This is a genomic window from Sphingobacterium sp. JUb20 (genome assembly GCF_004342035.1).
Lineage (GTDB): Bacteria > Bacteroidota > Bacteroidia > Sphingobacteriales > Sphingobacteriaceae > Sphingobacterium > Sphingobacterium anhuiense.
Genome location: NZ_SLYV01000001.1, coordinates 692,056 through 773,981 on the forward strand (window position 1 = coordinate 692,056; position 81,926 = coordinate 773,981).

The following is an 81,926-nucleotide window of genomic DNA, read 5'->3' on the forward strand; positions in this document are numbered from 1 at the left end:
TGTTCTTTCAGGAAAACCTCAATAGTAGGTGCAAATGCCGCGTAACCTGTTTTTGGTCCAGTCTCTTCAACTCCACTTAACTTTTCCAGTATGGCCTTGCCACGGTCATATTTAGAACGGTCATCCACAATCGGCGTCGCTTCAGGCCCCATTATATCTTCCATTCCTTTTGCTTTACGTTCCTCAAGCACAGCCATAAAAGTCTGCAGACCGCGTAGGCTCCGCGGAAATCCTGCGTAAGCATATACATGCATCAGCACTTCCTTAATCTGATTGATAGTCAATCCAGCATCAAGTCCCGCATTCAATTCTGTCGTTAGTTTGGTCAGATCTCCCTTTCCCGTGACAGATCCAATACCGACTATGGCTCGTTGTTTTTTACTTAAATTTTGTATTCCATTCGTTTGGCCATTTACAGTTGCGGTAAAAATAATTGCTATGATAAAAAATAGTGATTTTAAGAATTTGACCATAATTTGCCCTTTTTTGTAATGATTCAATCTACTTGCCTCAAAGAAACATTGTTATACAAAGTTCTCGATTCGGCGACGCTTAAACGGTAAATACATTACTGTTTTTACTACCAATATTACTGATGTAAACAAAACAGCTAACACAAAATGAAGTGTTAGCTGGAAACAAGCTTTCAGTTTTAATAAATTTTCTGACCGCTTTTACATGCTTATTTTAGTTTTTGTTTTCATTATTTATTTTAACAGAACGCATTAAACGGGAAAAAGTAAGGGAGCCCATTTTCCATGCGCCATTTTCTTTCACATATACTTCGGTTACCATAAAAGGGTTTATGACCGTATTCCCCCCGACCACTGCCTCAAGGTCAATGTCGTTTAAAAGTATGGCAGTATTGCCTATTATATTGATGCTTGTACTATATACTGTTGCTTTTTTATACCAGATACTTCCACTTTTAATGACATCAAGTTCTTGCTGTTTGCCCCAAGATCCTCCCATATGAACAAACATGGATTTCTCGTGAAAGATGTCATTTAATTTATTAATATTTTTATCAGACATCCATGCCCATTTTTCATTGGACAGGTCTTTCAGTTCTTGCTCTGAGGCTGTAGCATGTTCAACTGGTTTTTCAAGTTTCTGATACTCTTCATCAGGGACCGGCTGTAGCCATGTTGTTGTACTTTTCGGTGAAACCGCAATATAGGTAACACCAGTTTTAGGTGTTGAACCATGCCAATGCGCTACATCTGGTAAACATTTAACAACATCACCTTTCTGTACGATCTGTACCGGTTTTCCTTTTTCCTGATAATATCCGATACCATCGGTTATCAATAAGATCTGTCCCGCAGCATGCGTGTGCCAGTTCAGTTTAGCATTCGGAGCAAATACCGCCAAAGATATATGCGCGTTAATATTCTTGTCGGCTGCGTTTAATTCACGTAACCATACATCTCCTGTATGATTAACATTTTTTGCTTTTTCACCTAAAGCAAAAATAGACTGATCCTGCGCTACCGCATTTGTTGTAACAGTGGTAAACAGTAAGACTGTTAAATAGATTATTCGTTTCATATTGCTTCAGTTTTTAATAATATTTCTTTCAGTTCCATCGCACATGCTTAGCATCTCTGACTCACATGAACCTTCACGCGATCCAAATTTCATCTCTTATAGCGTGCTACAGTCTCTGAGTAAAATCCTTTGCGCCATATTTTAGGGAGACCCAATTATTGATCAAGCCCTTTTTGCTTTAACCATTTTGATAACACATCAGCCACCTGGACATTATTTAAGTCCGAAAAAGGGAAATGCGTATTGCCAAAAATCCCGATCTCAGGCAAGTGTACCACCGTTGCATCACCACCATGTTTATTGACAGTTGCCGCCCAAAGCCTTGCCATTTCAAGACCTGAACGCCAATGATCTTTGTTCCAAACTTGCGATGGTTCCTTTGCAATATTGTCACCATAATAAATGACAATGGGCATCTGAGTCAATTTTTTGAAGTCGGACAAAGGTATCTCCACACCTTTTAATACACCAAAAAGGCCATTTGATGCGATCGGGGGTGGAAGTTCTCCTGCTGGAAACAAAAAACCGCTATAAGGTTCATATGCTATCACCCCTTTAACCTTTTCATTCTTTATTGCCGTCATCCAGCCCGGCCCACCACCTTGCGAGTGCGTCACTAAAATGCCTTCACCAATTTTATCGAATAACGCTGAGATCGCATCTGTTACAACCTGTGCATCAAAGGCGCCCGTATTGGGGGTCATCTGTCTGTAAAACTGCTCGAGCGAAGCTGTGTCTTTTGAGAACTGAACATTTGGAAAGTAATCTGGATAGTTTCCTATTCGGAACTGTGTAAACCAAAACTGTTCGTCTGCCGTGGGTTTAACAATTCCTTCAACAGTACTCTTTCCTGCTTCACCACGTCTTGGTTGGTCAACTAAGTAAACCGAAAATTTTCGGCGAAGAAAAATATTTTGAAACCCTGATCTGCCATCGGGAGTTGTTTCCCAAGTTTTTTTCGATTGTCCTGCACCATGAAGAAAAACCAACGGATATTTTCGGGACTTTACCGGAATTTGATAAAATGCATAGGCGTGGTCACCATGAAAGGTCTGTCCGTCTGGTTTCAAAGCATTATTTACATCAAAAACTCCAGATTGCGTCACCTTTACACCACCAATAGCAAAACTTCCCTGCTCTGCAATGGTGATTGGCTTCTGTCTGTTTTGGGCATTAATTGATATTGAGGTCGTCAATAACACCGTCAATGCACCTAAATATCTCCATAATTCTTTTTTCATCTTAAAATTTTATTTTCCGGCATTACTTTATAAATGCGCATATCAGTTTACACCTCGTACAAAAGATACTGTCTCTATTTTCATGCAATCCATGCAATTTTTTCTTTTGCAGATTTAAATATCCAGTTTACGTTCACTTAACCATTTCACCATTTCTGGATCTCTATGGTCAAAAAACAAACTTGATCCTATATCTAAGGATGCGATGGCATCAAAATCCTGAGATGAAAGTTCAAAATCGAAAATATCAAAATTCTCAGCCATCCTTTCCTTACGGATGGATTTCGGGATCGTAACAACACCTCTTTGAGTTAACCAGCGAAGGATTATCTGGGCTATGGACTTGTTGTATTTTTCACCAATAGCCGATAATAGTTCGTGATGAAATATGTTGTTTTTACCTTCTGCAAAAGGTCCCCAGGACTCGATCTGTACATTATTTTCTTGAAGGAATTTTTGTGTTTCAATCTGCTGGTGAAATGGATGCGTTTCAATCTGGTTAATCGCTGGTGTAAATCCAGAGTTTACGATAATATCCATAATTCGATCTGGATGAAAATTGGATACACCAATTGCTTTGATCTTACCTTCGTTATATAATTCCTGCATGGCACGCCACGAACCATAAATATCGCCATATGGCTGGTGAATAAGGTACAGATCCAGATAGTCCAGTTGCAATCTATCCAATGACTTTTGAAAGGCTATTTTAGTTTTTTCATAACCTGTATCCTGTATCCATAATTTGGTTGTGATGAAAAGTTCATCTCTCGAAACAGCGCTTTTTTTAATCGCTTCACCTACCGCTTTTTCATTTCCATAAGAAGCTGCAGTATCAATTAGCCGATAACCTGTTTCAATTGCATTTATAACAGATTCCTCACATACAGCGGCATCCGGTATCTGAAACACACCAAAGCCAAGTACCGGCATTTCTACGCCATTGTTTAATTTAATTGTCTCCATTCTTCCATCATTTATTATTGTTCAACTCTTCCAGCTTGCATTAAAAAACCTTTTTAGTATTTATTTCCTACTTTTCATTATCGGCTAATTAGAGAAAAAAATCCTATCTCGTCACATACACTTGTCAATAAGATAATGCCTTGATGTTAGCAATCCTGCGATCCGTAGGAATTTCACATCTTTAAAACCCCAAACTATTTCACCTTGTTTTAAATTCATTACCAAAAGCTCAAATTTAAAATGACAGCAATGTCGCATGCTATAGAATAGATCATAAACAAAGTCAATCCTAATAACAAAATTCAGCATGATTTAGAAGAATAAATTACACATATTACTCTTTAAACTACCAATATTACTGATCTGGCATGAAATACCGTATACATTTAAGAAATCAAGAATATGAGAACGTTCTTGTCCTCTGCAATAAATAATTTACGCGTGCAGCACTTGAATTATATATATTTGTAGTATGATACGATTCGAAAACTTTGCGTCTTATAATCAGTATGTAGGTTTAAAAGAACCGTTAGATGACGATATAGATATCGGTTATTATCAACCACTTCGCATGAGGTCTACATCAGATCCTGTTTTAATAGATTTTTATCGGATTTCCATAAAGATAAATCTGGTTTATAGTAATACGCCAGATGCAACGCCCATTACAGCCGTTTTTTTCAATAGTCCTAACCTCGCAAATGGTTGGGATATAGCACCGCTCCCCACCTATACAGGAATGTATCTACAGCTCTCAAAGAAGATCATTGCGGAGAACCGATTTTTATTCAAAAATTACCTGGATTATGGACAGCATGAAGCATTGTATCTGACCGAAACGGAAGCGGAAGAAATCCGTACGGTATTTGAATTGATGACGCCTTATTATAACAGTAAAAAGAAAAATAATACTGTTTTATTATCCTACGTCAACGTACTGGTCTCTTTAGTAGAAGCATTTTATAAAAGACAGTTTTCAACAGATCCAAAGCAGTACAACCGAATCCTGACAGATTTTCAGCAGCACCTTCACGAGTACTATAGACAACCCGTCAAGCAGCTTCCAACAGTACAGTATTTCGCAGATAAATTAGGTTTGTCGGCTAACTATCTGGGCGATATCATCAAACATTTAACAAATAAATCTGCCCTTGAAAATATCCATGATTTTGTAGTAAAAAAAGCTAAAGAATTGCTTGAGATCAAAAAAGAATTGAATAGCACCGAAGTTGCGTATGAACTTGGATTTGAGTACCCAAACTATTTTGCCAAGTTCTTTAAAAAACAGGTGAATCTTACCCCTCGGCAATACCGTCAGTCCCTGATCAATAAATAATCCGTTAATTCTGACCCCAAATTTCTAAAAAATTTACGCCCTGTAATTTGTTTCCTTTTTTGTAGTAGTCTGTTTCCTTGCCATTACCTGCCATCTAATAATTTTGTTTCATTAAAAAAACAACGCGAACAGATTTATTTAACCCCTGTACAGTTATACTATTTTTTGTCAGCAAGATAAAATAGCACACCTTTTACAGGGGATATGCCAAAATAGAAAACAGTCTTTATTAGCAATGCTTAAATATAAAATGGAAACTATAAAAAAAGTACTTTTAATCAATGCACATCTGCCCTATCCCAATTGGTCAGAAGGAACACTCAATAAAGCTTTTATACAGGTGGCGCACGAATTTTTCTTATCAAAGGGCTACGAGGTTATCGAGACGAGTATCGAGAAGGGATACAACGCAGACGAGGAAGTAGAAAAACATTTGGAAGCGGCGATCATCATTTTACAGACACCGATTAACTGGTTTGGAGCCCCATGGATCTATAAAAAATTTGTTGATGAAGTGTTCAATAGCGGTTTATTCAGTGAAAAATTTCTTTCAGGTGATGGCAGAACCAGAGAAGAACTCTCCCGGCAATATGGAACAGGAGGTAAAATGCAAGGTAAAAAATTTATGGTCTGCAGTACCTGGAATGCACCTGAAGCAAGTTTCAATGATGAAAACCAACAGTTATTTAGAGGCATAAGCACTGCTGATTATTTAATGCATATAACAAGTAATTACAGATTCTGCGGCGTAGAAGTTGTATCGGACTATAACTGTTTTGATATTTTTAAAGATGGTGATATCGCAACAAGCCTTAAAGACTATCCGGCACATCTAGCTCAGGTTTTTGAAATTTAACAACGTTCATAGATGCATAACAGCGTAAATGAATTGCGAGGACGCGCCCAATAGTAAGTCCTATTCCCTATATTCAAACTGTAATGATGATCGTTTTACTTTTACTTTGAAATTAGGAGCATTTACTTAAAACGGTTCTTCATTTTTTGCTAAAATGAAGAACCGTTTCTGGTGACTAGTGAGTTTCCTGGAAAAACTGTTTGGTATCTCCTACAGGAACATCAAATTGATTTTTTTCCAAAGCTAAAAACAATTCATCAGCAACCTCAGAAGCAGGAATACCATTTGCCCCTCCGATTTCTGCGGAGAATTCGGTATCGACCAAAGGCGGATAAACTTCATAGACCTGCAGCTTTTTCTGGTCTTGATAGGTCTGTCTTAATGTGGCAGTATAGCTATGGAGCGCTGCTTTCGTAGCACCATAAGTGGGCAGCATCACATGGCTTCCGAACACTGCTATTGATGAAATATTAATAACAGCCGCTTCAGCTTTCTGAAGAAGATGTGGAATGAGCAATTCTGTAAAATGGATGACGCTGAAATAATTGGTATTCATCTCAATAGCTGCTTTTTCATGTGCTCCGATAGTTTCACTCAAAAGATAAGCAAATGCAGCACCTGCATTATTGATGATGATATTAACATCCGGATAATTTGTTTTCAAATCATTGGCAATACGGATTCTATCAGATTCAACCGACAGATCTCCCTGAATGGCCACTGCTTGGTCCAGTTCTTTTAACGCCTTTTGAAGCCGTTCTTCATTTCTGCCGTTGATAATAACTTTATTTCCTGCTGCATTTAATTTCTTAGCGATCGCTAATCCGATTCCGGCACTTCCGCCGCTGATGAATATGGTATTTCCTGTTGTTTTCATATTGTTATTATTGATCTATAGTTTTATAATCTGTATAACCCTTTTCGCCCGGCGTATAAAATGTATTTTGATCCGGAACATTTAATGCAGCTCCGGTTCTGTAACGCTCCACTAAATCAGGATTTGCAATAAAGGGTACACCAAATGATACCAGATCGGCATCACCATCACCTATAACCTGATTGGCCGTATCTTTATTAAAGCCGCGGTTAATGATGATCGTTCCTGTATACAGCTGACGGAAATGCTTGGCAACTTCCTGGATAGCATTGGCGTTTCCGGAAACATCAGTAAAAGGTTCTATCAAGTGCAGATAAGCCAGATCGTAATCATTCAGCCTATTGACTAGATAGTTGTAAAATGCAATGGTCTCATCGTCGACCAAAATACCCATAATACCGTTTAAAGAAGGATTGAGACGAACCGCAACTTTACGGATATCGGCAACCTCTTTTATGGCATCTAAAATCTCGAAAAGAATGCGCGCTCTATTTTCGATCGCACCCCCATATTCATCGTTGCGCAGATTAGAATTTTTACTAAAAAACTGCTGCAGTAAATAGCCGTTGGCAGCATGAAGTTCAACACCGTCAAATCCAGCTTCAAAAGCATGAAGCGCCCCTTGTTTGAAATCATTAACCGTTCTTTTAATATCAGCAACCGTCATGGGCTGAGGAGCGACAGTAGGTTTAAATCCCGTTGCTGTAAAAACCTGCTGCTCTGGATTTACATCCGACGGAGCCAACGGTTTTTTACCCTGATGAAGATCAGGATGCGAGTATGCTCCAGTGTGCCAAAGCTGGGCAAAGATGACTCCGTTTTCAGCATGTACTGCTTCCGTGGTCAATTTCCAGCCTGCGATCTGCTCTTGCGTATAAATTCCAGGAACATGTATAACACCTACTGCCTCAGGACTGATAAATGTACCTTCGGTAATGATCAGTCCAGCAGAAGCACGTTGCTTGTAATACAGCGCAGTCAACGCTGTTGCTTTATTTTCGGGATTATCAGAACGGCTTCTGGTCATGGGAGCCATCACTATCCGGTTCCGCAATTGTAATCCATTTTTATGGTAAGAATTAAATATTACACTGTTTTCCATGGTATTAATAATTTAAAATAGTAAATTTGCTTGCATTTTGCAAGTACAAATATAAAATTCAACTTGCAAAACGCAAGTGTTTTTTAAAAAAAATACATTATTATGAAAAATAGATCGCAATGCCCTATCAGTTGTTCATTAGATATTTTAGGAGATAAATGGTCCTTATTGCTCATCCGGGATTTAATGCGCTTGAAACAATGCACCTACAGCGACTTTTTAAAATCTGGCGAGAAGATAGCGACCAATATCTTAGCTTCAAGATTATTAATGCTGGAAGAAAATGGACTGATCAGTAAACTGGATCATCCGGAAAGCAAAGCAAAAGTTTTATACACCCTTACTAAGAAGGGTATCGATTTACTCCCCATATTGATTGAGATGCAATTATGGGTAGACAAATATTACACGGTACCCAAAGAACAGAAAGAGATCATTAAAGCTGTTAAGAAAGATAAAGCGGGTTTTATAAAAGCACAAAAGAAAGTATTATCGGATGGAATTAAGGTAGAGCACTGATATTATAAAAGTTAAGATGACAAGCAGGAGATCAATTCACCTATGAGATCTTTCGTACAGTGGCGCAAAGTTCAGTTATTCTTAAAATAAGTAACAGCAATTCTGTTAAAACTTTTAAGCAAAAAAGCAGATCTCCTGACCCATGATTTAGATATTGGAAAACTTATACCTTCATAAACTGGTCAATTATTTGAACTAAATAGTCAAAATATAAGGACTAATTAGAAAAGTTAAGTGTTATTTATTTCAATATATTTGCATTATATTTTTTACTTCACTGGTCATCAATCGGTGATTCAAATTTCTTTTGATTTCCTTTATCATCTGAGTTTTAAATATCGTTTATGAAAAAAATGATCAAAGTACCAACATCATTAATAAGTGGTCCTACCCCTCAAAATGCGTTAATGCTCGACGGATGCTCTATTATTGAGCAATGCATCCATAGTATGGAAGCTAAGGGAACGATGTATCTGGAAGAGCATCTCCTCATGATAGTGCTCGAAGGATCGGCAACGCTAACTTATGGCAAACAGCAGTATGTTGTCGGTAAAAATGAAATGATTCTGCTAAAAAAGGCAACGGCGGTCAAATACGATAAAATTGGTAATCCCGAAAATGACAATATCTATGACAGCCTGATGTTTAGCATCAAAGATGATTTATTAAAATCATTTTTAGCTATGTCTGAAATAAAGGTTCCGAAAATTGAAGGAGAAATAAAGACGGGAGTTTACCCGATGAATGAATGCCTTGTTGCTTTTGCAAATTCTATGAAACCTTATTTTTTGGATCATTCTGTTGTGCAACCCGGACAATTACGCCTTAAGATCATGGAATTACTGTATGACATCGCTGAGGGAAATCGGAATATGTTTCTCCAAATTTTACAGTTGCATGAGCCCGTTAGGGCGGATATCCGTCATGTTGTGGAAATGCATTATGCCTCACCGGTTTCTTTACCAGAATTAGCGTATCTATCCGGCAGAAGCCTATCTAGTTTTAAACGAGATTTTAAAGCCATTTACAATATGACTCCTGCATCATGGATTCGGGAAAAACGTCTTGAAAAAGCGAAGGAAATGTTAGAGGCAACACAATTGCCTGTTTCAGAAATTTGTTATTCTCTGGGCTTCGAAAACATTTCACATTTTTCGAGAATCTTTAAAGAATACCACGGACAAGCACCGACCGTATTTCGTCATTAAAATAGAGATGGCCATCAAACCCGATTTCTCCTGCTCATTTGGACTTAATAGAATAAATAGTTGGACGTTATAAAAAAATGGAAACCTTTTATCGTCTGTAAATTTGTAACATAAATTAAAAAATATAAAATTATGTCGACAAATAAAAACAGTAATACTGTACAAGATTACGAAGATGTGTTAGCCATTGTAGCAGGATACGTGGATGGGCTAAAAACGGGCAATATCGAACAGTTAAAAAAAGCATTTCATCAAGATGCTGTTATGTATGGTCATTTAGAGCACGACCTTTCACAAGGTAGTATAGAGAACCTTTATGCTTACGTTCAAGAATTTGGTGCCGCACCAAATATTCAGACCAATCTTACGGTGTTACACAAAACGTCCACCACAGCGGTAGTTCGTGTTGAAATGGAACACGATGCCGCAGATGAAGATTTCACAGATTATCACTCCCTGATAAAAATAAATGGAGAATGGAAAATTGTTGCAAAACTATTCCATCTATATACGAAATAATCAAAAACTATTACTTCAACTTTTCATTGGACATAAGACCTTCATTTCCGGTGAATATTCGTTATAAAATTTAGATATGTCAAAATTATTCCGTCCTTTAACTGTAAAATCAGTAACTTTTAGAAACAGGATCGTGACGTCGCCCATGTGTATGTATATGGCTAATGATGGTTTTGCCAATGATTGGCATTTAGTACATTATGGCTCTAGAGCGATGGGTGGTGCAGGTTCTGTCATGCTCGAAGCGACAGCAGTCCATTCCGATGGACGCATTGGAGTTGGAGACTTGGGAATCTGGAAAGATGATCATATTGAAATGCTTACTAAAATTGCATCATTTATAGAGAATTCTGGCAGTGTCCCAGCAATCCAATTAGCACATGCTGGTAGAAAAGGAAGCACGTGGGCATCTGGACGTGACAGTCATCCGTTGATGCCTCATGATGAAAATGGATGGGAAGTTATTGCTCCGTCTGCAATAGCATTCTCTCCAAACATGCAAACACCACGCGAAATGAGTTCAGAAGATATCACATCAGTACAACAAGCTTTCGCAGATGCCACTAAGAGAGCATTAACAGCTGGTTTTAAATTGATAGAAATACACAGTGCACACGGTTATCTAATCAATGAATTCTTATCCCCTATTTCGAACAAAAGAACCGATCAATATGGTGGAAACCGAGAAAACCGTTCGCGTTTTCTATTTGAAATCATTGATAAAATTAAAGAAGTATGGCCTGCAAATCTTCCAATTGCGGTACGTATCTCAGCAACAGATTGGATGGATGAGGGTTGGACAATTGAAGATTCAAAATGGTTAAGTAAAAAGTTATCACAATTTGGAATCGATATTGTTGATGTTTCGACCGGTGGAACAGTACCTAAAGCTAACATTACAGTCGGTTCAGGATATCAATTACCTTTCGCCAGTGCCATCAAAAGAGAAATAAAAGACAATTTAATAGTTGGTACAGTAGGTTTAATCACGAATGCACATCAGGCAGAAACCATCTTGACAAACGGAGATGCCGATTTGATCTTCATAGGAAGAGAGTTTTTAAGAAATCCCTATTTTGCCTTAGCAGCTGCAGGAGAACTTCGCTCACAACCACCTACCCCGAAACCTTATGAACTCGCATTTTAAATAATGAGGAGGTTCAAGATTGAACCTCCTTATTATTTAACTAACTTTTCGGCTCACTTTCCTAAAAATACGAGTTTATATAAAGAAAATATTTTGTAAGTTGACCGATATTTCATCAACCGTTCAACTGATGATAAACTGCTAAAAAAAGATCAAGAATTAAGACTACTTATGGAGCAACCCACACCGCAACGAGTAAAAGAAATATTTGACCCATTTTACAAAGCTGACCTGAAACTATGGACTGAATTTGCAAAATATCTACAGGTGCGCACCTTTAAAAAAAATGAGTTAATAAAAGATTATCATAGTAAAGAAAAATACATCAACATATTAATTAGCGGTTCCGTTGCACACTTTGTTTTGGCAGAAGAAAAAGATATCTGCATTAACCTATATTACGAGGAACAATTATTCAGTGATTACTTATCCTTTCTTACCCAATCATCAACGGTTATCAAGACGCAGGCTTTAGAAGAATCGCTCGTATGGTCTATTAGCCATAGCGATCTGCATGCCTTATATTCCAGGTCCACTACAGGGCTAATCATTGGCAAAGCTATTTCAGATGCCATGTTTATCAGAAAACAATCCGAACAGATTAATTTACTGACGCTCAGCCCTACCGAAAGATATTTAAAATTAATCAAAGAGCGTCCTGAGATTTTCCAGAGAACATCATTAAAAATCATCTGCTCTTATCTCGGTATAGCCGCCGAAAGTCTGAGCAGGATTAGAAAAAAAAACGTGTAATGTGCATTTCTTAACTTTCGTCAATTTTTTAACGAAATCATCTTGCTATTTTTGAGCATCAAATAAGCCATTGTACATGAAAAATAAAGTTAATTATAATGCTGTACTGACGTTTTTTATCATTGCCGTTCTTCTTCGCTATCTGACCAATAAAACCGATTTATTGAATGGTATATCAAGCGGATTTATTAAAATCATCCTACAGGGTATTTCTCCCACTATCGCGGCATTAGCCGTCTTCGCTCTCTTTAAAATAAAACCCGTTCTAACATTAAAAGGGAACTACAGCAATATCATCACACCCTTTCTCTTATACTGGGCATTACCCATTATCCTAATTTTAAGTACGGAGTATGCTATCAAAGGAACCCTATCTTTTGAAGCTATTACCGCAATCTTAATTTACGGCCTTTTAGAAGAGATCGGCTGGCGCGGATTTTTACAGCAGCAACTGAAGCCATTACCGGAATTTTTAAATGTATTCATCGTGGCTGTACTCTGGTTTATCTGGCACCTGAACTTTGACCTTAGCAGTTCAAACCTCTTGTTTTTGGGAATTTTAATCCTTGGTAGCTGGGGAATCGGAAAAGTTGCCAATAACACCCATTCCTTATTAGCAGTAGCTGCATTTCACTCGCTCAATAATTTTTTCCCGGAGATGAATACCATAAAAATCATCCTACTCATTTCATTATTGTCCATCTGGATCATTGCGCTGGTCATTAGAAAAAACCAGCAAAATGCGCAAAAAGTTATACTAAGCTAAAAGTCTAGCATACCATACTCCTGTTTTAAGAGAGCTCAAAAAGAAACAGTAAATAAATATCGAACACCAGACTTCTAATTTTAAATTAATCAGTAGCCCATATTTATCTTAAAAAGATCAAACAAAAAGGGAGATACCTACGATATCTCCCTTTTATATTATAAAATTTTAAAAAACCTTTATTTAACTACTCCACCACGATCTCATTCATCTTTTCATTACCATAAAAAACAGGGAAATACATCAACTCAGCCTTTGCCGGATTTACCGTATACACCCCCGTGTATCGTGGTAATAACTCAATTTCAAAAGTATGCGCCCCTTTATTCAATTTCGGACAAAAGATAACTACCCGATCTTTGAAATGTTCCCGATGGGCTTCATTTCGGTAATATCCAGGCGATTTACTTTCATAAGTACAACCTGCAGGAATCGGAACTTCAAGCTGGACGTACTCGGCCTCTCCCGTCAGCGATACAGTAACTTCTATTTTGATCGGTTTACCTTCTTTTAACGTAGTTACAGTTCCTTTTTCGTTTTTAAATCGAGTAGAAACAGTCAAACCTTTATCTTTTTCAAGAGTAGGGTTGGCATTCCAAAAATTCTGATATGCCGTCAGAAACAGCGGTCCTGTCCCCTCTTTACGTACTCGAATCTGTTCAGTCGGCGCAAATGTCTGCGTATAAGGAAATGCAGTAATACGCTTATCGTTCACAATTGCTACAGGTGCCTGAAAAGTTTCGCCTTCTTTCAATAAGTCTGGAAGAATACTTCGAATAATCCGTGAAGACTCATAGATATTGCTCCAGTTGCCCCGTTGCTTCTCTGCAAAGAAATAATTTCGAATAAGCTCGAGATCCGATTCATGCCCCCCGATTGTTTTCAATACTGCATACGCCAATAACGTATTTTCCGTATGCGTTTCAGTTGGATTCAAAAATATCCTTTCGTTCTTATCAGAAACACCTCCCGAAGTCCAATACATACCACCTAAAATTGTTTTTGAAGCATATTTAAGCACAGTATCTGCGGCATGAGCATCTGCGATCCCCAATTTAGCCATCAACAGATATTTAAGCAATATATCCTTCGTTGATTTACTTTTCAACTTTCCATCAATAGCAAGAAAATAGTGTTTATAATCCGTTTTGGGATCCAGCCGGTTTAAAAACACCAATGCATTAAACAATCCTTCCTTGGCCATATTAAGTTTATCTTTGTTCCAAAGAACATCCAAAGAAGCTAAACTTCTTTTCAAGCTTTCCTCCTCCCGTTCGATATACAATCTTCTCGTCAACCCCGTCCTGTAACCAGCATCTTCAGCATCCAATAGAACAGAAACGACATAATTACTGATCCATGATACCGTTTCACTTTTATTCCACCAGCCCCAACCTCCAACTGTATTCTTGTTTTTCTGCAATTCTTTCAAAAGGTCAAGGATTTTTTTCTCTTCTTCAAACGGTTTCCCTAAAAGTTTTGTTAACGCTTTCTTAGAAAGTAGCGCACTTAATTTAGATGCCAGCTGTTCGTTGCACAAAAACTTATAAGCATCAATATGTGCTATTTCGCGCTGGATGAATTCCCATGAATTGGCCTCAGCATGCACGGTGATTTCTCCCAGCTCAGGTGATGTTTTTAACTGATATTCTTCTGTTCCATTCAACACCTTAAAATCACCCTGATGCTGCTCCAGTCCTTTTTCAAAAATCGGAATATTTCGTTTCTCGCCATCAAAATAGCCATTAGAAAGTCCGATTGCATACGAAAGTTGCAAGCTATCGCCTTTTCCAGCCCGAACAGCAATTGGATCGCGGTATGACTTCGCTATTTTCAAATTCGTTTTTACAGAATCAACCCCATTGTAGATCGTCCGTAACACCTCCAGACTATCGCCAAGATAGTTAACCACTCGACCTATTGCGGTAAACTGATCGCCACGAATAGCAAATCGGGGAGCTGCCAAATGTGCGGAAACAGCTTTAAAGGCTTTAATATTCAACTCTTTGGTATCTGCAAAATCTTTTACCCCCTTGGCGATAAAGATTGTTCTCCAATTGGTAATATCATCTGGATAAGTGGTCTCAAAACTTGCTTTCCCTGCAGCATCTGTTTTGAGCTTCGGTTGCCAGAAAGCATCATCATGAAAGTTGACCCGCATCGTATTACCCGATTCGAGGTAAGGCATGGAAACATTCGGCTGTACTGCAGCCACAGTTCCAGTTCTTGTCTGTACCATAATGACTCCATTGGCAGCCCTTGCGCCGTACAAGGCAATCATGGATTGATCCTTTACCGTATTCACGGAAGCAATTGCAGCCGGATCAAAAGAAGCAAGATCACCTTCGAACACCACACCATCCACCAAGATCAGCGGTTTTGTACCAGCATCCATACTGTTATTACCTCGAATCAAGATACCGCTCACCTTTCCTTGCAACAAATTTGGCATATTATTGACCGTGACACTTGTAACTGAACCTGTCATACTTACCCTCTTTTGGCTAGCCACGCCCATCACAACGACCTCATCCAATTGATTGTCCTGCGCCTTCAACTCAACAAAATAATCCTGCCCCATAGATACTTTGATATCCGAAGGATTATAGCCTATTGCAATAATCTGCAACTGTACTGCTTTTTCATCCGAAAGCTCCAATTCGATACTACCGTCAAAATTGGAAAAATACTGCTGTTTCGTACCCATTTTTTTGACAGCAGCTCCAATCACCGGTGCATCACCATCATAAACCAAAATTCTGACAGCGGAGCTGCTATTACGCTTTGCAATAAATTCAGCCTTGTTTATTTTTAGAACTTGACCATGCCCCTGCTGTTCATAAAGAATAGAATCACGAAGCGGATTCAATACCCTGTTTGCAACGGTTTCATCACGGACCATCTTATAAGCCACTGTGGCATGAGGTGATCGCTGGTTCCATTGAATACCATCCAGTTTTAGGTAATTTAGGCCATTCGACTTTAACGTTACAGCCAAACTATAGGCTGTCGAATCGTCTTTCACCACATGCAAAATAATATCCCCGACAGGTAAATTGCGTAAACTATTTTCAGCTCCATAATACAGTCTATAATACCTACGGTCTTCCGCTTTTGCAGGTTCTACGAAAATCAGAGCAGGCTTGACAAGCTTTTGTTCAGCATCCAGACCATAACTTAAATTGAGGTTAAAAGTTGGTTCTTTGGAATCTTTTTTGGCCAAAACAAATTGCGCGACTCCCCAATTATTTTGCATGACCTCCTTAAATTTACTCGCCACATTTTGATGAATATCATTACGCGTCCATAATTTTCTCTTAAAATCCAATTGCGGTTTAAAGTAAGGTGCATCTTTTCGTATATAGTCCGCATCAAAACTTTTCAACTTTTGGTATTGCTTATAAAGGGTATATTGATAGCCGCCTTCTATTTCAAAACGTCCAATTGATGTCGTATCCACGATTAATGTTGCTATTTTGGGCACGCCATTATACATTTCTGTACGCGGAAACGGACCTACCAAAACAGGTGCAGACACTTGGGTGCGCAACCTACTATCATAGGTCCTGTTCGGAAATGGATTCAGATAAAAAAGATCGCCTGAAGTCTGGATATAAGCCGGCATTTCGATAGGCACATTTAGATTTGGTAACTGCCAAGCTCCGAAATTATTGGTTACGGAAATCAACTGCTTTTTGAGTTCCGTGACTTCGGTATCTTTCAGCTTTCCAACATCGTCCTTGGGCAGCATTTTGACCAAGATCTGTCCTTTACCCAGCGTTTCATCAGGGTAGTTGAATCCAATTGTATCCTGCCCTATATTAAAGGACACGATCATTCTCCGGCCTTTTTCAACGCGGAACCCTTTCACCAATACCTCCTTGTCATGTGTTCTGAATTTAAATTCATGCTGTCCCGGATAGATTTCAAAAATATAATCATCATGGTGTTGACTCTGTTTCGCATAAGTCAAAACACCATCTATCCACATCATATGAACCCCTTGTACCAAGCCATTTACCACCAGATATGGAGAAATTTGGCTTTTAATTTCCGCGACCGGCTGCGACGCCTGATAATAAACTTTAGGAAATAAAAATTGGTAAAAAGCAATCGTATCAAGCTGCATTTCTTTAGACCATCTCGCCCAGTCCTTTAATGCCTCCTGGTGTCTTATCTGGGCTTCATCCAGATCAAAATTAAAATTCTGGAAAGGTTGAGCATACCGAATGAGCCCGCCAATCTTGACATTTGGAGCACTTGTATTTTTAAATTTTGATGTAAATCCATAAGCCGTAATATCCACATCCGGCACAGGTTTGCCCACTTTATCGGTCACGGACAATTGCACCTCAGCCTTTTGACCAGGATAAACCGTTGTCGCTGTATTGACCTCTAAATTCAGATTTTTCTGCATAAAAGGAAGATCTTCCTTTATCACTTTGGCACGGCCTGCAAAAAGATAAGTAATCTGCAGGCTATACCCTTCTTTTCCCCGTTCTGAAAATGCTTCGCTTAATTGAGTCGCATAACCCGACGAAACCATTTTCTTACCTTTCCTAACCCGATACCAAAAAGGAATAGCGGCCGGATTACTCACCGTCAATAAAACCGAATCGGTCGTGCGGTAAAAACGATAACGCAGTTGCTCCTTTTGTTCCTGTTCCAAATCCAAGATTTCAGAAATTCCATTCGCCTCAACTCCTATTTCCGTTGCCTGCCATGCAACCGGTATGATATGCGGTAAACGAGCCTGCTCTACGCGCAACATTTCATTGTTTTCACCTAATAATTCGATCTGAGCATCGCTTGATTTTTCAATACCTTTCTCAAAATACTTAATCTCCGCCTGCCCGTCTTTAACGGCGATACGAATTTCTTTTTCCGTATCAAGCAAATTCAGCTGCAGTATTTTTTCATGACGCTCATTGTCCGAACTGAGATAGGTACCTATAACTTGAAAAGGAAGACCCATGTCTGACGGGAAAATCGAATCTGGCAAAACTATTTCCTTTTCCGCGACTTCAGTAAGAGACACCGTTGTCTGCCACAACGTATCTGGAACAAAATTCACCTGATTGGCCTTCATCTTTCCTGTACGGTAGGAGTTTGGTACAACTTTCAATTCTACTCGACCATCATAAACAGGCATATCATTCTCATTGACAACCTTTAACTTCAGGCGGATACTATCCCCTTTTGCAAAATCCGTGCGATCGGATTTCATGCTAAACGTGAGACTTTTCAATTCATATTCTTCATATCGAAATGACTCTTCAAGCAGCACTTGCTTAGATTTGCTAGACTTCAATAAAACACGGTAATATTTATCAAGAGTAAGTCCCAGTCCTGCATTTAAGTCAAAAGAAAAAGCATACATGCCAGGGCGATAGGGAGCAAGTTTTGTTATGACCGTATCTTTCGCATTGCCCACCACATGAACATCCACCGAATCTAAATTTGGTTTCCATTTACCCTCTTCGAGATAAGCCTTGAATTTCACCTGATCATTGGGCTTATACATCGGCTTATTGAATACCATAAAGCTTTGGTTATCAAAACTTTTTTTCTTACGAAAAATCCTTTTAAATTTATATTTTGTCCGTTTCCAGTTTGTTTTCACACCTTGCCAAAAGGATACTTTTTCTTCATAAGGCCAGTTCTTTTCTACACGTAGATAATGATACACCCCTTTATGCAAGATGCTGACGACATCACCTGTTTTCGAATTTGCAGTATGATAATAGCCCAATTTCCGATCATAAGAGACCCTATTCTTGCCCAAAGAAAGGTGTGCATCGGTTATCATATTACCCAATGAATCGTACAAGCAAACCGCAAATGCTTCGGTCGGAATGACCTTAGCATACAGATCATCAATGATAAATTCATCATATATCAAGTTATTTTCATCAGCACGGACCTCGACATAATTGCCACGTGGTAAACTGGACTTTTGACTACGATACTTCCCTTTTTGAACAAAATCGGTCAGCATATCCTCGTTAAATTTCACTTCTCCGATATGGATCTTTTTTAAAATCTCGGGGTTTAATTTATAGATATAAAAATCCGAAGACTGACGTTGACTGTTGAACAGTGTTGACTGCCCAAATGAGGCTATCGAATACAAAAAGGTTAAAACACTAACGATAATTGACTTCCAACTCATAAAAGGTATTGACTAAATTCCCTTAAAAATAGATAAATTTTCCAAACACACACATTATACTTCATTATACGCACAAATTTTCGTGTAGAGATATCAAAATTTCCCAATAAAACCTGCATCAGAAGCTATAATCTCGGTGAAAAATTCTTCATTGGGAGGAATATGTTGTACAACACAAATTCATGTTAGGAGATAATCGCCATCTAAATATTAAAATCAGTGAAATTTAATTTTATTTAGAACAATTCCAGATTAAAACCTATATTTGAACCTATCTATCTAAAACGACTTGCTTAGTGAGCCTTAAACTATTTTTTACAAAAAAAAACAAGCAGAAAAAATCACCTGAACAAATATTTCAGGAGTGGTTCGATGCCTATTGGAATCGACTTGTTGATTTTTGTGAACACCATTGTAATGATGAGCAAATCGCTATGGATATGGTACAGGATATTTTCTGCTCGCTTTGGAAACGTAAAGAAGTGATGGAAGAAATTATTCAGATCGAACACTATCTCTTTCGCGCTGCGCGAATACGGATCAATGATTATTACCGTGAAAAGTATAAGCGTATCGATCAGACACATGAATTGACAGAGACCTTCTGTCACAGCATCAACAACACAGAGGAGACCATCTATTTCAGAGATCTTGATCATTTTGTAGATGGCCTGGTCAACCGACTCCCATGCCGTTGCCGTCAGGTCTATACCCTGAGCCGCAATAGCGGTCTAAGCATACCCGAAATTGCCGAAGCATTGTCTTTGTCCGAAAAGACTGTCGAAGCACATCTCACGAAAGCCCTAAAATTCCTGAGAAATAAGATCGCGACATCAGAACAAAAATAATTTTTTTTTAGACTAAGGGTAAAACAGCTAAACGACGACTGGTATATAAAAATATATGAAGATCGATCATCAGCTCTTGGAAAAATACTGGTCAGGCCAGTGCACACCTGTTGAGAAACAAGCTGTGGAAGCTTGGATGGCTGATGGTATTCCTGATGAAGAATTTCCACGCAAGCAAAGTAACTATACACCCGAAGAGAAAAAAGCGATCTTATGGCAAAATATTCGCCATCAAGCTGATATCCCAGATACGTTCTCGGCAGAAAAATCAACCCGTAGACGCTGGCCTACACTCGTCGCAGCAGCCAGTATCGTGAGTATCCTATCCGCAGCTTGGCTCTATCTTCGATCTGATAAAATGACAGCAGAACCGATCGTAACCACCCGCTTTGTACAGATCGAAGTACCTTTTGGAAAAAAACAAAAACTCATCCTCAGCGATGGAACGACCATAAGTCTCAATTCCGGAACAAAATTACGCTATCCCGAAAAATTTGATGCAGCGAAAAGAGAAGTGACCTTAGATGGTGAAGCTTTTTTTGAGGTGAGCAAAGATCCAAAACGACCTTTTATTGTCCAGACTAAAAATACCAGAACCCGCGTACTGGGTACCCGATTCAATTTGCTAAGCCGTACCGGACAGTCCGATATGCTTACTGTAGAAGAAGGACGAGTGCAATTTACCGCAGCAAATTGTCCGGACACCCTTATTTTAAAAGCCAATATGCAAAGTAGTTATGCTGCAGGAAAGATGAAATCAAGTACCGTAAACAGTGAACTGTCGACTGCCTGGATGGAAGGACAACTTATATTCGACAACAAAACTATCAAACAGGTGATTCCGGAACTTGAACGCTGGTATAATGTAAAGATCACCTGTCACAATACAGCAATACTGAATGATCAGGTGAGAGGGAAGTTTAAGCAGGCTTCTTTAGCATCAGTTTTACATGATATCAGTTTTGCAACCTCCATCAAATATACCATCAAAGATAAGGAGGTCAGCTTATATAGATAATCGATTCGCAAAAAATAACCCGGTGTACGCATCGCCAAAATTGTCCACCGGGGGATGAAATTAAATACATTAACTTAATCACATTTGTAAAAATATGAACTTTTTGCTACTTAGCACACCGCTATTTCCCAGAACATGGAAAAAAAATAGCCTTTTATTAGCACTTTCTTTCTCCTGTCTATTGACACAGGCGCAACAGGGTATCCTCCAGACCAAGGTCAGCATCCAGATCAAAAACCAAACAATAGCGCAGGCGCTAGAAAAAATTGAAGAAAAAACAGGCTGTTCTTTTATCTACAGCCCGAACCTGATCGACGCACAAAAGAAAGTATCGGTAAACCTGCAAAACGCACGTTTAGAAACAATTTTGCAGGAGATCCTGGGCGATGCTGTAAAACGCGTAGAGACCAATGGAAATCGCATTAATTTACAGCCTTCTTCTGGAAAAGGCAATCTGAACGGACAGGTACACAGCAGCGATGGTCACCCAGCTGGATATGTGAGCATCTCCCTTGCGGGCAGACAAGTCCAGGCCGATGAAAACGGTAAATTTTCGTTCAGTAATATAGAAGCCGGCAGCTATACCGTAGAAGCAAAATATGTTGGCTTGCTGACCCAAAAGCAACAGGTACATATTGAAGCAAATAAAACATCTACAGTCAACCTTGTGCTCTATGAAGATGCTACAGCACTACAGGAAGTAGTGGTCAACGGCGAACGTAAAAACCGGTTTGCAAATAAAGAGACCCCTTTCGTAGCCCGTATGCCACTGCGCAATTTGGAGAACCCGCAGGTCTATCAGGTGGTAACACAGCAGTTAATGAAAGAACAAGTTTCTTATACGATTGCCGAAGCCATGCGGAATGCAGGTGGTACTGTACCTGTGATCAATCCTTCTGGCGGACTCAGTGCCCATTTAAGAGGATTTAGTACAGGAATTAATGCCCGCAACGGTATGGAGTCCACTTCGGACCGATCTGCGATGGATCTAGCCAATGTAGAACGCATAGAAGTACTTAAAGGTCCATCAGGAACACTATTTGGAGCCTCTGTATCTTCATTTGGTGGCGTAGTCAATCTCGTTACGAAAAAACCAATTGAAGCAAAACGTACGGAAGTAAACTACACCACGGGGAGCTATGACTTAAACCGTTTATCCATAGATCTCAATACGCCGTTAAAGGCCGACAAAAGTGTACTATTTCGTTTGAATACCGCTATCCATAAAGAAAGAAGTTACCTCTCGGATGCTTTTAACAATACCTTTTTAATCGCACCCAGTTTAAGCTATCAGGTCAATGAGAAGCTGACCCTAAACTTAGATGCCGAATACCTAAAGGTACACAATACACAGCCCAATAATTTTGTTATCCGGGCCAAAGATGTACTTCAACCTAAAGATCTGAAGTTGGATTACCGCAAAAGCTTGTATTATAGTGATGCCGATGTACAAAATAGCGCTTCTAGGATCTTTGCTGAAGCAAAATATAAAATATCGGATAAGTTCCAGTCCACCACCGTGTTCTCGTACGTTTCGGAAAATGTGGATCACAGCTATCAGCGTGTCGTGCTCGTCAGTTCTCCTACAGAGGTCACTAGAGCCGCATCCATATATAAGGATGTCTATAATGGATACGCAAATATTCAGCAAAATATCAATGGCGAATTTAACACAGGAAGTATCAAACATAAATTGCTGGTCGGAGCCAATTATAGAACCCTCAGCAGCAGTTTCCTTTTCGGAGATATACAGCTATTCGACAAAGTAGATGTGACCCAAAAATTCACGCCCCTGTTGAGACAGGAAATCGATAAAAATGCCGAATTTGCACCTTACCCCACTCCTTCGCAACAAACGCTCAGTGCATATGTATCCGATATGATCACCATCGTGCCACGTCTTTCGACTATGCTTTCACTACGTGTTGATCATTTCAATCGGAACAAAGTGGAAGATGAAGAAGGATTCAAACAAACATCATTAGCGCCTAAATTAGGATTGGTGTACCAGATTCTTCCCGAGCGTATTTCTGCATTTGCCAATTATATGAGTGGTTTCCAAAATGTTGCCCCTGTCATCCAGCCAGATGGAAATCGATTTGTCATAGATCCAATATTTGCCAATCAAGCAGAGGGTGGAATAAAATCGGAGCTTTTTCATAAAAAATTAAGTCTGACGGCCAGCTATTATTATATCAAGATTGATAATGCCACCCGTGTCAATGCGGACATGTTTACCGAACAGGATGGAAAACAGGTGAGCAAAGGTGCAGAACTGGAGGTCATTGCCAACCCCATCGCAGGACTGAATATCAACGGAAGTTATGCCTATAATGATAATCGCATCATCAAAGCTTCTGATGTTGCTGTTGAAGGAAACAAGGCAGAATTTGCGCCTGAAAATGTCGCCAGTTTTTGGGCTTCTTATACTTTCCAAGAAAAAGTAAAAGGTCTCGGTATCGGTGCCGGAGTCAACTATGTTGATAAAATGTACCGCGCTTCGACAAATACCTTTTTTATTCCCAGCTATACGCTGGCCAATGCCACTGTGTTTTATAACAAACAAGCTTGGGGAATTCAATTGAAAGCGAACAATATCTTTAATAAAAAATATTGGGACAGCTGGGGCAATTTGCAGGCACCATCCAGTGTGGCGGCAAACCTTTCCTATCGTTTCTAAAAATTGTATAGCAACGAGCAGACCGCTTTTAGCGAGCGGTCTGCTTGATTAGATTGTAAATTGTGCTAAAGAAAATATTACATCAAACACACCTTTGGATGGGTTTACTCTCATCACTTATCGTCTTTATACTGGGCATAACCGGTTGTATATTGGCATTTGTTGATGAAATCAAACCCGTAGTTTATAAAAGTCATTTTTACGTGGAGTCCACGAGTCCAGATCATGAGCGTCAGTCATTTTCAACCTTATTGGACCACGCAGAACAGCATTGGGGTGCTGAAAAACAGGTCTCGGCCGTAGAAATTGAAAACAATCCACAACGGACCTGGCATTTTAGGGCATATAAAGAAGATGATAACGATGGAATCTGGTACTGGAACGAGAAAAAATACTATGAGTCTCTATTCATCAACCCCTATACCGCAGCAAACGTATACAGTGAAAACGCTGAATTTGAATTTTTTAGGGTGATACTCTACCTCCACTGGTCATTGCTGTTTAAAAATGACATTGGCCAACCCATTGTAGGCACTGCAACGCTATTTTTTGTGCTCTTACTATTAACAGGTCTATATCTGTGGTGGCCAAAAAACAAAAAAGCAAGACGTGTTCGGTTTTGGTTTCGCTGGAAAAATAAAACCGGCATAAAACGGAAAAATTACGATCTGCATAATATTCTAGGATTCTATTCCTTCACGATCGCTTTAATTCTGGGATTGACCGGTATGATCTGGGCCTTTCCCTGGTTTGATGAGTCGGTACAGCAAGTACTCAATAAAATCGAAAATAAGGCTCCGGAAACAGTTCTGGCGAAACCTATTCAGTCACAGGCTCATTTGAATACAAATCTTTCGGTCTACGATAACATTCTGAACGAAGTACAGGTAACTTATCCCGATGCACATGCCTATTACTTTTATTTCCCACAGAAGGAAGAAGCACCGTTAAACGTATATATCCGCTATGAAAAAAGCTATGCCTCTATCATCCGACAATACGATGTAAAGAAAGGTTATCTGCAAAAAACAATCGATTTTTCAAGTAAAAATTACGGTGAAAAAATGCGGGCCTTAAATTACGATATCCACTTAGGAAGTATTCTGGGAATCCCGGGAAAGATGCTGGTATTTTTGGCTTCTTTGATTGCCGCCAGCCTACCTGTCACCGGTTTCTACATCTGGTACAATCGACGTAAAAAGAAAAAAAAGAAAGCGTAAATAAAGCTTAGGAACCCGTTCATTTTCTTAATGCTAAAAAGGCTTATCCGATCACAGATAAGCCTTTTTAGCAATCAATCCCTTCAGTTTCATTCTGATAGAAATATCTGCAAGCAAATATCTTATAAAAAGCAAATAAACACTACTTTCAATAATAAAAATAGACAGAATTACTCCCGTCTCTATTTTTCATCATTAATTCGTTAATGCTACATAATGGTGAAGCATCTTAGGGTTTTCGGCTTCGGTAATTAAAAATTGTGCGACATCAGCTCGCGATATTTTCCGAACTTTCATTCCTTTCTTAAGGTTGGGTAATACACGATAAGATGAAGTCAACTCTCCGTCCGTCAGCATTCCTGGTCGTACGATTTCCCATTTTATAGCACTCCCTGTGATCAAATCTTCCATGATGGTTTTATTGTTATACTGATCATTAAGAAACAATGAAATGACTGTGTGCATAAAGAAACTTAAATAACCTTTACTCTCTCCGGCCCCAAAGCCCGTGATGACCAAAACAGGCGAAGAAAAGTTCATATCAGCTGTAACGCTTATAAGTGCTTTGGCTACATCAGAAAAAAGAGTCGTTGCCTTTTTATTCTTTGTTCCAACAGTTATAAGGACGGCATCAGTATTTTTAATTGTATTTTTCAAATCCTCAGACACTGTTGCACTTCCTTTTATCTTAATGAAATTGGGATGCGTAGCGAGCTGATCCGTATTTGTCGATAATGCCGTTACCATATGTCCTTTTTCAACAGCCTGTTTAACCGCATGTAAGCCAATTCCCGCCCCTGCCGCTATTATTCCTATATTCATTTTATTTTAATGATTTTATTTCAAGATATTTTTCGGTGATACTTTTCCTTGCTACCAATAGGCTTTCGCTCCCCCATTGCCAGTTCCTGTCCTTCTGCTATCATATTTTCATAATCGGTAGCAATCACCTCAGCGCTGACATCGCCATCCACAATAGCACATATAGCTAGATAATGTTTCTTAACAAGATCATCACCGCTTATCCCTTCTTTTGCCATTAAGGTAGGATTGGTCGTTACACCGTCCAAAACCCCGAAGTCCTGGGCTTCCTGAATATCGTTCAGATTGGCTGTATCAATAAAAAATTTCATTTATTAAATTTAAGTTTAGTAGTTTATGGTTTGGTCTGCAAATGAGCCTTTCAGAATCTCTAATTGCAAAACAAAACTATACTATTAGCCTCTTAAAAAATGAAACAGATCTTAAAAAGAAGGGTAAAAATGTTCAAAGCATAGCACTAAAGTAGATCTGTAGGCTGTTTAATCGTCTTTTCCGTAGAAAAATAGTTAAATACACAAAGGATAAGTAAAAAATTATAAACCAAAAAAGGAGACCCTATAAAGAATCTCCTTTTTAATCACTTTTTCCTCCATCTCCCCAACAGCCGGCTAGTCACTCCCTTGTCCCGTTACTCCGTCAATATGTTACGTCTTAACTATGTCACTTTTTCAATATGTCACTACATTACAGCCGAAGGCATACTACTATGTACACAGCCATCCCTGCGCAAATACTTATTCTAAAAGAGAATTGATATCAACAAAAAAAGGTGTCCAAAGGCACCTTTTTTAATATTAACTCAGTAAAACTTTATTTCAATTTTTCGACTTGCTCCGGAGTCAGAGATAAAATATCACATATCATCGCTACATCAAAACCACTATTCAACATTTTAGTAGCTGATTCGAACTTTTCCATTTCAGCTTTCGCTTTTTCTACTTCAGCTTTCTCCCTTTCAGCTTCAGCAAGAGCTTCCAATTTCTTGATGCGTACCGCCGCTAATCCACGTTCTTGCTCCTGTCCTTCTCGCTTAGCCTTATCCAATAAATATTCACGTGTACCCATTGTTGTGATCCTTCCTAATTTTGTATCGATTTCTTGTTCAAATTTAATAAAAATTTCTTTATCTTCAAAACTAACATAATAAGCCAGGAAATCATAAATACCCTGACGTGTAGTCTTTTCCATATCCCTTTTCATCATTTGATCGTAAAGATCATGTTTAATATCTTTAAGTTCTTCGTCGGTCACATTATTATTAATTATAGCCAAAAATGCCGTTAATACCACAACAGCAAATGGATTCGGATTAGACCGTAAATCTTCCTCATTTTGACTTAGAATCTTATAGTAATTGAATTCATACCGTAAAGTCGTTCCTAAAAAACTTTGTTCATACAACTTTGGCTTATAATGTTTATTCTCATCAGTCAATATCGCTATGGCACAAACTGGCACTTGATATCGATCAGTGATTTTATAATAATATTCAAACATCCGTTTTTCCAAATCATTATTACCCTTATTGGACTGCACTTCAATATGACAAAAGATAAATTGCTCACCTCCACCTTTCATATAGACTTTTACTAACTTATCGACAAATCTTTTACCTTTATTACTCTTTTCTGGCGGAAATAAGGTCTCAAACTCTTTGTCGAGATATTCAAAAGGTTTATTCAAGTCAAATAACAATTCAGCTTCGGGAAACATAAATCGGAGGAAATCTGCAAAAGTCTGCTCCAGTATCGATTTCCACAAGGGATCATCAACACGTCTTAATTTGTACTTTACCATAACTCATAGTCAACTGATTAACAACAGCTAATATAATGATAAATTACTAACAATACTAAATATAATAGTTTTTAATCCCAACTAATTTAGTACACGATGACTAACCACTTCACTCTGTCACTTCTTAACAAATATTTATTCTAAAAAATATAACTTACAACATAATATCCAATACTTTGAAAATATATACGCTTATCCCATAACAGATAAGCCTATATATTTTCAATTATTAACGAAAATACTAAAGTCTGTCTCGGTTCGGGAGACACGGTCACTTCTTGAGAAAATTCAAATCCATTCCATTTTGAAAAAGGATCAATTTGTAAATTTGGTTTTTCATGTTTTTTCAAACTTCAATGTGGCATCGATTCCATTATAGAAGAACTCGAGTTCACTTCATTTAAGTATTAAAACAGCAACAACTAAGCTAATTTCAACATTGTTGTTATATACAAAAAACTACAGCAGCAAGACCACCGACCAATGACATTACGATTTCCGGTAAAAATCCAGCCTTCCGCAGTATCACCAGAATAGATGAACGGCTAGGGGCAAACTTTTTGGATACAACCTTCCGTGATTTGAACACTTTTGATCATGTTTTTCATCATAATTTTGTTTTAAATTAAAAATAATAGACTATGAGCAACATGAAAGAAGTAAAATTGGGCAGTCAAGGACTTACCATACCACCGATTGGTCTTGGCTGTATGGGCATGACAACAGGTTTCGGAGGGGACATCTACGGAAAAGCAGATGAAAAAGAAGCGATTGCTACTATCCATCGTTCATTGGAGCTGGGTGGCAATTTTTTAGATACAGCAGATATATATGGTCCTTTTCTCAACGAACAGTTAATAGCAAAAGCGATCAAAGGTAATAGAGAAAAATACATCATAGCTTCAAAATTCGGATTCGAAATTGACGACAACGGACAAGCAACTGGCTCATTCAATGGCAGTAAAAATTACATAAAAAAAGCCGTAGAACGTTCCCTGAAAAATCTGGGTACCGATTATATTGATATGTATTACCAGCATCGATTGGATACCAGTACACCAATTGAAGAGACCGTAGCAGCGATGGGCGAATTGGTAAAAGAAGGAAAAATAAAATATATCGGTCTTTCGGAAGTAAATTCTGAAACCATCAAAAGAGCACATCAGATTCACCCACTTACAGCAGTACAGTCCGAATACTCCTTGTTTGAAAGACAAATTGAAGAACTGGGCATTCTGGATACACTGAAAGAATTAGGCATCAGCTTAATTGCCTATTCTCCAGTAGGGCGTGGATTTTTAAACGGAACAATACAAAAACCAGAAGATTTTAACGAAAATGATTTCCGAAGATTTATACCAAAATATCAAGGTGAGCAGTTTTTCAAAAATGTAGAATTGGTAAATGAAATTAAGAAAGTGGCGGTCGAAAAAAATATCACTTCTGCACAATTGGCTATTGCTTGGGTTATTGCTAAAGGTCATACGCCAATTCCAGGGACAAAACGCGTAAAATATGTAGAAGAGAATATAGCAGCAGCGCGCATTTCTTTGACGCAAGACGATCTGAGCCGTTTGGAAAGTATTATTCCTTTGGGTACAGAAACAGGAGCAAGATACGATGCTGAAAGTATGAAAGGCGTTAATTTGTAACAGGTTAAACAGTGGATAAATTAACGTTTATCCACTGTTTTTTTTATAAATTTATAAAATGAAAAATAATAAAACTTATTTTCTAAACACGGTTTCAGAACTTCATCATTTCTTAAACATCAAAAAACCAGCACATCCTTTAGTAAGTGTGGTGAATCTTGATGAGATCAATTCTTGTGTTGCTGAAGAAATGTTAACGATTGTCTATAATTTCTACACGATTTATCTGAAAAAGAATTTTGACGGCAAAGTAAAATATGGTCAGCAATATTATGATTATGATGATGGGATAATGACCTTTTTTGCACCCAAACAACTATTTTCGATTGAACAAAACAGTTCATCAACTGTGGAAGGTTGGATGATTGTTTTTCATCCCGATTTTATTCAAAGTTATGCTTTAGCAAAACGTATTAAAGAATACGGTTTTTTCGCATATGCCAACAATGAAGCATTGCATCTCTCGGACAAAGAAGAGTCCGTAATCTCAGGATTGATGCTAAATCTTCAACAGGAAATTGAAGCCATGATAGACAACTACACACAAGATGTTGTTGTTTCTCATATTGATTTGTTGCTGAATTATTGCAACCGGTTTTACAACCGTCAGTTTATTACACGTAAAAAAGCGTCAAATGATTTATTCTTAAAATTTGAGGATTTATTAAATGCATATTATCAACATGATGATTTAAGTGTATCAGGGCTGCCTTCCGTTCAGTACTTCGCCGAACGGCTATCGGTATCATCAAACTATCTCAATGATATGCTGAAAAATTTGACAGGGCAAACTACACAGCAACATATTCAAAACCAGCTCTTGGAAAAAGCCAAAGAACTATTGTCAACAACGGAATTATCTGTAAGTGAAATTGCTTATCAGTTAGGTTTTGAATATCCCCAATCATTCAGTAAACTATTCAAAAAGAAAACCGAAAGATCACCTTTAGAATTTAGACAGTCATTTAATTGACCAAAAATTGCGTTGACAAACTAAAAATCGTTGTCAATCTACCGTGGTAGTCTACAGATAAATTTTGAATTTGAGAACATAGATCTGTTATGTTCTTAAATTTTCACCCACTATCAAAAAAAATGTCATTGATCTATATCAATACATCTATCGTAGATTAATCTTTTAAAGTCTTAGCGGCAACTTAACCAATTGATATTTTGACAGGATTAGATACCTCGTTTATTTCAACTTCTTCACAACAAAAATTGATACTATCATTTTCATAATCCTCAATCTGAAAATTAATTTTCTCCAAACCATTATCCGAAATATCCAAGATATCGAAACCTGAAATCAGCTGCAATCCTGCACTACTAAAATCAAGTTTGAAACTTGATATATTCTCGAATATTATTGATACTTCGAAAAAATCTTCTGAAGTATTTGGCCATCCATCTACACTTTCTCTTAGTTGGCAATAAAAAACCATTACTACATTTTGAATTGACCATTCAAGAGATTTTACAAATGCTATATCTGAAGGCTTCCAAGTACTATAAATACTTGTAATATTTTCTACGTTTTTTATTCTTTTCATTTTCCAAAAAAATTAAATACTGATTCTTTTCCAAAACTCGACATCGGACCATATTGATATTGATGCAAATGAGGAATACTATGGTTTAATGGTCTCATATGATCAGAAAAATCAACTCTGTATATCTGCCGACCATAGTTATCATAGATAACTCTTGAACTTTCCATACATCCTGTGCGTCCACTTTGTCTTAACCAATCCAATCTTGAAGTACCTGGCGTAACTTTCTTTGGAGCATAACTCTCCCAATATTTTGCGTATCTGGTAGCTTCTCCAGCTTCCATCATTGCCCCCAATCCCCCCTTAGCTGCTGAAGTCATAACATTAGCTTCTTTTGCAATAGGTCCGATGGCTGATGCCACAGTCATTATGACCTCCTCCCAAAAAACTGGACATTTTAAAAGTATAGAATTTGGACCAGAATTACTAATTTTAAATAGGAGGAAAAACGATGAAAAGATCGAAGTTTACCGAGGCACAGATTGCTTTTGCTATCAAGCAGTCCGAGACCGGGATCCGAGTGGAGGAAGTATGTCGCAAGCTGGGTATCAGCGAGGCAACATTCTACAATTGAAAGAAGAAATACGGTGGTTTAGGGGTTTCTGAACTACGAAAGTTACGTCAGTTAGAAGAGGAGACCGCACAACTTAAGAAACTTGTTGCAGATCTGAGCTTGGATAAGCAGATGTTACAGGATGTATTAAAAAAACTAAGCGTAGCAAAGTCCAATTCTAGCTGTAGGAAAAATTGGTTACTTACAATCTGGTCACGACAACCTTGCCTTTTGCACGACCACTTTCTACATAAGTCAGTGCATCATTGGTGCTGTCGAATGTGAAAATTTGATCTATAACAGCTTTTATCTGATTAGCTTCAATCAATTTGGTAATTTCGGCTAATTGTTGGCCGTTTGCGCGCATAAATAGAAAAGTGTAGTCAATTTTCAGCTTGTTTGCTTTTTTTTCTATGCCCCTACTCAATAAACTTATTATTAATTTCATATACCAGGCTAAACCCAGATCTTGAGCAAAATCTACAGTAGGTGGACCCGAGATTGATATAATTTTTCCTCCTGGTTTTAAAATACCGAAGCATTTCTCCAATGTTTTGGTATCCTGACTATGCAATACAACATCATAATCACTGAGTATATCTTCAAATTTTTCAGTTTTATAATCAATCAAAAGATCTGCGCCTAGCGACTGTAATAAATCAAAACTTTTTTTACTTGCAGTGGTCGCCACCGTTGCACCCAAATATTTAGCCAATTGAATAGCAATCGTTCCTACTCCACCCGATCCGGCCTGAATAAATACTTTTTGACCTTTTTTAATCTGAGCAATTTCAACAAGAGCCTGCCAGGCGGTTAAACCGACGAGTGGTATGGAAGCGGCCTCTTCCATCGTCATATTCGTCGGTTTTAAAGCAATATCATTTTCATCTATTGCAACATATTCTGCAAAACCACCAATACTAAAATCGGGAAGCCTAGAATAGATTTCATCGCCGACCTGAAAGTTTTTCACTTTTGAGCCAACCTGCACGATAACACCTGCCACATCGTGACCTAGAATAAGAGGCATTTTATAGGGTAATAATAATTTGAAATCGCCATGTCTTAACTTAGCATCCAATTGATTGATACTGGCAGCATAGATTTCAACCAATACTTCATGCTCTTTAATCTTGGGTGCCGGAACTTCAACAAGTCCTAACTTATCCGTTTTACTATAGCGGTTAATGCGAAATGCTTTCATTGATCAGGATTTTAATAAGGGATTTATTTTCTTCGGGTTAACAAGATTAAAAGTTAGTTTAGGGAAGATACGGTTTAAAATATAAACCAATTTGGAAGAGCCCACTCGAATGTGAAAGCGGTCTTTCTCTAATCCAGCAACTAAAGCTTTTACCAGTTCTTCGGGACTTAATTTAGGATCATTTCTATCTACAGTCATTGCTGTAGCAACAAGTGGGGGTACAAGCTCGAATACTTTCACATGGCTTTTTAAAATTCCAAGATGTGCACGTAGAGCTGTTGTATAAAATGCAAGCGCAGTCTTCGATGATGAGTAAGTTGCCTCAAGCAAAGAAGGTACATAACTCAACAGGGATGTGGTATTGATAATCGCAGTTTCAGGTCTTGATTTCATCATATCAAGAAAAAGATTATTCAAACGAATAACGCCTAAATAATTGATATTCATCTCATAGGCAGCTCCTTGCAAATGTTTTACATCTGAAATCCCGAGATTAGAAGGTTCGACTCCAACTCCGGCATTATTATATAAAATATCTATTCCACCGAGTTTTTCGATTTCCTTAAAGAGTAACTGTGCTTCTTCCTCAGAAGCGACATCACTTTTAATCGGAATGACACCGGGGTACATTGCTTTTGCTGCGTCCAATTTAGCTTGATTTCGTCCTGTAATAATGACATGAACACCTTTTTCTAAAAATTGTTTTGCGGCCTCCAGCCCTATTCCAGATGTTCCCCCTGTTATTAGTATTGTTTTTCCTTTTAGTTCCATAATTGATATAAATTGCTTAAAGTGGTTCTTCATTCGTTAACAAAATGAAAACCCGTAGTAAAAACCTGCTGTTCTGGATTTACATCCGACGGAGCCAACGGTTTTTTACCCTGATGAAGATCAGGATGCGAGTATGCTCCAGTGTGCCAGAGCTGGGCAAAGATGACTCCGTTTTCAGCATGTACTGCTTCCGTGGTCAATTTCCAGCCTGCGATCTGCTCTTGCGTATAAATTCCAGGAACATGTATAACACCTACCGCCTCAGGACTGATAAATGTACCTTCGGTAATGATCAGTCCAGCAGAAGCACGCTGTTTGTAATACAGCGCAGTCAACGCTGTTGCTTTATTTTCGGGATTATCAGAACGGCTTCTGGTCATCGGAGCCATCACTATCCGGTTCCGCAATTGTAATCCATTTATATGGTAAGAATTAAATATTACACTGTTTTCCATGGTATTAATAATTTAAAATCGTAAATTTGCTTGCATTTTGCAAGTACAAATATAAAATTCAACTTGCAAAACGCAAGTGTTTTTTTAAAAAAATACATTATTATGAAAAATAGATCGCAATGCCCTATCAGTTGTTCATTAGATATTTTAGGAGATAAATGGTCCTTATTGCTCATCCGGGATTTAATGCGCTTGAAACAATGCACCTACAGCGACTTTTTAAAATCTGGCGAGAAGATAGCGACCAATATCTTAGCTTCAAGATTATTAATGCTGGAAGAAAATGGACTGATCAGTAAACTGGATCATCCGGAAAGCAAAGCAAAAGTTTTATACACCCTTACTAAGAAGGGTATCGATTTACTCCCCATATTGATTGAGATGCAATTATGGGTAGACAAATATTACACGGTACCCAAAGAACAGAAAGAGATCATTAAAGCTGTTAAGAAAGATAAAGCGGGTTTTATAAAAGAACAAAAGAAAGTATTATCGGATGGAATTAAGGTAGAGCACTGATATTATAAAAGTTAAGATGACAAGCAGGAGATCAATTCACCTATGAGATCTTTCGTACAGTTACGCAAAGTTCAGTTATTCTTAAAATAAGTAACAGCAATTCTGTTAAAACTTTTAAGCAAAAAGGACATACAAAAAAAGTATGTCCCTTTATTATATAGCTTCACAAAAGCCTATTTCAATTTTTCGACTTGCTCCGGAGTCAGAGATAAAATATCACAAATCATCGCTATATCAAAACCACTATTCAACATTTTAGTAGCTGATTCGAACTTTTCTACTTCAGCTTTCTCCCTTTCAGCCTCAGCAAGAGCTTCCAATTTCTTGATGCGTACCGCCGCTAATCCACGTTCTTGCTCCTGTCCTTCTCGCTTAGCCTTATCCAATAAATATTCACGTGTACCCATTGTCGTGCTACTTCCTAATTTTATTTCTATTTCTTGTTCAAACTTAGCAAAAACTTCTTGGTTTTCAAAACTAACATAATATACCAAAAAATCATCAATACCCTGACGCGTAGACTTTTCCATATCTATTTTCATCATCTGGTCATAAAGATCATGCTTAATATCCTTAAGCTCCTCATCCGTTGCATTATTATTAATTATCGCTAAAAATGCCGTGAGTACAACAACTGGAAATGGATTCATATTTGATCGTAAATCTTGCTCCTTTTGACTTATTATCTTATAATAATTGAATTCATATCTTAAAGTTGTTCCTAAAAAGCTTTGTCCCTACATCATGGGATTATAATTCTTATTATCATCAGTCAATATTGCAATTGCGCAAACTGGTATATGATATCGATCAGCTATACATATCACTGGCTTCCAAATCCAATGATCCTAATTATAATGTTGAGTCATACAATTTGTACTCTTTATTTAATTGATCAACAATTGGGGCCTTTGTCTCTTTCCTTCTTTGCGTTAATAAGTCCAACAGGTCTTTCGTTATCTCAGGATAATCCTTAGCTAGATTATTTTTTTCGCCAATATCATTTTTTAAATTATACAGTTGCAAAGAATTGTCTTCAAAATAATGATGCAGTTTCCAGTCCCCTTTACGGATTACCTCACCAGGGCGGGTACGAAAAATGGGATCATTGGTCTCTTTATTGCCACCTTCTAAATAAATAGGGAAATACCAATATAGTGCTCTTTCAGCTAGTTGTCGTTCCTTCTTTTCAGTAAGAAGATAGTCCAGTAAACTTTTGCCATCTAATTTAGGAGTCTTCGTGACACCGGCCAACTGCAGGAGTGTAGGGTAAAAATCTAGATTAGTTACAGGCAAATCAGACTGTTTACCAGCCGGTACTTTACCTTTCCATATGATTGCAGTAGGGACGCGTATACCTCCCTCAAAGTAACTGCCCTTACCTGCACGTAACGGATGTTGAAATGTCACATTGTTTAACCCACCATTGTCCGAAGTGAAAATAATGAATGTATTTTCAAAAAGATCTTTTTTCTTCAAAGCATCGATAAGCCTGCCGATATTACGATCTTCATTGTTAATCATCGTAGCATAAGCTTTATTAGACTGCCCATTCCAAGGTTCTTTTCCTTCAAATTTGTACATCAAACTGTCAATCTTCTGTATAGGAGTATGTACCGCATAAGAAGCGTAGTAAAGAAAAAAGGGTTTGTTTTCCTCACTAGCATTCACAAAATCAATAGTTTTGTCCATAATTAAATCCGTGAGGTGTTCATTGTCTAATCCAGTGAGTTTAACATTTCCGTATGGCGGAAAATAACTTGTCGGATGACCATTTTCTGCACCACCGATATTCACGTCAAAACCATAAAGCAAAGGGTCATTACTTAAATGCCATTTTCCTGCCATACAGGTTGTGTATCCATTTTCTTGCAACGACTGGGGCAACGTTTTGAACCGTGGAGAGAGCACTTCAATATTTTTCACAGGCACCAATTTCCGATCTGCACTTTTACCCCGCTCCGAGGTACCAACTGTATAAATACCATGCCTAGGTGTTTCCAGCCCGCTCATAAGACAAGCTCTGCTGGGAGCACAATTAGATGCTGCGGCATAAGCATTCGTGAAAATCATACCTTGTGAAGCTAACTGGTCTATAATAGGAGTTTCATAAAATCTAGAACCCATAAAACCGACATCGCGCCATCCTAGGTCATCGATATTGATAATAATTATATTGGGTCGCTTATGCTGTGCATAACAAAAATTAATCCCCAGAAATAATAATATCAGGTTTAAAAATTTCAAAATTGTTATCATATATCTTCCATTTTCTTCATTTCGTACTCCTTTAATACTTACTTCTTGAGAAATTCAAGTTCCTGTCCGTTTTGAAAAAGTGTCAATTTGTAAATTTTGCTTTCCTTTCTCTCAAATTTCAATCTTGCATCGATTACGGTATAGAACAGCTCTATATCACTTTTTGGCATTACCTCAACGGCTGGCTGGTCACCAAGTTGGGCAAATATTCGCCCTTCTTTATCTGCTGTAATCGTATATAAAAGTTCTGGGGAATCGGTATAGCTATATTGACCAGTAATTTCACGCACCTGATATTCCATCAATGATATTTTATGTTCAATATCTTGTGGAGCTACAACAGGTACTGCTCTATTATTTAAAATAGCATTGATCGCAGTCATTAAAGGAAGAACACCTATGAAGTTCCATTTATTGACCAAAACAGCGACAAATCGCTCAGATTTTGGTTCACGCACAAGGATAGACTGATAGCCTGGCCAATTTCCGGTATGATAATGCATTTTGTTAGCATCTGTGCTGTCTATAAACATCCAACCATATCCGACATACCCGCCCATATCACTAAAATTTGGCTTACCATCATTGAGATAACCGACCAGCAGGGCTTGTTGAAACTGTTGTTTGGGCAATACTGTTTCATTATTTAGCGCTTTGTGCCATTTTAAAAGATCTTGCGCAGTACTACTGATCCCATATGGACCCGATATACCGTCCATATAAGTCGTAAACTGACTAGAATTAGAAGATAGTTGATCAATAGAAATATATTTATCAGTTTGATAATCATAACCTAAACCCTGCGCATAATTTTGTAAATCTGCACCTGGAGATCTAGAAGAAAACACCGAAGTATTTTTCATTCTTGAAGGTCCAAATATAAACTTTTGCATGTATGCCTTGAAGCTCATATTAGAAACGCGTTCTACAATTAGAGCAAGGAGTACGTAATTTGTATTTGAATAAGAAAATTGATTTCCGGCATCAAATTCTGTACTATCCAATTTATTTTCTAGAATTGATAATACATCGTCATTAGTATTGATTTTAGAACGATCAAACCAACTTTGGTCCCAACGGATGAAGTCCGAAATACCCGATGAATGTCTCAACAGATGATCTATAGTGACATTTTTAAATTTCAACCGTGGAAAATATTTCTGAATGTCATCTTTAAACGATAATTTCCCTTGATGCTGCAGCTGCATAATGGCTATAGCCGTAAATTGCTTACTTACAGAAGCTAATTCAAACCGGGTAGGCTGGTGGATTTTCCTCTTTTTTTGGGAATCTTCATATCCGAAATATCTTTCGTATACCACTTTACTGCTATCCATTACGAGCACCGCTCCACTTAGTTCACCGTCTTGATTAATAGTATTAAACAAAGAATCCAATCGAAGATGTGCTGATTGCGCTCTTAACGTAATGCATAAGATCATTAAAAATAAGAAGGTTACTATTTTTTTCAATTTCATTTTGAGTTAGGTTTATCGTGTCTAAATCTATCAAATTAAGTTGAAGAAACTTAATATTGGCAACAGATAGATCCATTAGATTTTAATTTGTTCATAAAATGGAAATTAAAGAAAGCCGTTTTAGCAGATATGCTTATCCATAAAACAGCTTTCTCCTTAAACTTATTTACAAACATGTTTTATTTAAGATTACCGCCTTTTCCTCATTCTTCCCAGCAATCCGCTCATCGTTCAACTCACTACTGCCGACCACCGCCTTCAATGCGGTAGTATGACATCACCGAACGAAAAAATCGAATAGATGGAACAGAGCATCCCCCCTAAAGTAACGGCAAAGGCGTCGAGTATCATCCCTTAACAACCAAAAACAATTACTGCGAAACTAAATCTTATTTAAACTTTTCAACTGCAACAGGTCATCATATACACTAAAGCTGTACCAGTTTAAAACCTTTACTTCGAATATTAATAATTTTCACTTGTGGATCTTTCTCCAAAAATTTCCGAAGCTTGCTGATGAAAACATCCATACTTCGGCTATTAAAATAACTGTCGTCTCCCCAGATATGGTCCAAAGCTATTTTGCGATCCAATATCAGATTCTGATGGTCGAGCAACATTTTCAGAAGCTGAGCTTCTTTATAAGAAAGTGTCTGCGACTCTCCCTCCCAGGTTAAACTCAGGTCTGTGAAATTAAAGACATACTTGCCAATCTGGTAATTTTCGACGGCACTCCATTTTGAGGTTCCTTCAAAATTAACCCTGCTAATCAGTGCATTCATTCGGATGATCAATTCTTCCATGCTGAATGGTTTTTTGATATAATCGTTTGCCCCTACCGCAAATCCACTTGCAAGATCGCCAATAGCTGATCTTGCAGTAAGAAAAATGATGGGAATTTGCAGGTCAAGATCCCGAATTTCTTTTCCTAAGGTAAAACCATCCTTATGTGGCATCATAACGTCGAACACACAGATATCAGGCTTTTCCATACGAAAAGCGGAATAAGCTTTTAGTCCATCGGTCGTCCAGATCACATCAAAATCGCGCAATTCCAATGCCTCTTTTATAAGTTTACCTATCATAGGCTCGTCTTCTGCCAAGAGTACTTTTACTTTCTTCATATCAAACAGGTAAATAGAACATCTAATGACAGCATCATAGTGTTCCAGAGGGGAAGTTCAACATTTTTTTTCATATACAAAGAGTGATATCTAAACATTTATTCACATCGGCACCAATGGAAATAGGTCTATTAAAATTTATCGACTTAACACTAAATAACAACAATTAACAAAGCTTAACAAAGCATTCTCCGATTAACAATCCTTAACAAAGGAAAAAAAAACGAGCTAGAAAACCACGTTAGTTTTGTCGCATCAACAAATATAAAAATAATGAAAACATATCTATTTCTATCAAAGTTAATTTTCGTTCTGGTAACGTTAATCCTTAATGCTGCATTTGCACAAGTGCAAGAAAATCAAAAGAAAGTACTAGGAAGCCAAGTGAAAATGTATATCAAATATGATCTGGAACATATGGCCGACAGTCTCAAAAAAGATGTTCCCATCAAACGATCTATGTATTTATACATTGGCGCTGAAGGTTCATATTTCACACCTTTAGAAATAAATCGCTCCAAAGAACTTGGAGGGGTTCCTTTCGGAATGGATGAAACAGATCAATCTGACGCTATTGTTCAATTGTTTACAGATTTTGAGAACCCAAGTCAACCGTTTATTGTTGCATTTATTGGTAAACCGTTTAAAGTATATCCAAAATCTAATCCAGCTATCGATTGGAAGATTGGAACAGAAGAAAAAAGCATTGGTGGTTACCTGTGCCATAAGGCTGTTGGACAATTTGGGGGACGAACTTATGAAGCCTGGTTCACCGAAGAGATCCCTTATTCCGTAGGTCCATGGAAATTAAATGGTCTTCCTGGTGCTATACTTGAAGCGGCTGATACGAAGAAAGAAGTACAATTTTTCTATGCCGGTCTGGATGTGGTGAAAGACAAATTAATGCTATTTGAAAAAAAGAGTTTGCCGGAGCTCACCTATGAAAAATATAAAAAATCGTTAGAGAATAGCAAATTAGATAAAGTGGGGTCCATGCTCGCTAATCTACCACCTGATGCAAAAGTTGAATTCAAAACCGAGGATGGAAGATCCATTTCTCAAGAAGAAGCAGAGATGATGATGAAGGGTGTAAAAAACGATTTGAAAAAATTCAACTTAAATAACCCTGCTGACTTAACCAGCAAATAAGATATGAAAACAATCCTTCTATTTGCATTAGCAGTATTATTACCAACAATCTTACTAGCGCAACAAAAGTTGGAGGGGATAGTCTTAAATTCAGACAAGATTCCAGTACCCTATGCGACAGTGCAGATTGGCGCTGAAGATAAAATCTTCCATACGGTGAGGACCAGTCAAGCTGGAGTATTTGAAATCAATCTATCCGAGGAGCAGGTAAAAGACGCCAAATGGATTGAAGTACGGCATATTGCTTATGATATTTTAAGAAAGGAATATCCCGTACCGGTCAAAAGAATGGATTTTGAACTTATCAAAAAGACAGCACGTATCGCTGAGGTAGAAGTTAAAAGTAAACCTAGGGCAATTGCTAGAGCGGGTGATACAACCCGCTACGCTGTCAATCAGTTTGTCTCCGCAGAAGACCGCAATATTGGCGATGTTTTAAAACGGATGCCCGGTGTGGAAGTAGATGATAACGGAGTCGTCAAACATAACGGTAAAACAGTTAGCCGGATGTATGTCGACGGAGATCAGCTTTTTCAAAATGGGTATGGTGTGGGGACGAGAACCATACAGCCCAAATTAGTCAAGGATGTTGAGGTGATCCAAAATCATGAACATAAGAAAGTAAAACAGGGAGTCAGTAATTCGGAAGATGTTGCTTTAAATTTAGTTCTGCATGAGGACGCTAAAATGAGCTGGTCTGGAGAGGCGACAGTAGGTATCGCCGCACCCTTAGATGCTTTTGTCAATACCAATGCCCTTAGTTTTAAGAAAAAATATAAAACGATCAACACCCTGCAGTATAATTCAATTGGTGAAGGTATTGCTCAGGACGTAGATAAAATAAATTCATATAACCTGATTGAACCTATTGCGGCAACAGCACCCTCCGTCCCGGAAAATAGGTATTACAATAATAATTCTTTTGCTTTCAATACAAATCAGTTTTACAAATGGAACGATAACTGGTCTGTGGTGTTCAATGCTAATATATGGGCCGATAAAGAAAAATTATACAGCAATGAATCTCAAACCTATTTCCTTCAGGATGGAAATGTCACGTACAATAATTATTTCAATAGCACTAAAAAACCCTTTTATGGTAGATCCACTTTAGCGATAGAAGGCAATTGTGATAAATTTTTCTTTAAAAACACCCTCGATTATAAAAGTCAAAATCAAACCCATCATTCCTGGTTATTGGACAATAATGAACAGCGATTTGATCAATTTGGCAAAGATCGGATGCATATTATTTCGGAAGCATTTGAGTATGTCCCTCGAATGAAAAATAAAGATTTATTGTCTTTAAAAGGTAGCTTTTTGAGCAAATGGCATGATGACGACCTGCAAATAACTCCAGGCGTATTGGATGTACAACTGAACAATGGTTTACCTTATCAGCGTGTTCGACAGCAGGTTTCTTTACCCGCTTTGGAAGGAACTCTTGGACTGCAGTATACACGCAATGTGTCCCGCTTAAAAAGAAGCTATTTTATCAATACGCGCATTCAAAGACAAGAACTGAATTCAGAACTGAATTTGATGACCGATAATAGCTGGAATAATCATGCAGCCTTTCCAAATAATCAGTTATATTGGAATGAAAAGAATCTTTCTACGGGAATCATCTTAGAATGGAAAAACAAAGATTTTATAATTTCTGGCGCTTTACCCCTATCGTGGAATATATGGGATATCACGAATACACATATGGCTATGCCGCAAAAAACTAATAAACTATTGTTCAATCCTTCCATGTCATTGCAGGCCTATCTACCAAATCGGGATTATTTCCTGTTAACAGCAAAGTTTAATCAGAATAATTCTGATCTAAATCAAGCTTTTCAAAATCCAATATTGGTTAATTTTAGAGAGATAGAAAGCTATGCCGCACCATTATACTTTACCAAGAACGCAACTTATGCCCTTAAATATAGTATCGAGCGACCAATAGAATTTTTCTATGCGAACTTTACACTTGTACATGCACGTACGAGTAGCGATTATCTTCTAGGTCGTACAATTACGCCGCAAGGCATTGTGAGTGAACTTAGGACTTTTGATAATCAACAATTAAATAACAGTCTCGTAATTGGTCTATCCCAGAGTTTATTGAAAAGTGGATTATTCTTAGGATTTAATACATCCATCAATCAGAGTCAGTACAGTCAATTGCTCAATAATAACATCGCAAATGCTACAGCGTGGAATTTTATGATCAATCCCAAAGTTGAATACAAGGGTCTTCCAAAGTCGACGATAGCATATCAGTATATGTATCGAAAATCGTTAAATACTTTAGCCGAAAACACAAATAAGCTCGCCAATCACATCCATAAATTGAGTGCACTTCATCGACTTAATGATATTCTTTTCCTGAAAGCAGCTTGGAGTTATGAAAGCAGCAGATCAAGCTCATTTGCCACTGTAGCAAATGGCTTTTTGGATGCTTCTCTCCGATTGAAACCACTCAAAAGCAAACATAATTTCGAGCTTAATTTCAATAATATATTGAATAAATGTACATTTCGCAGCAATGTACTCACAGCTTATCAACAAAATTCACAAGAATTTCCATTGAGAGGCATGCAGGCTGTTTTAAAATATAGTTTTATATTTTAACATCCTCTATGAATTCTTCTGTGCTGTATTTACAAAGGCATAGTAATCACAAAAGTCGTCCCTTGATTGGGACGGCTATTGACGCTAATTTTACCACCGTGTAATTCTACTATTTTCTTGACATACGAGAGACCTAATCCAAAACCTTTAATATTGTGCATATTGCCTGTAGGAACCCGAAAGAAATTATCAAATATTTTATCTTGAAATTCCTTTGGAATTCCGAGGCCATTATCTTTAAATAGCAATTGAAAATTCTTTTCTGTTACGATTAGATCCACATGGATCTGAGGTGGACCGACACTGTACTTGATACTGTTATCAAATAAGTTATATAGAATATTTTCAAGATGTACTTTATCAATCGAGACTGGTGGAAAATCTAGCCTAATTTCACCAATATGTAATTCACCTTTATTTTCCTCCAATTGTGGCTGAACCTGTGATGCGAATTTTGCTAGAATAGTGGGGATAGAAGCCTGTTCCTTTTCTATGATGTAGGGCTTCTCCTGCGCTAACCGAAGTACAGTTTCAATCATATTAGTAACTCGAGATAATTCTCCATTACATATTGCGAGATATTCCTCTAATTTTACAGCATCGTTCTTAATGCCAAAATTTCGAATCATTTCTATCGCTAGCGTTACTGTCGCAATAGGAGTTTTAAATTCATGGGTCATATTGGAAATAAAATCATTTTTTATTTCTGACATTTGTTTCTCCCGGTTAAAGGACCGGATTAAAGATAGTGTGGCATAGAAAAGAAATCCTAAGATCAATAAAGACATACCCAGTAGCCATTTCATATTGATCAGATTGCCAATAAGATGTGAAGACACAACAACATGGGCAACATTATTTTCATTTACATTACTTTTTACATCTAGAAGATGATTGGTTTTATTAATGGTATCCTTACCAACAGCATGGGCTGGGATAATAGCGGTTTCAAATTTATTTTGCAGGAGATACTTATCGAAATTTTTTTGAATAGTAGAGTCTAGAACATCTTTCATCTGATCTTCTGTCATCTTTTTGAGCACCATTCCATTATCCGTTATATTGATTTTAACAGCTGATGTATCAATGATCTTTTTTGATTGTGTGCCCGATAAATTTTTCAGTACAGTGACTCGAGATAAGTCTTTAATCGGAATACCCAGTTGCTTTAGTTTTGATGAATCGATTTGAGCATTGAGGTTTTCAAATTCTTGAGTAAGCACTGCTTTACAATCAGTACAATTTTCTTTATCAGATTTTACAACTTTTACATCTGTTTTTACCTGTAATCCTTTTTCGTCTTTAATTTTTTTATCGTTCAGAACCTCTCCTATCAGTTTCAAAAATTTAAATTTTGACGATGACAGATCAGTGTCCTCTAAATTAAAGTTATCTTTAAGACGCACGACATCTATGGCATCATCTATCGCACGTTGCACTAATCTTTTCTCTTCCTGCTGGTTCAGTTTAAAGGAATTATTGAGCCAAAATATCTGCATACCAATAACAGCAATCGTACTTATTAACAGTAACGGTATGATAATTTGAGGTTTCTTATTTACGATCATATGGCAAAGAATTCTCCACAATAATAAAAAAAAGTTATCGATATACCGTACTGATTAACACCACATAACAACTATTAACAAAGCTTAACAATCTTCACCGGAATTAATAATGAATGCGAAGAGAGCCTGACCACCGTATTTCTTCATTCAATTGCAGCGTTTGGTTTCACTTACCCCTATCGTTTGAAGCCATTACAGCGATGTTAATTTATGGCCTTTTGGAAGAGAAAACAGGTATCTTTGACAATAAATTTCTAGATTTAATGAGACCTTAAGTTCTATTTACACAACAACCCATATCAAAGGGCAACACGCTATTGATGTCACTTCTGCACCTATCTCGTCACCACTTCACTTCATAGCTCATCGTAGTTCGAGCAACAGAATTTCAATTCCAAACACAGTTTCAAGTTAAAAATTAAACTGGGTTTACTATGTTACAATACCAGTTACCCAATCGCCCCAGCATTTAAATACAATGAATTAATCTCTACCTGTTGCTTTTACCACTTTAAAAGCGGAAATAATCAAAAATGCGGAACCGATACCTAAAGAGTTTTCTTGCCATTAAAAAGCTACAGACCATTTAGAGGTCTAATGAAATTAGTTCGACAATTTCATTTCTGGAATTACTAATTATTATGGAGGAGTTATCCTGCCACTTCCAATCTAGATTATAAATAATATCGGCAGCATACGGTCTTAACTCCCAAATTAATAATCTTTTTAGCTCATTTTTTTTAGAAAATATCACACAATACACTTTACAAGATTTTAATTCCCATTCACACCATAATCCTATTTTAAATTTTCTGTCAGGAGAACTTTTAAATTTATTTTTTATAAAAAAATAATAATTAAGATTTTGGGCAAGACATCTATTATAGGCTTCTTTAATTTCATCTATATTCCACTTTTCAATCGATGCAATCTGTTGCATGCCATCACCAACTAGATTAAGTAAAAGAAGTTTCTTTTCCTTATCCGCTAGTTTAAAATATTCCTTTATATCAATTTCGATGTCTGTATATGCTATCGATCCAATTTTTTTAATTTCTCCCTTTGGAAAAATTGAATCTTGATCATAAACTTGAATATTACATTTCTGAATTGACTTATTATCAGTCAATTTAAGATTTGACAAGAATTGCTCAGCAATAGCCCAAGCCTCAATATTAAATTCTCTAGTTCTTTCTTGATCAAATCGTGCTATTATACTTATTTGATTTAATTTCATATTACATTAACTGTTGAGATGGCCTTGGTATTATTTGATTAACTGGTGCTCTTCTGTATATTTCTTTAAATAAGTCCACTTTATGCTGGTGATTTACACTGAGGGACACAATATAATACCACACTTCAACTTCCTTTAATCACAAGAACTTCATCTAATATAAAAAAAGTAATATCAAATTTGAAAACAAGATATTCTTCTCTTTTTACATTATAATAAGAAATTTCACACTCTTTGTTATTAAAGCCCATATAAAAAAATGATCTGGGTTCTCTTAATTTCGGTTTTATAGTATTGATATCTAAAATTTAATATGCAAATAAAACAGAGATTAAGGTCAATATTGCATTAGTACCTTCTAAATTTTTTACGAATCTTTATAAAACCATATAAACCAATAAATATCCAATATACAGAAATGACAAAAAAATCAAATTTGATTATAATACAACTTATCCAAAGCTTAATATAGTGTAATTCAAGTTGTAAAAACCATTAAGTATAATCTATAACCTACTAATATTTAACAATATAATGGAAAATATAATGCATAAAATATGGAGTAATTACATTCAAGTATTTAACATATTAGTACTAGTTTGTTTGATATCTACTATCATTAAAACTTTTATTAATAATGCTTCCGCATCAGGGATAATATATATTAGTGCTTTAATTTCAATCTATTTACCCCCTTGTCTACTTCTTCTCATAAAGATCACTCCTTTACGACTTAATTATTCATTTGTGATCAACTCGCTTTCTATAATCTTTATAATAATTATTTCAATATTCAATTTTGAAAGGTATAGCTTAATTCAAAAATTTGTGTTTATAGGTAGCCCAATCCTATTTATAGGAAGTTATCTTTGGAAATTAAGACAAACAATAAATGAAAACTAAAAATTGATTAGCTCATTTCCAAAACATCAGTACTGCGTTGATACAACAAATTTACATTTTCTGGCATTATTTTCTGTCCATTCGTCATAAAGGAGACTCTATAAAGAATCTCCTTTTCAATCACTTTTTCCTAAGTCTTCCAATCAACCGGCTCGTCACATAACTTACCACTGTCCCGACTACAGCCATCAAGGCAGTGTGCGTAACATCAGCCAGCGAAAAACTTGCCCAGATGGAACAGAGCGTACCCCCTAAAGTTCCGATACGGATATCATTCCATTTCATCCCGCACCTCCTCTCTTTTTTCATCCTTATCATCCAGTACGGTCTCCACCACACCAAGCCCCAGCGCAATGTATCTAATAATATTTAATGCCTTTCCCGGCAGTTTAATCGGCGCCAGCAAGACCACTTGCAACGCCGCACTTATTTTTTGAATTATCTTTTTCATGTTTTTAATTATTAAAAGGCCTAGTATTCCGACTGCGTAATTTTACAGATGAAAAGGCGTTAAAAATGAATTTCTGTCTGAGTGAAACGAGTTTAAATTCATTTAGCCTATTCAAGGTGAAATAGCATAAAGGAATGCAGCCTTGATTTTTTTGATTACTTTTTTCATCAAGGAAAAAAGTAATTGCCTGTCACGGCATGAGTGACAACATTTAAATTCATTTAGCCTATTCAAGGTGAAATAGCATAAAGGAATGCAGCCTTGACTTTTTTGTTTACTTTTTGTGTCAAGACAAAAAGTAAAAGCCCGTCGCGGCTCGAGCGATAATCACTCCGTTACTCGTTACTATGTTACTATGTTACGCCGTTACTTCAATCCCCACCTCCCCTTTGAGCATCATTTCCACCAATTTTTCATAGAGCGCTACGTATGCCTTTTTAGACTGATAGATCTCATAATCACCATCTACGAAAGCCATTTTATTTCCGACCAGCACGCAACCGGAAGTATCTCCGATGTTGTTACCGATATGGATATAGACATAACTAAAATTTGGAATATCTAGGATCTCGATCATGCCACGGTGCATTTCAGGGAATCTTTTGCGGTATCGTGCATTCATAGCACCATAAGTATTGAAGCCAAGCCGGTATTTACCAGACGGAATCGCGGTGCTTCCTTTAATTTTCGTTTCGCGAACCGCATCTTCCAGACCATAGCCTACAAACTTCCCTTCGAAATATAGTTCAGACAGCGTACTTTCCTTCCCTTTTTTAGTACGGATTAATTTTAAGTTCATCGTTTTTGGATTTAAGAGGTTAGGGAAGCGAACCAGCGGTTCACCTCCCTAAAAACAGATGTACAGGTTACGCTAAAACAAGTTCACCGAGGTAATAACTCAACGAAGTTTTGACGCCATCACGGTGTCCCGTGAAGATCCATCCTTCCAAGGTATCACCCGTATAGCTGACCGGTAAAGGAAGCGATAGCGATGCATCCAGACGCGTTGCCGACTCCATGATACTGAAGAAATTCTTCGTTTTATTGTACATGAGCAACACCACTGAATCATCCGCAAAAGCGTTGAACTTATTGATTTCCGGAGACCAGGAAATCTTCAGTTCACCCGCATTGATTTCCGCCCATTCTACCCCCATTAAATTAGAGAGCGCACCTTTGGAGATCACCACTTTCGAATAGTCAATTTCCAAACTCGGATAAGTCCCTGTTATGCCATTGTTGAGCAAAAACTGCAAAGCTTTGTTGTATCCTGTAGCTTTGCCCTGCAGTTTATCCGAATACCCCAGGTTGAGCACATCTTTGATCGGCGAAAGAAAAGCCACTGCCAAAGCGAACTTTGTACGCTGTTCCATCTGACCAACCGTAGCCTTTTTACCTGTGATTTTTGGTAGCGATTTGACATAATCTACACTTCGCCATGAACTCCCTACGACGCTTCCCACTTTACCTGAATACGCGCCTACAATACCTTTTAAAAATCTTGCCATTGTGTTAATTTTAAACTGTTTACATTGTGACCTGCATGCCGGTCGTTGCTGATATCGAGAACTAAAGTAGAAGCAAAATCAAAGGAAAAAGAGTAATGATCGTACATGATAGCAGATGATAGAAGACACTATCATTGCCGATCAAAATCGGTAGTATTAAGGTCTAAAAAAGGAAACAGCAAGGCAGTCCTTCGAACCAGATTCGGTATTAAATCCAGACTGAATCGGGATAGATTCGGCAATTTATCGGAAGGTGTTCGGCAGTTCTTCGACAAGTTGTCGAAGCCCAGTCGAACAACTGTCGAAGCCTACCCGAGCAAGTCTCGAACCTGTCTCGAACAGCAGTCGAAGCGCTCTCGAACAGCAGTCGAACAGTTCCCGAACAAAGCTTATAAAAAAGTGATCTAGAATGATAGGTTCAGAGTCTAAGAACAGATCATTTCAGATCATCTAAACTCATCGCCCCTCTTCCAGTTACAAATTCCATTGGAGTATGGAATCCAAGATTTACCGTCAATAATCAATACTATAGATTAAGATTTGTAAAAATATTGAAAATAATTCTCGAAAATTTCACTTGATATTACGGTGATCATTAAAATCTGCTCAGAAAATTATACCTTCCTAAATACTCAACCTTCCTCTTCTAATCAAAGTCCCATTAAAGTATGGAATCCAAGATTTACCGTCAGTAATTAATACTATAAGGTAATATTTATAAAAATATTGAAAATAATTATCGAAAATTTCACTTGATATTATGTTGATCATTAAAATCTGTTCAGAAAATTATACCTACCTAAAAACTCAACCTCCCTCTTCTAATCACAGTCCCATTAAAGTATGGAATCTGAGATTTACTCTCAGTAATCAATACTATAGATTAATATTTATGAAAGAATTGAAAATAATTCTCAAAATTTCACTTGATATTATAGTGATCATTAAAATCTGTCCAGAAAATTATACCTTCATAAAAACTCAACCTTCCTCTTCTAATCACAGTCCCATTAAAATATGGAATAAAGGATTTATCTCTCAGTAATCAATACTAAAAGATAATATTTGTGATTACGTTGTAAAATTATTATTTATAATTTCATTGCATTTAATATCCCGATGGTAGTAAAGTCGACAGAAAAGACTTATACCTTCGAGTACAACCTTTTTTAATCATTATGAGCGAACCTGTAAAATATAAATTTAAAATGTCATCAACAGACAGTTTAATACTTTGTTTAGTCAATGAACTTTATCGAGACGGAAAACATGCCAGGTATATGTTCAAAAATAGCAATACTTCGTCAGAAGAATCGTTGACAAATAGCTTAAATTTACTGCAATTTTATCAATATTTGCAACAATTTGAACACAATTAAGACTTAAAATGTGATTTATTAATATTATTTGCATAATATTGCACATATAAAAACAAGTTATGATTAAAATTAATTTAGTAACAAAATGCTTAGTTGCATTCGCGACAATCGCGATGCTATCTTCGTGTAATGGGGACAACACAGTAACGCAAAACACACTGACTGAAAAAGAAAAAAAGGAAGGATGGCAGCTATTATTTAATGGGAAGAACATGTCGCAATGGCATATTTACAATCAGGGTTCTGAACATTCGGCTTGGGTGATCAGGAATGAAGAATTATACTGCGATCCTGAAAGTAATGCTCAAAAAGGAGATTTAATGTCGAATAAAGAATATTCTGATTATGAATTACGATTTGAATGGAAACTTGAAAAAGAAGGAAATAGTGGTGTATTTGTAAATGTACAAGAAAAAGAAGATATCCCTCAAACCTGGCAATCTGGGCCTGAATACCAATTATTGGAAGACTCGCACGCAGACATGGTCAACCCACTAAAACGTCCAGGTTGCTTATATACCTTTACGCCACAAATGAATTTTGTAAAAACTCATCACCGCAGTGAATGGAATCAATCGAAAATAATACAAAAGGGTGGCATATTATCATTTTATCTGAATGACATACAAACAGCAGAAATGGATCTGAACAGCAAGCGTTGGAAGGATATGGTGAAGACCAGCAACTTTAAGGATTATCCGGAATTTGGAAAACATATCAAAGGAAAGATCGCATTACAAGATTGGTCTAGAGGGGTTTCTTTTCGAAACATAAAAATTAAAGAACTATAGAGATCAAGTATCACCTAAAAAATCCCTATTCATGGTGAATAGGGATTTTTTTTTAAATAGGAATTGAATTAGGAACTAAGGATTCATCCATCAGTAATAACTACTACAAGGTAATATTTGTAAAAAAAATGCAAAACAATTATTTACAATTTCATTTTATTTGGTATAATTGTAATAGTAAAGATCAATAGAAAAACCCTTATACCTTCAACTACAACCTTTTTTTATCATGATAAGCGAACCCTTAAAAAGTAAATTCAAAATTTCACCGACTGCCAGTTTAGTGCTTTGTTTAGCCAGTGAACTTTATCGAGACGGAAAAACATGCCAGGCATATGTAGAAAATATCGATACTTCAGAAGGAGAATCGCTCGTAAAGAGTTTTAAACAAGTATTCGAACACTCCGAGTCAATCGCAATACTGAGAAAGCGGTATATCCGCCATCTTTTCGAAGACTATGCTAAGCAATTCCCAAAATTCCAGGTCTGTATTTTAGGAGCTGGTCTTGATCCGCTTTCACTTTATCTGCTAGAACAATATCATGATCAAATCGAGACTATTTTTGAAGTGGACATGGAATCTATGGACGAAAAACGTGCTATGTATACCAAATTGATAGGTGAAAATGATAAATTAAAGTTGATTACTCATGATGCTACTGATATTGACCCTTTGTTGGCAGAATTGAAAAAAATGGGCTATCATTCATCAATCCCTACTATATTCTTACTGGAGGGTTTTGTCTATTACATCAGCCGAGATAAGTTCAGTACATTACTTGAAAAATTAGCTGCCTCTGATGGACAGAAAGCGGTAATACTGGATTACGTTATACCATTTGAAGCTGTTCATGAAAGCAATCGGGAAAAATCCCGCCTTATGCTTCGTTCCCTGGAAAAAGGCTTAGGCTGGCCAATTATGGTTTACCACACATTTGATATCACCGGGCTGATCCAATTTTTTAAAGGAAATATCAAAACAAGCGATTCAACACAATCAATGGAAAAAACATTATATGGAGAAAACAAAATTTACATTCAACCAACTAGCGGTTTTATGGAAATAATAAGTTTTCAGTTCTGATAAAGATTTTAAAGTTGAAAAAGCAAATGTCAAATTAATAACAATAAAAAGGAGACTCTATAAAGAATCTCCTTTTTTATCACCTTTTCCTTACCCTTCCCAACAGTCGGCTCGTCACATAACTTACGACTGTCCCGACTACAGCCATCAAGGCAGTTTGCAGGACATCGCCAAAAGAAAAGCTAACCCATATCGAACAGAGCGTACCCCCTAAAGTTCCTATACGGATATCATTCCATTTCATCCCGCACCTCCTTTTCTTGATTAGGAAGGATCTGCTTTGGTGGAGGTGACTCCTCCTCTCCTTTTTTGTCTTTATCATCCATTACGGTCTCCACCACACCTAGACCCAGAGCAATGTATTTAATAATATTTAATACCTTTCCCGGCAGTTTAATCGGCGCCAGCAAGACCACTTGCAACGCCGCACTTATTTTTTGAATTATCTTTTTCATTTGTTTTATTGTTAGAAGGTTAGAAAATGGTGAGAAGGTTATGAAGTAAGATCGTTAGTAGGTTAGTAAGCAAGGCATTCCCCCCTCATCACTAGTTACTTCGTTATTCTGTCACTACATTACAGCCGAAGGCTTATCCAAAAGGCCTAGTATTCCGACTGCGTAATTTCACCGATGAAAAGGCGTTAAAAAAGAATTTATGTTTGAGTGAAACGAGTTTAAATTCATTTAGCCTATTTAAGGTGAAATAGCATAAAGGAATACAGCCTTGACTTTTTTGTTTACTTTTTGTGTCAAGACAAACCTCAAAGAGAATCTTGAGTGCCAAAAAAATCAAATCATTAACGAAAAAAAGTAAAAGCCCATCGCGGCTCGAGCGACAACTCCGTCACTACTTAATATGTAAAAACACTTCCTGCTCCATATCCCAAAGCGAATAAACCAGAGACTTCAATTTTGCAAGCGCCTTTTTACTCTCCGTACCGCAACCTTCCCCCGTTAATGCTGTAACCGGAGCAATGCATCCCAATAACTCTTTCCGTGCATCGTTGGCTGCATGGATCAATATCGCTTCGCGTCCCAATACAGCCGGAATTCCGATCTGCTCACCATGTCTGGTATACTTTCGTTTTTCCAATTTATAACTCCCCACCGGGATGCAGCTAAGCCTCGGCAGGTTATTACGCCAGGGCAGTTCGATAGTACGGCAGATGACCTCACCTTCAAAAGTGAGGGTACCGTTCGTCCCTTGCTCTCCATAAATCCGTTGGAGATGCAAGATTTGTTTTGTTGACATGTTATTACATCATCTATTAAAAATTATTATTCATTTTCAGCTCCACCTGGTTAATAAATTTCAGGAAGCAGGTCGTTGCTATAACACAACCACCCACCACCTGAAAAATAATCCCATCAATACACCCTAAAATTAGATTACGGTATCACGACCTGATGAATGGTCAGCGCATTATACTGACCATTTGCCAATGGATAATAAGCACCGTTCACAAGCTGATAGTATCCTGTCCCCACAAGTACCAGAACACTTTTATCAGGATCATGAGCAAGTGTAGCCGCAATATCCAGATCCATGGGTTGCATTTCACCAAGTTTGATATAAGCGGACCGTTGGATTACGGGACGCTTATCGGCTTCATCTCCCGAGAATTCCTGCAGAACCAGGGTGTACTGCACATGCGTCGCCCCACTCAACTTGGCGATATGCAAATTCGGAATCAATTGCTCACAGGATAAAAAACCTTCACCACTAAAATTGTCAAAGGTTACCGACAAAGGTTTTAAGGTGATGTTTTTTAAACTGGCGCGCTGATTACACTCCAGACCATTCAGCAATACCATGTTTTGCGGCACAAGAACCCTTTCCCCACGGACACTGACCGGATCCATCTGGATGATTTTTAACATCCGGCTTGCCAGCCTGGTACTGAATCTGTTGTCCGAATTTTCGAACAGCACATCGCGCAACAGATCACGTAGCTTTTTGCTCTCCTGCTGTGCTCTGCCAAATTCACTGCCGTTTTCACGGGTACGTGCAAATGCTGGATCATTGGCAATACGGTCGCCCGATACACCGGTCTTCATACGTGCCTGATAACCCACACTTTTTGATTTGTAAAAGGAAAGATCCCCGATCGTTCCATTTAATTTGATTAAACTTTCTACTCTTGCCATAATAGTATTGTTTTGACAATGCTAAGATGATCATCAGTACAAAAGGACGGGGATCAAAAGCGTAGAAAAGGGGAAAAATGCGGAATAATGATACTGAATTGGCGCGATAAATTGACGAAAATGTACCTAAACGCGAATAAAACTATATTATATAGAAAAAACTTATCTTAGTAAATGAATAACCAATAACATCATTTTTCTGGAGAGGAATTAAACCTAATCTGCAAAGCTTAAGGACTAAAGTACATTGTAAACTTGGACGCTATACAGCTATAAAGCGTGGCATAAGCGTATGTAAAGCGTAGATAGAGCGTAGATACAGTGTAAAAACAGTGTGCTTCACGCACTTAGTACGCACTTACCACGCTCTTAGCCTATGCGCATACTGTACATAGCCAAATAGGCTTTACCCGTGCTCCATTACTGCTTTATACCTGCTTAACAGGTGGTTTGATAGGGAATGTTTGTCTACGGTCAGGACAATCAATAGCAAATCCAGATGATCTGATTATCAACAGATCATCCCTCTAAAAACCAGAATAACATGAAAAACAAATCTCGATTATGCATTTACCCCAAAGAAGCAGCACTTATATTGGGACGTACAGAAAAACACACCTACAAAATCTTTCAGGCCATACGCGATTGCTACGGATTGAAATCAAACCAGTATGTCAGCATCAGTTTATTTGCAGACTATACCGGATTGCCGGAAGAAGAAATTAGAAAATTATTGCTCTAATATGCTTTAAACGGAAACAGCTGGAGAGGACTGTTTCTCCCTATATTGATTCCATATATACTGCAATATAATCCAAGAAAACACTTTTTTTATATACTCATGTTTCATTTCTATCGGTTCTTCCTGACCTCGAACTTTTACTTTAACAAGTTTAGAGCTCATGACTTCGTATGAAACAACCGATGTACCTGGAATAAGGTGATTACGCGAGATCCGGACCATTCTTGGAAATACCCTGTTCATTTCTTCCAAAGAACTTTCGTACACAGTGAACACTTCACCATCCAATAGATAGATATCCTGACAGAGCACACCTTCCCGATTTGCACCAAAAATAAAAGCAACATGCACTTCTTTGATTACCCTGTCATTCAATTCATTGGCAAATTGATATCTACTAAGCGGATCATATTCATAAGGAACAATATCATTAAGTAAAATATACGACAGCTGCTGTATATGGTGCTCATCAAGTTCATGTGTTACAGATGTACATTTGAGCACGATTTCTTTTGTCAGCCTATCAATCTCATCAGTCAACTGTCGTTCACGCAATTCAGCTTGCGCCACATGTTTATCTGCATTAACTAAACTTATTTTCAATTCAGCATTGATACTATCCAAACTAGACTTTAATCCATCTAGCTCCTCCCTATGTTTTAAATCAGCTTTTTCTAATAACATTTTTTGACGTACATCTCCATCTTTATGCTCATCCTTTAAAGTTTTTACCAGCACGGTTTTTTTATTAAGGTAAAAAGCATACATCCGTATTACCATAAATGCATTGCACAGAACCAATAAAAGGAGCATCAGCATTAAGTCACTGTTTACATGATCGTGCTGAAATATAGCAGGACCATAGAAAAACCTTATTAAACCTACACCACCGATAAAAGGCAAAATAACTCCGAAGAAAGTATGATAAAAGCTGGCATGTAATACGTTAGTCTCCCAGAGCCGTAAACGAAACACATAGAATGCGACAACATTGACGATCGTCAGCAACAAACCACCGATTACAAAGGTTTTAAGCATGACCTTCATTACTGGCTTACTGAAAATATAACTCATTGACATATCATCGAATGGAAACAAAGATGCCATGACCATAGCAATGGCAATGCAGATAACGAAAATACGCCAACTGATAATTTTAAAATATGTTTTGATATAAGTATTCATGCACTGGTTTAGGTTATCAAATTGGATTACTTATGACCAGCGGTTAACAAACCATAAGTAAAAAGAAATATAAAAATATTTAAAAATTTCAACATTTAAAGTAACAATTTCGCAACCACTAAAAAGCGAATCACATAATTGATGAAAAAAAACAGGCATTAAGCTATCAAAACAGCACCTAAAATGCAAGAAACTATCGGTTCGATAAAATAAACTGCCGATTCGATTTTTCCAATACGTTATTTCAGGTGTTTTTTTAAATCGAAGCATATCTTTGAAGGTAATATTTAACATAAATCTAAACAATAATGACAGATCAATTTCCCTTCAATCAGGTAGGAGCTACAGATTGGAGAACTGCCCTTTACGCAGCTACTCAAACTGTTATAGATGTCGAAAAACAGTTTATTCAAACCGGTTTTATCAATTGGTTACCGCAACGATTTCAACTCAGTACCGATCAATTTCAATACGCCGTATCTTTAGGTCCACAGGCACAACAATCTATTGCCAATTCGCTTATTACTGCTATTGATAACAGAGCAAATATAGTATTGGTAAACGATGCACAAAGAAAAGGACAAGGAAATAGCAAGACCGCCAACTCGACGCAAAGCTTCGTTCCGGATCCAGAAATACCAGAAACAAGCATTATGGTGCTCACCTTTTCATTCTCATATCTGTAAACAATTGGATAGTCTAAATATGGAAAGAACAAAATATCAAAACCTATTATTTGAAATATTGCATGAACTCGCTCCTGTGCCACCTGCTTTATGGTCAAGCATATTAGCTGTTGTTGAGATCAGATCCATTAAAAAAGGTAGGTACCTTCAGGCTAAGCTATTGGATCTGCATATTGTACTGGAAGGCATCATCATCAAACGCTGGGATGACGCTGGGCCGCTCCAAAATGATGTCATCGACTTTATCTCAAAAAAACAATTTATTCTTCATATTGAAGATGTTGATGGCAGTTATTTTAAAGCAGATAGCGATGTCGTGACGGCTTTCATCAGCCGGGAGAATATCATCAAGCTCATGGAAGAGCACCCTATTTTTGCAAACCATTCAAATTATTTAATTGCGACAGTATTGAATCGTAGATCGTTCAGAGGGAGACTTCTCAAAATGCCTGCAAAAGACCGAAAAACAACTTTTGGAAAAGAATATCCAGAAGCAAATTTTCATTGCAGTATAAGCGATAAAAGTTCATTTTTAGGAATAAGCGCCTCTTACTACAGCACAATTTAGGCTTCTATAGACAACTGCATCCTCAAGGTAAAGATGCAGTTGTCTATCGTAAATTAGAAATCTTTTTGCAAGACCCCTCCTTACTGCAAATCATTTCCAAGTATGGCTACAGCACTCAAAAAAAGCATAATCTTAGATTTTAAAGAATTAAATCATCAAAATCGAAGATCATTTTCTCGAAAATCGTAGATGAAAACCTCAAATATCTAAGATCCAAACCGACCTTCTTGCCATTATCTTTACTTCAGTAGATCGGTACAATAAATACAGATGTCTCCTCTCCCATCTGTGTTTACCTACCAGATTGAAAAAAAAGATGCAATAGAGGTGAACTTGAAACAAAAAAGCCACATACGACTATCATAAAAGCCGCAGCCCCAAGTTCACCCTTTGCATCTCTAAAACATATTTGCTGAAGCACATGATAAAACCGAATTATGAAACAAACCATTATTCTCAATCATCCACCCGATTTCCAGGAGGTAGCTCATTCGGATTTAAGGGTTACTTATCCCATACGCTATGCCCACACCACTTACTGGGCAAATGCGACCAACCGTTATGCAGTGCAGACCTTCGATGGACGGTATGCCTATATCTATTATTACGAATTTTGGATCGACACTCCAACGACACTAGCGCTCGCCTCTCTAGCGCCAGATCTGCACCTCTGTTATCCTTTAATGAGTACCGGGGCACAACCGATTACACTTCATGATCCTAACGCACAGCTCGCGCTTCATTTTCAGCACGAACGTGCCAGTTATCTTTATCTGCCTAAGACTGAATTGACAGTCGAACTGCCCATGGGCCACCACATCATTATCGGGATCACGGTGGATGCTGGACTTTTCAGACCGCATCTAGAGCGTCACTTTGAATTTGTGATGCCACTGGTATACGCCAAACGGGCGGCTGATCCCGTGCCTCTTCAAAGCTCCGATTTTAAAATCGGTCCATTGACACGTACAGAAATCTTAAACCTCTTCAGCCAGATCAATCCCAGGAATATGGAAAACGAATACCTACTCGTCCACCATCAGATCTATCTCATCACCTTGTCAAGACTCAAGATCATTAGCGAGACGACCAAAATAAACACAACAATAGCATTAGTAGATCAGGCACGTGCCTATCTGGAACTCGCAGTAAATAAGTTTGGCGCAAAGGCACTGATCAAAGATATTGTTAAAAGCTTACAGGTAGAACACAACCAGTTAGCTCGACTGCACCAGGAGTATTACGGTTGCCGTTTACACGCATACCGCAACCAATTGCTCCTAGAACGCATTATAAGACAATTGGAAGATTATCCTCAACAGATCGCTACTTTGGCCGAGCAGTTAAATTTTGCGGGACATAGCGAACTCAATCGCTTTTTTAAAAAGCTCACCGGTAAATCTATCAGTCAGTTTAAGAAATCGTAATTCAAAGACTTATGATAGCACATGTTTTCAAAAATCTATCTGACCAGCGGATGAAAACCATACTCCAGAAGATGTATAGTGAAATACCTCGTGTAATGAAAATGCTTGCACCCGAAGGCTGGAAAAAATCCAAGTATCACAAACAGATCCAAGAGCAGCAGCAGCATGCCCATAGTGAATATATCACAGATATACTAGCCGGAAAACAACAAAGTAGCTGTGTCAGTAAACAGCTCATGGATGAAGTTACTTTTATAAATAAATATGCGCTCAACCATGAAGAGTATCATTCTTTCCAATATCCCGGGATCGACCAAGATGAGCAAGAAGTATTTTTTATCTTTTTGCTATTGCTCTGTGATATCAGTGAAGAAGGTGACCTGTTATATCAGCAAACTAATCAAAGTGACATCATCCATTATTACCTCGCTTATGTAGATGTGGAAAAAATAGCACTGGAAATTGCAGGGGAACAGGAACATATCCCGAAGGACGATATTGAATACTTTTTGTTCAGTGATTTCACCATAGACTGGGATGAAATGGAACGGTTCAATTGCCTGCGATTAATCTTTAAAATATTGCAGGCAGAAAAGTACATCTGGCACCATATCGACGATGAACTGCAGCACATTGCTATCTGTTATCACGAAGATCACTATCTAGCATATAGTGCGCTACCTTTTTACGAAAAAAGTCTGCGGCAACATGAGATCATAAAAACCATTCAACAGTACGTGTGCAAGTATCAAGATAGCTGTTTAGATCCGTATGATTTTGAGGCCATTATCGCACTTTTCAATCGACATAAAATAAATTATGCCGTACTGGCCTATGTGCATTGCTACCAAGCATTTCCGGTAGGTTATCCCTACCAGGTCTATCATTACTTCGACGGTTATTCAAAAGAATAAAACTTACCAGATGAAAAGTGCACAATCAAGAAGTGAATTCTACCTAACACCTGCCTTATTTTACAGCCTATCTTTGATTTAGATTCAATGAGGGTTAGAAAGTGAGATGGTTAGGAAAAGTTAGAAAGCTAGGAAGTGAAATGGTTAGAAGGTTAAAAGGTTAGAAAATTAGAGAATAAAAAAATTGGTTGGTGTATTTAATTGAAATAATGTCATGATGAACAAAAGAGGTATTAAAAAGTACCGTCGCAAATTTGCGACATTCCCCGGTGGCCGGGGCAGGAAATAAAAGTCCACTTTAATAGTAAAAGCCTCCGTTGCATGGAAGCTTTTACGTGGCCATCCTTCAACACGTAGGATGATCGATTTGAACCGATATGAATATACAAAATATTTATATCATATAAAAATTCACTTAAAACTTGTCAATTATGGCTTGGTTCGAACTAACAGGGACAGACCCTACATCACCTTCGCATTTTACATTACGTGCAGTTGCTCCCAATTGCCCAGGAAACGATCAAATTTGCTCTATACAGGCAATGAACGATGGTAGCAACAATCCAGTAATTACGAATGCGCTGCAAAATGAGATGATTTTGGCTTTACAGAATGCTACACCTAGCACCAACGTAAAGCTTAAAGATCGTCCATAAAATTTCTTACATATTAATTTGAAAAGGTGCGGTGAAGAGCCGCACCTTATTTAAAAATTTATTAAAGCTGATTTATGAATTGGTATTTATTTACAGGCAGCAACCCTACAGATCCTGCACATTATACACGCGTCGCTTCGCAACCAAAATGTATAGGATCTTGTGTTATCTGCGCTATCAGAGCATCTGATGATGGTAATGGCAATCCTGTTATTTCAGTCAGCCTTTTACAGGAAATGATCTTAGCATTAAGCAACAAAACGAATTCTGCTAACGTCCTGCTGAAAGACTAAAACAGTAAAATTTATAAACATTAAAAAAGGAGGTAAATATGGCATGGTTTGAACTTACAGGGACAGATCCCTATCAACCATCTAATTATACATTAAGGCAAACACAGCCTCATTGTACAGGAACAGATCAAGTTTGTGCGATCCAGGCACTGAACGACGGAAGTAATAATCCGGTCATCAGTACAGCATTACGTACAGAAATTAATTTAGCTTTAAGTAATAATGCCCCTACGACAAATGTAAAGTTGAAGGATGTCTGATTGCTTTAAATTAAATAAGGGTAGGTATTAGTCCTACCCTTATATTTTTACCTAATTCTCCTCCACGACAAGAACCTCCATCTCTTCACGACCATACTTTGCTTTTACTCCGTATACTTCCAATTGCTGATTTAGTTCTTCTAAATTTTTGAAACCACCAAGTGTATACAACGTTTTCTCTGATTTTACTCGGTCTAAAACAGGTGGAAATTTCCCACTCCATTCAATCATTAGACTAATACCGCCAGATCCTGTAACCTTAAATCCATTTGTAATCTTTAGATTCGGATTTTCCTTTATGTCGCAGGGTTCAACAATGATACAATCTATTACTCTAGTACTATAATATGTTTTTATACCAAAAAAACTATGCAGATCATTCAAAATCGCTCGAGCCTGAACAGAATCAGATACGTGATTAAAATCTTTACGCTCATAACAGATACCATATTTACGGATCCACTCCTCTCCTTGTTTGTTAAAATCCTCGTAGATCGAAGAATCCCTAACTTTCCAAACAACTCTTCCTGGCAATCTCAGATAAGTTGGTGGTTTAATAATAGACCACGCATTTATTATTGATATAAATACAGATCTATTGTAAACTGAGCTTATGTTCTGTCCCGAAATACTATCCCTCTTTATTTGCAATGCTTGGATAGGCACCCCATCTTGATAACGGGAGATCCAAGTACCGGCAATCACTTGACTATCTGAGGAAGACTGCAGATCACCTTTTCCAAAATCATCCTTTAAGGGCAGGTCAATACTGCCATTTTGTATTAAACTCAGTAGATTTTCTTCATTTATAGAGCGGTGAAATGTAATCGCTTTCACCTTTCCTTTGTATATGATTGCCACATGGGGCTTTCCGATATGAGGAAATAATGAAAACAGTTCCTTATCATCATAGATGACCGGTAGGTTGACCTTATGTTCTTTTAGATATTCATTTTCATTAAAGAACTTATCCATTGTAGGCCTATCCTGCCACGAGATATTAAAGATCTGTATTTTATCGGCAAGTTTATTTTGCAATTCCTGCAATTTGGGCATCGAGCTGATGCAGGTACCACAGAAGGTATCAAAGAAATCCAATATGATCACTTTGTTTTCTAATCCTTTCCAATCGATCTGCTTAAAATCTCCACGCATCAATGCTACTGATGTAGGTGATATAAAATCTGAACCTACTGAAAGGACTTTACCGCGTTCTATGTCTAATGAGTTCTGTGAATAGCTTATTTGCAAAAGAGCTAACACGAAAATTATAGTTGCAATTATTCTTATTTTCATTATATAATGTGTTTTTTATGGTGATCAAGCTATCAGATTTATTCATCCCACTATGTGGTTTGAAAAATCATGATGGTTTCATTTATTTATTGTTGATGGGAGCTCGAGTGAATAATATTTGCGCTGTATGTCAAAATTATTTACATCTCGATTTCTTATTTTTTTAATTCCTATTAACGTTCATTTTGAGGGATATTTCCCAATTTCACTACTGGATCAGGTAATCTAAAAGCATATTTCAGACTATTGGGAGGTAGGCGGTGTTCCTGCCCCTTTATCGTACGGATCAGATCTTTTTTAAATTTAACTTCCAAATTCAGTCTTTTAAGGTCGGCCCAGCGCCTTCCTCTAAACAGTAATTCCTTTCTTCTCTCCTGTAATATTATTTCCAATAATGCCTCTGCATCCGATACTGTGATATCGACATACTCACCTGTTTGCCAGCGGGATCTTAGTAACGTATTCAGTGCTTCCCGAGCTTCTGTTACTTTGTTTAACCGTGCTGCCGCTTCAGCTTTAATGAGATAAACTTCACTGGTCGTGATTCCGACAAAAAGTTGTGCCATTGAATTGGCATAATTTCCTTTGAAATTGTAAGCACCTTCAATGTTATCACTCAATTGGAAAAATATCTTTCTCCGTAGATCTTTTTCTTGATATGATTGATATAAAACCGGTTCAACCAATGCATTATAATAATTCATCAATCCTGCATTACCGGTAACGGCAGGAAACAGTACTTCTTTGTTAAATTGCGGAATGGGTAATTCATCATATTGATTCAGTGAATTGTAATTTAACAAAGTGGCATTTAAAAGCAGGGACGAATCTGCCATTTTGAATGCTTCTTCATAGTTCGCCATTCCGAGATGAACACGTGCTAAAGCGCCGTATGCTGCTGCTTTATTCGGGTGTCCTTTTACGGGTTGCACAACCGGTAAATTGGAAATGGCTATCCTATAATCTGCTATAATTTGGCTATAGGTATCTCCCAGTGAAGCTCGAACTGAAGGGATGTCCATATCTGCAGAAAGCCTCAAGGGAATACCCAATGCCGTACCTGCTGTTGAAACTGAATAAGCAGGCGTAAACACTTCTGTTATCTGATGAAAAGCAAATGCTCTGAAAAAATAAGCTGTTCCGATAATTTTCTTATACTGATCTTCATGCTGCAATGCCTGCAGTTCCGAAAGCATATCCAATACCTGATTGGCAAGATAAACAACACGATAGGGACTTTGCCACTGCGTAACATCATCGTACTGCTTGTCTGCCCAGACATAGGCACTCTTTTGTTCCGGATTAGTTAATTCGTCCCAATAGGAATCGGCTATAAAATAATCATCTGTGCCCCATTCGCCAGTTACCGGATAGCCCGTATTGAAGTTGCTATAATCATTTAAGAGCAATTCGGCATCTTTTAAGGTTTTAGGGATCACCATCTTTTGATCAGGTTTCTCTTCCAGAAACTTGGAGCATGAAACCAGCGTCATAAAAAGTAAAATTATCAATATGTTCTTTTTCATGGTTTTAGTGTTATAAGTTAAAATTGATACCAAGAGATGTCATCAATGGTTCCGGAATAGCCTCTCCATATTCCGGATCAATCCCCCATTTATTGGCACACCAGATGGTACAGACATTTTGGATATAGGCGTAAAGTCTCAAGTTTTTAAGCTTCAGCTTTTCGGAATTGGGAAACGTATAACTGAGCTGAATATCCCTTAACTTGATCTGTCCTGCATTTTCAACCAGTGCAGACGACATCTGATAGACTTTGCTTGCTAATGCATTATTCGGATAGGTGAAAGCAGGAACGTCGGTCGTCAGCTCATCACCTGGTTTTTGCCATCTCAACCTGTAATCTGCATGTCCGCTTCCACTATTGATAAAACCATTATTATTGAAAGATGTACGGCGGAAAACATGCCCCAGCTGATAGGAAATATTACCCGAAAGCTCAAGAGATTTGAACCGGAAAGTATTGCGGAATCCACCAAAATAAAGTGGGCGTAATACGCCACTGTTTTCGAGATTATTCAGATCAGTACTGACGAGAGCAACATAATCTTTAGAGATCTCCCCGTTAAGATAAGCTCGAGGCTCTCCTGTCTCCGGATCCAGTCCAGCCCATTTATAGGACAGTTGTGTATACAGGTCCATTCCCTCTAGAGGCGTCATCAACATGTTGAAAGGCGCGCCTATAAAATCAGTTGGCACATCCTCATCTACATACGATTTTTTGACCTTGGTACGCGAGTAGGAAAAAATAAGACTGCTCATCCATCCCCAGTTCTTCAACTGTAAGGGTACCATATTCAGTGAAATATCCCATCCCTTTGTATCCAGATTAGCACTGTTGATCGTCAGTGCCCTGAAGCCGGTTGTCGGATCTATAGGAGCCTGCGCAATGAGATCCTGCGGTTTTTTACGGTAATATTCGACAGAACCAGAAATGCGGTTAGCGAGTAGGCTAAAATCTAAACCGAGATTCAGGTTTTCCACTTTCTCCCAGCGCAATGCAGGATTAGGAGGAGAAAACATCATCGCATAATTCTGTCCTGTAATGTAGTGTGCTTCACTTTGCACATTCATAATCGGATATGCGGCAACCGTATTATTCGTATTACCGTTGTAACCGTAAGTAGCACGTAGTTTCAAGAGATCGAATACTCCGCCTTTAATAAGTGCTTCTCTAGATGCAACCCAAGCTCCACCTATTGACCAGAAAGGCTGTCCTCTGTCGTTCGTTTTTACACCATATAGATTGGAAGCATCTTTCCGAAAGCTTCCGCTCAGGATATACCGGTCTGCATAGGTGTAAGATCCGTTGGCATAATAAGAAACAAACCGATTTCGATAAGACTCGATCCGATTACGGTCCATGATCGTATTTACACCGCCCTTCCCGTTCAGGACGGGAACTTCAACACCGTACGGGACGGTCTGGAAAGCACCAGTCTCCGGATCATAACCATAATACTGCGATGACGTTAAATCTTTCCCTAGCTCACGGATGTCAAAACCCGCTAATAAATTCAATTGGCTTTTCTTCCATTTCAGGTTATATTCACCATTCAACCGCCCCTGATGGGCATAGCTATCCCAATGGCTTACATATAAAAAATCACCTACGGGAAGATTCCAGGTCACCTTTTCATCATTCCAGGTCGCATAATAATTAATGATATCCCGCTGGTAGAATGATCCTAGACCTCTCCATATCGTAGAAGGATTGACTGTACGCTGATAGGCATACTGCCCATTTATTTTAAGTCCAAATTTGAAATCGTATGTACCAGAAAAATTTAAAAAAGTCTCTTTTATTTTCTGTGTTTCTTTCGATTGATACATCTCCTTTAACGGGTTGAATGACCAGTCCAACAAACGCCCATTAGCCACGGTATCCAGATAACCCGGATTCTTCCGTAAAAGCGATATTGCCAAAGGATTGCCTTGATCATCAGCCAGATCCATGTACGGATAATTCCCATCGGCGGCAGCCATACGGTTGTATCCCATCTGTTCATAACTTTCAACAGCTTTTGATTCGGTATAGGTGATACCAATATCGAACATCAAGTTCTTAACGGGTCTGAGCTGTGTAGCCGTTTTAATAGACATCCTATTAAAGGAGGAAGTGACCAGTTCATTCAGATTCTTATCATAACCCACTGAAATCAAATTATTGATATTCTTTGCTCCAGTTTGCAACTGCAGGCTATACTGCTGATTGAACGCATTTCTATAGACATGTTTAAGAAAATCATCACGCATGTCAACTTTTTTCAGTTCATTCAAAGCAGCGTTTAGCTCCGATTCAGTTATTTTACCTTCCTTTTTATTCTTCATCAGCAGGATAGCTGGCGTCAGATTCGAATTCCAGCGGTTTAAATTGGAATTGTACCTTCCTTTATCAAATAATTCGTGCTGCAGATCAATAAAATCTCCGGAATTCATCTGCGGAAAATAGTACAGATCAGGCTTAGCTTTAATGCTGAGGTTACTGTTAAAACTTATCTGTGATCGTTCATTAAACCTTCCCCTTTTGGTCGTGATCACGATAACACCGTTACCGGACTGAGCTCCCCATATCGAAGCTGCAGCAGCATCTTTTAGTACCGTTATATTTTCAATATCATTGGGATTGATATTGTTGAAATTGCCTATTCCATAATCACTCAGTTTACTTTCATAAGGTATTCCGTCTACAATAATCAGCGGCGAATTATGACCGCTTAAAGAGCTCACACCACGGATATTGATATTCATCAGATCATTTTTACCCGTATTATTATAACCGACTTTAATCGATGATAGACCAGGAACAATATCTTCCAGTCTACTCACAAAGTTGGTGGAAACCTTTCTGTTGAACAGCTTGCTGTCAACAAACTCAAATGAACCAGTCGCCCTTTCTTTGGGTATTTTCTGGTATCCTGTCGACACCACCTCCACTTCTTCTAGTTTGTTATCTCCAGGTATCATTCTGACCAATAACAATACCCCTGCGGTATAATTGATTTCCTGAGTCTCGAAACCGATATAGGAGAACTTCACCTTCCCTTTCCGTTTTTTGACCAACAGTCCAAAAGTTCCATTTCTGGATGTTCGAATCTGCAGATTCTCATCATCGACACGGATAGACACCCCTTCCATCGGCCCACCGTCTATGGATGATATCACTCTACCTTCGAGTTCATATTTACTTTGCCCGTTCACCCCGCTGTCCTTGCGGGGTGTCTGAGCATATAAACATAAACTATGAAACACTGCGATAACCATGATACATGGTATCGCAATCACTTTAAGTGCTTTTAATGTGCATACTATTAGATTAAAGGCACGTAACATTGGAGAAAGCAAATAGCATAGTACTACTTGGTTCCAATTTGCTTTTAGCGATGAAACCGTAGGTTGCTCATCCCCTTGTTGAGAAGAACCATTCCTGAGGTTTCCAATTTTTAGTATAGAACTTTTCAATGTGTTTATTTTTTGGTTTGTTTTTGATTGAAGACAAAAAAACAACGCTCGAATTAGGACAGTATTTTTCCTTCGGAATAGCGCATAGCTATCCCTATTGCAAGTTTTTTGCATTTTTTTAAGGTTACATTGAAGGTAAAGCGAGTGCTAAAACTTACGCAATAAGCTCCCTATTCAACCATTCAATAGTTAAAAAATAAGATTTGAAAAAATGCAATTATATTGTCAGCATCAAGGTCATATTTGGTCTTCGTGATTGCATTTTGAATGGATAGTCATCATAGTGACTTAGCGCAACAGATCTAATCTGCCGGCTTGATGATGTTTTTCTGGAGCTGTTTTAATTTTAACGTACTCATCTTTTAAGATTATGACTGATGAGTCTCATGCCCTCGAAATAAAAACGTGGGATACTATCTAGCATTATTCCCTGGGTCTCACGCCTTCGAACTCCGCTTCAAACGATAGCACCCACGCCCTTATTATATTGCTAATATAGCAAAATAAAGGCTATTGGGTGTAATCTACCGCTCTCGTGTTCGATATTTATTTGTGAGACTTGGGAAACGAGACTCGTTAATTACACTACCATACCTAAAAAGGTATATATCAATTAAGTAATACAACAAATATATATACAATTTTTTTACAAAAAAAGTAATTTCATGATAATTTTTAGCGTAACTTTTTATCGGTCTTTGTTTAATGTTAGACCAAGATGAAACTTATAATAAGAAATTAGCACAGAGATTGTCTCAAATCATGAATATTCTTGATATGACGCATGTTGGTTTCGCCGAATTTGTAGAGAGAGATGTCTCTCATATTTATGGAATTATTAACCAGTCTAGACCCTTTAATGACACGCTTGCCGAACATATTGGTAAAAAACTTGAGATTAAAGGTGCTAAGATTCTTAATTTGAATGTTACTATTCCATCAAGTATCGCCAAAACGGAAGCAGTCGTTAACTTCAAACGGGATAATAAAGATAATCCCGAGTACTTTCTACATTCCAAAACTGACAGAAGTATAGACGCTTTTGTTTCGGAAGTTCTTGTTAAATCAAACTTCCTTAAAAAACCTAGATATCTTAACGAAATAGAGTCATATATCGAAACAGAGTTTCAAAAATCATACATTGATGATAAGCTTTCTAAAGCACTACGGTACGCAGTTACCAAGAAAACGTTAAAAAGCGAAAAGAAGCCAATCAAATTGAAAAATGGAGATTTTGGAAAAAGACTTATTGATGTCTACTGGGTTGACAACACGTAGCAGTCACTGATATAAATATACTATAATACAAAACATCGAATTTAATGAAACGCGCTACTAATGACAATAAAACGGTATGACATATTTCTTGACAACAAAAAAATAGGTGCAACTGCACTTGAAAAAGCAGATGCACCAATGGGTGTTGTTTTTGGTCGCGTAACGTTGGACAATATTAATTCATACTATGACTTTTTAAAAACTTATTGCTTGACAAACAATATTGTAATCATTACTGACTATCCAGATGACAAATTTATTGGAACAGCGAACATTCCTAATTTGAAAGTGGTTAATCCAAATGGAATTGAAATTAAAGGAGAAGTAACAAATATTGAAGGGATGGACGATGACGTTTTTGAAATTACTATTTCTGGTGTACCATATCCATTTTTTGAAGAAGAGTTTCCACATCACGTAAAAATATATAATGACCAATTCAAAGACATCCAATGACGATAGATACAATTTCATTACATATTAATCAACCAATCTCCTCTTAAATAGCTCCAACTCCTCTCTAATTGTTTTAATTTACAGCAAACTAATTAAGATACAACCTTGCATCAACTAATTCAAATTGGGGATTGTCTTTAAATAACTGTCTTAAGAGGTGAATGTGACCATTGCCAAATATTACAAGAATAGCTTTATCGGTTGGCGAAACATTTTTCAAGATATTTCCATATATTTTCAAGTTTCTTTTATACCATTCTGCGGACAATTCAGCACCTATGTAATTATCTCCCGCTCCTATTTGTGGAAATATGTAGTTGTAAACAAAATGGTTTCTAGATAACTGCTCTGCTGGATTATTTAAAATAGCCAAATTATCTTTGACAGAATGGTTCTTAAAATAGGTGTTTAAACTATCAACATAGAGTTTTGTCTCCCTGTCAAATTCAGCGTAGAAATTAAATCCAACACTATCTGCATATCTTTTCACCTTTTCCTCAAACCATTTACCTGATACATCTACGCTATAAATATGCTCATTTTTCAATTGTTTAGCTAGTCGAAAACCGATTTGGAACTTTTCACTAACCATAGCTTTATTGTTTATATCTGAGTTTCCATTTTTATATTGTTGAAAGAATTCATCTGCTTCTTTTTCCCACTTTGCTCCGCTTTCAATAAATATCTTTTCAGGATTAAATTTCGACAAGGAGTTAGTAACATCTAAAATCTGAGCTTGCCTTTTTTCTGATAGGTGGTCATCTACGTTTACGTTAAATTGATCTGCACCTGGATTTGAAAAATGATAAGACCCAAGTAGTAGCACTTTGATTTTTGAATTCTCGCCATTAGACTGGCCTACCGCCGTAATTGAATAAATTACGCATAATAATAAAAACAATGATCTCATATTAATTTGAATGAACTATTCAAAACAACATAGCAAATAATAAGATCTTGCTTTTAGTGTCACTGCAAAAACCACCTATCTGATAATAAACTACTTGCCCTGAATTAAGTTAGATTAAAGACTGATATTCAATATATTAAGGAACTAATTATCTGAATATTACCTTAATAACAAATACTAATCAGAATGATAAATATACGAAATTATCAACCGGAGTTACACTTCTGTCCTAAATATGTTTTAGACACGCTTTTTTCTTCTAAAAACAATGATTTTGACATCATTTCAATTTTGATCCTATTCTTTAGTCTGAGAAGATCTGTAGCTGTTCATTTTTTCAATTTACTGACGGTCTAAGTAAAAGGATCATCTATACGTTACCACATATTTATTTTCATGAAGATATTCATCCTTATGAATATCCACGCTACAACAAAATTGAAGATAATAAGCCGAAACAGACTTTTAAATATTTACCCATAGCTATCTTCATCTGCTTGCATTAAAGCATAGATTTACAACCTTCTGATATTCAAGGAAGAAACTAGGTATTAAAGATGATACCTGCTATCCCACCCTGGGCAGGTTCTGCATCTACTTTAAATGCTGTGATTGAAAACACAAAGTTTTTCGACAAAGCCAGAACCTTAGAGGAAATAGTTAATTATTGCAATAAATTACAAAGTCAAACTTGGACAAGTTCAGATTTTACAGATGCTTTGAGTCTAGCTGTTAAAGGAAAAAACAAAAGATTGGAGGTCGTAATTGTCAACGGTAGAAATACATATATTAAATACAAACCTAAAAAGAAAGCATCGATAAAAAGCTTGAATAAAATTTATCATATCCATTTGCTCAATCATTAGCTCTCAACATTTCATTTCTACATATTTCTATAAGTCCTACTAAAGTTGATGATATATATCATTCAATATGATGTAGTCATTCTTTAATCAATATATTTTACAGGAGATCGTATTCAAGATTCGTTTTATTATATTTGTTGTAAGTCGGTAATAGCCCATATAATGAAACGAAATCTAGATTTTGAAATCTTAAAAATCAGCAGCATGTCGGATATCGAGCTCATTAAGATGCTCAATATAATTAAATTACGTGATAAGCGTGGTTTGAGCCAATTTGAACTAGCATTTTTGTTGGGTCAACGTGACCTATATGTTAGAGATTTTGAAAGACCAGATCATACTTTAATTTTAGGTCTAAGTGAGAATAATACTATCAGGATAATTTTCAAATGTGAACTTGCTGATTTTGTGCCATTAAGTAACGACAGTAACAATCATAAAATTCAAATCCGCTTTCACATTGATGAACAAGGAAAAAGAGTTTACATAGCAGAGCAAAAAATTGGAAACGGCAAGTGGAAGGAATTTTTAAGATTTGGTGATGAAGAAAAAGATATCCTTCTAGAGTCATCTAGTCTAATAACAGATACCCAGGTTCAAAGTTGGCTTGATGAAAAGTACAATCATGGATATTTTAATGTTGCTAAATCTGCACTGGAAATTTTCTTAGACTGTGAAGCTCATTTCGGTGAACCAGTCAGACCGTTATTCATCGCCAATGCTATTCAATATTATACGAAAAAGAAGAAAGCTCCTAGGTTAGTTAAAAACAGAGACAAGATGAATGATTATGATGTTTTTGTTGGGGAAATGTAATTCCGAGACTGAAAATATAAAACAAATTATTTTGCTGAAAAAAATCTGACTTAGCGAGTGCGATGTCTAATAGAGAAAATTCAATAACAGTATTAGCTTATTTATTAAATAAAATGTAAAATGTTTATAATATGGAAAATGAATTCTTTTTACCTTTTCACACTGAATCTGTCGAAGACAGAGAAAAAGTATATGCGTCAATTAAAAAGTTTGTTTCAGATCAAGTAGGAGATATTTGGTCATCAAGGATTTTTAGTATCAGTTTTACGCATGAGGGAAAATTTAATACATGTACTGTTGGTGAAAAAACAAACGTAGTGGGCGAAACTGTCATTTGTATCCTAAGGAATGAGACATTATTCTTTGTATGCACCCCACAACGAGGAGTAATCAGAGGAATGCCAATTCTAGTAGGATCACACGAAGTGTCTAATATCGAGAACTTCAAAAATAGTTTAGATAAGTAAAAAACAAACACATTATAAACTAAAAACCACAAATTAGATTATGTTTTCAATCGGAATAATAGTGATATATTTCGGCTGGGGCGGCTTCATAGCAATGGTACTGTACGGAGTATTACTAGCAATACTAGACAAATATGTGTACGCCAAAAACGATCATGAAGCAGTATGTCTGCAAGTCATCCCATAGCAGATTGAGATATAGTTTTATACAATTCATCTAAAATTATAAGTTAATTTACGAGATAAATCAACACGATCCCAATCCAGAAGGATAATTAAGATCAAATATTTAACTACGCACATAGATTGCGTAGTTCGAACTTTATATTTGTTTAAATAAAATTAATGGTAGAAATTAAAATGGAAATCATCACAAAATTAAAACCGCTTTTCAATGACCTCCTCAAGATTGGATTTACAGATTTTGTTAAGAGTGATGAGTTTGTAAGAGTATGCAATGAATTGGGAATTATTGAACAGTACAGTTCCGCTTTTAATGAAGTACAAACTCAAACAAAGGATGATTGGGCATGGCTAGGCATTGATAATATTCAATATGACAACGTACTTGCTAAATTACTCAATAATACGTTCGCAGATGAAAAAGTAAATTTCACTCATATTGTTTGTAAAATGGTAATTGCTTACCTACCTCTTAGTCATTACGTAACTTCAATTTCAGACTTTAGACGTGACATTCAATTTCTTGGGGCAAGTGCTATGGAATTAGAAATTCTTGATCAAGCCTGGGAAAAGGAAACAAATAACTACCATAAAAAAGTTACTGTATTAAAAAACTTACTGATTAATAGAGCGACTGGCGGAATTGTAGATGATAATCATTATTTAATTCTTAGGTCTGATCTTTTAAAACAAGCAACTTTAAAGACCCTAATACCGGAATTTGTCGTTAATAGTCAAAGTGTTTATGAATTCTGGCAGTATATAAAAGCGGCTTTAGGTAGCTATGCTGAGCGTAGATTTTTTCTCCAAGCTGCTTTTGACCCATTAATAAATGCAACTTTAAATTTTTCGAGAAGTGTACCCCATCATGATATGATTGCACAAATTACAACTGTTGACGAGCAATTTATTGCCCAAGCCTGGCGTAAAGCATTAGACAGAATGAACGAAGATGCTGAAGCAGCAATAACATCCGCCAGATCTCTAATCGAAACTGTATGCAAACATATTTTGGATGAAAAAGAAGTTAATTATGATGACACTGTCGAATTACCTAAACTATATAAACAAACTGCCGGAGTTTTAAATCTATCTCCTGATCAGCATTCAGAGCAACTATTTAAACAAATATTGGGAGGTTGCCAGACCGTAGTTGAGGGCTTAGGTGGTCTACGGAATAAATTTGGAGATGCCCATGGTATGAGCAAAAAAAAGTCTAAGCCAGCCGTGAGACATGCAACATTAGCAGTTAATTTATCGGGCGCAATGTGCAGTTTTTTACTTCAAACATTCAATCATTTAAAAGAAAAGTCCAGCTATAATTAACTTCACAAATATGTCATCCAAATTTATTGCAAACATCAGATTTTTAGCTCTTCAAAACATTACTGCTATTAATACACCGTTCTTCAAAATAACAAACCATCAACACTTTAAAGAAGAGTGTATCACTGATAATAACTACACAGATACCAGTAGAGAAATGGCATGGATTGATAGGCGAAAGTACTATTGCTGATACCATTCTCGATATAGTTACCTTTTCCTCACATAGAGTCGAATTCTGGGGGTCGAATCCTATAGAAGAAAAGGAATTTTAATTGAATTGTAGATAATTGATATCGGAAGGTGACCCAATGACTAGCAAAATAATTGGCCCGTTAATTCCGAAATCACTGGCCCAATATCACCGAAATAGACAGATCCCACTCATCTGTTTTTTCTTTTATAATATAAGCTAAAATCTGACTAAATAAGTTTACTTTTACCATAGGAGATATGGGTTTTTGCTTTGCGATTAAATCCTTTCAAATATTTAGATAAAAGAACTGCTTTTTAGACCTTTTGACAAATGTTATTTGTAATAATAATTACATAACAAAAAATTTTTTAAGCCCTTAAAAAGCTATATTTAAATTCTAATTACTCAAGTTTTACCATATATTGTAGAAAATGTTTTTTAATAGTCCTGTAATAGGTATTTTAGCTGGTATTAGTACTTTTTTTCTATGTTTAATAATACTAACAATCATAGAAAAAAATAAATTTAAAACAGATTCAAAAAGAGATATTGAGAAAGTTGGTTTGAAAGAGTCTGGAAACATACTTAAATTATTGATCGTATTAGCTATAGTCTTTATTGTCCTTAGTTTTTGTTCTCCACTCTTCTTCACTTCTTCAGATTATTTTAGTGGTAAAGAATTTAAAGATAATGGTGAAATTGGCGATGCTATTGGAGGTTTAATGAACCCATTTGTGGCAATCGCTGGAGTTATAGTAACAGGATTGGCATTCTATATGCAGTATCAGGCAAACCAACAAATTTTAGAACAAGTTAAACATCAAGATCAACAATATAGAGTTGACAAATTTGAATCACAATTTTACAAATTATTGGATTATCACAAAGAAAACGTTAGAGAGATGAAATTCGATATGTATGATGATCATGCAGAAGGAAGAAAGGTCTTTAAATTGATTGTATCTCAAATTGAATCACTTTATAGTGAATTGGAATCATTCTTTGAGAATAAAGTAATTGATGATATTATTAACAGTGATTTTAAAACAGAACTTGAAAATTTCAAATTAATTACGAAAGATGTTGATTTAAAAAACTTTGCTTATTTAAATTTATGTTATTGTATCGTTTTTTTAGGAGTATCAAATCGAGATACATTTCCTCTATTAAAAATGTTATTTAAAAAATACAAAAAGACTTTTATTCGCGATGTATGGTTTTTATCACGTTTAAAACCTCAAGATAAAAATATGCTGACTGAATGGAGGTTAATTCAGAAAATTAGCAATAAAAATGATTTTTACACAAGATTTAAATCATGGACTAGTCCATTAGAAGATGGTCAAACTAATTCCAATGAAGAGGATGATTTAAATCTAGCATTTATTAATCTTTATAAATCTTTTAAATTTTATGGCGGACATCAATTTCGATTAAGTCATTATTTTAGAAATTTATATCAGATATATAATTTGATAAGTTCTGAAAAATCACTAAGCGAAGAACAAAAAATGTCGTATGCCAGAATTGTAAGATCACAACTATCCACCTATGAATTGTATTTGTTGTTTTATAATTCAGTATCATCATTAGGATGGTCCTGGGAGTTCGCTAATATTGACGATAGTAGCAAGTGCTTTATAACGAGATATGGGATTTTAAAAAACATCCCTGATTTGAATGTTTATAATAGAATAAACATAAGCTCATATTTTCCGAATATTGATTACGATTTCAAATAATTGTTTTTAAATAGATGTATCAAAATTGACAAAGAACCAAATTAAATTTGTTAATTACATTAATTACACACACATTTAAAATCAAGTCACAATAAAATAAAAAAATCAAAAGACCTTTTGGATTTGAATATGAAAAAAAATGTATTTCTTTTGGGTGCCGGAGCTGCAATTGATTGGGGTGGTCCCACTACAAATCAAATCACAGATAGCCTAATTAAACAAGGTCCATCAAACGTAAAGGATGAATTAATTATCAATTACATTTACGAATATTTCAATAATGGAAATACCGGAATCGGTAAGTTAAATTTTGAAGGATTAATTGACATCATTGAACAATGTGCCCAATATTGGCTATCCAAAAACGTAAACAATACAATCAGCACTAAACTTATTTCTGAAGATAACGAGTTTTGGAAAAATGCTTTCAGTGAGCAGTATATTTCTAAATACAGAAATTATGATCCCAAACTATCTCCAAATGCTAATTTTTTCAGTAAATTATTATTAGACTGTTACGAAATGGTGATTTTTCATATTCGCCAGTACAGTCAATTTACTGAAAATATGAATAAAATATACTGCGATAAAAACAATGAGATAAATCAATTAGCGGTTCAATATTTCAAAGAAAAAAGTAAAGACAGTTACCTTAGAATTTACTCCTTAAACTATGATAGAGTTATACAAACTATTTTAAAAAAATCAAGCATCCCATTCTTTCAAGGTTTTAATTCCGAAAATATCGTTCCATCTGTCGGTGAAATGCATCAGTCAGTTGATTCCAAAAGAATTTTGACCTCATTAAATGAAAATTGTATATTCCACCTCCATGGTAATTTTTGTTGGAGAATTGACAACACGAATCCAAATGGATTAGATGGCTACCAAATTGTAAACAGCTATTACAACAATCCATTAGAAAACCAAGGATTTCAATACACTTCTTCTGAAAAGAATAAACCCCTATTCTTAACTCCTATTATTACTGGATACAGTAAAGTGCAAAGAACAAATTTAACACCATTTAAACAAATGGCGTCAGCCTTCGATATTGATTGTCACACTGCAGATGAAATCATTATTATTGGATATTCCTTTGGAGATTTACATATTAACGATACGATTAGACAAGCCCGGAAAAACAATGCTAATGTTAAAATTACAATAATATCCTCCCCGAGTAATAGAAAAGAAATATTAAAAAAAATAGCATTCGATTTAACATCTAACTGGGCCTTTTATCAAGATTTTATTTTTGAGAATGATAAGGATGAAGCTTACTCCAAACAGTTTAATCTTCGAGTAATTTTTAAGTATTTCAAAGACTATCTAAAATCTCAATAGTTTACAATTTCGCGTACCCAGACTACTTGGAATGTTGTTGATTTGATATTCTAAAAACTTGCTCTTCTTCATTATAAAACCAACTAATTTAACATTTTTAATTTGTCTCAAAAAAACAGATAAGTCTACCCATTCCCATATACATTGGCTGGCGGATGGGATGCCAGAGGTTACAGAAGATCCAGCAACCAAAAGAAAGGTGAAGGCGTCATTTTTGCTGATTTCTAGTGATATTAAAAACTGATCAAAATCGAGCGTTAAGTTATCCATTGAGACTGTAACGTGAACTGTGTCATTGGATAATTAACCTAATCCTAAAAGCCTCTATCCAGCTTGAACCTATCTCCAAATTTAATATAAAGTTGAGATAGGCTCAAGCCCCCATTGTGCATTGGCATCGTCCATTTTTTAGAGATATCCCTTATTATCAGGAACATCAACTTCATTAACGCCTGCTCAGAGCTGAATGCACCCTTAGACTTTGTTATTTTACGAATCTGGCGGTGCATTCCTTCAATAGGATTAGTAGTGTAGATAGTCTTGCGAACCTGCTCATCATACTCGAAAAAAGTAAATAAGTTGGCCAAATTGTCCAGTATCCGGCCTACGCACTACATATTTGATTGTTGAGTGATTTGTTTATAGTTCTGACGGAATAGGTCTTTTAAGTTTTTGTGATTTATGGACGCTATGTTCTGCAAGGGTATGCTTTAGCCAATTGAAAGGATTGACATCATGTTTTTTTAAATATGGCAAAGAAGGAGTATATTATTGCTGCACGCCCGGCTGCCTCATGGCTTCCAACGAAGAGGTAATTCTTACGTCCGATTGCAATTGGTCTGATTACATTCTCAACCTATTTATTATCGATCAATAATGATCCGTCGTACAGATACGCAGATAAGGCATCCCATCTTGCATGAACCATGGCCTTTCCAATCTGACTTTTTGGTAGTATAGCTTTCATTTCCTCGAAGATCCATTTTGCGAGTTCATTGATAACGGGTAATGATTCTGCCAGATGGTGCTCTTATAAGGCGCCACAGATAAAATACAAAATAACCGCACTTAATTGCAAATGAATATATTTGATATATCCTATATTTGAGAAATGAAAAGAATATACCATCTAGTCAGCTTTATTATACTCATTAACTTTTTTCACCCGAATTTTGTAAATGCACAGGTCAATTGCGAACAGTTATTAAAAAAGAAAATAAGTTTGCAAGATATAGAGCCTAATAAAATACAGGACATATTTAAGGATTTCGTACAGTTAAGTGAATGTGGAATCGATAGCACTGCATTAGAAATAATTAGTACTCCCCCGCTATTTGCTACCTTAATTCTCCCTTTAGTGGAATCGGGTAATAAAAAGACAACCTATCAAGATATCTTTAATGTAGTGCTAGAATTTCAAAATTCTAGCGAATTCCCCCTATTAAAAGCATCACACCATTCATCAGAAAGCCTTAAAAATAAAAAGGTTGACCTCAATACTTGGATATCAGATCAAAATCTCCTTTTACAAATCCCGATAGATTCCAACGAAGTACAACGATTTCATAGCTATTTAAAAGATAATTTATCAAGAGATAACACATATTTTGAAGCCTGGAGCCTTTTTAAAATTTTTGAGAACGAAAAACTTGAAAAAACTACGGGTACTGCACGAGAAAATACCAAAATTAATAATAAACGTAAAAATGAAATTTTATCAGACAAGTATTATTATATGGCGCTTCCAAAAATTCTTAAGGAAGCTGAAAGAATTAATAGAAATGTCGTGATCTATTTTACAGGTTGGGGTCATGTGGATAGTAGAAAACTAGAAGTTTCATTGTTTAACGATATGCAACTAAACGAATTACTTTTTGATAAATTTATGTTTGTAACCTTATACACTGACGATAAAACTAAAATCGAAAACTCTCCGAACCAAAATGAAGATAAGGCAACCAATATGACAATAGGTAAACGTAGCAAAAAAATTCAACTTCATTATCTAGGTTCTGAGCAACTACCTGCATTTATATTATTGAATAGCAAAGGAGAGTTAATCAGGAGTTTACATAAAAATATAAATAAAGCAACTCTACTGACCTTCTTAACAGAGGAATAAGAGAGAATACTATCCATAACTATTTCAATCTTTTTGCAGATAATTCTACTGTAATACTGTCTTTATATTAACATTCTTAAAATATTAACAGACTATTTTTCCAGTTTCAAAAATTATAAACACTAATCAACCAATCTCCTTTTTAATAGCTCCAACTCCCCTACTATAACATCTGGCCAACGAGCAAAACCTTCTCTAATAATCTCTTCCCCATCTGCTATCTTAAATAACTGAGATATACTAAAGGCTGACTCTCGGATACCGGCAATCTGTCTAAAAGTTAGCTGTGATCTACTTTTACCTGTTCTTACAGCTGTAGGATGATTGAGTATATATTCTTGGTGTATTTGCTTTAAATTCATCTGTATAGTTTAAAAATTAATAGATCAATCAGAAAACCCTTAAGAATTTTCCTTCTAACACTTCTTCGGGCACATCCAGGATCTGCTCTATTACTACTGTAGCAGACTCTTCCTTAAATTCACTCATAAACGCCCATAGGTCGTTTACTTTTGTCGGGACAAAATGCTGTATAACATCATCCACACTATTGTCAGACTTCAGGATATTGTATCCCTTATGCTTTAAGTCCTTCAAAATCTCGATTGTCAATGGTACATTCATCGCAATTAGTATTTATCATTTTCGCCATTTTTTAACAGGGTTGACATTTCGATCGTAAGTCCCTTTACTATAAAGTGCACTTACAGAACCCTCCCCTGCTTTAAATCAATATTGAACAGGATGAACACCCAAGAATGTTGAGCAACCGATTATCTTGCAACGTGTCCATCCTTATTCAATATCCAAAGATAAATAATAAAACTAAATATATTAGTTTTTATTTGCTATAAATTTTAGTTTTATTATTTTTTAATTGATTTTTAGCATTATATTCCTTTGCAATACGGTTTCCCGTAAATAATTACTTTAAACTAAAAGTATCTTGCAATAAGCATATCATTTTTTTAAAGTTATTTGCTTATTTAAATAATATAATCAATTTGAAATTTATTTATAAACCTAAATTACAGTGAATTCAAATATTCAAAACATTATTAATGAAGACTCTATTTTGTTTTTCGATATGGATGGTACCTTAATTGACACAGATATGGCAAATTTTCTGTCGTATAAGAAAGCAATTGAAACTATAAAAGAATCGGATTGCAATATAACTTTTGATAAAAATCGACGGCTTAATCGAAATTTACTACAGACTATCATCCCAAGCTTGAGCTTAAAAGAATATGATGATATCGTTTTTGAAAAAGAACGAAATTATAAAGATTTTTTACCAGAAACACAGCCGATTCTTCAAACATTAAATATACTGGCTACTTATTCAAACAGAAACATAACAGTTTTAGTCACAAATTGTCGTAAAGACAGAGCAAACCTAATATTGGATTATCATAATTTGATTAATAAATTTTCAAACATTTTCTATCGAATAGAATCAACCTATAAAATTAATAAATACTCAAATGCAATTTCGTTATTAGGAATTGAACCTCATTCTATTATAGTCTTTGAGAATGAAAAAACTGAAATTGAAGATGCTATATCGGCAGGTATAGATCCCAGTAATATAAAAATTATTTTAAATTAATAACATGACCAAATTTATTATAAATCCAAATGAATATCTTAAACAATCAGTAGATGGCTATTTCCATGGTACTCATGCTCGCTGGGACAATACAGAAGTTGGATTCATCAATACATTAAAGAATGACGATGGTAGTTTCCGATACGATCGGAAAGATTTTAATTACACTTTGGCTGAGGCTCAAGAAGCATTATGTGCAGTGTTACTTGAAGATTTAATAAAACTTAAAAAAGAATATACTGTTGAATTAACAATATGCGTAATACCAAGAGCAAAAAGACCTGATCAATACAAAAAAACACAATTATTATTTATAGATACAATAAAAAAATTCACGTTAGAACATAAACACTTGTTTTTAGATGGCACTGACTATATTCAAAGAACAAAAGATACACCAACAACACACCAAACACAAGACTATGGGTCAGTTACAGTAGGTATCACAAAACAAACTTGTGAAATTTCGCAATACGTAAAAGGAAAAACCATTATACTTATTGACGACATTTACACTGAGGGCATTAATATAAATGAAGATGCGATTCAGGCTCTTTATGACAACGAAGCTAAAAATATAATTTTATACGTTGTGGGGAAAACTGTATAATCGTAATATACTATCTTTGATTAACTAGACATTTAAAATGAAATATACAGAAAATGCAATAAATATTCTAGCTGCAAAAAATTATAAAGGAATAGGAAGAGCGTGGATTACTAAAAAATTAACAGGAAACGAAACTATAGAAAATATTGTTTTTCTATTAAACAGGGATTCTAAGGAACCTGAAGATATTTTAGTGGAGGATTTTATAAGTTATAAAAATATTTTAAAGAAACATTTAGAACATCTAAATGGTTTCGCAGATGGATTAATTGCAATAGGTGACAAAAACTTTCCTCTATATAGAGGTACAGTAAAAAATAGTGAGCAACCTATTTTTTTATTTTATCAAGGAGATATATCACTATTAAATCCAGTAAATAAAAATATTTCAGTAATTGGACTTTTAAATCCCGATAATGAAATTGAAAATACAGAACAAGAAGTCGTAAAAGAATTAATAAATAAAAATATTACTATTGTAAGTGGATTAGCCTTGGGATGCGACACAGTCGCCCACAGACAAGCGCTTGATTCCCATGGTAGAACCATTGCAATCCTACCTGGTCCATTAGATGCGATTATTCCTGCTGCTAATAAAGACTTAGCAAATGAAATTGTAGAAAAAAAAGGACTATTAATTAGTGAATATTATGAAGATGTAAAATCAAAAATGGAATTGAGCAGTAGATATCAAGAACGTGATAGGTTGCAGGCATTGTTTAGTGACTGCATAATATTGACTGCAAGTTATGCAAAAAATGACAAAGGAAATGATAGTGGATCTCGCTTAGCAATGGAATATGCATTAAATTACTCGATTCCTAGAGCAGTAATATATAATGATGATACTGATTTAGAAAATTCTAAATATGACTTAAATAGGCAATTAATAAAAGAAGATAAAGACATCACCATTATTAATCGAATAAATATAAAAGAATCAATCCAAAAAATAATTTCAAAGAAGCCAAATACTATAAACCAAATGAATTTATTTGATTTTTAATAAAACCTGTTTCGAATAATCTTATATTAAATTACATTGAAATGTGTAATATCTAATAATTTTGTAATTATAAAATACGTGTAAATCGTCAGCATAATTTGGACATAATTGATTAAAAACTAAGAGAGTGTTTTCCTAAAAAAGATTTAACTTTAATCATCATGGGAAGACCAA

At 36.5% G+C, this 81,926-nt stretch carries 76 protein-coding genes and 3 pseudogenes (1 of these 79 running past the window's edge); 41 read left to right on the top strand and 38 right to left on the bottom strand.

Translation table 11 applies throughout. The features are described 5' to 3' along the window. The 4 genes from EDF66_RS03045 to EDF66_RS03060 form a co-directional block, all read right to left on the bottom strand. Positions 1-473, bottom strand: the 5' portion of a protein-coding gene (locus tag EDF66_RS03045) for a carboxymuconolactone decarboxylase family protein (protein WP_132840466.1). The gene continues 250 nt to the left of window position 1, outside the view; the window shows 473 of its 723 coding nt (coding positions 1-473); it begins with the start codon at positions 471-473; its stop codon lies off the left edge, out of view. Positions 474-687: 214 nt separating this feature from the next. Continuing rightward, positions 688-1,551: a DUF4440 domain-containing protein gene (locus tag EDF66_RS26295; protein WP_132840468.1), complete on the bottom strand. Its 864-nt coding sequence runs from the start codon at positions 1,549-1,551 to the stop codon at positions 688-690. Between the two features lie 155 nt (positions 1,552-1,706). Continuing rightward, positions 1,707-2,792 (bottom strand): alpha/beta hydrolase, encoded by a 1,086-nt coding sequence (locus EDF66_RS03055; protein WP_132840470.1) that lies wholly within the window; start codon positions 2,790-2,792, stop codon positions 1,707-1,709. A gap of 114 nt (positions 2,793-2,906) precedes the next feature. After that, a complete protein-coding gene (locus tag EDF66_RS03060; RefSeq protein ID WP_132840471.1) occupies positions 2,907-3,758 on the bottom strand; it encodes an aldo/keto reductase in 852 nt (283 codons plus the stop codon). A 472-nt stretch (positions 3,759-4,230) separates the two neighbouring features. On the opposite strand from EDF66_RS03060, the gene EDF66_RS03065 reads away from it, so the two are divergent. Next, positions 4,231-5,094, top strand: a complete 864-nt coding sequence (locus EDF66_RS03065; RefSeq protein ID WP_132840473.1) for a helix-turn-helix domain-containing protein — start codon at positions 4,231-4,233, stop codon at positions 5,092-5,094. A 250-nt stretch (positions 5,095-5,344) separates the two neighbouring features. Continuing rightward, on the top strand, positions 5,345-5,950 hold the full coding sequence (locus tag EDF66_RS03070) for an NAD(P)H-dependent oxidoreductase (RefSeq protein WP_132840475.1): 606 nt from the start codon (positions 5,345-5,347) through the stop codon (positions 5,948-5,950). 175 nt (positions 5,951-6,125) lie between these two features. Here EDF66_RS03070 and EDF66_RS03075 read toward each other — a convergent pair whose 3' ends face one another. Continuing rightward, positions 6,126-6,827, bottom strand: coding sequence for an SDR family oxidoreductase (locus tag EDF66_RS03075; RefSeq protein WP_132840477.1), 702 nt, complete (start codon positions 6,825-6,827; stop codon positions 6,126-6,128). A 7-nt stretch (positions 6,828-6,834) separates the two neighbouring features. Beyond that, positions 6,835-7,929, bottom strand: coding sequence for an alkene reductase (locus EDF66_RS03080; protein ID WP_132840478.1), 1,095 nt, complete (start codon positions 7,927-7,929; stop codon positions 6,835-6,837). A gap of 102 nt (positions 7,930-8,031) precedes the next feature. Between EDF66_RS03080 and EDF66_RS03085 the strand changes: the two genes are divergently transcribed. From EDF66_RS03085 to EDF66_RS03110, 6 genes are all read left to right on the top strand, one after another. Next, positions 8,032-8,448: a winged helix-turn-helix transcriptional regulator gene (locus EDF66_RS03085; RefSeq protein WP_021190983.1), complete on the top strand. Its 417-nt coding sequence runs from the start codon at positions 8,032-8,034 to the stop codon at positions 8,446-8,448. Between the two features lie 344 nt (positions 8,449-8,792). After that, positions 8,793-9,656, top strand: coding sequence for an AraC family transcriptional regulator (locus EDF66_RS03090; protein WP_132840480.1), 864 nt, complete (start codon positions 8,793-8,795; stop codon positions 9,654-9,656). A 132-nt stretch (positions 9,657-9,788) separates the two neighbouring features. After that, entirely contained in the window at positions 9,789-10,175 is a 387-nt protein-coding gene (locus EDF66_RS03095) for a nuclear transport factor 2 family protein (RefSeq protein WP_132767386.1), read from the top strand. Between the two features lie 76 nt (positions 10,176-10,251). Next, positions 10,252-11,322 carry an NADH:flavin oxidoreductase/NADH oxidase gene (locus tag EDF66_RS03100; RefSeq protein WP_132840482.1) on the top strand — a complete coding sequence of 357 codons (1,071 nt, stop codon included), beginning with the start codon at positions 10,252-10,254 and terminating at the stop codon, positions 11,320-11,322. Between the two features lie 171 nt (positions 11,323-11,493). Beyond that, positions 11,494-12,075 carry a Crp/Fnr family transcriptional regulator gene (locus tag EDF66_RS03105; RefSeq protein WP_132840484.1) on the top strand — a complete coding sequence of 194 codons (582 nt, stop codon included), beginning with the start codon at positions 11,494-11,496 and terminating at the stop codon, positions 12,073-12,075. Positions 12,076-12,151: 76 nt separating this feature from the next. Then, positions 12,152-12,841 carry a CPBP family intramembrane glutamic endopeptidase gene (locus EDF66_RS03110; protein WP_132840486.1) on the top strand — a complete coding sequence of 230 codons (690 nt, stop codon included), beginning with the start codon at positions 12,152-12,154 and terminating at the stop codon, positions 12,839-12,841. Positions 12,842-13,028: 187 nt separating this feature from the next. Here EDF66_RS03110 and EDF66_RS03115 read toward each other — a convergent pair whose 3' ends face one another. Beyond that, positions 13,029-19,013 carry an alpha-2-macroglobulin family protein gene (locus EDF66_RS03115; RefSeq protein ID WP_132840488.1) on the bottom strand — a complete coding sequence of 1,995 codons (5,985 nt, stop codon included), beginning with the start codon at positions 19,011-19,013 and terminating at the stop codon, positions 13,029-13,031. Between the two features lie 296 nt (positions 19,014-19,309). Here EDF66_RS03115 and EDF66_RS03120 point away from each other — a divergent pair, with 296 nt between their 5' ends. The 4 genes from EDF66_RS03120 to EDF66_RS03135 all read left to right on the top strand — a co-directional run bounded on the left by EDF66_RS03120 (position 19,310) and on the right by EDF66_RS03135 (position 24,779). Beyond that, positions 19,310-19,861 (top strand): RNA polymerase sigma-70 factor, encoded by a 552-nt coding sequence (locus EDF66_RS03120; protein WP_132840490.1) that lies wholly within the window; start codon positions 19,310-19,312, stop codon positions 19,859-19,861. Between the two features lie 55 nt (positions 19,862-19,916). Then, positions 19,917-20,879 (top strand): FecR domain-containing protein, encoded by a 963-nt coding sequence (locus EDF66_RS03125; protein WP_132840491.1) that lies wholly within the window; start codon positions 19,917-19,919, stop codon positions 20,877-20,879. Positions 20,880-20,973: 94 nt separating this feature from the next. Continuing rightward, positions 20,974-23,559: a TonB-dependent receptor gene (locus EDF66_RS03130; protein ID WP_132840493.1), complete on the top strand. Its 2,586-nt coding sequence runs from the start codon at positions 20,974-20,976 to the stop codon at positions 23,557-23,559. Between the two features lie 62 nt (positions 23,560-23,621). Continuing rightward, positions 23,622-24,779, top strand: coding sequence for a PepSY-associated TM helix domain-containing protein (locus EDF66_RS03135; RefSeq protein WP_207898411.1), 1,158 nt, complete (start codon positions 23,622-23,624; stop codon positions 24,777-24,779). 195 nt (positions 24,780-24,974) lie between these two features. Here EDF66_RS03135 and EDF66_RS03140 read toward each other — a convergent pair whose 3' ends face one another. The 3 genes and pseudogenes from EDF66_RS03140 to EDF66_RS03150 all read right to left on the bottom strand — a co-directional run bounded on the left by EDF66_RS03140 (position 24,975) and on the right by EDF66_RS03150 (position 27,398). Next, complete coding sequence (locus tag EDF66_RS03140; RefSeq protein ID WP_132840496.1) at positions 24,975-25,601, bottom strand: NAD(P)-dependent oxidoreductase; 627 nt, start codon at positions 25,599-25,601, stop codon at positions 24,975-24,977. A gap of 77 nt (positions 25,602-25,678) precedes the next feature. Continuing rightward, positions 25,679-25,912, bottom strand: a pseudogene (locus EDF66_RS03145) (transaldolase family protein); the annotation flags it as partial. 499 nt (positions 25,913-26,411) lie between these two features. Beyond that, positions 26,412-27,398 (bottom strand): hypothetical protein, encoded by a 987-nt coding sequence (locus tag EDF66_RS03150; RefSeq protein ID WP_132840498.1) that lies wholly within the window; start codon positions 27,396-27,398, stop codon positions 26,412-26,414. A 641-nt stretch (positions 27,399-28,039) separates the two neighbouring features. Here EDF66_RS03150 and EDF66_RS03155 point away from each other — a divergent pair. Both EDF66_RS03155 and EDF66_RS03160 read left to right on the top strand, forming a co-directional pair. After that, entirely contained in the window at positions 28,040-29,050 is a 1,011-nt protein-coding gene (locus EDF66_RS03155; protein ID WP_132840499.1) for an aldo/keto reductase, read from the top strand. 58 nt (positions 29,051-29,108) lie between these two features. After that, positions 29,109-30,023, top strand: coding sequence for a helix-turn-helix domain-containing protein (locus EDF66_RS03160; RefSeq protein ID WP_132840501.1), 915 nt, complete (start codon positions 29,109-29,111; stop codon positions 30,021-30,023). A 184-nt stretch (positions 30,024-30,207) separates the two neighbouring features. Here the strand turns inward: EDF66_RS03160 and EDF66_RS03165 are convergent, their stop codons facing one another. After that, positions 30,208-30,603 (bottom strand): hypothetical protein, encoded by a 396-nt coding sequence (locus EDF66_RS03165; protein WP_132840503.1) that lies wholly within the window; start codon positions 30,601-30,603, stop codon positions 30,208-30,210. Further along, complete coding sequence (locus EDF66_RS03170) at positions 30,600-30,965, bottom strand: hypothetical protein (RefSeq protein WP_165902343.1); 366 nt, start codon at positions 30,963-30,965, stop codon at positions 30,600-30,602. The genes EDF66_RS03165 and EDF66_RS03170 overlap by 4 nt, the downstream gene beginning before the upstream one ends. Positions 30,966-31,054: 89 nt before the next feature. On the opposite strand from EDF66_RS03170, the pseudogene EDF66_RS03175 reads away from it, so the two are divergent. Further along, positions 31,055-31,312, top strand: a pseudogene (locus EDF66_RS03175) (transposase); the annotation flags it as partial. 46 nt (positions 31,313-31,358) lie between these two features. Here EDF66_RS03175 and EDF66_RS03180 read toward each other — a convergent pair. Genes EDF66_RS03180 through EDF66_RS03190 form a run of 3 tightly spaced genes read right to left on the bottom strand, consistent with a single transcriptional unit; the run spans position 31,359 to position 33,586 of the window. After that, positions 31,359-32,360 carry an NADP-dependent oxidoreductase gene (locus EDF66_RS03180; RefSeq protein WP_132840507.1) on the bottom strand — a complete coding sequence of 334 codons (1,002 nt, stop codon included), beginning with the start codon at positions 32,358-32,360 and terminating at the stop codon, positions 31,359-31,361. Between the two features lie 3 nt (positions 32,361-32,363). Next, entirely contained in the window at positions 32,364-33,131 is a 768-nt protein-coding gene (locus EDF66_RS03185) for an SDR family oxidoreductase (RefSeq protein WP_132840627.1), read from the bottom strand. Positions 33,132-33,160: 29 nt separating this feature from the next. After that, a complete protein-coding gene (locus EDF66_RS03190) occupies positions 33,161-33,586 on the bottom strand; it encodes an NADH:flavin oxidoreductase (RefSeq protein ID WP_132840509.1) in 426 nt (141 codons plus the stop codon). Between the two features lie 102 nt (positions 33,587-33,688). Between EDF66_RS03190 and EDF66_RS03195 the strand changes: the two genes are divergently transcribed. Next, positions 33,689-34,105, top strand: coding sequence for a winged helix-turn-helix transcriptional regulator (locus EDF66_RS03195; RefSeq protein ID WP_132840511.1), 417 nt, complete (start codon positions 33,689-33,691; stop codon positions 34,103-34,105). A 173-nt stretch (positions 34,106-34,278) separates the two neighbouring features. On the opposite strand, the gene EDF66_RS03200 is transcribed toward EDF66_RS03195, so the two are convergent. From EDF66_RS03200 to EDF66_RS03215, 4 genes are all read right to left on the bottom strand, one after another. Continuing rightward, positions 34,279-34,755, bottom strand: coding sequence for a hypothetical protein (locus EDF66_RS03200; protein WP_132840512.1), 477 nt, complete (start codon positions 34,753-34,755; stop codon positions 34,279-34,281). Between the two features lie 202 nt (positions 34,756-34,957). Next, a complete protein-coding gene (locus EDF66_RS03205) occupies positions 34,958-36,364 on the bottom strand; it encodes a sulfatase (RefSeq protein ID WP_132840514.1) in 1,407 nt (468 codons plus the stop codon). Positions 36,365-36,402: 38 nt separating this feature from the next. After that, positions 36,403-37,842: a serine hydrolase domain-containing protein gene (locus tag EDF66_RS03210; protein WP_132840516.1), complete on the bottom strand. Its 1,440-nt coding sequence runs from the start codon at positions 37,840-37,842 to the stop codon at positions 36,403-36,405. A gap of 428 nt (positions 37,843-38,270) precedes the next feature. Beyond that, positions 38,271-38,966: a response regulator transcription factor gene (locus tag EDF66_RS03215; RefSeq protein ID WP_132840517.1), complete on the bottom strand. Its 696-nt coding sequence runs from the start codon at positions 38,964-38,966 to the stop codon at positions 38,271-38,273. Positions 38,967-39,239: 273 nt separating this feature from the next. Between EDF66_RS03215 and EDF66_RS03220 the strand changes: the two genes are divergently transcribed. Both EDF66_RS03220 and EDF66_RS03225 read left to right on the top strand, forming a co-directional pair. After that, positions 39,240-40,115, top strand: coding sequence for a GLPGLI family protein (locus tag EDF66_RS03220; protein ID WP_132840519.1), 876 nt, complete (start codon positions 39,240-39,242; stop codon positions 40,113-40,115). 3 nt (positions 40,116-40,118) lie between these two features. Then, a complete protein-coding gene (locus tag EDF66_RS03225) occupies positions 40,119-42,737 on the top strand; it encodes a Plug domain-containing protein (RefSeq protein ID WP_132840520.1) in 2,619 nt (872 codons plus the stop codon). Positions 42,738-42,766: 29 nt separating this feature from the next. Here EDF66_RS03225 and EDF66_RS03230 read toward each other — a convergent pair whose 3' ends face one another. From EDF66_RS03230 to EDF66_RS03250, 6 genes are all read right to left on the bottom strand, one after another. Continuing rightward, positions 42,767-44,305, bottom strand: coding sequence for a sensor histidine kinase (locus tag EDF66_RS03230; RefSeq protein WP_132840522.1), 1,539 nt, complete (start codon positions 44,303-44,305; stop codon positions 42,767-42,769). A gap of 586 nt (positions 44,306-44,891) precedes the next feature. Next, positions 44,892-45,542 carry a hypothetical protein gene (locus EDF66_RS03235; RefSeq protein ID WP_132840524.1) on the bottom strand — a complete coding sequence of 217 codons (651 nt, stop codon included), beginning with the start codon at positions 45,540-45,542 and terminating at the stop codon, positions 44,892-44,894. A gap of 1,023 nt (positions 45,543-46,565) precedes the next feature. Further along, entirely contained in the window at positions 46,566-46,730 is a 165-nt protein-coding gene (locus EDF66_RS25990; RefSeq protein ID WP_165902344.1) for a hypothetical protein, read from the bottom strand. After that, a complete protein-coding gene (locus EDF66_RS03240) occupies positions 46,717-46,896 on the bottom strand; it encodes a hypothetical protein (RefSeq protein WP_132840526.1) in 180 nt (59 codons plus the stop codon). The genes EDF66_RS25990 and EDF66_RS03240 overlap by 14 nt, the downstream gene beginning before the upstream one ends. A gap of 358 nt (positions 46,897-47,254) precedes the next feature. Next, the gene (locus EDF66_RS03245; RefSeq protein WP_132840528.1) at positions 47,255-47,695 is read right to left on the bottom strand and encodes a DUF5675 family protein; all 441 of its coding nucleotides are present in this window, start codon (positions 47,693-47,695) and stop codon (positions 47,255-47,257) included. A gap of 67 nt (positions 47,696-47,762) precedes the next feature. Continuing rightward, positions 47,763-48,404 (bottom strand): DUF6266 family protein, encoded by a 642-nt coding sequence (locus EDF66_RS03250; protein ID WP_132840529.1) that lies wholly within the window; start codon positions 48,402-48,404, stop codon positions 47,763-47,765. A gap of 1,438 nt (positions 48,405-49,842) precedes the next feature. Here EDF66_RS03250 and EDF66_RS03255 point away from each other — a divergent pair. Both EDF66_RS03255 and EDF66_RS03260 read left to right on the top strand, forming a co-directional pair. Then, positions 49,843-50,574 carry a DUF1080 domain-containing protein gene (locus tag EDF66_RS03255; protein WP_207898413.1) on the top strand — a complete coding sequence of 244 codons (732 nt, stop codon included), beginning with the start codon at positions 49,843-49,845 and terminating at the stop codon, positions 50,572-50,574. A 229-nt stretch (positions 50,575-50,803) separates the two neighbouring features. Continuing rightward, positions 50,804-51,658 carry a class I SAM-dependent methyltransferase gene (locus EDF66_RS03260; RefSeq protein WP_132840531.1) on the top strand — a complete coding sequence of 285 codons (855 nt, stop codon included), beginning with the start codon at positions 50,804-50,806 and terminating at the stop codon, positions 51,656-51,658. A 79-nt stretch (positions 51,659-51,737) separates the two neighbouring features. Here EDF66_RS03260 and EDF66_RS25995 read toward each other — a convergent pair whose 3' ends face one another. The 4 genes from EDF66_RS25995 to EDF66_RS03275 all read right to left on the bottom strand — a co-directional run bounded on the left by EDF66_RS25995 (position 51,738) and on the right by EDF66_RS03275 (position 53,805). Continuing rightward, positions 51,738-51,902 carry a hypothetical protein gene (locus EDF66_RS25995; protein ID WP_165902345.1) on the bottom strand — a complete coding sequence of 55 codons (165 nt, stop codon included), beginning with the start codon at positions 51,900-51,902 and terminating at the stop codon, positions 51,738-51,740. Continuing rightward, entirely contained in the window at positions 51,889-52,113 is a 225-nt protein-coding gene (locus EDF66_RS03265; RefSeq protein ID WP_132840533.1) for a hypothetical protein, read from the bottom strand. The genes EDF66_RS25995 and EDF66_RS03265 overlap by 14 nt, the downstream gene beginning before the upstream one ends. 391 nt (positions 52,114-52,504) lie before the next feature. Then, positions 52,505-52,909 carry a DUF5675 family protein gene (locus tag EDF66_RS03270; RefSeq protein WP_132767330.1) on the bottom strand — a complete coding sequence of 135 codons (405 nt, stop codon included), beginning with the start codon at positions 52,907-52,909 and terminating at the stop codon, positions 52,505-52,507. A gap of 137 nt (positions 52,910-53,046) precedes the next feature. Then, on the bottom strand, positions 53,047-53,805 hold the full coding sequence (locus tag EDF66_RS03275) for a hypothetical protein (protein WP_132840535.1): 759 nt from the start codon (positions 53,803-53,805) through the stop codon (positions 53,047-53,049). A gap of 544 nt (positions 53,806-54,349) precedes the next feature. Between EDF66_RS03275 and EDF66_RS03280 the strand changes: the two genes are divergently transcribed. After that, positions 54,350-54,547 (top strand): hypothetical protein, encoded by a 198-nt coding sequence (locus EDF66_RS03280; protein ID WP_021190160.1) that lies wholly within the window; start codon positions 54,350-54,352, stop codon positions 54,545-54,547. A 6-nt stretch (positions 54,548-54,553) separates the two neighbouring features. Here EDF66_RS03280 and EDF66_RS03285 read toward each other — a convergent pair whose 3' ends face one another. Next, positions 54,554-55,732 (bottom strand): hypothetical protein, encoded by a 1,179-nt coding sequence (locus EDF66_RS03285; protein ID WP_132840537.1) that lies wholly within the window; start codon positions 55,730-55,732, stop codon positions 54,554-54,556. A 308-nt stretch (positions 55,733-56,040) separates the two neighbouring features. Between EDF66_RS03285 and EDF66_RS03290 the strand changes: the two genes are divergently transcribed. The 7 genes from EDF66_RS03290 to EDF66_RS03320 all read left to right on the top strand — a co-directional run bounded on the left by EDF66_RS03290 (position 56,041) and on the right by EDF66_RS03320 (position 60,536). Continuing rightward, on the top strand, positions 56,041-56,418 hold the full coding sequence (locus EDF66_RS03290) for a hypothetical protein (protein WP_132840539.1): 378 nt from the start codon (positions 56,041-56,043) through the stop codon (positions 56,416-56,418). Positions 56,419-56,437: 19 nt separating this feature from the next. Beyond that, positions 56,438-56,986 (top strand): hypothetical protein, encoded by a 549-nt coding sequence (locus tag EDF66_RS03295; RefSeq protein ID WP_132840540.1) that lies wholly within the window; start codon positions 56,438-56,440, stop codon positions 56,984-56,986. 806 nt (positions 56,987-57,792) lie between these two features. Then, entirely contained in the window at positions 57,793-58,413 is a 621-nt protein-coding gene (locus tag EDF66_RS26000) for a helix-turn-helix domain-containing protein (protein ID WP_165902346.1), read from the top strand. Positions 58,414-58,424: 11 nt separating this feature from the next. Next, entirely contained in the window at positions 58,425-59,327 is a 903-nt protein-coding gene (locus tag EDF66_RS03305; protein WP_132840544.1) for a hypothetical protein, read from the top strand. A 431-nt stretch (positions 59,328-59,758) separates the two neighbouring features. Beyond that, positions 59,759-59,983, top strand: a complete 225-nt coding sequence (locus EDF66_RS03310; RefSeq protein WP_132840546.1) for a hypothetical protein — start codon at positions 59,759-59,761, stop codon at positions 59,981-59,983. Positions 59,984-60,057: 74 nt separating this feature from the next. Then, positions 60,058-60,276 carry a hypothetical protein gene (locus EDF66_RS03315; RefSeq protein ID WP_132840548.1) on the top strand — a complete coding sequence of 73 codons (219 nt, stop codon included), beginning with the start codon at positions 60,058-60,060 and terminating at the stop codon, positions 60,274-60,276. A 38-nt stretch (positions 60,277-60,314) separates the two neighbouring features. After that, on the top strand, positions 60,315-60,536 hold the full coding sequence (locus tag EDF66_RS03320) for a hypothetical protein (RefSeq protein ID WP_132840550.1): 222 nt from the start codon (positions 60,315-60,317) through the stop codon (positions 60,534-60,536). Positions 60,537-60,587: 51 nt separating this feature from the next. Here the strand turns inward: EDF66_RS03320 and EDF66_RS03325 are convergent, their stop codons facing one another. The 3 genes from EDF66_RS03325 to EDF66_RS03335 form a co-directional block, all read right to left on the bottom strand. Next, entirely contained in the window at positions 60,588-61,832 is a 1,245-nt protein-coding gene (locus tag EDF66_RS03325; protein ID WP_132840551.1) for a TlpA family protein disulfide reductase, read from the bottom strand. Between the two features lie 173 nt (positions 61,833-62,005). Continuing rightward, on the bottom strand, positions 62,006-63,358 hold the full coding sequence (locus EDF66_RS03330; RefSeq protein ID WP_132840553.1) for a RagB/SusD family nutrient uptake outer membrane protein: 1,353 nt from the start codon (positions 63,356-63,358) through the stop codon (positions 62,006-62,008). A gap of 10 nt (positions 63,359-63,368) precedes the next feature. Further along, on the bottom strand, positions 63,369-66,815 hold the full coding sequence (locus EDF66_RS03335; RefSeq protein ID WP_165902347.1) for a SusC/RagA family TonB-linked outer membrane protein: 3,447 nt from the start codon (positions 66,813-66,815) through the stop codon (positions 63,369-63,371). A gap of 705 nt (positions 66,816-67,520) precedes the next feature. Between EDF66_RS03335 and EDF66_RS03340 the strand changes: the two genes are divergently transcribed. Both EDF66_RS03340 and EDF66_RS03345 read left to right on the top strand, forming a co-directional pair. Then, positions 67,521-68,093 (top strand): hypothetical protein, encoded by a 573-nt coding sequence (locus EDF66_RS03340; protein ID WP_132840557.1) that lies wholly within the window; start codon positions 67,521-67,523, stop codon positions 68,091-68,093. Positions 68,094-68,153: 60 nt separating this feature from the next. Beyond that, positions 68,154-68,549 carry a hypothetical protein gene (locus EDF66_RS03345; RefSeq protein WP_132840559.1) on the top strand — a complete coding sequence of 132 codons (396 nt, stop codon included), beginning with the start codon at positions 68,154-68,156 and terminating at the stop codon, positions 68,547-68,549. Positions 68,550-68,637: 88 nt separating this feature from the next. Here the strand turns inward: EDF66_RS03345 and EDF66_RS03350 are convergent, their stop codons facing one another. After that, positions 68,638-69,459 carry a DUF5694 domain-containing protein gene (locus EDF66_RS03350; RefSeq protein ID WP_165902348.1) on the bottom strand — a complete coding sequence of 274 codons (822 nt, stop codon included), beginning with the start codon at positions 69,457-69,459 and terminating at the stop codon, positions 68,638-68,640. Positions 69,460-70,016: 557 nt separating this feature from the next. Here EDF66_RS03350 and EDF66_RS03355 point away from each other — a divergent pair. The 7 genes from EDF66_RS03355 (at position 70,017) to EDF66_RS03385 (ending at position 76,402) form a co-directional block, all read left to right on the top strand. Further along, positions 70,017-70,325, top strand: coding sequence for a hypothetical protein (locus EDF66_RS03355; protein WP_132840562.1), 309 nt, complete (start codon positions 70,017-70,019; stop codon positions 70,323-70,325). Positions 70,326-70,529: 204 nt separating this feature from the next. After that, positions 70,530-71,141, top strand: coding sequence for a hypothetical protein (locus EDF66_RS03360; protein ID WP_132840564.1), 612 nt, complete (start codon positions 70,530-70,532; stop codon positions 71,139-71,141). Positions 71,142-71,272: 131 nt separating this feature from the next. Continuing rightward, on the top strand, positions 71,273-71,608 hold the full coding sequence (locus tag EDF66_RS03365; protein ID WP_132840566.1) for a hypothetical protein: 336 nt from the start codon (positions 71,273-71,275) through the stop codon (positions 71,606-71,608). 345 nt (positions 71,609-71,953) lie between these two features. Then, positions 71,954-73,117, top strand: a complete 1,164-nt coding sequence (locus tag EDF66_RS03370; protein ID WP_207898415.1) for an abortive infection family protein — start codon at positions 71,954-71,956, stop codon at positions 73,115-73,117. A gap of 98 nt (positions 73,118-73,215) precedes the next feature. After that, complete coding sequence (locus tag EDF66_RS26555; protein ID WP_132840633.1) at positions 73,216-73,392, top strand: ATP-binding protein; 177 nt, start codon at positions 73,216-73,218, stop codon at positions 73,390-73,392. A 352-nt stretch (positions 73,393-73,744) separates the two neighbouring features. Beyond that, positions 73,745-75,055 (top strand): putative phage abortive infection protein, encoded by a 1,311-nt coding sequence (locus tag EDF66_RS03380; protein WP_132840567.1) that lies wholly within the window; start codon positions 73,745-73,747, stop codon positions 75,053-75,055. 129 nt (positions 75,056-75,184) lie between these two features. Then, a complete protein-coding gene (locus EDF66_RS03385; RefSeq protein ID WP_132840569.1) occupies positions 75,185-76,402 on the top strand; it encodes an SIR2 family protein in 1,218 nt (405 codons plus the stop codon). A 314-nt stretch (positions 76,403-76,716) separates the two neighbouring features. On the opposite strand, the gene EDF66_RS03390 is transcribed toward EDF66_RS03385, so the two are convergent. Next, entirely contained in the window at positions 76,717-76,989 is a 273-nt protein-coding gene (locus EDF66_RS03390) for a transposase (RefSeq protein WP_165902349.1), read from the bottom strand. A gap of 24 nt (positions 76,990-77,013) precedes the next feature. Continuing rightward, a pseudogene (locus EDF66_RS03395) lies at positions 77,014-77,423 on the bottom strand (IS66 family transposase); the annotation flags it as partial. A gap of 90 nt (positions 77,424-77,513) precedes the next feature. Here EDF66_RS03395 and EDF66_RS03400 point away from each other — a divergent pair. Next, on the top strand, positions 77,514-78,524 hold the full coding sequence (locus EDF66_RS03400) for a hypothetical protein (protein ID WP_132840571.1): 1,011 nt from the start codon (positions 77,514-77,516) through the stop codon (positions 78,522-78,524). Between the two features lie 122 nt (positions 78,525-78,646). On the opposite strand, the gene EDF66_RS03405 is transcribed toward EDF66_RS03400, so the two are convergent. Continuing rightward, positions 78,647-78,886: a hypothetical protein gene (locus tag EDF66_RS03405; RefSeq protein ID WP_132840572.1), complete on the bottom strand. Its 240-nt coding sequence runs from the start codon at positions 78,884-78,886 to the stop codon at positions 78,647-78,649. Between the two features lie 28 nt (positions 78,887-78,914). Then, entirely contained in the window at positions 78,915-79,148 is a 234-nt protein-coding gene (locus EDF66_RS03410) for a hypothetical protein (RefSeq protein WP_094772536.1), read from the bottom strand. Positions 79,149-79,557: 409 nt separating this feature from the next. On the opposite strand from EDF66_RS03410, the gene EDF66_RS03415 reads away from it, so the two are divergent. From EDF66_RS03415 to EDF66_RS03425, 3 genes are read left to right on the top strand one after another with little or no spacing between them, the layout of a single operon-like run. Then, positions 79,558-80,136 carry an HAD hydrolase-like protein gene (locus tag EDF66_RS03415; protein ID WP_132840574.1) on the top strand — a complete coding sequence of 193 codons (579 nt, stop codon included), beginning with the start codon at positions 79,558-79,560 and terminating at the stop codon, positions 80,134-80,136. A gap of 4 nt (positions 80,137-80,140) precedes the next feature. Continuing rightward, a complete protein-coding gene (locus tag EDF66_RS03420) occupies positions 80,141-80,746 on the top strand; it encodes a phosphoribosyltransferase (RefSeq protein WP_132840576.1) in 606 nt (201 codons plus the stop codon). Between the two features lie 37 nt (positions 80,747-80,783). Next, on the top strand, positions 80,784-81,752 hold the full coding sequence (locus tag EDF66_RS03425) for a DNA-processing protein DprA (RefSeq protein WP_132840577.1): 969 nt from the start codon (positions 80,784-80,786) through the stop codon (positions 81,750-81,752). The last annotated feature ends 174 nt before the right edge of the window (positions 81,753-81,926 follow it).

Coding starts and splice junctions, on each gene's coding strand:
- EDF66_RS26295 (WP_132840468.1), bottom strand. CDS start 1,551: ATGAAACGAATAATCTATTTAACAGTCTTACTGTTTACCACTGTTACA.
- EDF66_RS03055 (WP_132840470.1), bottom strand. CDS start 2,792: ATGAAAAAAGAATTATGGAGATATTTAGGTGCATTGACGGTGTTATTG.
- EDF66_RS03060 (WP_132840471.1), bottom strand. CDS start 3,758: ATGGAGACAATTAAATTAAACAATGGCGTAGAAATGCCGGTACTTGGC.
- EDF66_RS03065 (WP_132840473.1), top strand. CDS start 4,231: ATGATACGATTCGAAAACTTTGCGTCTTATAATCAGTATGTAGGTTTA.
- EDF66_RS03070 (WP_132840475.1), top strand. CDS start 5,345: ATGGAAACTATAAAAAAAGTACTTTTAATCAATGCACATCTGCCCTAT.
- EDF66_RS03075 (WP_132840477.1), bottom strand. CDS start 6,827: ATGAAAACAACAGGAAATACCATATTCATCAGCGGCGGAAGTGCCGGA.
- EDF66_RS03080 (WP_132840478.1), bottom strand. CDS start 7,929: ATGGAAAACAGTGTAATATTTAATTCTTACCATAAAAATGGATTACAA.
- EDF66_RS03085 (WP_021190983.1), top strand. CDS start 8,032: ATGAAAAATAGATCGCAATGCCCTATCAGTTGTTCATTAGATATTTTA.
- EDF66_RS03090 (WP_132840480.1), top strand. CDS start 8,793: ATGAAAAAAATGATCAAAGTACCAACATCATTAATAAGTGGTCCTACC.
- EDF66_RS03095 (WP_132767386.1), top strand. CDS start 9,789: ATGTCGACAAATAAAAACAGTAATACTGTACAAGATTACGAAGATGTG.
- EDF66_RS03100 (WP_132840482.1), top strand. CDS start 10,252: ATGTCAAAATTATTCCGTCCTTTAACTGTAAAATCAGTAACTTTTAGA.
- EDF66_RS03105 (WP_132840484.1), top strand. CDS start 11,494: ATGGAGCAACCCACACCGCAACGAGTAAAAGAAATATTTGACCCATTT.
- EDF66_RS03110 (WP_132840486.1), top strand. CDS start 12,152: ATGAAAAATAAAGTTAATTATAATGCTGTACTGACGTTTTTTATCATT.
- EDF66_RS03115 (WP_132840488.1), bottom strand. CDS start 19,013: ATGAGTTGGAAGTCAATTATCGTTAGTGTTTTAACCTTTTTGTATTCG.
- EDF66_RS03125 (WP_132840491.1), top strand. CDS start 19,917: ATGAAGATCGATCATCAGCTCTTGGAAAAATACTGGTCAGGCCAGTGC.
- EDF66_RS03130 (WP_132840493.1), top strand. CDS start 20,974: ATGAACTTTTTGCTACTTAGCACACCGCTATTTCCCAGAACATGGAAA.
- EDF66_RS03140 (WP_132840496.1), bottom strand. CDS start 25,601: ATGAATATAGGAATAATAGCGGCAGGGGCGGGAATTGGCTTACATGCG.
- EDF66_RS03150 (WP_132840498.1), bottom strand. CDS start 27,398: ATGGTAAAGTACAAATTAAGACGTGTTGATGATCCCTTGTGGAAATCG.
- EDF66_RS03155 (WP_132840499.1), top strand. CDS start 28,040: ATGAGCAACATGAAAGAAGTAAAATTGGGCAGTCAAGGACTTACCATA.
- EDF66_RS03160 (WP_132840501.1), top strand. CDS start 29,109: ATGAAAAATAATAAAACTTATTTTCTAAACACGGTTTCAGAACTTCAT.
- EDF66_RS03165 (WP_132840503.1), bottom strand. CDS start 30,603: ATGAAAAGAATAAAAAACGTAGAAAATATTACAAGTATTTATAGTACT.
- EDF66_RS03180 (WP_132840507.1), bottom strand. CDS start 32,360: ATGAAAGCATTTCGCATTAACCGCTATAGTAAAACGGATAAGTTAGGA.
- EDF66_RS03185 (WP_132840627.1), bottom strand. CDS start 33,131: ATGGAACTAAAAGGAAAAACAATACTAATAACAGGGGGAACATCTGGA.
- EDF66_RS03190 (WP_132840509.1), bottom strand. CDS start 33,586: ATGGAAAACAGTGTAATATTTAATTCTTACCATATAAATGGATTACAA.
- EDF66_RS03195 (WP_132840511.1), top strand. CDS start 33,689: ATGAAAAATAGATCGCAATGCCCTATCAGTTGTTCATTAGATATTTTA.
- EDF66_RS03200 (WP_132840512.1), bottom strand. CDS start 34,755: ATGAATCCATTTCCAGTTGTTGTACTCACGGCATTTTTAGCGATAATT.
- EDF66_RS03205 (WP_132840514.1), bottom strand. CDS start 36,364: ATGATAACAATTTTGAAATTTTTAAACCTGATATTATTATTTCTGGGG.
- EDF66_RS03210 (WP_132840516.1), bottom strand. CDS start 37,842: ATGAAATTGAAAAAAATAGTAACCTTCTTATTTTTAATGATCTTATGC.
- EDF66_RS03215 (WP_132840517.1), bottom strand. CDS start 38,966: ATGAAGAAAGTAAAAGTACTCTTGGCAGAAGACGAGCCTATGATAGGT.
- EDF66_RS03220 (WP_132840519.1), top strand. CDS start 39,240: ATGAAAACATATCTATTTCTATCAAAGTTAATTTTCGTTCTGGTAACG.
- EDF66_RS03225 (WP_132840520.1), top strand. CDS start 40,119: ATGAAAACAATCCTTCTATTTGCATTAGCAGTATTATTACCAACAATC.
- EDF66_RS03230 (WP_132840522.1), bottom strand. CDS start 44,305: ATGATCGTAAATAAGAAACCTCAAATTATCATACCGTTACTGTTAATA.
- EDF66_RS03235 (WP_132840524.1), bottom strand. CDS start 45,542: ATGAAATTAAATCAAATAAGTATAATAGCACGATTTGATCAAGAAAGA.
- EDF66_RS25990 (WP_165902344.1), bottom strand. CDS start 46,730: ATGAAATGGAATGATATCCGTATCGGAACTTTAGGGGGTACGCTCTGT.
- EDF66_RS03240 (WP_132840526.1), bottom strand. CDS start 46,896: ATGAAAAAGATAATTCAAAAAATAAGTGCGGCGTTGCAAGTGGTCTTG.
- EDF66_RS03245 (WP_132840528.1), bottom strand. CDS start 47,695: ATGAACTTAAAATTAATCCGTACTAAAAAAGGGAAGGAAAGTACGCTG.
- EDF66_RS03250 (WP_132840529.1), bottom strand. CDS start 48,404: ATGGCAAGATTTTTAAAAGGTATTGTAGGCGCGTATTCAGGTAAAGTG.
- EDF66_RS03255 (WP_207898413.1), top strand. CDS start 49,843: ATGATTAAAATTAATTTAGTAACAAAATGCTTAGTTGCATTCGCGACA.
- EDF66_RS03260 (WP_132840531.1), top strand. CDS start 50,804: ATGATAAGCGAACCCTTAAAAAGTAAATTCAAAATTTCACCGACTGCC.
- EDF66_RS25995 (WP_165902345.1), bottom strand. CDS start 51,902: ATGAAATGGAATGATATCCGTATAGGAACTTTAGGGGGTACGCTCTGT.
- EDF66_RS03265 (WP_132840533.1), bottom strand. CDS start 52,113: ATGAAAAAGATAATTCAAAAAATAAGTGCGGCGTTGCAAGTGGTCTTG.
- EDF66_RS03270 (WP_132767330.1), bottom strand. CDS start 52,909: ATGTCAACAAAACAAATCTTGCATCTCCAACGGATTTATGGAGAGCAA.
- EDF66_RS03275 (WP_132840535.1), bottom strand. CDS start 53,805: ATGGCAAGAGTAGAAAGTTTAATCAAATTAAATGGAACGATCGGGGAT.
- EDF66_RS03280 (WP_021190160.1), top strand. CDS start 54,350: ATGAAAAACAAATCTCGATTATGCATTTACCCCAAAGAAGCAGCACTT.
- EDF66_RS03285 (WP_132840537.1), bottom strand. CDS start 55,732: ATGAATACTTATATCAAAACATATTTTAAAATTATCAGTTGGCGTATT.
- EDF66_RS03290 (WP_132840539.1), top strand. CDS start 56,041: ATGACAGATCAATTTCCCTTCAATCAGGTAGGAGCTACAGATTGGAGA.
- EDF66_RS03295 (WP_132840540.1), top strand. CDS start 56,438: ATGGAAAGAACAAAATATCAAAACCTATTATTTGAAATATTGCATGAA.
- EDF66_RS26000 (WP_165902346.1), top strand. CDS start 57,793: ATGGGCCACCACATCATTATCGGGATCACGGTGGATGCTGGACTTTTC.
- EDF66_RS03305 (WP_132840544.1), top strand. CDS start 58,425: ATGATAGCACATGTTTTCAAAAATCTATCTGACCAGCGGATGAAAACC.
- EDF66_RS03310 (WP_132840546.1), top strand. CDS start 59,759: ATGGCTTGGTTCGAACTAACAGGGACAGACCCTACATCACCTTCGCAT.
- EDF66_RS03315 (WP_132840548.1), top strand. CDS start 60,058: ATGAATTGGTATTTATTTACAGGCAGCAACCCTACAGATCCTGCACAT.
- EDF66_RS03320 (WP_132840550.1), top strand. CDS start 60,315: ATGGCATGGTTTGAACTTACAGGGACAGATCCCTATCAACCATCTAAT.
- EDF66_RS03325 (WP_132840551.1), bottom strand. CDS start 61,832: ATGAAAATAAGAATAATTGCAACTATAATTTTCGTGTTAGCTCTTTTG.
- EDF66_RS03330 (WP_132840553.1), bottom strand. CDS start 63,358: ATGAAAAAGAACATATTGATAATTTTACTTTTTATGACGCTGGTTTCA.
- EDF66_RS03340 (WP_132840557.1), top strand. CDS start 67,521: ATGTTAGACCAAGATGAAACTTATAATAAGAAATTAGCACAGAGATTG.
- EDF66_RS03345 (WP_132840559.1), top strand. CDS start 68,154: ATGACAATAAAACGGTATGACATATTTCTTGACAACAAAAAAATAGGT.
- EDF66_RS03350 (WP_165902348.1), bottom strand. CDS start 69,459: ATGAGATCATTGTTTTTATTATTATGCGTAATTTATTCAATTACGGCG.
- EDF66_RS03355 (WP_132840562.1), top strand. CDS start 70,017: ATGATACCTGCTATCCCACCCTGGGCAGGTTCTGCATCTACTTTAAAT.
- EDF66_RS03360 (WP_132840564.1), top strand. CDS start 70,530: ATGTCGGATATCGAGCTCATTAAGATGCTCAATATAATTAAATTACGT.
- EDF66_RS03365 (WP_132840566.1), top strand. CDS start 71,273: ATGGAAAATGAATTCTTTTTACCTTTTCACACTGAATCTGTCGAAGAC.
- EDF66_RS03370 (WP_207898415.1), top strand. CDS start 71,954: ATGGTAGAAATTAAAATGGAAATCATCACAAAATTAAAACCGCTTTTC.
- EDF66_RS03380 (WP_132840567.1), top strand. CDS start 73,745: ATGTTTTTTAATAGTCCTGTAATAGGTATTTTAGCTGGTATTAGTACT.
- EDF66_RS03385 (WP_132840569.1), top strand. CDS start 75,185: ATGAAAAAAAATGTATTTCTTTTGGGTGCCGGAGCTGCAATTGATTGG.
- EDF66_RS03400 (WP_132840571.1), top strand. CDS start 77,514: ATGAAAAGAATATACCATCTAGTCAGCTTTATTATACTCATTAACTTT.
- EDF66_RS03405 (WP_132840572.1), bottom strand. CDS start 78,886: ATGAATTTAAAGCAAATACACCAAGAATATATACTCAATCATCCTACA.
- EDF66_RS03410 (WP_094772536.1), bottom strand. CDS start 79,148: ATGAATGTACCATTGACAATCGAGATTTTGAAGGACTTAAAGCATAAG.
- EDF66_RS03420 (WP_132840576.1), top strand. CDS start 80,141: ATGACCAAATTTATTATAAATCCAAATGAATATCTTAAACAATCAGTA.
- EDF66_RS03425 (WP_132840577.1), top strand. CDS start 80,784: ATGAAATATACAGAAAATGCAATAAATATTCTAGCTGCAAAAAATTAT.